At 68.9% G+C, this 114,684-nt stretch carries 95 protein-coding genes and 4 pseudogenes (1 of these 99 running past the window's edge); 40 read left to right on the forward strand and 59 right to left on the reverse strand.

What is annotated here, in order from left to right:
* The 7 genes from KY49_RS31445 to KY49_RS31475 all read right to left on the reverse strand — a co-directional run.
* Positions 1–1,234 carry the 5' portion of a putative porin gene (locus tag KY49_RS31445; RefSeq protein ID WP_042588203.1) on the reverse strand. 581 nt of this gene lie to the left of the window's left edge, so 1,234 of the gene's 1,815 nt are visible here — the first part of the coding sequence; it begins with the start codon at positions 1,232–1,234; its stop codon lies off the left edge, out of view.
* A gap of 91 nt (positions 1,235–1,325) precedes the next feature.
* A complete protein-coding gene (locus KY49_RS31450) occupies positions 1,326–2,024 on the reverse strand; it encodes a TonB C-terminal domain-containing protein (protein WP_052495813.1) in 699 nt (232 codons plus the stop codon).
* A 3-nt stretch (positions 2,025–2,027) separates the two neighbouring features.
* Positions 2,028–2,438 carry an ExbD/TolR family protein gene (locus KY49_RS31455; protein ID WP_042588204.1) on the reverse strand — a complete coding sequence of 137 codons (411 nt, stop codon included), beginning with the start codon at positions 2,436–2,438 and terminating at the stop codon, positions 2,028–2,030.
* A 20-nt stretch (positions 2,439–2,458) separates the two neighbouring features.
* Complete coding sequence (locus tag KY49_RS31460) at positions 2,459–4,252, reverse strand: DUF2341 domain-containing protein (protein WP_063840506.1); 1,794 nt, start codon at positions 4,250–4,252, stop codon at positions 2,459–2,461.
* Positions 4,253–4,333: 81 nt separating this feature from the next.
* Entirely contained in the window at positions 4,334–5,959 is a 1,626-nt protein-coding gene (locus KY49_RS31465; RefSeq protein ID WP_156162655.1) for a ShlB/FhaC/HecB family hemolysin secretion/activation protein, read from the reverse strand.
* 151 nt (positions 5,960–6,110) lie between these two features.
* Positions 6,111–6,782: an adenylyl-sulfate kinase gene (gene cysC, locus KY49_RS31470; protein ID WP_231636579.1), complete on the reverse strand. Its 672-nt coding sequence runs from the start codon at positions 6,780–6,782 to the stop codon at positions 6,111–6,113.
* On the reverse strand, positions 6,772–7,920 hold the full coding sequence (locus tag KY49_RS31475) for a TIGR03032 family protein (protein WP_042588880.1): 1,149 nt from the start codon (positions 7,918–7,920) through the stop codon (positions 6,772–6,774). The genes cysC and KY49_RS31475 overlap by 11 nt, the downstream gene beginning before the upstream one ends.
* 673 nt (positions 7,921–8,593) lie before the next feature.
* Between KY49_RS31475 and gspK the strand changes: the two genes are divergently transcribed.
* A complete protein-coding gene (gspK, locus tag KY49_RS31480) occupies positions 8,594–9,586 on the forward strand; it encodes a type II secretion system minor pseudopilin GspK (protein WP_042588207.1) in 993 nt (330 codons plus the stop codon).
* Here gspK and KY49_RS31485 read toward each other — a convergent pair.
* A complete protein-coding gene (locus tag KY49_RS31485) occupies positions 9,576–11,258 on the reverse strand; it encodes a type II toxin-antitoxin system Phd/YefM family antitoxin (protein WP_231636581.1) in 1,683 nt (560 codons plus the stop codon). The two genes, gspK and KY49_RS31485, sit on opposite strands and share 11 nt — an antisense overlap.
* 164 nt (positions 11,259–11,422) lie before the next feature.
* On the opposite strand from KY49_RS31485, the gene KY49_RS31490 reads away from it, so the two are divergent.
* Together KY49_RS31490 and KY49_RS31495 are read left to right on the forward strand one after the other, a co-directional pair.
* On the forward strand, positions 11,423–12,250 hold the full coding sequence (locus KY49_RS31490; protein WP_042588209.1) for a hypothetical protein: 828 nt from the start codon (positions 11,423–11,425) through the stop codon (positions 12,248–12,250).
* A 309-nt stretch (positions 12,251–12,559) separates the two neighbouring features.
* On the forward strand, positions 12,560–12,793 hold the full coding sequence (locus KY49_RS31495; protein ID WP_060969648.1) for a hypothetical protein: 234 nt from the start codon (positions 12,560–12,562) through the stop codon (positions 12,791–12,793).
* A 10-nt stretch (positions 12,794–12,803) separates the two neighbouring features.
* Here KY49_RS31495 and KY49_RS31500 read toward each other — a convergent pair whose 3' ends face one another.
* The 6 genes from KY49_RS31500 to gspF all read right to left on the reverse strand — a co-directional run bounded on the left by KY49_RS31500 (position 12,804) and on the right by gspF (position 17,532).
* Positions 12,804–13,055: a FecR/PupR family sigma factor regulator gene (locus KY49_RS31500; RefSeq protein WP_042588211.1), complete on the reverse strand. Its 252-nt coding sequence runs from the start codon at positions 13,053–13,055 to the stop codon at positions 12,804–12,806.
* 223 nt (positions 13,056–13,278) lie between these two features.
* Positions 13,279–14,271 (reverse strand): FecR family protein, encoded by a 993-nt coding sequence (locus tag KY49_RS31505; protein ID WP_042588212.1) that lies wholly within the window; start codon positions 14,269–14,271, stop codon positions 13,279–13,281.
* Between the two features lie 11 nt (positions 14,272–14,282).
* Complete coding sequence (locus tag KY49_RS31510) at positions 14,283–14,831, reverse strand: RNA polymerase sigma factor (RefSeq protein ID WP_042588213.1); 549 nt, start codon at positions 14,829–14,831, stop codon at positions 14,283–14,285.
* Positions 14,832–14,837: 6 nt separating this feature from the next.
* Positions 14,838–15,578 carry a TonB C-terminal domain-containing protein gene (locus KY49_RS31515; RefSeq protein WP_042588214.1) on the reverse strand — a complete coding sequence of 247 codons (741 nt, stop codon included), beginning with the start codon at positions 15,576–15,578 and terminating at the stop codon, positions 14,838–14,840.
* 183 nt (positions 15,579–15,761) lie between these two features.
* Positions 15,762–16,289, reverse strand: a complete 528-nt coding sequence (gene gspH, locus KY49_RS31520) for a type II secretion system minor pseudopilin GspH (protein WP_080406133.1) — start codon at positions 16,287–16,289, stop codon at positions 15,762–15,764.
* Positions 16,290–16,314: 25 nt separating this feature from the next.
* Complete coding sequence (gene gspF / locus KY49_RS31525) at positions 16,315–17,532, reverse strand: type II secretion system inner membrane protein GspF (protein WP_042588215.1); 1,218 nt, start codon at positions 17,530–17,532, stop codon at positions 16,315–16,317.
* A 519-nt stretch (positions 17,533–18,051) separates the two neighbouring features.
* On the opposite strand from gspF, the gene KY49_RS31530 reads away from it, so the two are divergent.
* The gene (locus tag KY49_RS31530; protein WP_042588216.1) at positions 18,052–19,377 is read left to right on the forward strand and encodes a substrate-binding domain-containing protein; all 1,326 of its coding nucleotides are present in this window, start codon (positions 18,052–18,054) and stop codon (positions 19,375–19,377) included.
* 233 nt (positions 19,378–19,610) lie between these two features.
* Here the strand turns inward: KY49_RS31530 and KY49_RS31535 are convergent, their stop codons facing one another.
* The 8 genes from KY49_RS31535 to KY49_RS31570 all read right to left on the reverse strand — a co-directional run bounded on the left by KY49_RS31535 (position 19,611) and on the right by KY49_RS31570 (position 42,322).
* Positions 19,611–32,300 carry a filamentous haemagglutinin family protein gene (locus KY49_RS31535; RefSeq protein WP_042588217.1) on the reverse strand — a complete coding sequence of 4,230 codons (12,690 nt, stop codon included), beginning with the start codon at positions 32,298–32,300 and terminating at the stop codon, positions 19,611–19,613.
* Positions 32,301–32,624: 324 nt separating this feature from the next.
* Complete coding sequence (locus KY49_RS31540) at positions 32,625–34,913, reverse strand: tetratricopeptide repeat protein (protein ID WP_082062483.1); 2,289 nt, start codon at positions 34,911–34,913, stop codon at positions 32,625–32,627.
* Entirely contained in the window at positions 34,910–37,162 is a 2,253-nt protein-coding gene (locus KY49_RS31545) for a tetratricopeptide repeat protein (protein ID WP_042588218.1), read from the reverse strand. The genes KY49_RS31540 and KY49_RS31545 overlap by 4 nt, the downstream gene beginning before the upstream one ends.
* Before the next feature lie 46 nt (positions 37,163–37,208).
* Positions 37,209–39,353, reverse strand: coding sequence for a tetratricopeptide repeat protein (locus KY49_RS31550; protein ID WP_197083625.1), 2,145 nt, complete (start codon positions 39,351–39,353; stop codon positions 37,209–37,211).
* A gap of 294 nt (positions 39,354–39,647) precedes the next feature.
* Positions 39,648–40,310 (reverse strand): PulJ/GspJ family protein, encoded by a 663-nt coding sequence (locus tag KY49_RS31555; protein ID WP_042588220.1) that lies wholly within the window; start codon positions 40,308–40,310, stop codon positions 39,648–39,650.
* Positions 40,294–40,728 carry a type II secretion system minor pseudopilin GspI gene (gene gspI, locus KY49_RS31560; protein ID WP_042588883.1) on the reverse strand — a complete coding sequence of 145 codons (435 nt, stop codon included), beginning with the start codon at positions 40,726–40,728 and terminating at the stop codon, positions 40,294–40,296. The genes KY49_RS31555 and gspI overlap by 17 nt, the downstream gene beginning before the upstream one ends.
* A gap of 562 nt (positions 40,729–41,290) precedes the next feature.
* A complete protein-coding gene (locus KY49_RS39180) occupies positions 41,291–41,497 on the reverse strand; it encodes a hypothetical protein (protein WP_042588221.1) in 207 nt (68 codons plus the stop codon).
* A 216-nt stretch (positions 41,498–41,713) separates the two neighbouring features.
* Positions 41,714–42,322 (reverse strand): alpha-ketoglutarate-dependent dioxygenase AlkB family protein, encoded by a 609-nt coding sequence (locus KY49_RS31570; protein WP_042588222.1) that lies wholly within the window; start codon positions 42,320–42,322, stop codon positions 41,714–41,716.
* A 263-nt stretch (positions 42,323–42,585) separates the two neighbouring features.
* Between KY49_RS31570 and KY49_RS31575 the strand changes: the two genes are divergently transcribed.
* Positions 42,586–43,170 carry a malonic semialdehyde reductase gene (locus tag KY49_RS31575; RefSeq protein WP_042588223.1) on the forward strand — a complete coding sequence of 195 codons (585 nt, stop codon included), beginning with the start codon at positions 42,586–42,588 and terminating at the stop codon, positions 43,168–43,170.
* Positions 43,171–43,235: 65 nt separating this feature from the next.
* Here the strand turns inward: KY49_RS31575 and KY49_RS31580 are convergent, their stop codons facing one another.
* Entirely contained in the window at positions 43,236–44,384 is a 1,149-nt protein-coding gene (locus tag KY49_RS31580) for a metallophosphoesterase (protein WP_042588884.1), read from the reverse strand.
* Between the two features lie 410 nt (positions 44,385–44,794).
* On the opposite strand from KY49_RS31580, the gene KY49_RS31585 reads away from it, so the two are divergent.
* The 5 genes from KY49_RS31585 to KY49_RS31605 all read left to right on the forward strand — a co-directional run bounded on the left by KY49_RS31585 (position 44,795) and on the right by KY49_RS31605 (position 50,822).
* A complete protein-coding gene (locus KY49_RS31585; RefSeq protein ID WP_042588224.1) occupies positions 44,795–45,085 on the forward strand; it encodes a hypothetical protein in 291 nt (96 codons plus the stop codon).
* The gene (gene mdtN / locus KY49_RS31590; protein ID WP_042588225.1) at positions 45,082–46,131 is read left to right on the forward strand and encodes a multidrug transporter subunit MdtN; all 1,050 of its coding nucleotides are present in this window, start codon (positions 45,082–45,084) and stop codon (positions 46,129–46,131) included. Before KY49_RS31585 ends, mdtN begins: the two co-directional genes overlap by 4 nt.
* Positions 46,112–48,226 carry an FUSC family protein gene (locus tag KY49_RS31595; RefSeq protein WP_042588226.1) on the forward strand — a complete coding sequence of 705 codons (2,115 nt, stop codon included), beginning with the start codon at positions 46,112–46,114 and terminating at the stop codon, positions 48,224–48,226. Before mdtN ends, KY49_RS31595 begins: the two co-directional genes overlap by 20 nt.
* Positions 48,213–49,760: a TolC family protein gene (locus KY49_RS31600; protein WP_042588227.1), complete on the forward strand. Its 1,548-nt coding sequence runs from the start codon at positions 48,213–48,215 to the stop codon at positions 49,758–49,760. Before KY49_RS31595 ends, KY49_RS31600 begins: the two co-directional genes overlap by 14 nt.
* 354 nt (positions 49,761–50,114) lie before the next feature.
* Positions 50,115–50,822 (forward strand): MgtC/SapB family protein, encoded by a 708-nt coding sequence (locus KY49_RS31605; protein WP_042588228.1) that lies wholly within the window; start codon positions 50,115–50,117, stop codon positions 50,820–50,822.
* A gap of 33 nt (positions 50,823–50,855) precedes the next feature.
* Here the strand turns inward: KY49_RS31605 and KY49_RS31610 are convergent, their stop codons facing one another.
* Positions 50,856–51,575: an autoinducer binding domain-containing protein gene (locus KY49_RS31610; RefSeq protein WP_042588229.1), complete on the reverse strand. Its 720-nt coding sequence runs from the start codon at positions 51,573–51,575 to the stop codon at positions 50,856–50,858.
* Between the two features lie 71 nt (positions 51,576–51,646).
* Here KY49_RS31610 and KY49_RS31615 point away from each other — a divergent pair, with 71 nt between their 5' ends.
* The 3 genes from KY49_RS31615 to KY49_RS31625 all read left to right on the forward strand — a co-directional run bounded on the left by KY49_RS31615 (position 51,647) and on the right by KY49_RS31625 (position 53,750).
* Positions 51,647–52,090, forward strand: coding sequence for a DUF4902 domain-containing protein (locus tag KY49_RS31615; protein ID WP_042588230.1), 444 nt, complete (start codon positions 51,647–51,649; stop codon positions 52,088–52,090).
* A 206-nt stretch (positions 52,091–52,296) separates the two neighbouring features.
* A complete protein-coding gene (locus KY49_RS31620) occupies positions 52,297–52,905 on the forward strand; it encodes an acyl-homoserine-lactone synthase (RefSeq protein WP_042588231.1) in 609 nt (202 codons plus the stop codon).
* Positions 52,906–52,952: 47 nt separating this feature from the next.
* On the forward strand, positions 52,953–53,750 hold the full coding sequence (locus tag KY49_RS31625; RefSeq protein ID WP_042588232.1) for a hypothetical protein: 798 nt from the start codon (positions 52,953–52,955) through the stop codon (positions 53,748–53,750).
* Positions 53,751–54,050: 300 nt separating this feature from the next.
* On the opposite strand, the gene KY49_RS31630 is transcribed toward KY49_RS31625, so the two are convergent.
* Positions 54,051–54,746 (reverse strand): TetR/AcrR family transcriptional regulator, encoded by a 696-nt coding sequence (locus KY49_RS31630; RefSeq protein ID WP_042588233.1) that lies wholly within the window; start codon positions 54,744–54,746, stop codon positions 54,051–54,053.
* A gap of 64 nt (positions 54,747–54,810) precedes the next feature.
* On the opposite strand from KY49_RS31630, the gene shc reads away from it, so the two are divergent.
* Complete coding sequence (shc, locus tag KY49_RS31635; RefSeq protein ID WP_156162656.1) at positions 54,811–56,847, forward strand: squalene--hopene cyclase; 2,037 nt, start codon at positions 54,811–54,813, stop codon at positions 56,845–56,847.
* Positions 56,848–56,868: 21 nt separating this feature from the next.
* Here the strand turns inward: shc and KY49_RS37930 are convergent, their stop codons facing one another.
* Together KY49_RS37930 and ribA are read right to left on the reverse strand one after the other, a co-directional pair.
* Positions 56,869–57,093, reverse strand: coding sequence for a hypothetical protein (locus KY49_RS37930; RefSeq protein ID WP_156162657.1), 225 nt, complete (start codon positions 57,091–57,093; stop codon positions 56,869–56,871).
* On the reverse strand, positions 57,090–57,740 hold the full coding sequence (gene ribA / locus KY49_RS31640) for a GTP cyclohydrolase II (RefSeq protein ID WP_042588235.1): 651 nt from the start codon (positions 57,738–57,740) through the stop codon (positions 57,090–57,092). Before ribA ends, KY49_RS37930 begins: the two co-directional genes overlap by 4 nt.
* Positions 57,741–57,916: 176 nt before the next feature.
* Between ribA and KY49_RS31645 the strand changes: the two genes are divergently transcribed.
* The gene (locus KY49_RS31645) at positions 57,917–58,378 is read left to right on the forward strand and encodes a CBS domain-containing protein (protein ID WP_042588236.1); all 462 of its coding nucleotides are present in this window, start codon (positions 57,917–57,919) and stop codon (positions 58,376–58,378) included.
* A 162-nt stretch (positions 58,379–58,540) separates the two neighbouring features.
* Here KY49_RS31645 and KY49_RS31650 read toward each other — a convergent pair whose 3' ends face one another.
* Positions 58,541–58,867: a DUF4148 domain-containing protein gene (locus tag KY49_RS31650; RefSeq protein WP_042588237.1), complete on the reverse strand. Its 327-nt coding sequence runs from the start codon at positions 58,865–58,867 to the stop codon at positions 58,541–58,543.
* Positions 58,868–59,381: 514 nt separating this feature from the next.
* Here KY49_RS31650 and KY49_RS31655 point away from each other — a divergent pair.
* On the forward strand, positions 59,382–59,780 hold the full coding sequence (locus KY49_RS31655; RefSeq protein WP_042588238.1) for a GreA/GreB family elongation factor: 399 nt from the start codon (positions 59,382–59,384) through the stop codon (positions 59,778–59,780).
* Positions 59,781–59,939: 159 nt separating this feature from the next.
* On the opposite strand, the gene KY49_RS31660 is transcribed toward KY49_RS31655, so the two are convergent.
* Positions 59,940–61,034 carry a porin gene (locus KY49_RS31660; RefSeq protein WP_042588239.1) on the reverse strand — a complete coding sequence of 365 codons (1,095 nt, stop codon included), beginning with the start codon at positions 61,032–61,034 and terminating at the stop codon, positions 59,940–59,942.
* A gap of 593 nt (positions 61,035–61,627) precedes the next feature.
* Here KY49_RS31660 and KY49_RS36570 point away from each other — a divergent pair.
* Complete coding sequence (locus KY49_RS36570; protein WP_082062484.1) at positions 61,628–62,002, forward strand: YXWGXW repeat-containing protein; 375 nt, start codon at positions 61,628–61,630, stop codon at positions 62,000–62,002.
* A 121-nt stretch (positions 62,003–62,123) separates the two neighbouring features.
* On the opposite strand, the pseudogene KY49_RS36575 reads toward KY49_RS36570, so the two are convergent.
* Positions 62,124–62,507 (reverse strand): annotated as a pseudogene (locus tag KY49_RS36575) (winged helix-turn-helix transcriptional regulator); the annotation flags it as partial.
* A gap of 273 nt (positions 62,508–62,780) precedes the next feature.
* Between KY49_RS36575 and KY49_RS31670 the strand changes: the two are divergent.
* The gene (locus KY49_RS31670; RefSeq protein WP_042588241.1) at positions 62,781–63,260 is read left to right on the forward strand and encodes a nuclear transport factor 2 family protein; all 480 of its coding nucleotides are present in this window, start codon (positions 62,781–62,783) and stop codon (positions 63,258–63,260) included.
* A gap of 182 nt (positions 63,261–63,442) precedes the next feature.
* On the opposite strand, the pseudogene KY49_RS31680 reads toward KY49_RS31670, so the two are convergent.
* The 3 genes and pseudogenes from KY49_RS31680 to KY49_RS31690 form a co-directional block, all read right to left on the reverse strand.
* Positions 63,443–64,352: pseudogene (locus KY49_RS31680) on the reverse strand (TolC family protein).
* Positions 64,349–65,137, reverse strand: a pseudogene (locus KY49_RS31685) (efflux RND transporter permease subunit); the annotation flags it as partial. The pseudogenes KY49_RS31685 and KY49_RS31680, both read right to left, overlap by 4 nt.
* A 187-nt stretch (positions 65,138–65,324) precedes the next feature.
* Positions 65,325–65,996, reverse strand: coding sequence for a TetR/AcrR family transcriptional regulator (locus KY49_RS31690; RefSeq protein ID WP_042588885.1), 672 nt, complete (start codon positions 65,994–65,996; stop codon positions 65,325–65,327).
* 145 nt (positions 65,997–66,141) lie between these two features.
* Between KY49_RS31690 and KY49_RS31695 the strand changes: the two genes are divergently transcribed.
* From KY49_RS31695 to KY49_RS31710, 4 genes are all read left to right on the forward strand, one after another.
* Positions 66,142–67,443, forward strand: coding sequence for an NAD(P)/FAD-dependent oxidoreductase (locus KY49_RS31695; protein WP_042588244.1), 1,302 nt, complete (start codon positions 66,142–66,144; stop codon positions 67,441–67,443).
* 47 nt (positions 67,444–67,490) lie between these two features.
* A complete protein-coding gene (locus KY49_RS31700) occupies positions 67,491–67,880 on the forward strand; it encodes a DUF3331 domain-containing protein (protein ID WP_042588245.1) in 390 nt (129 codons plus the stop codon).
* A gap of 223 nt (positions 67,881–68,103) precedes the next feature.
* Positions 68,104–69,048, forward strand: coding sequence for a metallophosphoesterase family protein (locus KY49_RS31705; RefSeq protein ID WP_042588246.1), 945 nt, complete (start codon positions 68,104–68,106; stop codon positions 69,046–69,048).
* A gap of 17 nt (positions 69,049–69,065) precedes the next feature.
* Entirely contained in the window at positions 69,066–69,407 is a 342-nt protein-coding gene (locus KY49_RS31710) for a cupredoxin domain-containing protein (RefSeq protein ID WP_042588247.1), read from the forward strand.
* 68 nt (positions 69,408–69,475) lie between these two features.
* Here the strand turns inward: KY49_RS31710 and KY49_RS31715 are convergent, their stop codons facing one another.
* Together KY49_RS31715 and KY49_RS31720 are read right to left on the reverse strand one after the other, a co-directional pair.
* Positions 69,476–70,261 (reverse strand): anti-sigma factor family protein, encoded by a 786-nt coding sequence (locus KY49_RS31715; RefSeq protein ID WP_042588248.1) that lies wholly within the window; start codon positions 70,259–70,261, stop codon positions 69,476–69,478.
* Entirely contained in the window at positions 70,261–70,797 is a 537-nt protein-coding gene (locus KY49_RS31720) for a sigma-70 family RNA polymerase sigma factor (RefSeq protein ID WP_042588249.1), read from the reverse strand. The genes KY49_RS31715 and KY49_RS31720 overlap by 1 nt, the downstream gene beginning before the upstream one ends.
* A 203-nt stretch (positions 70,798–71,000) precedes the next feature.
* Here KY49_RS31720 and KY49_RS31725 point away from each other — a divergent pair, with 203 nt between their 5' ends.
* Both KY49_RS31725 and KY49_RS31730 read left to right on the forward strand, forming a co-directional pair.
* Complete coding sequence (locus tag KY49_RS31725; protein ID WP_042588250.1) at positions 71,001–71,345, forward strand: DUF4148 domain-containing protein; 345 nt, start codon at positions 71,001–71,003, stop codon at positions 71,343–71,345.
* 84 nt (positions 71,346–71,429) lie between these two features.
* Positions 71,430–71,705, forward strand: a complete 276-nt coding sequence (locus KY49_RS31730; protein ID WP_042588251.1) for a DUF4148 domain-containing protein — start codon at positions 71,430–71,432, stop codon at positions 71,703–71,705.
* Between the two features lie 485 nt (positions 71,706–72,190).
* On the opposite strand, the gene KY49_RS31735 is transcribed toward KY49_RS31730, so the two are convergent.
* Both KY49_RS31735 and KY49_RS31740 read right to left on the reverse strand, forming a co-directional pair.
* Positions 72,191–73,438 carry a dicarboxylate/amino acid:cation symporter gene (locus KY49_RS31735; protein WP_042588252.1) on the reverse strand — a complete coding sequence of 416 codons (1,248 nt, stop codon included), beginning with the start codon at positions 73,436–73,438 and terminating at the stop codon, positions 72,191–72,193.
* Positions 73,435–74,085: a GntR family transcriptional regulator gene (locus KY49_RS31740; protein ID WP_042588253.1), complete on the reverse strand. Its 651-nt coding sequence runs from the start codon at positions 74,083–74,085 to the stop codon at positions 73,435–73,437. Before KY49_RS31740 ends, KY49_RS31735 begins: the two co-directional genes overlap by 4 nt.
* Before the next feature lie 111 nt (positions 74,086–74,196).
* Here KY49_RS31740 and KY49_RS31745 point away from each other — a divergent pair, with 111 nt between their 5' ends.
* From KY49_RS31745 to KY49_RS31770, 6 genes are all read left to right on the forward strand, one after another.
* Entirely contained in the window at positions 74,197–74,700 is a 504-nt protein-coding gene (locus KY49_RS31745; RefSeq protein WP_322261468.1) for a GNAT family N-acetyltransferase, read from the forward strand.
* Between the two features lie 215 nt (positions 74,701–74,915).
* Positions 74,916–75,821: an N-acetylmuramic acid 6-phosphate etherase gene (murQ, locus tag KY49_RS31750; protein ID WP_042588254.1), complete on the forward strand. Its 906-nt coding sequence runs from the start codon at positions 74,916–74,918 to the stop codon at positions 75,819–75,821.
* Between the two features lie 45 nt (positions 75,822–75,866).
* A complete protein-coding gene (locus tag KY49_RS31755; protein ID WP_080495310.1) occupies positions 75,867–76,676 on the forward strand; it encodes a GntR family transcriptional regulator in 810 nt (269 codons plus the stop codon).
* 153 nt (positions 76,677–76,829) lie between these two features.
* A complete protein-coding gene (locus KY49_RS39185; RefSeq protein WP_331456577.1) occupies positions 76,830–78,125 on the forward strand; it encodes an IclR family transcriptional regulator in 1,296 nt (431 codons plus the stop codon).
* Between the two features lie 148 nt (positions 78,126–78,273).
* Entirely contained in the window at positions 78,274–78,582 is a 309-nt protein-coding gene (locus tag KY49_RS31765) for an ArsR/SmtB family transcription factor (RefSeq protein ID WP_010089687.1), read from the forward strand.
* A gap of 45 nt (positions 78,583–78,627) precedes the next feature.
* The gene (locus KY49_RS31770) at positions 78,628–79,689 is read left to right on the forward strand and encodes an alkene reductase (RefSeq protein ID WP_042588255.1); all 1,062 of its coding nucleotides are present in this window, start codon (positions 78,628–78,630) and stop codon (positions 79,687–79,689) included.
* Here KY49_RS31770 and KY49_RS31775 read toward each other — a convergent pair.
* A complete protein-coding gene (locus KY49_RS31775) occupies positions 79,662–80,234 on the reverse strand; it encodes a GNAT family N-acetyltransferase (protein ID WP_042588256.1) in 573 nt (190 codons plus the stop codon). The genes KY49_RS31770 and KY49_RS31775 overlap by 28 nt on opposite strands.
* Positions 80,235–80,508: 274 nt before the next feature.
* On the opposite strand from KY49_RS31775, the gene KY49_RS31780 reads away from it, so the two are divergent.
* A complete protein-coding gene (locus KY49_RS31780) occupies positions 80,509–82,434 on the forward strand; it encodes a potassium transporter Kup (RefSeq protein ID WP_042588257.1) in 1,926 nt (641 codons plus the stop codon).
* Positions 82,435–82,743: 309 nt separating this feature from the next.
* On the opposite strand, the gene KY49_RS31785 is transcribed toward KY49_RS31780, so the two are convergent.
* On the reverse strand, positions 82,744–83,622 hold the full coding sequence (locus KY49_RS31785) for a phosphatidylinositol-specific phospholipase C (RefSeq protein ID WP_156162658.1): 879 nt from the start codon (positions 83,620–83,622) through the stop codon (positions 82,744–82,746).
* 3 nt (positions 83,623–83,625) lie between these two features.
* Here KY49_RS31785 and KY49_RS31790 point away from each other — a divergent pair, with 3 nt between their 5' ends.
* Positions 83,626–84,660 carry a LacI family DNA-binding transcriptional regulator gene (locus KY49_RS31790; protein WP_042588890.1) on the forward strand — a complete coding sequence of 345 codons (1,035 nt, stop codon included), beginning with the start codon at positions 83,626–83,628 and terminating at the stop codon, positions 84,658–84,660.
* A 94-nt stretch (positions 84,661–84,754) separates the two neighbouring features.
* Here KY49_RS31790 and KY49_RS31795 read toward each other — a convergent pair whose 3' ends face one another.
* The 11 genes from KY49_RS31795 to ypfJ all read right to left on the reverse strand — a co-directional run bounded on the left by KY49_RS31795 (position 84,755) and on the right by ypfJ (position 97,330).
* A complete protein-coding gene (locus KY49_RS31795) occupies positions 84,755–85,603 on the reverse strand; it encodes a carbohydrate ABC transporter permease (RefSeq protein WP_042588258.1) in 849 nt (282 codons plus the stop codon).
* Positions 85,603–86,472, reverse strand: a complete 870-nt coding sequence (locus KY49_RS31800; RefSeq protein WP_042588259.1) for a carbohydrate ABC transporter permease — start codon at positions 86,470–86,472, stop codon at positions 85,603–85,605. The genes KY49_RS31795 and KY49_RS31800 overlap by 1 nt, the downstream gene beginning before the upstream one ends.
* A gap of 34 nt (positions 86,473–86,506) precedes the next feature.
* Entirely contained in the window at positions 86,507–87,745 is a 1,239-nt protein-coding gene (locus KY49_RS31805; RefSeq protein WP_042588260.1) for an ABC transporter substrate-binding protein, read from the reverse strand.
* Positions 87,746–87,899: 154 nt separating this feature from the next.
* Positions 87,900–89,117 (reverse strand): porin, encoded by a 1,218-nt coding sequence (locus tag KY49_RS31810; RefSeq protein WP_042588261.1) that lies wholly within the window; start codon positions 89,115–89,117, stop codon positions 87,900–87,902.
* Between the two features lie 127 nt (positions 89,118–89,244).
* Complete coding sequence (locus KY49_RS31815) at positions 89,245–90,213, reverse strand: helix-turn-helix domain-containing protein (protein ID WP_042588262.1); 969 nt, start codon at positions 90,211–90,213, stop codon at positions 89,245–89,247.
* Positions 90,214–90,287: 74 nt separating this feature from the next.
* Entirely contained in the window at positions 90,288–90,875 is a 588-nt protein-coding gene (locus KY49_RS31820) for a DUF3156 family protein (protein WP_042588263.1), read from the reverse strand.
* Positions 90,872–92,374: an APC family permease gene (locus KY49_RS31825; RefSeq protein WP_042588264.1), complete on the reverse strand. Its 1,503-nt coding sequence runs from the start codon at positions 92,372–92,374 to the stop codon at positions 90,872–90,874. Before KY49_RS31825 ends, KY49_RS31820 begins: the two co-directional genes overlap by 4 nt.
* 121 nt (positions 92,375–92,495) lie before the next feature.
* Positions 92,496–93,836: an aspartate aminotransferase family protein gene (locus KY49_RS31830; protein WP_042588265.1), complete on the reverse strand. Its 1,341-nt coding sequence runs from the start codon at positions 93,834–93,836 to the stop codon at positions 92,496–92,498.
* Positions 93,837–93,880: 44 nt separating this feature from the next.
* Positions 93,881–95,383 carry an aldehyde dehydrogenase family protein gene (locus KY49_RS31835; RefSeq protein ID WP_042588266.1) on the reverse strand — a complete coding sequence of 501 codons (1,503 nt, stop codon included), beginning with the start codon at positions 95,381–95,383 and terminating at the stop codon, positions 93,881–93,883.
* 169 nt (positions 95,384–95,552) lie between these two features.
* Entirely contained in the window at positions 95,553–96,269 is a 717-nt protein-coding gene (locus KY49_RS31840) for a helix-turn-helix transcriptional regulator (RefSeq protein ID WP_042588891.1), read from the reverse strand.
* A gap of 173 nt (positions 96,270–96,442) precedes the next feature.
* Entirely contained in the window at positions 96,443–97,330 is an 888-nt protein-coding gene (gene ypfJ / locus KY49_RS31845; RefSeq protein ID WP_042588267.1) for a KPN_02809 family neutral zinc metallopeptidase, read from the reverse strand.
* Positions 97,331–97,668: 338 nt separating this feature from the next.
* Between ypfJ and KY49_RS31850 the strand changes: the two genes are divergently transcribed.
* Positions 97,669–98,460 (forward strand): SDR family NAD(P)-dependent oxidoreductase, encoded by a 792-nt coding sequence (locus KY49_RS31850; protein ID WP_042588268.1) that lies wholly within the window; start codon positions 97,669–97,671, stop codon positions 98,458–98,460.
* Between the two features lie 69 nt (positions 98,461–98,529).
* Positions 98,530–99,339, forward strand: a complete 810-nt coding sequence (locus KY49_RS31855) for an IS5 family transposase (RefSeq protein WP_042588269.1) — start codon at positions 98,530–98,532, stop codon at positions 99,337–99,339.
* A 10-nt stretch (positions 99,340–99,349) separates the two neighbouring features.
* On the opposite strand, the gene KY49_RS31860 is transcribed toward KY49_RS31855, so the two are convergent.
* Both KY49_RS31860 and KY49_RS31865 read right to left on the reverse strand, forming a co-directional pair.
* Positions 99,350–100,741, reverse strand: a complete 1,392-nt coding sequence (locus KY49_RS31860) for an RtcB family protein (RefSeq protein ID WP_042588270.1) — start codon at positions 100,739–100,741, stop codon at positions 99,350–99,352.
* A gap of 208 nt (positions 100,742–100,949) precedes the next feature.
* Entirely contained in the window at positions 100,950–101,930 is a 981-nt protein-coding gene (locus tag KY49_RS31865; protein WP_042588271.1) for an NAD-dependent epimerase/dehydratase family protein, read from the reverse strand.
* Positions 101,931–102,028: 98 nt separating this feature from the next.
* On the opposite strand from KY49_RS31865, the gene KY49_RS31870 reads away from it, so the two are divergent.
* A complete protein-coding gene (locus KY49_RS31870) occupies positions 102,029–102,946 on the forward strand; it encodes a LysR family transcriptional regulator (protein ID WP_042588272.1) in 918 nt (305 codons plus the stop codon).
* Positions 102,947–103,121: 175 nt separating this feature from the next.
* On the opposite strand, the gene KY49_RS31875 is transcribed toward KY49_RS31870, so the two are convergent.
* From KY49_RS31875 to KY49_RS31895, 5 genes are all read right to left on the reverse strand, one after another.
* Positions 103,122–103,319 (reverse strand): oxidoreductase-like domain-containing protein, encoded by a 198-nt coding sequence (locus tag KY49_RS31875; protein WP_042588273.1) that lies wholly within the window; start codon positions 103,317–103,319, stop codon positions 103,122–103,124.
* 100 nt (positions 103,320–103,419) lie between these two features.
* On the reverse strand, positions 103,420–104,823 hold the full coding sequence (creD, locus tag KY49_RS31880) for a cell envelope integrity protein CreD (RefSeq protein ID WP_042588274.1): 1,404 nt from the start codon (positions 104,821–104,823) through the stop codon (positions 103,420–103,422).
* Positions 104,824–104,934: 111 nt separating this feature from the next.
* Positions 104,935–106,389: a two-component system sensor histidine kinase CreC gene (gene creC, locus KY49_RS31885; RefSeq protein WP_042588275.1), complete on the reverse strand. Its 1,455-nt coding sequence runs from the start codon at positions 106,387–106,389 to the stop codon at positions 104,935–104,937.
* Between the two features lie 16 nt (positions 106,390–106,405).
* Positions 106,406–107,107 carry a two-component system response regulator CreB gene (creB, locus tag KY49_RS31890; protein WP_042588276.1) on the reverse strand — a complete coding sequence of 234 codons (702 nt, stop codon included), beginning with the start codon at positions 107,105–107,107 and terminating at the stop codon, positions 106,406–106,408.
* A gap of 113 nt (positions 107,108–107,220) precedes the next feature.
* On the reverse strand, positions 107,221–107,934 hold the full coding sequence (locus tag KY49_RS31895; protein WP_042588277.1) for an SDR family NAD(P)-dependent oxidoreductase: 714 nt from the start codon (positions 107,932–107,934) through the stop codon (positions 107,221–107,223).
* A 216-nt stretch (positions 107,935–108,150) separates the two neighbouring features.
* Between KY49_RS31895 and KY49_RS31900 the strand changes: the two genes are divergently transcribed.
* Positions 108,151–108,825 carry a dihydrodipicolinate reductase C-terminal domain-containing protein gene (locus KY49_RS31900; RefSeq protein WP_042588278.1) on the forward strand — a complete coding sequence of 225 codons (675 nt, stop codon included), beginning with the start codon at positions 108,151–108,153 and terminating at the stop codon, positions 108,823–108,825.
* A 17-nt stretch (positions 108,826–108,842) separates the two neighbouring features.
* Here the strand turns inward: KY49_RS31900 and KY49_RS31905 are convergent, their stop codons facing one another.
* Together KY49_RS31905 and KY49_RS31910 are read right to left on the reverse strand one after the other, a co-directional pair.
* Positions 108,843–109,646, reverse strand: a complete 804-nt coding sequence (locus KY49_RS31905; RefSeq protein WP_042588279.1) for an SDR family oxidoreductase — start codon at positions 109,644–109,646, stop codon at positions 108,843–108,845.
* Positions 109,643–110,468: pseudogene (locus KY49_RS31910) on the reverse strand (molybdenum cofactor biosynthesis F family protein). The gene KY49_RS31905 and the pseudogene KY49_RS31910 overlap by 4 nt, the downstream one beginning before the upstream one ends.
* Before the next feature lie 169 nt (positions 110,469–110,637).
* Here KY49_RS31910 and KY49_RS31915 point away from each other — a divergent pair.
* The 4 genes from KY49_RS31915 to KY49_RS31930 all read left to right on the forward strand — a co-directional run bounded on the left by KY49_RS31915 (position 110,638) and on the right by KY49_RS31930 (position 114,639).
* Entirely contained in the window at positions 110,638–111,438 is an 801-nt protein-coding gene (locus KY49_RS31915) for an AraC family transcriptional regulator (protein ID WP_042588280.1), read from the forward strand.
* 86 nt (positions 111,439–111,524) lie between these two features.
* Positions 111,525–112,466 carry a DMT family transporter gene (locus KY49_RS31920; protein WP_042588892.1) on the forward strand — a complete coding sequence of 314 codons (942 nt, stop codon included), beginning with the start codon at positions 111,525–111,527 and terminating at the stop codon, positions 112,464–112,466.
* A gap of 189 nt (positions 112,467–112,655) precedes the next feature.
* Positions 112,656–113,228, forward strand: coding sequence for a hypothetical protein (locus tag KY49_RS31925; protein ID WP_042588893.1), 573 nt, complete (start codon positions 112,656–112,658; stop codon positions 113,226–113,228).
* Between the two features lie 115 nt (positions 113,229–113,343).
* Entirely contained in the window at positions 113,344–114,639 is a 1,296-nt protein-coding gene (locus tag KY49_RS31930; RefSeq protein WP_010089460.1) for an aspartate carbamoyltransferase, read from the forward strand.
* The last annotated feature ends 45 nt before the right edge of the window (positions 114,640–114,684 follow it).

The raw sequence follows: 114,684 nt of genomic DNA on the forward strand, positions 1-114,684 counted from the left end.
GCATGAAGGCCGGCGCCTGGTTGTCGGTGCTGCAGCTCGTCGCGCCGAGATACAGCGCGCACGGCGACGACAGCGTGCCGCGCATGTTCTGGAAGTCGTAGTACGCGACCGCGCCCTTCAGCCGGTTCTGCGCGTTGATCTTCCAGTCCGCGCCGAACTGCGCGCCGAACAGCCACTTCGTGTCGCTGCCCGCCTTGTCGGTGCTGTTCGACGGGAAGTTCTCGCTCGTGTACTGGATCGGGAACACGCCGAGCGTGCCGAACAGCGTCACGTCCGGGTTCCACGGCAGCGCATGGCGCAGGTTCGCGGCGATGCCGTCCATCATCAGGTCGTCGGAGAACACCAGGTCCGACTTGAAGAACGGGTTGTCGAAGCGGCCGGCCGTCAGGTTCAGCCATGACGTCGGCCGGTACGCGAAGTACGCCTTGTTCAGCCAGATGTTCTTCTTGCCGAAGCCGCCGCCCGCCGTGGCCGTGGTCGACACGGGCCCGTTGTCGTTGCCGCTCGCGAGCTGCAGGCCCGCCGTCAGCTCGTCGGACAGCGTCGCCGTCACGCCGAGCCGCGCGCGGTAGCGCAGCAGGTTGTTGCGGTTCCGCGTCGTGTTCTGCGTCGGCAGCTGCGTCGTGTTGGTGTTCGAATTGATGTCGAAGCCGCCGCCCTGGTTGATCGCGGCGAAGTTCGTCACGTTGTTCGCGTTGCCGCTGCCGTAGAAGTGGTATTCGTCGCGCACGCGCAGGTCGCCGTCGAGCTTGATGCGCGACACCCAGTCCGGGAACGTGTTCGGCTGCGCCCAGTTCTCGGCCTTCGCCTGCGCGATCACCTCCTGCTTGACCTGGTCGCGGATCTGCTCGCGCACCACCTGCGGCACGTAGGGCACCGCGACGTCGCCGGGCTGCGTCGGCGGGTTGACGATGCCCGCACCCGCCACGACCGGCGCACCCGGCGCGCGGGCCGCCTTCGCCTGCGCGGCCTCGGCGCGCGCCTCGCTGATCAGCTCGCTCGCATTCTGCTGCGTGAGCACGCCGCGCTTGACGAGCAGGTTGATCAGGTTGATCACCACGCTCTCGGTCGGCGCGGCCTTCCCCTTCGCCGCCTGCGCCTCGAGCGATTGCCCATGTGCGGCGGACGCGCAGGTCAGCCCGAGCGTCAGCACCGCTGCGCCGACGCACGACAGTCGCGCGGGCAGCGCGCCGCTGCGGGGTAACGCGCCCCGTCCGTTCATCTTCTGAATCATTTAAGCACTCCGGACAATTTCCGTTTCTTTTCCGGCAGCATCCGAGCGACGGCGCTGCCCCATGATTCCTGCATCGTTCGCGCCCGCGCCGTCATGCCGGCTTGCGCCCCTGCAGCCTGACGAGCACCGGATACGCGGTCGCGGGCGGCGGCGCCTCGTCCACCTTGCCGAGCGCCTCGACCGCCGCGACCACCGCCGCGTCGATCCTCGCGTCGCCGGTCGACTGCGCGATCGTCACCTTCGCGATCCGTCCCGACGGCTCCAGCCACAGGTTCAGGCTGCCCGCGAAGCGCGCGCCGCCCGCCTCCTGCACGGCCTTGTCCTGCTCGATCGCGCGCTGCAGCACGTAGACCATGTACTGCGCATAGCTCGCGTTGCCGAAGCGGCCGCCGCCGCCGCTGCCGACCATGCCCGAGCCGTCGCCCGCGCCGATGTTGAAGCTGTCCGTGCCGGCCTGCGCCGGCGCGTTCATCGTCATCTGCTTCGGCTGGTTGTCCGACGGCTTCGGCGCTTCCGACGGCTTCGGCGCGACGCTCGGCTTGTCGACCGGCGTCTTCACCTCGTCCTTCACCTTTTCGGGCGGTGGCTTCTGCTTCGGCGGCGGAGGCGGCGGGGGCAGCGGAATCACGGTCGTCACCTGCGGCGCGCTCGCGCGCTTCACGCCCGCGGTGTCGCTCGCGAAATGCCAGACCAGCGCGGCGAGCCCCGCGAGCGCCAGCACGATGACGGCCGGCTTGACGAAGCGGCCCGGCCCCTTGCTCGGCCCGCCGCCGTTGTAGGTCATTTCCATCGCCTAGCCGCCCTGCTTCGCCTTGCCGGTCACGAGGCCGACCTGCGACAGGTCGAGCCGCCGCAGCAGGTCGAGCACGTCCATCACGCGCTGGTATTGCACGGCGGCGTCGCCCTTCAGCACGATCGGGAATTCCGGGTTGCTCGCCTTCTCGGTGCGCAGCCGGTTTTCGAGCTCGTCCATCGTCACCGGATACGCATCGAGGAAGATCTGCCCCGAATCCGCGACCGTGATCGCCTTCGTCTTCGGCTTCGCGAGGCTGGCGGACGAGCTCGCCTTCGGCAGGTCCACCTTGATGCCCTGCACCGACGCGGTCGTCATGATGATGAAGATGATCAGCAGCACGTACGCGAGGTCGAGCATCGGCGTGATGTTGATGTCGTCGTACGGCTTGTCGTCGTCCTGAACCTGCATGGTGGTCTCCCCGCGTCCGTTCAGTCGGCCAGCACCGCGTGATCCGGCGAGCGATGCGCTTCGGCCAGGCGCGTGACGAATTCGTCGACGAACACCTGCATGTTCGCGGTCACGTTCTTGTTGCGGATCAGCAGGTAGTTGTAGCCGAACAGCGCCGGAATCGCGACGAACAGGCCCGTGACCGTCGCGAGCAGCGCGGCCGCGATGCCCGGCGCGATCGCGTTGACGTTCACGTCGCCCGCCGCCGCGATCGCCGCGAACGTGATCATCACGCCGACCACCGTGCCGAGCAGGCCGAGGAACGGGCCGCCCGAGATCGCGATCGTCAGCAGCACCATCGACTTCGACAGCCGCTGGTTCTCGCGCACGAGCGTCGCATCCATCGACGCGCGGATCGCCTCGATCGATTCCGTCGTGATCACCGTGCGGCCGTTGTCGTCGACGCGGCTGTGGATTTCATGCACGCCGGCCCGGTACAGGCGGTACAGCGACGACTGGCTCAGGCGGCGGCCGTCGTCGCTGCGCTCGTCGACGTGCGCGAGCCCGACCAGGTGCTTGCCCGCGACTTCGCGAAAGCGCTGCACGAAGTAATGGTTGGCCTTGTCGACCGTGCCGACGTAGCGCGCCTTCGTCCACATCACGACCCACGACACGATCGCCATCGCGAGCAGGATCGTGATCACCACCCACGCGTCGACCGTCACCGACTGCACGATCACGCCGAAGTAGCCGAAGCCGAAGCCCGACTGCTTCTCGTCGTTGCCGTACGCGACGAGCTTCGATTCGGAGCCCTGCGACAGCGCGTCGACCGCGAGCGCGGCGGCCGGGCGCGCGACCTTCGACAGGCGCAGCTCGTCGATCGCGCCGGCGTAGCCCGAGAAGCCGGCCGGCGCGCCCGCGACGTCCGCGCCGACCGCGGCCGCGCTCGACAGGGCCGGCAGCGCCGCGGCGACCTGCGCGACCTGCTTGCCGTTCGCATAGACGGTCAGGTTGCGGCCGTCGTCCGTCACCGCCAGATGCGTCCACTGGTTCGCGGCGACCGGCGCGGCGGCCGGCGTGCGCACCGGCGCCGGACTGCCGGCGGCGCCTTCGACCTGCGCGAACGGCACGCCGTTGTCGAGGCCGATCAGCAGCGCGTTCGCGCCGTCGCGGCGGCTGTACAGCAGCGCGTTCGGCGCGAGCGCCGACGGCTTGACCCACGCACTGAACGTGAAGCCGCCGCCCGCCGCGACGTTCAGCGACGGGCTGGCCGGCAGCGTCAGCGCCGCGCTGCCGTCGAACTGCGCGCCCTTGCCGACGATGCCGTCCTCGACGCTGCGGAAAGGCGCGTTCTGCGCGTTGTTCGCATACGCGGTCGCGTCCTTCGGCGGCGTGCCCGCCGCGCCGTTGAAGTGATAGACGAGCGTGGTGTCGGCGTCGAACGTCTCCGCCGGCTTGCCGCCGTCCGGCGCCTTCTTGTTGCCGTAGTACATCCAGATCGACTCCGCCGTGCCGGCCGGCAGCTTCGGAATGTCGACCCACACCAGCGCGACGCCCAGCATCGCGTCATACTGCTCGATGTGATAGTTGAGCGGCGTCTTGTCGTCGGCGGCGACGAAGCGGATGTCCGCGCCGTTGTCGGCCAGCCCGTCGAACTGGAAATTGCCCGAATGCAGGCGGATCAGCAGCGGCACGCGGCCCGCCGCTTCCGTCAGGTTCGCGCCCTTCGCGCCGGCATCGATCGTGATCGCCTTGCGGTACGACCAGTCGTTCTGCCACCACGCATGCGCGATGCCGGGCAGCACGCCCAGCATCGCCGCCAACAGTAACCCCATCACTCGCTTCACGATCCACTCCCCGAATGCGCCGCCCCCCATACGCAGATATGCGGATGCGCGGCACGATCAAAAAAACCGTCAGAACCCCAGTCGCACGTAGAAATCGAACCGGGGGCTGTATTGCTTCGTATAGACGCCCGCCTTGAGCGGCCAGCCCGCCTCGAAGTCGGCGCTCGCGTACTTCGCGAGCTGCAGCCGCGTGCCGACACCGACGCTGAGCAGGTTGAAGCTCGACGTCTGCTCGGGCAGCGGGCTCAGCAGCCACAGATGCGCGGCATCGACGAACGCATGGAAGCGCCATTCGTTGATGCGGCTGCCGATCGCGCCGCCGAGGAACTTCGCGAGCGACGGGGTGCGCAGCTCGAGCGACCCGATCACGCCGCTGTCGGCCGTGTCCTCGGCCTGCAGGTAGCCGCGCACGCTGTTCATCCCGCCCGCGGCGAACTGCTCGCTCGACACGAGCGGCGAGTTCGAGATCTGCGCGCTGACGTGCGCGTTGGCCTGCATGTCGTTCCCGAAGCGCTGCGTGTGGTTCACGTCGAACTTGCCGTAGACGAAATCCGGCGTCGCCTTGTAGCGCTTGCTGTCCCACGCGCCCCAGTCGCTGCCGATGCCGCGGATGTTGGTCACGAGCGCGGCCGAGAACGACGTCTGCGACTGCTTCAGGCTGAGCTGGCCGTTGTACGAGAACGTCACCGGCACGTAGGTCAGCGGCACCGTCGACGACTGTCCGGCGACGCTCACCTTCTCGTCGTAATGCTTGCGGTCGATCTCGATGCTCACCGACTGCGCATAGGTGTCGGACGCCGGCAGCGCATAGATCGCCGTGAACCCGTAGGTCGTGCCCTTGCCGAGCACGTTGGTGCCGCCGACCGACGCGACGTTGCTGTCCGAGTGGACCACGGTCGCGAGGAAGCTCCAGCGCGTGTCCCTGATCGGCGCGAGATACGAGAACGCATAGACGCGCGCGTCGTTCGGATGCTGCGGCGCGAGCACGTAGGTGCCGGAAATCACGTGGCCGAGCTGCCACAGGTTCGAATAGCTGAGGGTCGCGGTCGTGCGCAGCGACGACGTGCCGGGGCTGCTGTCGTTGTTCAGGTCGAGCGAGCCGTGCAGCGGACTGTGGTCGTCGACCTTCAGGTCGACGTCGACCGTCTGCGGCAGCGTGCCGGGCTTCAGCACCGGAATCACCTGGCGGTCCGCCGAGCGGTTCAGGTCGGTGAGCTGAAGCTGCGCCTGGTTGAAATCCGGCACGGCGCCTTCCGCGAGCGCCGGCACCGCGTCGCGGATGTTCTGCGGCGAGTAGTACTTCGCGCCGTCGACGCGCAGCCGCCCGACCTTCGCCTCGACCACCTGCAGCAGGATCACGCCGTTCTTCACCTGCTGCTGCGGCAGCTCGACCACGACGGACTGGTAGCCGTGGTCCTGATACGCCTTCTGCAGCGCATCGCGCGCCGCGTTCACGTCGGCCAGCGTGCGGCCGGGCCCCTCGAACGGATACACCGCCTTCTCGATCTCGATGCTCGGCAACGTCGTGTTGCCGCGCACGATGAATGCGTTCACGTCGAACGTCTGCGGCACGCCCGCCTCCTGCGCGTGGACGCCGGGCGCGAGGCTCAGCCCTCCGAGCAGCGCCGCGCCGGCCAGGCACCGGCGTCGGAGCCGCCGCGGCTCGCGTGATTTACGGTCTGCTGTTGGCGGCATGCGCCATTCCCCTTTCTGTTGCGGATCATCCTCGCGCTGACGCGGACATCCGGCACGTCCCGCTATCAAAGCGTTGTTTCAATTCGATGACGCTTTATCAGCCATCCTTAGTAAAGCGCTCAGGTTTCGGCCCTGTCCGTTTCCGCCATCGTCAGCCGGTCTCGGTCTCGCGCACGACCGGCTGCGTGTCGCCGACTCGGCCGAACTGCTGCAACGCAAAGCCCAGCAATGCGTTCAGGCAGTCCGCAAGCGGCCGGCTGCCGGTCTCCAGCACGAGGTCCGCGGCACGCGGCGCCTCGTACGGCGACGACACACCGGTGAATTCGCGCAGCTCGCCGCGGCGCGCCTTCCGGTACAGCCCTTTCGGATCGCGCGCCTCGCACACTTCGAGCGATGCGGCGGCATGCACTTCGCGAAAGCCCGCGCCGACGATGCGCCGCGCGTCGTCGCGCATCGCCGCGCGCGGCGAGATCGCCGCGACGATCGCGATGAAGCCCGCATCGGCGAACAGCGACGCCACTTCCGCGATCCGCCGCACGTTCTCGAAGCGGTCACGCTCGGAGAATCCGAGATCGCGATTCAGCCCCGCGCGTAGCCGGTCGCCGTCGAGCACCGTGGCCCGCAGGTCGCGGCGCCGCAGCAGGTCGGCCAGCGCATCCGCCAGCGTGCTCTTGCCCGCGCCCGACAGCCCCGTGAGCCACAGCACGCCGCCCGCGCCGTCCACGCCACGCGCATCGCTGCGATCGCACGCGTCTACCGGTAATGACGAAACAGGCGCGGAAAACCCGCAGTGATCGGCGTTCATCGGCGGCTCAGCTTTCATGATTCGCGGGCTCGTCCTGCTCGCGCGGACGCGTCTGCCAGAAGCCGCCCTGCATCGTCACGATCGACGGCGTCTCGCTCCACTGGTGCGGGCTCAAGATCTCGCCACGCAGCACGTTCGGCATCACCTGCACGTCGAAGATCTCGTCGACGCCGTTGAAGAACTGCAGGATTCCCAGCACGTCGCCGCTGCCCGCATCGAGCGCCGCGACGCCCGCGACGAGCGCATCCGCGTCGCGTTCGATCGGCAGGCCCTGCGGCCCGCGCTTCTCGCGCAGCTTCGACAGCCCGACGAACAGCACGCCGCCGTATTCGGCGAGGCCGTGCGTGAAGCCGGGCAGCGTCGCGAGCACGCGCTTCGCGCCCGTGTGCGGGTCGATCTGCAGCACCCGGCCGCGGCCGCCCTCGAGCACGTGCAGGCGGCCGCCGATCACGCGCGGCGAATGCGGCATCGACAGGCCGGACGCGACGACGCGCCCCGACGGCACTTCCATCACGATGCCGCCGTCGGCCATCCCGCCGCGCCAGCCGAACGGCGTGTCGGTTTGCCCGAGCGCGGTCGCGTAGCGGACCTTGCCGTCGCTGAATGCCATCCCGTTCAGGTGGCAGCGGTCGTCGGGCGCCAGCGCGGTCACGAACGGCGGCTGCCAGATCGACGTGAAATTGAAGTAGCCGTCGATCACGCAGATGGACGAATAGCGCGTGTTGACCGCCAGCACGACCTGCTTGTCGAACGCCATGTCGTGCAGGTCGAGATCGCCCGTGTAATACGCGATGCGCGGCACGAACACCGCGTCGTAATGCGCGGGACGGGCCGGATAGTGCGGCGCAAGCGTCGACACGTTCGCGAACACCATCAGCTCGTGCTTCGTCGCGACCGCAAGCCGGTTGCCGGCCACCGCCATTCCCATCGAGCGCGGCAGTCGACACGCGGACAGCGTCGGGACGCCGCCGTCGTCGACGCCGATCAGCGCGACGCCGGACGGACGGCGGCTCACCGCGAGCGAGCACTTGAGCGCGGCGAGCACCTGCAGGAAACGCCCCGTATCGCGCAGGTTGATGACCGGCGACGCGGCATCCGCGTCAGGCGACGCCGCGTCGCCGGTCGATCGGCTTTCGTCGAACTGTTCCACGTTCATGATCCTGTCGGCTGTGCGCCGCCCGATGAAATGAATACGCGTGACCGCGACCGGATGCATCCGGTCGCCGCTCACACCTACCTAGACGGAACGAGACGCGCATTGCCGCAGTTTTTTTGCGCGCGGCCCGCCGGCCCGTCGTTGCGGCCGCGCCGGCGAGCGGCCGACGATGCGCGCGCAACGGGTTCCGCGCCGGCTTCGCGCGGCACGTTGCGCATGAATGTGCGTGGCCCCCGTTTCGTGTGCTTGTCGTTCTGCCCGGCGCTGCGATGCGTCGGCCGCCGCGTTCTCGCGCGGCCCGACAATCGTCGTGTCCCAACCGGGAAGTTTTTGTGACATTCCGCTGAAGATTCGCACGAGCTTGCGCGTGCGTCCCACTTATCCGGGGCCCGGATGCGACGAAATCCTGCGGCTTGCGGCCGGCCGTTACGTCCTAGCTATTGAGAAAAACGTCAACGATGGGGAACGCCCATGTGGCTCGCTACGATGCTCGCGCGGTGGCTAGGGTCTGTTTACATACGGAACACGCATGCGTTGCGACGAGAACGGCCGCTCGCGAGGCGCGCAACGCCGCGAATACTGGACTATCGCCAAGGAGCGCAACGCGGCGAGCGGCCGTTCTCGTCGCAACCCCAAATTTCAAAAAAACCATTCCACGGGAGGGGAAGCGCGAATGCATCGATACGAACGAGAGCGGACGGCAGCCGCGCGGCGCGAACGGGGCATCGCGATCGTGACGGTGCTGCTCGTCGTCGCGCTGGCGGCCACGCTCGCGGCGAGCGTGCTGTGGCGCCAGCAGGTCGCGACGCGCGACGTCGAGAACCAGCGGCTCGCGACGCAGACGATGTGGGTCGAACGCGCGGCCGTCGAGTGGGCGCGCGCGACGCTGCGCGCGCAGAGCGCCACGTCGAACGTGACTTTCGACGGCCAGACGTGGTCGCAGCCGGTCGCCGACGTGCCGCTCGCGAACCTGCTGCCGCCGGGCGCCGCGACAGTCAACGCCGAGCTCGCGCGCGCGCGGATTTCCGGTCACGTCGAGGACGCGCAGGCGCGCTTCAACCTGATGAACCTCGTGTCGCGGGTCGCGCCCGGCAAGCCGTGGCAGACCCACGGCGAAGGTTTGCTCGCGTATCGCCGGCTGCTCGGCGAGCTGTCGCTCGATCCGGCGCTCGCGCAGCAGACGGCCGACTACCTGCTGCGCTCGCTGCGCGACGCGAACGGTCCCGGCGGCTGGCCGCTGCAGCTCGTGTCGGTCGACGACCTCGCGCGCATTCCCGGCTACGACGCCCGCGCGATCGCCGCGCTCGCGCCGCTCGTGACGATCCTGCCCGACCTGACCACCGTCAACGTCAACACCGCGGCCGAGCCCGTGCTCGTCGCCGCGATCCCGACGCTGTCGCGCAGCCAGGCGCGCCGCCTCGTCGAGCGCCGCCGCACCGCGTACTTCGTCAGCACCGGCGACGTCGCCGAGTATCTCGCGCCGGTCCAGGGCAACGCGACGCTGCCGGACGGCTCGGCCGTCGGCGTGAACAGCGGCTATTTCATCGTGCATTGCCGCGTGCAGTCCGCACGGATCAATGCGCGCATCGACACGCTGATCGCGCGCTACGGCAGCGGCAACTTTGCGTGGACGTCGGTGATCTGGGTGCGGCGCCTCACGAGCTGAGCGCGGCCACGGCGGGCACGGCGGCCGCACGCGCGTCCTGATTCGGCGACGCGTCGCCGAGCGCGACCGGGCGCAGGTTCTGCATCGCGCCCGCATAGTCGAGCGACAGCCGCGTCATGCTCGTTTCGCGCACTTCGCCGAGCAGCCGGTTCCAGTCGTCGATCGACACCAGCAGCGCGATCGGCCGGTTGTATTTCGTGACCATCACCAGCGCTTCGCTCGCATGCCGGAGCGCCTTCGACGGGTTGCTGCTGAAATCGCGCGTCGCCATCGCGATCGTGCGCAGGCTGAACACGTTCGTCGCGGCATCGTCGCCGTCGTCGTGCAGCAGGCGCTCCAGCGTCGCCGCGCGCAGCAGCGCCTGCGATTTCGCGGACAGCCGGCTGTCGCGACGCTTCCTGCGCTCGCTGCGCGGATCGACGTGCGCGGCAAGCAGCCGCACGATCTGGCCGAGCGTCGTCGCCGGCAACCGGTCGTAGCGCCGCCACCACTCGGGCGGCAGCGCGATCATCATTCCCGCGTAGGTCGCCGCGACGCCGTCGGCGATGTGCGACGGCAGGCGTTCGGCGTCGCGCGCGTCGAGTTCGAGTGCAGCGCGGACGACACTCGTCATCGCGGCAAACGCGTTGTACGCCATCGCGACGATGCCGTGCGCGAGCAGCGCGGCGCGCGCCGGCACGTCGCCGAACAGCGCGCCGTCGAACACCGGCCCGAGCGGCAGCGGCAGCGCGTCGCGCCACCGCCGGCACGCGAGCCGCACGACGTGCCGCGCATCGAACTGCGCGGCCGGCAGGTCCGTCAGCAGCATCACCACGGCGGCCGACGCGCGGCGCCATTCGATGCGCCGCAGCGCGGCCGACGCATCGTGGTCGCCCGCCAGGCCGACCGCCTGCTCGCGCACCGCGCCGCCGTCGTGCGTCCCGGCATCCCGCCAGTCGCCGAGCGCGCGGCACGCGGCCGCACGGCCGTGCTCGCGCACGATGAACGCGCCGCCGCGGCGCGGCCAGCCGGACAGGATCGCGTCCGTCTCGAAGCGGCCGTCGATGATCCACAGCTCGCCCGGCTGCACCACTTCCCGCAGCGCACCGGCGAATGCGCGCTCGTGCATCCGGCCGCGCTCGTGCGGCAGCAAATCGACGATCATGCCGAGATCCGGGTCGTAGACGGGCAGCACCCGCGCATGCGCGGCGGCCTCGCGGCCGGGATTGCCGCACCCGCAACCGCAGCCGGCGGCGTCGTGCCCGCACGGCATGCCGCCGTCCAGCACGCGCAGCCGCATGCCGCCGGTGGAGCGGGACCCTTCGCGCGGGCGCGGCGCCGTCACGGGCAGCAGCAGCTCGACGCTGTCCTTCACGAGCGCGCGGCCCCAGCCGGCGCGCAGCCGGCTCATGCAGTCGTGCAGCGCCGCGACGGCCGGACCGAATCCGGCTGCCAGGCCGCCGTCGAACGCGTGCGGCGCACGGAGCGAACTCGGCTGCCGCGCCGCGATCGCCACGATCGCGTCGACCGCCAGCGCGAACAGCGCTTCGCGGATCGCGTCGCCGTCCGGCTCGTCGTCCGTGCCGGCGGCCGCGCCGTCGATCCAGTCGTCATGCAGCGCGCATTGCAGGACGAGTCGCGCCATGATCGTCATCGGACTCTGTTCGACGAAGCGTTCCACGACCGTGCGCATCACCTGATCACCTCGTCTCGGTTGGATTGGACGCATGCGTGACGCGCTCGGGCCGGCCGCACTTGACGCGCCGCTTGCGACGCAGCAGCATCGTGAGCGACCGGATGCGCGCGACGACGTCGCGTCGCGGCGCTCCGCCCGCAATCGCTGCACGAGGCCCCGGCATGTACGTAGACCCCCGCGTGGCGCACGGCCGCGCCCGGTTCGACCTGAGCCGCTCGCCCCGCCTCTTCGCCGAGGAACGCCGCTGGGAGATCAGCGACGTCGTCACGCGCGGCATCGACGGCTTCACCGGCGCGCGCACCCGCCGCAACCTGATGCGGCTCCTCGAACGGCAGATCGCGCCGAAGCTCGCGCGGCTCGGGCTCGAGCCCTACGTGGGCGCGCTCGGCCAGCTCGAAGGGCTGTTCGTCAATTTCTCGACGATGAGCGCCGAGCACGGCCTGCGCGAATTCCAGCTGCAGCTCACGGTGCCCGATCTCGTGCTGCGCAGCTTCGCGTCGAACGCGATCCGGCCGCATGCAGTGGCCCGCTGCATGCAGCGCAACGGCGTGATGTCGCTGGCCGGGATCGAACATGAAACGCGCATCGCGTTCGTGTGCGCGCGCGTGATCCGCTCGCTCGCGCTCGCGGAAGGCTGGCGGCAGGTCGGCGTGCCGACCTCGCTCGGGCTGTTCGTCGGCGTGCTGACCGACGCGCGCGACGTGTCGATGAACACCTACCTGCGGCCCGGCGACAACGACCGGCCGTCCCGCTGGAGCGGATTCGCCGGGCTGTTCTCCGCGATGCCGCACTGGCGGCCGGACCAGGTCCGGCACGGCGGCGAGCTGCTGCAATGGATGATCAACCATATCGTGGCCCTGCAAGAATCCGCACCGCTCGCCGAACGCTTTCCGTTTCTGCGCGAGCCCCTGCGCGACGCCGACGACCCGCTCGATGCCGCGTGGGCACGCGCACGCGCCGGTGCGCAGGACGATCCGGCCACGCGCTGATGCCGCCGGCGCGCGGCTCGGCCCCTGACTGCTCTTGCCTTGTCGTTGCACTCACTCGGTCGCGGCGATCCGGGGGCCGGTCTCGCCCGGCCCCCGGTCCCGCTTCACGGCCCCTCGCTCTCGTTTACTAGGTCGTAGCAGGTTCGCGTAACCCGCAGACTTTCTTGCGACGCGGGCATCGTCGCGCATCGAATCCATCGCCAAACCGGCACCGTTACGGTAGTGTTGTCGCGTCACGCCGCCGTCACAATCACGACACTACAACGGACCTGCGACATGCCCTTGCCCAGCATTTACCTCACTGCACCGATGGCATCGACTGATTCGGAAATCTGGTTTTCGGCGTACGGATTCGGATGGGGCTATGCCGCCTACGCGCTGACGCCCGACACGCTGCGCGAGCACCTCGGCGCGGCGGACACGAGTCATCGGCAGTTGCTGCTCGCATTCGAGCTGAACCGGCAGCGGATCCTGCGTGCGGTCGCGCTGTGTCCGCTGCCGCTCGACGGCGAGCGCGTCACGCTGCTGCCGTCGGACCTGTAGTGCGGTCGCGTCAATGCACCTGCGTCGCCCCGCCCGGTTCCGCTTGCCCGAGCATGCCGAGCACCGCCCATAGCCAGATCAGCTCGTGCGCGGTGCGTGCATGCTCGGCGCTGCGCATTCGCCAGCGCCGGAAAGCGTCGAGCTCGCGCGCGGTCGCATCGCCGGCGCGCAGCCAGAGCAGCCAGCGAATGGCGCCCTCGCGAATCTCGTCGGCGAGCGCCTGCGCGTCGCCGGAACATTCATCCCGTTGCGAAATGGTCATGGTTACGCCACCGCCCGAAGCCAAATGAACGCGTTCTTCCCGTGCAACACAGCGATGCGCTGCACGGGGCGCTTTGCCACACACGCCTCGGGTCCGACGACGCTCCACCGGGCAGCCGCGAACGGCCGCCCGGCGTTTGCCGGCCCTCATTGACGATGTCGTATCGAAGACGCGCAACCCGCAGGACGCGGGACGCGATGATGGAAATGCGGCGCGTCGGCGCTCAGCTCAGCAGCACGATGTTGCCGGGCAGCCGCGTGATGTGCGCGCCGTACAGGCGGCCCACCATGTCGATCACGTCGTCGAGCCGCGTGATCGGGAATTGCGCCTGCATGCGGTTCGCGGCGAGCGCGGCGCTGCGCAGGATGACCTTGCCGGGCCGATACCGGTTGATCTCGTCGACGACTTCCGCGAGCGGCACGCCGTTGAACACGAGCATCCCGCGCCGCCATGCGCTGACGGCGCCCGGATCGATTCGCGACACGGGCTGCACGCCGCGGTCGTCGTAGGTCACCTGCTCGTCGGCACGCAGCGTGCGCGCGCCGCGCGGATGCTGCAGCGCGACCGTGCCCGACAGGCAGGTCACGCACACCTGCGCGCCGGTGCGGCGCACGTTGAACTTCGCGACCGTCGCCTGCATGCGGCCGCCGCCCGCGACCACGACGACCGGCTGCATCGCCGCCGCACGGCCGGACGCCGGCGTCGCGTCGATCTCCGCTTCGCCGGCGACCACCTCGACGCCGCGCGCGGCGACGCTCGCGGGCAGCACGTCGACCCGCGTCCGGGTGTTCAGCTCGACCGTCACGCCCGCCGCCAGCGCGACCTGGCGCTGCTCGCCGATGCCCGTATGGTAGTCGGCCGCGAGCTCGGCCAGCGACGGCCACAGCGCCATCGGCGGCCGCAGCGCGAGCCACGACGCGCCGGCCGCGACCGCGAAGCCGACGAACGCGCGCCGGCCGGTGCGCAGCGTGCGCTCCCGCTTGGCAACGTTTGCCCACGCGGCGGCCGTGCGTTCCTCCTGCGCGAGCTCCGTCGCGGCGGTGCGCAGCGTGCCCCACGTGTCGCGCAGCAGTTGCGCGGCCTGCGGACGAGCGGCGCACCAGCGCTCGAACGCATCGGCGTCGTCCCGGGTCGCGCTGCCGGAGCGCAGACGCAGCAGCCACGCGCTCGCTTCGTCGAGCGCGTCGTGTGCGGAATCGGCCTGGGCTTTCGTCATCGTCCGGATGCTCAAAATTTACGTGGCCCGCCGCGCGAACCCGTGTACGACTCACCCTCTTCCTGCATGCGCTGCAGGCAGTACTTCATCGCCGCGCTCAGCTCGCTTTCGACGAGCCGCAGCGAAATGCCGAAGCGCTCGGCGATCTCGCGATTCAGCAGCCCGTCGACGCGGGCGGCCAGCAGGATCGCCCGGCGCCGCGGCGGCAGGCCGCGCAGCACGTCCTTCAGCGCATCGACCTTGCGCCGCGCGGCGACGATGCGCTCGGGATCGGCCACCTCGTCGGGCAGCTCGAGCAGCGTCTCGACGTCGTCGTCGTGCAGGTGCCGCCGCTCGCGGCGATGCTGGTCGATCGCGACGTTGTTCGCCATCCCGAGAATATAGGCGTCGGCGTTGGTCACCTGCGTGGACACGTTCGCGTTCTCGAGGCGCAGCCAGGTCTCGTGCAGCGCGTCGGCGGCGCCGTCCTTCGATCCCGTCACGCGCTCGAGCCGCCTGACCAGGTACGCGTAACGCGACGCCAGCAGCTTCCTGAGCCCGGCGCGGGTGGTGTCGGACATGACCGCCTAGTTCCGTTCGGCTGTCCGCGGACAGCGGACATGCACGCCGTTGCCGACCGGCCGCAGCAGGATCGTGACCGGCTGCGGCAGCGCCGCCGGCGGCGCCGCGTCGAGCCTCAGCGTGCGCAGCGCGCGCAGGACCGCCGCGTCGCGCGACGCCAGACCACTCGATGCCACCATGTTGACCGCCACCACCGCCCCCTTGTTATCGATGCGCACTTGCGCGACGAGTCGATAGCTTCCCGGAACCGCCGCCGGCTGCGCGCACAGCGCATCGATCAGATGCGTCTGCAGCAGGCCCGCGAACGTGCGCAGTTCGTCCGAAGCGCCGACCCCGTCGATCGGCAGCGCGGAATCCGCCGGCGCCGCGACCGTGGCCGGCGCCGTGTCGGCCGCCGGCCGCGCGACGATGATCGCCTCGTCCGGCCGCGCGAATTCCGCGCGCAACCCCGTTCCCGCCAGCACCCTCTCCAGTGCTTCGCGCGGCAGGAATTCGCCCCGGACCGGCGCGCTCGTGCGAGCGTCGAGCAGCGGCGCGGGCGCCAGCACGATCAGCTCGGTGATCCGCGCGAAATCCTGCAGGGCCTTCGCGAGCGGCTGCGCGGGCAGATCGAAGTGCGCCGTGGCGCCCGGCTGACGTCCGGCGGTTCCGGTCTCCTGCGCGTGCACGACACGCATGAACAACGCGGCAAGGGTGAACCACGCGACGATCGCCAGGACGCCGGCCGGCGCCCGTGAACGAGTCATGAATTCCTGGACGGAAGTGAAGTTGCACGCTGCCGGCGAATTCCCAGCACCCCCGTGAGCGACTCCGCGGCAAGCGAATGACGGATTGTGAGCGGAGCATGTGACAGTCAGGTGAATTGTGACGGCGAGCGGCCAGACCGCGAGCCGTTCGGCAAGCCGTTCATAGGCCGGTCGTTCGACTGCTCAAGGCTGTCGCACGACGAAGTTGCCGATCCCCGTGCCGACGACGCGAAGCCGCGTCGAACCGGACGACAGCGTGATCGTCACCGGCACGTCGATGCTTTCGTCGCCGAGCACGACGCGCTCGATCGCTTCACCGCCGCCCGTATGGCGGACCGACACGCCGGTCACTTCGGCGCCCCAGCGGCGCGCGCGGAACAGGTCGTCGGTCATCGGCGACCATGCGCCGCTCTCCGTGCGCTGCACGAACCGGTAGCCGCCGCCGACCGGCTGCCACGCGATCGCCATCGAGCGCACCTGCGCCTCGTCGCCGGCCGATTCGAGCAGGCTCGCGAGCCGCTGCGCGTCCTCGGCCAGCTCCGTGCGCCGGTTGCGCGACGGCGCGAGCGTGACGACCGCGACCAGCAGCCCGACGATCACGAGCACGACGAGCATCTCGAGCAGCGTGAAGCCGCGCTGTGCGCGGCGTGCGCCGCAGGTTCGGCGCATTGCGTCGTGCGCCGGTTCGGTCTCGTGGTCTCGCGTCATCATGTCTTCATTCACGCTCGCGTCAGGATCACTGCACCATGTTGTTCAGCTCGATGATCGGCATCATCACCGCCAGCACGATCACGAGCACCACACCGCCCATCGCGAGAATCAGCAGCGGTTCGAGCAGGCTCGTCAGGAACATCGTGCGGCGTTCGAGCTCGCGCGCCTCGCCTTCGGCCGCGCGGTCGAGCATCGTCGTCACGTCGCCCGTCGCCTCGCCGGATCGGATCAGGTGCACCAGCACCGGCGGAAACGTCTTCACGTGGTTCAGCGCGCGCGACAGCGCGGAGCCTTCGCGCACGCGCACGATCGCGTCGTCGATGTTCCCGCGCATCGCGCGGTTCGACAGCGTCTCGCCCGCCGCCTGCAATGCGCGCAGGATCGGCACGCCGGCCGCGGTCAGGATGCCGAGCGTGCTTGCGAAGCGCACCGTGTTGTAGCCGCGCACCAGCTTGCCGGCGAGCGGCGCGGTCAGCAGCCAGCGGTCGAACGCGAGGCGCGGGCCCGTCTGCGACAGCACCTTGCGGATCGCGAAGACCACCCCCGCGAACGCGGCGAGCGCCGCCCACCACCCGTGCCGCACGAAATCCGACAGCGCCATCATCACGACCGTCAGCATCGGCAACTGCTGCTTGGTGCTCGTGAACACGTTCGCGACCTGCGGCACCACGTAGCTCAGCAGGAACGTGACGATGCCGAACGCGATCAGCGTGACGATCCCCGGATACGTGAACGCGAGCAGGATCTTCTGCTTCAGCGCATTGCTCTGCTCGATGTAGTCGGCAAGGCGCGACAGCACGATGCCGAGCTTGCCCGTATGCTCGCCCGCCGCGACGAGCGCGCGGTAGATTTCCGGGAAATCGCGCGGATGCTGCGTGAGCGCATTCGCGAATGAATGGCCGCCGACGACCTCGGCGCGGATCGACGCCATCAGCTCGCGCACGTATTCGCGCTCGGCCTGCTCGCTCAGCACCGACAGCGATTCGTCGAGCGGCAGCCCGGCGACGAGCAGGCTCGCGAGCTGGCGCGTGATGATCGCCTGCTCGCGCTGCGACAGCTTGCGGCCGAGCGCGAGGCGCCGGTTGCGTTCGCCGTGCAGCCGCGACGCGGCCAGCTCGACGACGAGCGGCGTCAGCCCCTGCGTGCGCAGCTGGCTGCGCCCCGCGCGCGCGCTGTCGGCTTCCAGCACGCCCCTCAACGTCTTGCCGACGCGATCGATCGCTTCATAGCGGAATGCGGACATGTCAGCGGCCTCCCGTCACGCGCAACACTGCCTCGAGCGACGTCGCGCCCGGTGGATTCGCGGGCAAAGACTAATGCGTGAACCGGCGCAAATTTGTGACGGATGTTGGGCTATCTTTTTGGGCGGCGGGGATTATTCGGCTTGATTCTTTTTTATCGATATTGGCGATTTTCGTTGCTCAGTAAATGAGTTAATAAAATTCCGCTTTTCAGCCCGCGCGCCGACCGACAGTATGGTCCGTAACATCTGCCACGAAAATGACTCGGGGCTGCGCTAGCGCGATTCAGGGTGACGCTCCGCCAGGTTCCATCGACCTCCCGGCCTGAATTTTCGTTGATTCGACGATTGATCAGTCGGAGCAACGCAATCGGCTTTTCATCAAAAATGTTACGGACCATTCTTTACGAAAAATTCACACGCGCATTGCGAATTCCCTCCTACAGTTACTCCGCGGCCGATATCGCATTCGGGCCGCAGCAGCAGGCTCCCCGTCGTTCATCTTCGTTCAAGGGAATTTTCATGAAATCCAGCAAGCGCAAGATCTGTCAGGTCCTGGCTCTTCTCGTTTCGAGCATCGGCGCCACGGCCGCGATGGCCGCCGGCCCCGTCATTCAAGGCGGCGGTTCGTCGCTCGTCGCGCCGACTCTCGGCTCGGTCAGCAACACCGCCACCGAAATCGGCCTGTACGGCACCGCCAACGCCACGTTCACGTATTACTCGGTCGGCTCGGGCGCCGGTCAGAACGCATTCCTGAACAACCAGCCGACGTACTTCGGCGCGGGCGTCACGGGCACGGTCCACTTCGCGAACAGCGACGCTGCGCTGTCGACCGCGCAACTCACGGCGTACAAGGCCGGCCTCGGCGCGACCAGCGGCCCGCTGATCCAGATCCCGTATATCGTCACGCCGATCACGGTGCCGGTCGTCAACGGCCCGGCCGTGACCAGCACGACGACGCCGCAGACGACGCCGGGTCAGGCGCACAGCATCGCGCTGAACGACAACGACCTGTGCGGGATCTTCTCGGGCCGCATCACCGACTGGGCCGGCACGGGCGCCAACCACACCGACGCGGTCATCAATCCGGAAACGGGCTTGCCGTACACGACGACCAGCACGCCGATCTCCGTGATCTATCGTTCCGACGGCAGCGGCACGACCGAACTGCTGACCCGCCATCTGGCCGCTGTCTGTACGACGGCCAATACGGCTCAGGGCGTCACGTTCGTCGACTCGCTGACGTTCACGGCTTCGTTCCCGGGCGGCGCCGTGCCGTCGAACTTCATCCCGGCTTCGGGCAGCAGCGGCGTGCGCGGCGCGCTGGCGGCAGCCAAGGGCAACGCGGTCGCGTACCTGAGCCCGGACTACACGAACACGTTCCTCGCGCCGTCGAGCACGGTCGTGACGGCGGCCGGCGCGCTGCAACTGCCGGTGGCAAGCCTCGTGAACGCGAAGAACGGCGCCTACTACGCGCCGACGTATGCGAATGCGTCGACGGCGCTGGGCACGATCGCGGCGCCGGCAACGAAGCTCCTGGCCTCCAACCAGGCAAACTGGGTACCGAATGCCGGCAATCCGGCCGCCGGCTATCCGGTCTCCGGCACGAGCCAGATCATCCTGAGCCAGTGCTATGCGAACGCATCGGTCAAGAGCGCCGTTCAAGACTTCCTGAACAAGCACTATACGAATGCCGGCTTCGCATCGATCGTGCATGGCAACGGCTTCGACACGGTTCCGTCGAACTACCAGACGGCCATCTCCAACGACTTCCTGAGCAACGCGAGCGGCTTCAACCTCGACATCGGCAACGCGAGCGTCTGTACGGGCACGGTGGTCGGTCGCTGAGTCAATCGACCCGCTGCGTACCGACGTCTGAGCGTCCGCGCGACTGCGCCCTTGGGAACCCAAGGGCGCAGTTTTCATTGGGACCCGCGATCCGCACGACGCACCCCGTTCGCTGACGCCGGGCCGGCCGTGGGCATCATTCATCCTGCACGCCCTATCCATTTCGAATCGGCACATGACAAAACGCGGGGCCGGTCAAACCGGCCCCGCGTCGCGCTGCCCCTGCGCCTGTCTCAGATCTTTCCCAATCTCGCCCGCTCCTGCGCCGTCAGTGCCGCCTGCTGCGCCGGCCCCGCCTGCCCGAAGCCGAGAATCGACACCGCGTTCGACGCGTCATAGCCGATCTGCTCGCGCTTGCGCTTCCTCGACCCATCGTCGCCCGCATCGCCGAACCCCTCGACCTGCACCGAGATCGTCCAGCGACGCGTCGAACCACCGGACGCGTTGTTCTTCGCGATGTCCTGCGCCACCTGGGTCGCGGCCAACGCCGCCGCGCTGGCCGCGCTCAGCGCGCCGGTGTTCACCGCCTGCACCAGCGGAATGCCGGACGCCTTGCCCGTCACCTGAATGTTGTCAGCGTTCACCACGCGCAGCGCCGCGACGTTGAGGTTGCCCGCACGAATGCCGGCATCGCCCGCGTCGACGGTGCCGCGCGGCGCGATCAGGTTGATCGTGCCCGGCGGCACGCCCGGCACGCTCTGCAGCGTGGCGATGCCGGCGCCCGTCACCTGCCCGCGCGCATCGACCGTGCAGTAATGGTTCGCGTCGCACACGTATTGCGGTGCGGGCGTATCCGCCGACGACTTCGCGCCCTTGCCGGCGTTGATGTCGCCGTTCGAGCTCCAGATCGTCATGTCGCCGCCCTGCTCGGTGAAGATCCGGCTTTGCGCGAGCAGCACGCTGCGATCCGTGAAGATGTTGACGTCGCCCTTCTCGAGCGTGAGGATGCCCATCGCCCCCGGACCCACGAGCACATTGCCTCTGAAATCGACGATCTGCGGCGGGGCCGAGGTGCTGCCGATCAGCGCCTGCCCGCCAGGCCCGAGGATCGAGACGTTGCCGCCTTGCTGCGTCTGAATGGTGGTGCTTCGAATATCCAGATCGCCGGTGTCGGCGATCCTGTTCGCGCCATTGCTCCCGCCGCCCAGATTGTTCGCCGTGTAACCGAGCGACGCCGGAAACAGCGTATTGATCGCTTCGTAACCTCTCGCATACTTCTGGAAATACGGGCTTGCCGGGTTGTTGTAGTCTTCGCCTACCCGCGTCAGCACGTTGAACAGCACATGCTCGGCAAACAGTTGCTGGATGTGCGCCGGCAGCGCCTTGAATTTCGACCACGCCTGCGCCGCGCTCATCGGCTGGACGGCTGGCCGATCCTTGACAAGGCCCGTATCGATTGCCAGCCCGGCTTCATATTGCTGCATGAACGAGACGAGCGCGGGTGCGGTACTTGGCACGCCCTGCATCGAACTCGCCGGATCGACGTACGCCGCGATGAACGCCGGGGTGTCGATGCCCGGACCTACGCCGAACAATACGTTGACGTTCGCGCTTTCATGGGGCAGGTAAGGGTTGCCTGCGTTGCCGATCGCGTCGATACCCGTGAGCGTGCGGGCGTTCCGCACGTCGAGCTGATTGGTCAACGGTCCGATGTTCCGGCCGGCCTCGATGTCGAAGGTACCCGGACCGCCTAGCGCGAGTACCGGTGCGACCGCGCTTCCAGTAGCCAATCCCGGCACATCGTAAATGTCGTGCCCTGCCACGATACGGGTCACATCCGACTTGCGCAGATTCTGCCCCAGGAACGACAGATTGACGATGTCCCGACCTGCCTGAATCAGTGCGGGCTTGTCGATCACGACGGGGACCAGATTGTCGTAGATGTCCGCACTGCCATTGCTTGTCGCCTTCCGAACGCCGTCGACGATGTCGCCGTTCAGGCTATAGATTCGCGCCGGAACGGTATCGTCGCCGTGCAGCGCGACGGAAGCATGCGCCGCCGCCGACGCATCGTTCGGGTTCGCGACGAAGACATACGGCCTCGCCGCCGACGGCATCGCCAACGGGTCGACGTCGAGCAGGCCGAATACCGGCCCCCCGGAACCCATTCCGTACATGCTCGACAGATTCACCGACTGGTCGGCGATCAGATTCAGATTGCCCGACGGCGACGGGTAGAGTGCGCCGCTGGCCGCCACCGTGATGCCGCCGGTGAACGCGGTCAAATTCACCGACGCGGGCAAGACGAACGACAGGTCGTTCATCCCCGGCGTCGCCGTGAAAGTCGCGTCTCCGCCAATCACGCCTGCGGTGAGCGTGCCGAGTGCCACGTCGCCGGTCGTCGACGCCACGTTGACGGCGGACGTCGTCGAGTACCCCTGCATGTCCGCCTGCTGACGATACGCGTTCAACAACGCATTGCCCTGCACATACGACGGATTGAACACGCGCCCGATGCTGACGCCCTGGCGCGCGTTGACGTCCAGCACGCCATCCTGCGTCGCCAGCAGCGTATCCACCACCGTGGGCGGCCGTCCGATGAAATTCGAAGGCACCGCGATATCCGATCCGATCTTCCCGCCCGCCGTGATCGTTCCCGCTCCCTTCGCGACGAAATAGCCGCCGCTCAGGATGTCCCCGCCGGCATGCACGGTCAGGTTGCCGCCGCCGACCGTATTGATCGTGGGGGTGTCGGTATTGGTGCCGGTCAGGTACCACGTCGTCGGCAGCGACACCGACAGGTCGGCAATATTCCCGCCAGCCGACACGGATACGTTTCCGCCAGCGCTCATCACGCCCTGATCGAACGCGCCGAAGTTGATCGACGTTCGAACGACCTGGGTGACAGGATTGGTCGCGCCAACGGTTCCCGTCGGATTGCCGATCTGCATCCACTGCCACCAGAACTGGCTGAAGTCCTTGCCTTGCTGCCCCGTTACGGCGCCCGTCGCGTCCACCAGACGTTCGGCGCCGGCAATGTCTCCCTGCGCGCGAATCGTGATGTCGCCCGCGGAATCCGGGTTGACGGTCGGGGTAATCAAAATGTCCGGATTTCCCGACGTTTGCGGATGCAGGATCGTGATGCCGGTGCCCACGGCGGGTGCCCCCGCAGCGGGCGCGCCCGCCGTGTAGATCACCCCGGGAACGATCATCGAATTCGGGTCGTTCTTCGGCGTCTCGGTCGCATCGAACAGTGCGACGTTATTCGCGGCAGCGACATCGATCGCCCCCATGCCGGTTCGAATCATCGTCGGCGCAAGCAACGCCAATCCACTCGCATCCACATAGGTCGTATGCGCGCCAAGCGTCACGCTTCCACTATGCGTCGTCGCGTCCGAAGGCAAAGGCGGCCGCAGCGCAAGGGGGTTCGTGCTCCCAACATCCGCGCCCGCCACCACGCGGAAGGAACTGCTCGCGCCTCCCGCCAAGGACGCCGACAACAGCGGAATCGGATTGCCCGCCACCGGGACGGGCGAAGGCGTATTGTCGGTCACCGCCGGCAAGTCGATCGTCGTCGTCGCGATCACGGCAACGGGCTGTACAGCCGGCGGCGTCACGGTATCCGCATGCGGCGCCATCACGATGCCATGTTGCACGTAATACTGCGCGGTCGCAGTCAGGTAGGTTCTGTACTGATTCAGATAGAGCAGATAGGACGCCGGATTGGCGGCCTGTTCCGCCGCCGACGGCGCAACCGGCGCGACCGGTTGTCCGGGCTGCATTCCGTTGCCGCGCATCGACGAAATGATGTCGGCGGTGGACGAGTGCGGGTTCTGTCCCAGCAACGAGCTCAGCGAGGTGGCTTGCTCCGTCAGATAGCTCGCGTATGCCGAATACAACGCGTAGTACTCGGCAATCTCGTCTGGCGTCCCGCCTGTAGGCTGCCCCGGCCCGAATGCCAGATTGTGATTCGCACTATATCCGCTTTCGCCGAAATAATTGAGCCCGAGATGGTAGAGCTCCCCCAGGACGCCCGAGGGCATCGTGTAAAGCGTCTGCGTAGCGCTGAGGGTCGACAACGGCGGCACCGGAATCGTCCCCCCGCCGCCCAGCGGGTTCGCGATCTGGAAGAACCCGTCCGTCAGGCTCGCCTTGACCTTCACGTCGTTCCCGGCGCGCAGCGTCACGATCGGCGCGTCGCCCTGGTAGCGATACGCAAGATTCGTCGGCGACGTGCCCGCGCCGAGGTTCCAGTTGGTCAGCACCTGGATGTCGCCGCCGTTGATCGCGGCGCTCGGGTTGTCGAGCTCGATGCCCGGCACGACGCGCGCGTTCGTCACGTTCTTTCCGGCGAACGGATTCGCCATCGCGCCGAGCCCGTTCTGCACGAACCCCATCAGCGTGCCTGGCGTCGTCGCGGTCGCGCCGCCCGCCAGGTAGCCGTAGAAGCTCTGATGATCCGCGTTCGCCACGCCCGTCGCCGGGGCGAAATACATGTTGTCGAGCCCGCCGAAGCCCGGCAGGAGTTGATCGGTGACGCCGCCCTGCAACTGCGCCTGCGTCACCCTGGCCGTCGCGCCCGTCGCCTGGTTCGTCACGGTGCCGCCGCCCGTGCCGTCGGGCGTGAACGAGAACGTCGCGGGCGTGCCGGACGTGGCCTGCGCGGTAAATGTGCCGGCCAGCAAATGTCCGCTGCGGTCGTACCAGCCCGCCGGATCGATGACGCCGTCGAAGTGCTTCGCGCCCGTCGTCGCGTCCGTCGTGCTCCACACCGCATAGGCCTCGAGCGTGGTCGCGCGCGACCCGGCAATGCCCTTGCCGTCGTTGAACGCATCCGGCAGGCCGACCTTCACGCCGTTGTCGATCAGCAGCGGCGCGCGGAAATTCACGGTGCCGCCCGACAGCCCGCCCGCCGTTCCGCCCGATACGTCGATCAGCGCATTCGCGCCCAGCGTGATCGCGCCCGCGTTCGCGCGCAGGAAATTCTCGTAACCGTACGTCGCGTTGTTCGCGATCGCGTTGCCGCCCGCATCGACGATCGTCGGATCGAACAGCGCGCTCGTGCCGATGTTGACCTTGCCGCCGCGCTGCTTCGGATCGGCGCCGCGCGCCAGCAGCGTGCCCTCGACATCGACGCCGTTGCTGCCGTACAGGTCGATCTGCCCCCCCGCCTTGCCCGACGCGTCGATCGTGCCGAGCACGTTCACGTTGCCGTTCGCGGCATCGGGCGCGCGGCCCGCGCCGCCGTCGGCCGTGAGCTGCACCGCGTGCGCGGTCAGCGTGTTGCCCGGCGACAGCGTCAGGTTGCCCGTCTTCGTGCGGATCGCGATCGACTGGTTCACGCCGCTCGACGCGAGCGTCTTCGCGAGCGCATCGAGATCCGCCGCGCCGCCGGTGTCGAGCGACAGCGAGCCGCCCGCGTACCCGCTTGCGGCGCCGCCCTTGATCGTGCCGTTCAGGCTCACGACCTGCTGCGGCGCCGACAGTGCGAGGCCGCCCGCCGCGCCGCCGCCGTTCGCACCCGAGAAATCGAGCGTCGAGCCGGGCTGCACGTCCACCGTGCCCGCGTCGGCCGTCAGCGTGATCAAACCGGCCGGCGCGTAGCGCGTCACGTCGAAGAACCGTTTCGACACGCCCGCCGAACTGACCGTCGAGCCGCCGCCGATCGTCAGGTCGCCGCTCGTCGCCTCGAGCGTCACGTTGCCCGCCGGCGCGCTGATCGTCGCGCCGTTGTCGGTCACGGCGCCGCCGACGAACTTCCACGCGCCGCCGACCGCATTGCGGGTCAGCGCCGTGCCCGACGCGCCATTCAGCGTCAGCGCGCCGGTCGTCTTCACGGTCGACGCCGAACTCGTATCCGCAAGATAGAGCGGCGCGTTGAGCGTGACGGGCAGCGCGCCGAAGTCGAACGTGCCCGTGCCCTGCCCGACGATCCCGCCGATCGCGTTCAGGGTCGCCGAACCGAAGCCGCTCACGTTCTTGCTGCCCGTGCCGAAGTCGATCTCCTTCGCGTTGACCGTCAGCGTGCCGCCGCCCGGCACGGCCGCGCTGCCGATCGCCCCGGTCTCGTTCGTGAACGCGATCTGCTGCGCATTCAACGTCACATGGCCGCCGTCGCTCGTGAAGGTGCCCGCGCTCAGATCCACGCTGTTGCCGAACGTCGCGTTCACGTCGCCGACGAAGCCGATCGCGCCATAGCTGCGCAGCGCGACCTGCTGCGCGTTGCCGAATTGCGCGAGCCCGGCCGGATCGATCACGAAGCCGGGCAGGTTCGCCGCGGCGGCGCCGCTCGCGTTCGTGAACGTGATCGCCGAGCCGTCCGCCGTGATCGCCTTGCCGGACAGCGTCGCCGTCGGATCGACCTTCAGGTTGCCGGACGAATCCAGCATCAGCGCCTGGCCGCCGGCGAGCGTCGCGCCCGCGCCGACGCTCAGCAGGCCCGCGCCCGTGCCGCCGGTGCGCGCGAGCGGCGCCATCGCGCCGTTCGACACGCGCAGCAGCGCGCCGTCGCCGGCAATCGCGATCGGCCGATCCTTCGCCGCCGGGTAATCGCCCGTTGCCGCGATTGACGCGCCCGCGTCGATGCGCAGGCCGTTCGCCGCATTCGAATCGGTGCCGCTGCCGTCGGTTTTCGTGACGAGCAGGATTTCCGGCCCCTTGAGCGCCGTGTTCCCGTCGTTCGACACGACCACGCTGTTCGCGATCGGCGTGATCGTGACGCCGTTCGCGGTCGCCGCACGCGTGCCGCCGATCAGCAGGCTGCCCGCGTTCAGCGCATCGAGCGCATCGCTGCCGACCTGCAGATAGCCGGGCAATGCGGCGCTGCCGTTGCCGGTGATCTGGATGTCCCGCGACGCGATGTCGACCTCGGCCGGCGCGCCGCCCGCGCCGGCGGCCGCGTTCAGCGTGGCCCCGAGCGCCAGCGCCCTCGTCGCCGCCAGCACCAGCTGGCCACCGTCCACCGGCAGCGGCGGCGTCACGTTGCCCTTGCCGGCGGCAAGCTTCGTGAAGTATGCGTTCGCCCCCGTCAGCATGTATTGCGAGTACTGCTGCCACACCGGCCCGGACTGCACGCTGAACAGCGTCGGCGTCGCGCTGCGGCCGCCCGTCAGCGCGTTGGCGAAGTAGCCCGCCGTCACGACCGTGCCGTCCGGCAGCACCTGGCTCGCGCCCGGCGCGACGTTGCCGGCGGTGTTCGATACGGTGACGCGGAACGCGCCCGGCACCGTCGCGTACTTGCCCGGCAGCAGCGTGTAGTAGCCGGGCGCCAGCCCCGGCACGCCCGACAGATACACGGCCTTGCCGACCGGATCGTTCATGCCGGCCTGGCCGACGCCGAGCGTCGCCGTCGTGGTCGTCGCCGTGCCGTTGTCATTGGTCGACGGCTGCAGCGTTTGCGCGAACGTCGGGTCATACGCGGCGACGGGCGACTGCGCACCCGGCAGGATCGCATAGACGTTGCCGGCGCCGGCGTCGACGGGCACGGCGGTCGCCCCCTTCCCACTCGCATAGCTCACGTTGTATTGCGACAGCACGTCGCGCGTGCCGCCCGTGCCCGGCACCCATTCGGCCGCCTGCAGGTCGCCGCCGCCGGACAGGTCGATCGTCGCGCCCTTGTCGAGCGCGACGTTGCCGCCGTTCACGCCCACGTACTTCGCGGGCGGCGCGCTCAGGTCGGTCGTCGTCGCGCCGACGACCGGATTGAATTGCCACTCGACGCCGTCGATCGTCGTGCCGTACGGAATGATCGCGCGGCCGTTCGAGACCGACGTCACGCTGCCGTTCGCCAGCCTGACCGAATCCGTCGCGACGAGCGGCAGGCCGGCGAACTGTGCAAGCGTCGCGCTGCTGGTCGGGTCGCCCACGCCGAACACGAGCGTGCCGGACGGTGCGCGCACGGTGCCGCCCTGCACGATGTTCGTCGCATCGACGAGCAGCGCGCCGCCTGCGGACAGCGGCGTGCCCGATGCGCCGTTCGACGCGAACGTGACCGTCGTCGGCGCCGGCTTGCCTGTCGCCGGATCGGTCGGGCCGACCGCATCGACGATGAACGTGGCACCGGTCGCCGGATACAGGTCCGCGGCCTTGAAAGTCAGGTTGCCGGGGGTGTAGAGGATTCCCGGAGCCAGACCGGACGCCCGGGACTGGCTGGCGTTCGTCGAACCCAGGCGGATATCCCCGCTGCTGGTGAAGTTCGCCTGACCGAAATTGTTCAACTGAACCTGGTTGCGAAGGTCGATGAACGACGCGTTCACGTTCAGCGTCGCATCCGACAACGCCGCGACCGGGTTGAACCCGGGTGACTGCGACGTGAGCGCCGGCCCCGACAACGCGACATACGGCGCATCGATCTCGACCGTCGTGCCGAGCGGTGCTTGCGGCGGCTGCGCGAGCAACGCATCGACGGCCGATGTGATCGTCCCGTCCGGCTTGCGCGCCGGCGTCGACAGCAGCGTCGACAACTGCCCCATGCCGATGGCCGCGATACGCCCGGCGTTCAGCGTCACCGACTCCGGCAGCGCCACCTTCACATCGCCGGCAAACAGGATCGGCGGCACCGGTACGCCGGACGGAGGAAATGACGCGGCATCGCCGAGCACCAGGTTGGCGATCCCGGACCCGCTCAACCGGTCGACGGCGAACTGAATGACGCCGGTCGGCTGGCCGATCGGCAACCCGGTCGTCGGATCGAGCGCCGACGTGAAGTCCTGCCCCGGCGCCAGCCCCGCCGGCACGAGCGTGCCGCCTTGCCGCACGACCAGGGCCGTGCCGGTCGCGCCGTCGTTCTGATGCGGCAGGATCGACAGCGTGCCGCCGCGCGCCTGCGCCGCGCCCGCATGCGCCGCGAGCGTCGCATCGACGAACAGGCCGTTCGCCGCCGACAGCGTGATCGCGCCCGCATCGCTCCACACCGGTTGCGACGCAATCGTGCCGTTCGCCTGCAACTGGTCGAAGTTCGCCGCCGCGCCCGACACGTCGATCCTCGAGCCCGCCTGCGCGACCACGTAGCCCGTGTCGCTCGACAGCGTCACCGAACCGCCGGGCAACACCTTGCCCGTATTCGGCACGACGGCCGTTCCGCCGATCTTGACCGGCGCGGCAAGCGGATTGGCCAATGCCGTGCCCGAGACGTCGAGCGACGCATCCGCGCCCAGCCAGACCGATTTCCCCGGGCTCATGAAGCCGGTGCCGAACTGCCCCGTCTGCGCAAAGGTGCCTTTCGAATCCGCGCTCAACGTGATCGACCCGCCCGGCGCGACGATCGAGCCGAGCATCGTGACCTGCGCCGGCGAGCCGAGGCCGATGCTTGCGCCGGCGTCCGCATGGATCGACGCGCCGCTCGACACCGTGACCGCGCCGGTCACGCCGGGGTACGACGGCGGCGCCGCGCCGGTCGTCGATCCGAGCCATGACGTGTAATTGCCGGCCGTCAGCACGAGGCTCGTCGCCTGCCGGTGATACGCATCGAGCTGGCCGATCGTCGTCAGGCCGCCCGCCGCCAGGTTCGCCCCCGTGCCGGCCTGCTGAAGCGCGATCGCGTCCGGGATGCGGTTCAATTGCGTCACGCCGACCGCGGCGCCCGGCGCGACGATCGTGTCGTAGAACGCATTCAGCACATACTTGCCGAACCCCTGTCGCGCGAAGAAGCGCTCGGGGAGATACACGTCCCACGGCGACGCTGCCGCCGCATCGCCGCCGATCCGGAACCCGAGCGCCTGAAGCGTCAACGTGCCGCCGCCCGAAAACCCTTCTCCCAGGATCGTGCCGCCCAGCGCGATCGTGCCGGCCGACGGCTGCGCGGTGGGCAGGTTCGCGCCGCCGTCGACGATATGGCCGAACTGTTTCAACGGCGATGCCGCATACGTGCGCAGCGACACGCTGCCGCCGCGCCCGGCCGGCACGCCGTTCTGCATCAGCATCCGGCCGTTCGCCAGCATCTCGCCGCCGCCCGACACGTCAAGTACGCTGCCCGGTTGCAGCAGGATCGAGCCCGTCACATCGGCAATGTCGGTGCCGCTCGCGGCCTGAGACCCCTGGAGCGCCGACAGCGAGACCGTGCCGCCATCGATGAACTGGCTATTGCCCGGCGTCGTGCCCGGCGCGGCCTGCACGTCGTTGTTGACCCATTGGCCAGCGGCGCTGATCATCGCCTGCGGCCCCACGACGACATTGCCGCCGCTCGTGATCGAGATCGAGCCCGACGGCGCCGACAGCCGGCCGGCCACGTCGATGCCGGCGCCCACCGCGACGCTGCTGAGCGAAATCGAGCCGCCCGGCTGCAGGTTCAGTTGCGTGCCCTGCGCGACCGTGATCCCCTTGCCGCCGACCTTGTCCTCGGTCACGTTCAGGTTCGCGAAGCCGCCGTTGTTCAGCGTCGCGACCGGCACCACCGTGGTCGACAGCACGTTGCGCGGGTCGGTCGCGGGCAGCGCCTGCAACGTCTTCGTATCGAGCGGCGTATCGATCGAGAAGCCCGGCGCGACTTCGTCGAGCCTGGGCGCGTTGTCCTGCAGCACGACGAGGCCGGCGGTGCCGCTCGCGGTTTCGTGGTTGTTCGACGTCAGGTTCGCCAGCGCCGTGCCGCCGAGCTTCGGATCGGCGCCGAGGTTGAACGTCCCGCCGGCCGGCAGGCTGTTGCCCTGCATCTGCTTCGCGCCGCCGAACGCCTGCGCGCTGATGCCGCCGTCGAGCACCAGCGCCTGCGTCGCATAGACGTCGAGCGTGCCCGCGTTGCCGCCGACGATATAGTCCGGCTGATAGACCCCGCCCGTCAGCAGCGGGTTGAACCACGACTTCGTCACGCCCCAGCGCGGATGGGATTCGGTGAATTGGCCCGCGATGCCGACGTAGGTCTCATACGGGCTGGCCTTCCCGATCGGCACGATCGCGCCGTTCGCATCGACGAGCCGCGTCGTGTTGATCATCCCGCCGTCGTAATGCACGTAGCCGCCGTTCAGGTTCATCGACGAACCGGCCGCGGTCATCACCTCGTTGCCGGACAGCGTGATCGAGCCGCCGTTGGTCAGCAGCTGGTCGACCGTGCGCGGAATCAGGTTCACGTAGCCCGACAGGTTGAGGATCGGGCTGCCGACCCACTGCACGCCGTCGCTGCGCGTGCCGGTCAGCGTGCTGTCGACGACGACGTTCTTGAGCCCGAACAGGAAGCCGTTGCGCAGAAGCGGCGAATCGGCGAGCTCGTTCTGGCCGAGCCGGTCGACCGTCACGAGCGTCTGCGCGATCGGCGCCGCGACGTTCGCCAGGCCGGACACGTCGATCGTCGCGCCGTCGTCCACGTAGATGCGGCCGGGCACGGCGGTCTGGCCGGGCGGGGCCTTCGACAACGACGTGGACGGCGTCAGCGCGGCGACGGAAACGGCCGAGCCGGGCGCCTCGATCAGCGAGCCGCCCTGGAACCAGACCGATCCGGCCGTCATGCCGATGCTGCCCGGCTTGAACGTCGCGCCCGGCGTCGACGGCGTCGTCTGGCCGTTGCCGTCCGGCATCACCGTCGTCACCGAATCCGGGCCGAAGCTCAGCAGGCCGGCGCGATGCGTATCGCCGCCGCCGCCGATCGCGTCGTAGGTCGCGATCGGGCGCCCGAGATACGCCCCGCCGGCCGGATTGTTGGCGAAGTATTCGTCGACCGTGGAGATCGTGATCGTGCCGGGCGCATTGACGCTCGTCGTCACGCCGACCACGCCGTTCTGCGCGACCCGGCTGCCCAGCAGGTTCACGTTGCCGCGCGCGGCCTCGACGATTCCGGTATTGGTCAGCGTGCCGGCCGGCGTGATGTCGGTCGCCTGGCCGTTCGGTCCCAGCAGCGTGATCTGTCCGCTCAGCTCCGGCAGCAGCACCTGCGGGTTCCCCCTGACGCCGCTGTTCGGCCGCAGGCTCACGCCCACGCCGGCCGCCAGCACGACTTGCCCGTCCGTCGCCGTGATGCGCCCCGCGTTCGTCACGTTCGGCGCGGCGATCATCACGAAGCCGCCGTCGCTGACGTTGCCGTTCGCATGCGTGGTGATCGACGCGCCCTGTTCGATGGCGACGTCGCCCCACGGCTGGTACTGGCTGGCCGACGCGAGGTTGACCTGGTTGCCGAGGCCGAGCACTTCGTTCGGAATCCTGCCGTCGCCGTTCACGCCGGTTGAACTGCCCGACTGCGGATACGCGAGCCCGCCCGTCGTCCCGGCCGGCAGGCTCAGGAACTGCCTGTTGCTCGCGACGATCCCGGCGGCGTCCTGCGCGAGACTGCCCGTGACGACCGGAACCTTGTTGACCATGGCCTGGTTGTAGTTGTTCATGTTCAGCAGGTCGAGCGACGACGCCACCAGCGAATGCACGTTCACCTGCGACCCCGCCCCGAACAGCACGCCGTTCCGGTTGATCACGTACACCGCCCCCTGCGCGGTGATGTTCCCCAGAATCTGGCTCGGCCGCCCGCTCGGGTCGTTCACGCGGTTCAGCACCGCCCAGTTGTTCGCGCCGTTCGTCTGCGTGCCGGCCGACTGGTCGAAATTGAGCGTCGTCTGCCGGCCAACGTTCATCGTCTCCCACGTCAGCACCGCGTTCTGCCCGGTCTGCCTGACGTCGACGTTCACGTGCCCGTTCGCGTCGACGCTCTGCTGCGGCGCGTTCGCGTTGAACCACAGCACCGGGTTGTTCGGATCGTTGGTCGCGCCCGCCGCGACCTGCAGCCCGCCCGGCGCGAGCCCGTTCGGCACGCTCGACGGCAGCCTGGCGGCCGCCGCGGCCGCATTCTGCTGCGCGGCGATTTGCGCGGCGATCGCATGCGCGGCGTAGCCGAGGTTGCGGATCGACGGCTGGCTCGCCTGCAGCGCCTGCTGCGGCGACACGCCGAGATTCGGCACGCCGGCCAAGCCGCCTGCGACGCCCGCGCCGCCGCCGGCCGCGCGCGCGCTCGCCTGCCCGAGGTTCACGATGCCCGCCGCCTGCGCGTGCGCGGTGACGCCCGCCGCCAGCATCACGGCGACCGCCCGGCATAGCGGACGCAGGTCCGATCTCAGGACGGACCGCGAACGAATCGGGTCATGTTGTCGTACTGCGCGTGCGCGTGCTGCCATTCTTCACCCCGAACCCTGGAAAATTGCGCGTTGCCGCGATCGCGCCGAGGCCGGCGCCGATCCATGGCCGCGCGTGTCGATGCACGTTGAACAGGCCACTGGAATCCGAAGACCATACGAAGCGCGCGTGGCAGCGGCATGGCGGGTGCTACGGACCATTCCGGCCGCGCTGAAAAGGTCCGTAGCATTTGTCATATGCGCCGGAGCACGCCGAGTCATGCCGGCTCATGCCGGCTCGCGGTGCGACCGCGCAAGCGCGGCGAGCGCCGCGCCGACGCGCGCCACGAGCGCCGGCCAGTCGCCGGGCCGCGCCTGCCGGAACAGCGTCGCGGACGGATACCACGGGCTGTCGTCGCGCTCCAGCAGCCAGCGCCAGTCCGGCACGCGCGGCAGCAGCACCCACACCGGCCGCCCGAGCGCGCCGGCCAGGTGCGCGACCGACGTGTCGACGCTGATCACGAGATCGAGCGTGTCGACGAGCGCGGCCGTCTCCGCGAAATCCGTCAGCGCGTCGTCGAACGACACGACGCCGCTCGCCGCGAAGGCTTGCGCATCCCGCGCGCGCACCTGCGGCTGCAGGCTCACGAACGTCGCGTCGAGCGTCAGCAGCGGCGCGAGCGCGGCAAACGGCAGCGAGCGGTTCTCGTCGTTCGCGTGGCGCGGGTTGCCGGACCATGCGAGCCCGACCCGCAGGCGGCGCGGCGGCGCGAGCGCATCGAGCCGGCCGGCCCACGCCGCGCGCCGCCGTGCGTCGGCGCGCAGGTACGGCACGTCGGCCGGCACCGTGTCGAGCGTGGTGCGAAACGCGTAAGGCAGGCTCATCAGCGGGCAGTGCAGGTCGAACGCCGGCGTCGGCTGTCCCTCGGTGACGACGCGGCTCACGCCGCGCAGCGTGCCGAGCAGTTCGCCGAGCGCGGCCGGCGCTTCGACCAGCACCGTCGCACCCCGGTCGTGCACGAGGCTCGCGTAGCGGCAGAACTGCAGCGTGTCGCCGTAGCCCTGCTCCGCGTGCAGCAGCACAGTCCGGCCCGCGATCGACGCATCGCCGTGCCACATCGGCCGGTCCGCGTGACGCCGGTGCAGCATCACGTCGGCGGCCTGCCAGCGCGCTTCGTGCTGGCGCCAGCCGGTGTCGAAGTCGCCCATCAGCAGGCGGCAGAACGCCTCGGCGCGGCGCGCCGCGCCGTGATGCGGATCGCGTTCGCACGCGCGCACGAAATCGGCGAGCGCCGCGTCGTGCTCGCCGAGCTGCTGGCGCGCGACCGCGCGCGTGAACAGCGCCTGCGCGGCGTCCGCGGGCGCGCAGGCCGCCGCCGCGTGGCCGGCGAGCGCGTCGTCGTAGCGGCCGAGCTGCTGCAGCGTCAGCGCGCGCTGGTAAAGCAGTTCGGTCTGCGGCCCGGTCGTCGCGAGCGCCCGTTCGTAGTGGACGAGCGCGTCGTCGAATGCGCCGAGCGCGCGCAGCGCGGCCGCGCGGTTGCGCAGCGCATCGATGTCGTCGGGCCTGCGCGACAGCGCTTCGGCGTAAGCGTGCGCGGCGTCCGCGTATCGCTCGAGCCCGAGCAGCGCATTGCCGCGGCCGACCCACGCGCCGGCGTGGCCGCGATTCAGCGCGAGCAGCCGGTCGCAGCGCTTCAGCAGTTCGTCGCGCGCATGCAGCAGGTCGAGCGCGACGCAGCTCGCGAACAGCAGTTGCACGTCGTCCGGCGTGCGGGCCAGCCCTTCGTCGACGCACGCCAGCGCGTCGGCCGGACGCCCGAGTTCGGTCAGCACGACGCCGCACGCGTACACGAGATCCGGCGTCCTGCCGCGCGCGACCATCGCAAGCTGGTAGGCATGCAGCGCCTCGTCGCGACGCCCCAGCGCGCGCAGCGCATGGCCGCGTTCGGCGTGCGCAGCCGGATCGTTCGGATCGATCCGCAACGCGCGCTCGATGCTGATCAGCGCGTCGGCGGGCCGGCCCAGCATCCGCAGCGTCTCGCCGCGCTTGCGCCACGCGAGCGCATGCCCCGGCTCGCGGCCGAGCGCGCGATCGTACGCGGCGAGCGCGGCGTCGCCGTCCCCGAGCGCAAGCAGCGCGTCGCCGCGCACCGCGTTGGCCTGCGCATGGCCCGGGTCCTGGGCAAGCGCGCGCTCGCACAAGGCGAGCGCGTCGCGATGGCGGCCGACGCCCGTGAGCGCCGCCGCATGGTTCGCGAGATTCCACGGCTGGCTCAGGCCGGAGCGCATCGAACGCGCGATCAGCGGCTCCGCGCGCGCCGGGTCGCCGACGCGCAGGTATGCGAAGCCGAGCAGGTGCAGCGCTTCGACGTGATCGGGCGCGAGCGCCAGCACGCCCTCGTACAGCCGCGCGGCGCCCGCGAAGTCGCGCTGCTCGAACCGCGCGCGCGCGTTGCGCAGCGCATCGTCGAGCGCGGCTTGCAGCACGCCGATGCCCGCGCCCGGCGCGAATTCCGGCGTCGGTCCCGGCCGCGCGGCGTGCGCGCTCATCGCGCGGCTCCCCTGACGCGCGCTCATCGCGCGACTCCGCCGACCAGCGCCGGCAGCGCGTCCCGGATGCGTTCGACGACGCTTGCCCACTGCCCGCCTTCCGGCTGCCGGAACAGCCGCGCGGTCGGATACCACGGGCTGTCGTCGCGCTCCAGCAGCCAGCGGAAATCGGGCGTATGCGGCAGCATCACCGCGAGCGGCCGCCCGAGCGCGCCGGCGAGGTGCGCGACCGACGTATCGACACTGACCACGCAATCCATCAGCGCGGTCAACGCGGCCGTATCCGCGAAATCCTCGAGTGCGTCGCCGACGAAGCGGACCGGCCCGCCTTCGAGCAGCGGGCGCTCCTCGTCGCGGATCACCTTTTGCAGGCTCACCCATTCGTAGCGGTCGTCGACGAGCGGCAGCAGGTCGGCCAGCGTCATCGAGCGGTTGCGGTCGTTCAAATGCAGCGGGTTGCCGGACCAGACGAGGCCGATGCGCGGCCGCGCGGCTGCGCCGAGCCGCTCCCGCCAGCGGGCGACGCGCGCCGGGTCGGCGTGCAGATACGGCGCGCCGGACGGAATCGACGCGAGATCGGTGCGGAATTCGAGCGGCAGGCTCAGCAGCGGGCAATGCAGGTCGAACGGCGGCAGCGGCGCGCCGCGCGCGACCAGCGCATCGACGCCGTCGAGCGTCGCGAGCAGCGCCGTCAGCTCGACCGGCGATTCGAGCACCACCCGCGCGCCGAGCGCCTTCACGAGCGGCACGTAGCGGCAGAACTGCAGCGTGTCGCCGAGCCCCTGCTCCGCGTACAACAGGATCGTCTGCCCGTCGAGCGGCATCCCGCGCGTCCAGCGCGGCTGCGCGAACGCGCGCCGGCTCGCGTCGAGCTGGCTGTCGCGCCAGCGCCATTCATACTCGGCCCAGCCGGCTTCGAAATCGCCGATCGACAGGCACAGGAACGCGCGCATGCAGTGCGCGAGCACGTAGTCGGGATCGATGTCGATCGCGTCCGCATAGGCCTGCCGCGCGTCATCGTGGCGCCGCAGCGCACGCAGCGCGTTGCCGCGATGGAAATGCGCGAACTTGTCGCGCGGCGTCGCCGCGATCACGCGCGCGAAGTCGTCGAGCGCGTCGCCGTAGCGGTGCGTTTCGAGCCGCACGCGGCCGCGCGTGAACCACGCGGGCGTGTAGTCCGGTTCCGCCGCCAGCGCGCGGTCGCACGCATCGTGCGCGTCGCCGTGGCGGCCGATCCGCATCAGCGCGCTCGCGTAGTTGCACAGCACGCCGGGATTGTCCGGCTCGACGTCGAGCGCACGCGCGTAGCTGTCGGTCGCGTCGCGGTAGCGCGCCAGATAGCTCGCCGCGTTGCCGCGATTGGCGAGCGCCCGCGCGTGCCGCGGCTCGATCGCGAGCACGCGGTCGCAGCGCACGAGCGCCTCGTCGTGCCGGCCGAGCTGTTCGAGCGCGATCGAGCTGTTGAAGAGCGCGTCGACGAAACCCGGGCTCGCGGCGATCGCCGCGTTGAAATCGGCGAGCGCAAGCGCCGGCTCGCCGAGATCCAGGTGCGCGACGCCGCGCAGGAACAGCACCTCGGCGCTGCCCGGCACGAGCGCCAGCGCGTGACCGTAGCTGTCCGCCGCGTCGCGGAAGCGCCCGAGCCCGCGCAGCGCGAGGCCGCGCGCGCGGCACGCGTCGAACGAACGCCCGGCGAGCGCGAGCGCGCGATCGCAATCGGCCAGCGCGGCGTCGCAGCGGCCGAGCGCCAGCAGCGTCTCGCCGCGCTTCACGAAGCCGTCGGCGAACTGCGGCGCAAGTTCGAGCAGGCGGTCGTAAGCCGCGCGCGCGTCGTCGTGGCGCGCGAGCTGCGCGAGCAGGCCCGCGCGCTGGAACAGCGCACGCTGGTGCACGGGGTTGATCGCGAGCGCATGGTCGAGGCGCGCGAGCGCGTCCTGCTCGCGACCGAGACCGGCAAGCACCGCCGCGTGGTTCGCGAGCGCGAGCGGCGCCGGCTGCCGCTCGATCGACTGCCGCATCAGCGTGTCGGCCTCGGCCAGCCGCCCTTGCTGGAAGCGCACCGCGCCGAGCAGATGCAGCCCTTCCGGATGGTCGGGCGCGAGCGCCAGCAACTCCGCGTATGCCTTTTCGGCATGGTGCAGCGCGCCCTCCCGATGCGCGTTGCGCGCCCGCGCCAGCAGCCGGTCGAGCTGCGCGGCATCGGGCCGACGGATCGCGGGCGGCGGCTCCGGAATCGTTGCTGCCGCGAGCGGCGTCCCTGCCCCGTTCGATGTCATGCTCTGGCCCCCGGTTGTCGCATCGTCGTCGTGTTTTGGGTCTGCTCTAACGCGTGATCCGGTCGAGCGCGGCGCACACCGCGTCGATCACGCTCGCCCAGCGGCCCGCAACGGCCTGCCGGAACAAGCGCGCGTCCGGATACCAGCGGCTGTCGTCCCGGTCGCGCAGCCAGCGCCATTCCGGCGGATCGGGCAGCAGCACCCACACCGGATGGCCGAGCGCGCCGGCCAGGTGCGCGACCGCCGAATCGACGGAAATCACGAGGTCGAGCGAGCGGACCAGCGCCGCCGTATCCGCGAAATCGCCGAACTCGTCGCCGCAGCGCCGCACCGGCGCGTTCGCCAGCAACGCGTCGTCGCGCGCGGTCACGGCCTTCTGCAGGCTGACCCATTCGACGTCGAGCGCGAACAGCGGCGCGAGCAGCGCGAAATCGATCGAGCGGTTGTGGTCGTTGCGGTGTTCCGGATTGCCGGCCCATGCGAGCCCGATGCGCGGGCGGCGCGATTCGCCGAGCCGCTCCGTCCACTGCCGGACGCGCTGCGGGTCCGCATGCAGATATGGCGTCTGGCACGGCACGTCGGGCAGCGTCGCGCGCAGCGCGAACGGCAGGCTGGGCAGCGGGCAGTGGCAGTCGAACGGCGGCAGCGATTCGCCGCGCGCGATCACCTGCGCCGGCCCTTGCAGCGACGCAACGAGCTCACGCAGCGGCGCCGGCACTTCGAGCACGACGCGCGCGCCCTGCGCGGCGAGATGTGGCACGTAGCGGCAAAACTGCAGCGTGTCGCCGAAGCCCTGTTCCGCATGGATCAGGATCGTCCGGCCGGCGAGCGGCGCGTCGCCGCGCCACGACGGCTGCGCGAACGCACGGTCGTGGCGCGCCAGCGCCGGATCGCGCAGCCGCCATTCGTATTCCGCCCAGCCGCGCGCGAAGTCGCCTTCGACGAGGTGCAGCGACGCCCGCGCGACATGCGCGTCCACGTAGTCCGCATCCAGCGCGATCGCGCGATCGTAGGCCGCCAGCGCATCGTCCGCGCGTCCGGTCGCGTAGTGGAGATTGCCGCGGTTGAGCCAGTTCGCCGCATGGTCCGGGCGCAGTTCGAGCGCGCGGTCGAGCGCGCGCAGCGCGTCGTCGTAGCGGTGCAGGTCCTGCAACACGCTGCTGCGATGAGTCCAGGCCTCGCCGAAGCGCGCGTCGTTCGCGAGCACGGCGTCGTAGCTTTGCAGCGCTTCGTCGAAGCGTTTCAGGAAGCGCAATGCGGTGCCTTGATTGCAGCGGACCTCGTGCGCGCCCGGGTCGATGTCGAGCGCGCGCGCATAGCTGTCGAGCGCGGCGTCGTGGCGCTTCAACTGCAGCAGCGCGTTGGCGCGGCACGCGTGCGCGCGCGCATGCCACGGTTCGAGCGCGAGCACGCGTTCGCAGCGCGCGAGCGCCTCGCCGGCGCGGCCCAGCCGTTCGAGCGCGACCGCACTGTCGTAGAGCGCCTCGACCAATGAAGGGTCGGCCGCGATCGCTTCGTTGAAGGCGCTCAGCGCTTCGTTCAGGCGCCCGAGATCGACGAGCGTCTGGCCGCGCATCGACAGCATCACCGCGACGCCGGGCCGGATCTCGATCGCGCGGTCGACGCACTGCAGCGCGTCGGCCGGACGCTGCAGCGCGCGCAGCACCAGCGCGCGGTTGAACCACGATTCGAACGAGCGCGGCTCGACCATCAGCGCGCGGTCGTAGGTGTCGAGCGCTTCCTGATGACGCCCGAGCGCACGCAGCGCGCTGCCGCGATTGCACAACGCGTCGAGCACGAGCGGCGACACCGCGAGCGCCCGGTCGAACGCGGCGAGCGCGGGCTCGTAGCGGCGCAGCCCGATCAGCGTGTTGCCCTGCCGCACCAGCGTCTGCACGTCGCGCGGATCGACGCGCAGCGCCGCGTCGAACTGCGCGAGCGCTTCGTCCGCGCGCCCGACGTCGCCGAGGATCGCGCCGAGATCCGACAGCGCGCGCACGCCCGCGTCGATCGCGATCGACTGCCGCAGCAGCGCTTCCGCATCGGCGGCCGCGCCGCGCTGGAATTGCAGCACGCCGTACTGGTGCAGCGCCTGCGGATTGTCCGGCTCGTTCGCGAGCACCGCGAGATATTCGCGTGCGGCGTCGTCGAGGCGCCCCGCGCTGTGCCAGTTCTGCGCGCGGGACAGCATCGCCGCCGGCGCGCGGGTTCCGGACGCATCGCGCGCGGATGCGCGTGCGTGTGCACCTTGTGAGTACTCGCCCGCCACGTTGGCCCCCTTGCCGTCTCGCGGAATCCGTTGCCGGTCGACCGTCCGGAGCGGCGGGTCGCGGCAATCGCTGTCGAAGCGAGACTAGCGGACGAGCGGTAACACGCGTATGACGAATGTTACGGACCATTTTGACGGGCGGACCGGACGCCCATCCCATGCCGCCCGCGCGGCCGATGCATGCGGTGCGCGGCGTGTGCGCGGCGGCCGCCGTGCTTACTGCCCGATCGGAATCGTCCGTTCGTATTCGACGGACGGCGCGCCGAGCGCGACCGCGAAGCGCACGCCGCGCGGCAGCGGCATCCCGAGCGACGTGATGTTGCTGATGCCGTGCTGCGCGAGAAACTGCGCATAGGTCTGCTCGATGACCGCCTGGCTGGCGGTCCATCCGCCCGGCGCGATCCACACCGCCAGCCGCATCGCGCGCGCGTCGCGGCTGACGACCACCTTCGCAAAATCATCCATGTGATGCAGCGCGTCCTCGAGCTCGGCGAGCGACGCGAGCGGCTGCGACGCGCTACGCGCCAGCTCGCGCCCCTTCAGCTGATAGCGGACCACCTGGACGTGCGTCGGCCCGCCGCCGACGCCGAGATGCCGGACGAGCACCAGCTCGTTCGGACGGAGCCGCAGCGGCGGCCCGAACACCTCGTCGGCCGTCACGAGGTTCAGCAGGTCGAATTGCAGTTGCGAGAAATAGCGGCCGAGCAGACGCGTTTGCGCCAGATTCGACGCGATATCGTCGCGGCCGCGGATCGTCGCGTCGAGACCGCGCCACGACAGCAGCGCGATCACCGCGAGCAGCGCGATCGCGACCAGCATCTCGATCAGCGTGAAGCCGCGTGCGCGCCGCGCGGCGCGCGGGTCAGCGCCGCGCTTCATCCTGCACCACGGTGACGACTTCGGCGAGCACCGTCCGGCTCGACGCCGATGCATGGACGCTCACCGTCACCTGCCGCACGAGCGGGCTGGGCAGCGCCGTCACGGACTGGCGGCACACGAACCGGTACGGCCCTTGCGGACACGCGAACGTGCTGGCGCCGACGGGCGGCCAGCTCGCGGCGATGCGGATCGCGCCGAGCGCGTTGTCGGCGCTCCACAGCGCGAGCAGCCGCATGCGGGCCGTGTCGGTGTCCGACGCGAGCGCGCCGATCGCGCGCATCACCGCGCCCAGCGCGACCGCGACGATCGCGAGCGCGATCAGCACCTCGATCAGCGTGAAACCCGTTTGCGGCCCCCGCGCCGCCGACGCCCCGCCGCGGACCGGGCGATCGTCATAGCCTGTCTTGTCGTCGCACATGAACCACGTCCGTCGGTTGTCCGTCATGCCGGCGCGGCTCGCGCAGCGCGCGTCCGGCCGGATGCGCGCCTACGTTAGGCGAAACCTGTGGCAGTCGCGTGTCGAAAGATACGGACCATTCTTGACGGGACGGGAAGGCGCACGCGCGGCGCGGCGGCCGGCGTCGCGACCGAGGGCCTGTTCACGCTAATAACGGGCTTGCGAACGTGCCTTGCCGGCTGCAGTGCAAGAAGCAAGGAGCGCCGTTTGGCCGCGCCAAACAAGCGACGCGCGACGCCGCAATACGGCCGGCAAGGCACGTTCCCCTGATTTTTGAAAATCATTCGTGGGGGCCGGCCTACGGGGCTGGCCGCCAGAAGGGCCGATCGCCGCGTCATGCTCCTTGCGAATACGCCCGGTATTCGCTTCGTCCCATTCCTCGCGCTCGGCCCTTCTGGCGGCCAGCGCAAGCCCGTTATTAGCGTGAACAGCCCCTGGGATGAAGAAAAAGCGGAAGACCCGGCCGCCGCGGCAACGCGCCACGGTCAGAGCACGCCGCAGGCGCGGGAAACGACGGGAAGCGTCAGGCGAGCACCGCGCCGTCGAGCGCCGCGCGCGCGCGTTCGCCGGCGGCGTGCGCGTCGACCTCGCGAACGAAACCTTCCCGGCTGAACGCGACCACCTTCACGCCGACGCCCGCCGTCCGCTTCACCGTCAACGCCCATTGCCATTCGCCGTCCTGTTCGAAGACGTGCAGCAAGGGTTCGAGGGATTCACTCAGTCCGGTCACGCGAAGTTCTCCCGCCGCCCGTCGTCCGGCGCCGGCCGGCCGTCGGGCATGCGATGCAGATGCAATCATTCCGGCAGCGATCGGTATGCGCCGGTCCATCAAATAGTCTACACGGAGAATGTTGCGCCGCACCATCAGCGGTTTCACTGGGCTATCTCAAAATTAAACCGATAGCCGGACCGCATCGGCCATCGGCATTCGCGCGCCGCGCTTGCGTCACGCGCCGTCCGCCGGTCCCGCGACGACCCGCCGGAACGTCAGGTTGACCCGCTCGCCCTGCACGGACGGCGCCTTCGGCACGCGATGCTGCCACTCGGCCTGGGTCCGCCCGCGCATCACGAGCAGGCTGCCGTGCGTCAGCCGGTACGCGTGCGTGACGCCGCTCGCGCGGTGCCGCAGGTCGAACACGCGCATCGCGCCGAGGCTCACCGACGCGATCACCGGCGCATCGCCGAGTTCGGGTTCGTTGTCCGCGTGCCAGCCCATGCTGTCCTGCCCGTTGCGGTAGCGGTTCAGCAGCACGCTGTTGAAGCGCGCGCCGCACGCCGCCTCGACCGCGCGCTTCAGCTCGAGCACGGCCGGCGTCCACGGCGCAGGCACGTTGCGGATGCCCGAATACACGTAGACCGCGTCCGGCTCGCCCTGCCACGCGGTGAGGCGCGGCAGCGGGATGCGGCCGCGCGGCGTGCGGATCGCATCCTGGCGCCACGCGACCTCGCCGATCAGCGCGGCCAGCGCGCGATCGGCGTCGGCCGGCGCGAGCCAGTCCGGGTACCAGTCGACGTCGGGCGCGGGGGTGTCATCGAAGAGATCGAACGTGGACATATCGGGCGGGTCAGGCGGAAAACATCGACGGGCGACGCATGATTGCATGGTAGCGAACCACGCACGCGGCCGCCATGCGCGTTCATTCGCGGCGCGGGGCCGTTCCAATCCGCTGCCGCTGCCCGGCCGACGGCTGCCGGGCATGCGCCGGCGCGTCACGCTATCATCGCGCCATGTCGCGCGGCCGCCCCTGCCCGGCCGCGCCACGTTCCCGTTCAACCCGGCCGGCGCGCTTCGCCGGCCCTTTTCCGGACCTCATCATCATGACGCTTTCCGATTCCGCGCTCGACCAGTTGTTCCTCACCGCGCGCACGCACAACGCCTGGCAGGACAAGCCGGTCGACGACGCGCTGCTCCACCGGCTGGTCGACGTCGCGAAATTCGGCCCGACGTCGGCGAACTCGAGCCCGGCGCGCTTCGTGTTCGTCAAGTCGCCGGAAGCGAAGGCCCGCCTGAAGCCGGCGCTGTCCGAAGGCAATCTCGCGAAGACGATGGCCGCGCCCGTCACGGTGATCGTCGGCATGGACATGGCGTTCTACGAGCAGTTGCCGCGCCTGTTCCCGCACGCGGACGCGCGCAGCTGGTTCGCGGGCAACGACGCGCTGATCCAGGCCACCGCGTTCCGCAACTCGTCGCTGCAGGGCGCATACCTGATCATGGCCGCCCGCGCGCTCGGCCTCGACGCCGGCCCGATGTCCGGCTTCGACAACGCGGCGGTCGACGCCGCGTTCTTCGCCGGCACCACGGTGAAGAGCAATTTCCTCGTCAACCTCGGCTACGGCGACCCGGCCGGCCTGTTCCCGCGCAGCCCGCGCTTCGACTTCGACGACATCGCCCGCATCGCGTGACGCTCGCGCGGCGCGCATGAACGCGCGCGCCGCGGCGAGTGCGCCACGCCGGCGCGGGGCGCCGGCTACGCGCCCCGCGTCAACCGGATCAGCGTTATCTCGGACGGCACGCCGAACCGGTTCGGCGGCCCCCAGTAGCCGGTTCCCCGGCTCGTATAGACCCACAGATCGCCGAATTTCCGCAAGCCGGCGACGACCGGCTGCTGCAGCCGCACGAACGGCGGCCACGGCAGGAACTGCCCGCCGTGCGTATGGCCCGAGATCTGCAGCGAGAACCCGGCCCGGCTCGCCTGTTCCGCGCTCCTCGGCTGATGCGCGAGCAGGATTCGCGTCCCGACGTCGCGCGGCGCGCCCGCCAGCGCGCGCTGCGGGTCGCTGCGGTGTGCCGGGTCGAACGCCCCGGCCGTGAAGTCGGTGACGCCCGCGACCACCGCGCGCGCGCCGTCGTGCTCGACCACCACGTGCTCGTTCAGCAACACCGTCAGGCCGATGCGCCGGAACTCCGCGATCCACGCATGCGCGCCGGCGTAGTACTCGTGATTGCCCGTCACCAGGAAGCTGCCGTGCCGGGATTTCATGCGCCCGAGCGGCGCCGTGTGCTCGCGCAGCCGCTCGACGGAGCCGTCGACCACGTCGCCCGTGACCGCGACGATGTCGGCATCGAGCGCATTGACCGCGCCGACGATGCGCTCGACATACGCGCGCTTGATGGTCGGCCCGACGTGGAGATCCGACAGCTGCACGATCTTCAGGCCGTCGAGCGCGGCGGGCAGGCCCTGCACCGGAATCGACACGCGCTTGACCGCCGCGGTGCGCCGTGCGTTCACGAACCCGATTCCCGTGATCAGCAGCGCGCCGGCCAGCACGCCCGACGCGCTGTCCGCCGCCGCCCCGCTCCATGCGCCGGCGTGTCCGAGCGCGCGCCACGCGGCCACGCCGAGCAGCATCAGGTCGCGCACGAACGTCAGCGCGAGCAGCGACGAGAAGAACCCCATCGCGATCGCGCCGGCCCAGCCGAACAACGTCGCCGCCCAGCCTTCGTCGAAACGCCGCGCGAACATCCCGACCGGAATCAGCACGCAGAAGCTCGCGAGCACGAGCGCCGCGACGACGCGCGCGGTGGTCGACGCGAACGCGTCGGGAATGATCCGCATCCCGACGTACAGATGGAACAGCAAGCCGATCGCAATGAACCGGACAAGGAAACTTCGCATGGCGCGCTCACCCACGTTGCGGCGCGACTGGCCAGCGAGGCCCGCGCCGTACGCCCGATGGTACACACATCCCGCCGAACCCGACGCCGGCGGCAGATGACGGGCCCGGCCGGCAGGATCGAGCGGATTCACGCCGGTTCACGCGGGAATGCGCGGTTCGCGCGCCGACTCGATCGCGACCGCGCATCAAACGCGTCGATTCGCTTTGCCTTCCGCGTCCTTGCAGTCATTAGCAACCCTATACGTCCGTGCGCCCGCGTCGCGCGGCCCTGACGAAAGCGCCGCCCGCCATCACGGATGCCGAACAAGCCCCGGCTGGCCGTCCACGTCGCGCTGATTTATTATCGGCACCGTATCGCGGAACCGTCGTCGCGGCGCGCCCGGCCCCCTTTCGTCAAGCTCGTCACATCATGAGAAAAACAACTTCGCGCGCGCCCCTGCGCGTCGCCGCCCTGGCGCCGGCCCTGCCGCTCGCGGGCTGCGCGGCGCGCGGCGCGCCGTCCTACGTGCTGTTCGGCGCCTACTTCCCGCTCTGGCTCGTCAGCGCGCTGATCGGCGTCGGCGGCGCGATCGTCGCGCATCGTGTGTTCGTCGCGACCGGCTGGGCGGCCACCGTGCCGTATCAACTGGCCGTCTGCACCGCGATCGGGCTCGTGATCGCCGTGCTCGTCTGGCTCACCGGCACGGGGCCCTTCGCATGAAACTCGCCGGCATCAGCCAACCCTCGACCAAAGGCCGCGCGATCGCGCTCGCGATCGTCGCGCTCGGCATCGCCGCCCTCGCCTACGCGTATCACCGCGCGACGGCCTATCCGTCGACCGACGACGCGTCGATCGACGCGGACATCGTGCACGTCGCGTCGCCCGTCGGCGGGCGCATCGTGAAGCTTGCGGTGCACGAAAACCAGCGCGTCGCGAAAGGCGACCTGCTGTACGAGATCGATCCGGTGCCGTACCGGCTGACGGTCGCGCAGGCGCAGGCCGACGTCGAGCTCGCGCGCGCGTCGCTCGACACGCGCCGCAAGACCCTGATCGGCGAGCGCTCGAACGCATCGGTCGCCGCCGAGCAGGTGAAGCGCGCGACGCAGAACCACGACCTCGCGACGCGCGACGTGAACCGGCTCGCGCCGCTCGCCGCGCAGGGCTACGTGAGCGCGCAGCAATTCGACCAGGCGAAGGTCCGGCAGCGCGACGCGGCCGTGTCCCTCGCGCAGGCGCAGGAGCAGCAGCGCGCGTCCGCGCAGACGATCGGCGACGACGCCGATGCGATCGCGACGCTGCATGCGCGTGAGGCCGCGCTCGCCCGCGCACAGCACGCGCTCGACGATACCGTCGTGCGCGCGCCGCACGACGGGCTCGTGACGGGCCTGTCGGTGCTCGTCGGCGAGACCCTCGCGCCGAACCAGTCGATCTTCACGCTGATCGACGCGCGCGAATGGTTCGCGGTCGGCAATTTCCGCGAGACGGCGCTCAAGCACATCGAAGTCGGCGACTGCGCGACCGTCTATTCGATGATCGACCGCGGCCGCGCGATGACGGGCAAGGTGGTCGGCATCGGCGCGGGAATCGCGGACAGCGACCGCATCAACCTGCCGCGTTCCCTGCCGATTGTGCAGCGCTCGGTGAACTGGGTGCACGTCGCGCAGCGCTTCCCGGTGCGCGTGAAGCTCGACGAACCCGACGGCAGGCTCGTGCGCGTCGGCGCGAGCGCGATCGTCGAGATCCGGCATGGCTCGGCCTGCCGCTGACGTCCGGCCGCCCGGCCCGCGCGAACTCCTGCGTCTGCTCGCGCCGTTTCCGGGCCGCGCGTCGATGGCCGTGCGGGTCGCGCTGATCTGCACGCTGACCGTGCTCGTGACGAGCGCGTACGGCACGCCGGAAGCCGCGATCTCCGCTTACGTGGTGTTCTTCCTGAACCGGGCCGACCGCGTGACGAGCGTCGTGCTCGCAACGGCGATGATGCTGGTCATCACGGTCGTGATCGCGCTCGTGCTCGGCGTCGCGATCTCCAGCATCGAGTATTCGGTGCTGCGGGTCGCGTGCATGGCCGTGCTGTCGGTCGGGCTGCTCTACCTGACGTCGGCCAGCAAGCTGCGCCCCGTCGGCGCGATCCTCGCGATGATCGTCGGCTTCGGGCTCGACGAGCTCGGCCTCGTGCCGGGCGGCGAAGCCGCGACGCGCGCGCTGCTCTATACGTGGCTGATGGTCGCGATCCCGGTCGGCATCGCGATCGTCGTCAACCTGCTGATCGCGCCGTCGCCGCGCCGGCTCGCAGGCGCGCAGCTCGCGAAGCGGCTGCGGCTCGCCGCGCACCGGCTGCGCGGCGAAGATGACGGGCGCGCCGCGTTCGACGCGAGCCTGCGCGAAGGCGACAAGCAGCTCCTGACCTGGCTCAAGCTGTCGAAGCTCGAAGGCACGTCGTCCGCCGCCGACGTCGCTGCGCTGCGGCAGGCCGTCGCGTCGAGCACGGCGATCCTCGTCGCGGTCGCGCTGGCGGACCGCGAGCCCGGCGCGCGGCTGCCCGACGCGTTCGCCGCGCCGGTCGCGGCGACGCTCGACGAGATGGCCGGCATGCTCGAGCGAGGCGGCTATCCGGTCGACGTGACGCTCGCGCTGCCGCCGGCCGATGCGCTGGCGCCGCTCGCCCGCGTCGTCGCGACGGACCTGCACGCGGCGATCACGCGCTTCGCGGAACCCGGCGCGACGGCCGCCGCGCCGCCCGTCGACGCGAACGCGCCCGCCGCGGGCAACGCCGCCGAACCCGCCGCGCCGCCGCCCGCCCCGCGCGGCGGCTTCTTCCTGCCGGACGCGCGCACCAATCCCGATCACATCCGCTATGCGCTGAAGACGACGGTCGCGGCGATGTTCTGCTATCTGCTGTACTCGCAGCTCGACTGGTCCGGCATCCATACGTGCTTCATCACCTGCTACATGGTGTCGCTCGGCTCGACCGCCGAAACGGTCGAGAAGCTCACGCTGCGGATCGCCGGCTGCATCGTCGGCGCACTGGCGGGCACCGCGGCGCTGGTGTTCGTGGTGCCGTCGCTGTCGTCGATCGGCCATCTGATGGCGCTCGTGTTCGTCGGCGCGGGGCTCGCCGCATGGGTCGCGTTCGGGTCGCCGCGGATCGCGTATGCGGGTTTCCAGATCGCCTTCGCGTTCTTCCTGTGCGTGATCCAGGGCGCGGGCCCGGGCTTCGACCTGACGCTCGCGCGCGACCGCACGATCGGCATCCTGCTCGGCAACGTCGTCGTGTATCTCGTGTTCACGCGCATCTGGCCGGTCAGCATCGGCAAGCAGGTCGACGCGGCGCTCGCCGCGCTGGTCGACCAGTGGCGGCGGCTCGCGCAGATCGCGCAGCCGGCCGAACGGCGCGCGCAGGCGGCCGACGCCTTTGCGCGCCACGGCGCGATCGCGCAGGATCTCGGCCTGATCCATTACGAACCGGCGTGGGTGCGGCCCGCGCCCGCATGGCTCGCCGCGCGGCGGCGCGCGCTCGCGGAACTGGGCGCGCTCGAAGGCCCGCTGTTCCTGCTCGCCGAACGCGCGCCGGGCGATGCGGCGATCGGTGCGCAACTTGCGCGCGTGGCCGAGCTGCGCGACGCGGAATCGGGAACGGGCGCCGAGCGTCATGCGCCCGCCGCTGCGCGCACGACCGGCGACGCACGGCCGCCTGCGCGGGACGCGCACCCCGACGCCCCGCCGTCGCCCCGACCGTCCGGCGAGCGCGCCGACCCCGCACGCGACGCACTGCTGAACCTGATCGACGCGCGGCTCGCATGCATCGCCGACGCCGCCCGTCAAGCCACATCGAAGGAGCCTCACCCCCATGCGCCTACCTGAACCGCCGGCCGCCTCGATCGCCGCGGCCGCCGTCGCGACCGCCGTCGCGCTGGCCGGCTGCGCGACGTCGTCGCTCGATCTGGCGCCGGAGGCGTCCGACCGCCCATGGCAGCCGCCGACGTCGGCAGCGGGCGAGATCGTGCCGGGCGCGGCGCCCTCACACGCGCCGCGCGCGCCGCACGACTACACGCTGCCCGCCACGCCCGCGCTCGCAGCGGTGCCGCCGCCCGCCGCGCTCGATGCGGCGCACGCGTACACGCTGCCGGAACTGATCGACCTCGCCGAATCGACGAACCCGTTGACCCGCATCGCGTGGAACGACGCGCGCAACGCGGCGCTCGCGGTCGGTATCGCGAAGACCGCGTATCTGCCGCACCTCTCCGCGACCGCGATGGGCGCCTACCAGAGCAGCCACGGCTCGACCTCGACGCCGCTCGGCACCGGCTCGAGCGACACGACCGTGCACGGCACGATCTCGGCGCTGTCGCTGCAATGGCTGCTGTTCGACTTCGGCGGCCGGGCCGCGCGCGTCGAAGCGGCCGAACAGGCGTCGATCGTGTCGAACGTCGCGTTCACGGCTGTCCACCAGCAGGTGATCCACGACGTGACCATCGCGTATTACCGGTACGAAGCATCGCGATCGCGCGCGCTCAGCGCGCGGCAGAGCCTCGCCAACGCCGACGCGATCGCCGCGGCCGCCCGCGCGCGGCTCAAGCAGGGCGTCGGCACCGTCGTCGAAGTCGCGCAGGCGACGCAGAACCGTGCGCAGGCCAATCTCGCGCTCGTCGAGGCAAGCGGCGCCGAGAGCGACGGCTACCTGGGCCTCGTCTCCGCCCTCGGCATTTCGCCGCTGTCGAAGCCGACGATCGCGGCGCTGCCGCCGCGGCCGCTGCCGCCGGCGCTGCGCGCGTCGGTCGATTCGATCGTCGCGGACGCGATCGCGCGCCGCCCCGACCTGCAGAGCGCGTATGCGCTCGAAAACGCCAACCGCGCGAAGGTGAAGGCGGCGCAGGCCGAGTTCATGCCGAAGGTGTTCATGTCCGCGTCCACCTCGTACAGCAGCGGCGGCACGGCGATCACCGCACTGCCGGCGGTCGGCCAGCAGGCGCCGACCGTCAACCTGAACGGCAGCCGCTACGGCGGCGGCGTGTTCGTCGGCGTGACGATCCCGCTGTACGACGGCGGCCTGCGCTCGGCGGTGCTGATGCAGGCGCGCAACGACGCCGAGAGCGCTTCGGCGCGGCTGACGCGCACGAAGGAGGAAGCGGTCCGGCAGATCGTCGCCGCGCAGAACGCGCTGCAGACGAGCCTCGCGTCGCACGAGGCCGCGACGGCGCTCGTCGCCGCCGCGCAGACGACCTACGATGCCGCGCTGACCGCGTACCGCAACGGCGTCGGCTCGGTGACCGACGCGACGCTCGCGCAGAGCCAGCTGCTCGCGGCGAAGAATGCGGACGTCGACAGCTACTGCGGCGCGTTGTCGGCCGCCGCCTCGCTCGCGCTCGCCACCGGGACGATCGGGTCCGCGCAATGAGCATCACGGGAGACGGCTTGCGCGGCGCCACCTCCCGCCCGCCGCCGAACCCGCCGCTGGCCGGGTTGACGCGCACGAGCGCCGCCCACTAGAATGCCGCCCATTCTTCCTTCAGGAACCATCGTGGACAGTTGCAGCACTCCGTTGCGTGCGCTTCTCGCCGCCTGAACGCCTGTCCGCCGCAGTTCTCCTGCCCCGGCTCGCGTTCCCGCGAGTCCGCACGCCGCCCCGTTTCACATTCGATGACGCATTCGCGCGGTACAGTACCGCGCGGCGACCGCCATCGCGCCGCCGCCCGGCCGGGCGTCGACGCGATGCCGGGCTGCATGCGCGCCCCGTACGGCAGGACAACTCATGACTTTCGATTTCGCACTTCGTCTTCTCACCGCGTTCGCCTGTGGCGTCGCGATCGGCCTCGAACGCCAGATGCGCCAGCGCACCGCGGGCCTGCGCACGATCACGCTGGTCGCGAGCGGCGCCTGCCTGTTCGTGACGCTCGGCGTGCTGACCGGCAACGGCGTCGCGGGTGTCACGCAGATCGCCGCATACGTCGTGTCGGGCGTCGGCTTCCTCGGCGGCGGCGTGATCATGCGCGACAAGGGCTCGATCCAGGGCATCAACACGGCCGCGACGCTGTGGTGCTCGGCCGCCGTCGGCGTGCTGTCGGGCTCCGGCCATTACGTGCCCGCGCTGGCCGGCACGGGCGTCGTGCTGCTCACCAACACGGTGCTGCGCGGCGTGAGCCAGGCGATCAATGCGACGCCCGTGTCGAACGCCGATCTCGTGCGCGAATACCAGATCACCGTGATCTGCCTCGCGGCGGACGAGGTGCACATCCGCACGCTGCTGTCGAATTCGATGTACGCGAAACCGCTGTCGTTCCAGAGCCTGACGAGCGAGGACGTGCCCGACCAGCCGGACCGGCTGAAGGTCACCGCGACGTTGAAGCTGCATCCGAAGGATCAGCAGAAGCTCGAGCAGATCGCGAGCCGGATGAGCATGGAGAAGAGCATCTCCAGCGTGAGCTGGACCGCGAAGGAAGCGGAACCGCTGATGGAGTGACGCGGGCGCAACCGCGCGCGCCCGCGCCGCCCGTCAGGGCGTATCGATCAGCCCGGCCGAGATCGCCTTGACGACCGCCTGCACCTTGTTGGTCGCGCCGAGCTTCTCGAGGATGTTGTTGACGTGGAAGTTGACCGTCCGCTCGGAGATGTTGAGGATCTGCCCGATCTCGCACGCGGTCTTGCCTTCGGCCGTCCAGCACAGCACTTCGCGCTCGCGCGCGGTGAGCACGACGTTCGCCTCCGGCGCCAGCTTCGGCACCATGAAGCCGCTCATCAGCGCATGCGACAGGTTCGCGAGCCAGTTGGTCTGCAGCGTCAGCATGTTGATTTCGGCGGACGTGAGCCGGTCGGCATGGCGTGCGATGCTCAACAGGCCGAACGCGCCGCGCGCCGCCCAGCTCGACTGCGCGACGCCGACCGCGAGGCCGGATGCGCGCGCATCCGCCCACAGCGGCGACGCGCCGGCCTTGTCCGCGTCCGGCCACACGATCAGGTTGGTGCTGAGCGCGCCGTCGCGAACCGTCGAATCGATGTCGATGTAGTTCTGCTCCTGGTAGTGCTCCATCCAGCCGTCCGGATAGGTGTCGAAGATCGCGACGGCCGGCTTCGACACCGGCAGCGGCACCCGAATCCCGTAACAGCAATACTCGAAGCCCAGGCGCTTCGAATATGCGGCGATCCGCTGGAAGAGTTGCTGCTCATCTTCAGCGGCGCTGAATTGATGGTAGGCATCCTGCCAACGCAGTTCCATTCGTTCTCCGACAGGTCACGCTGTCATACTTATCAGGTTTCAGCATCAGGTGAGGCTGATACATTCCGCGCATGACTTCACCTTTGCTGCAACCCATCCATGGTCCGTCCCCGGACGGTTACGTGCGTCTTTCCGAAAGCGCGCTGGCCGAGCTTGCGCTCGATCATGTCGCGAGCGGCCTGGATCCGGCGCTGCTCGCGGAACTGCAAAACTGCGCGGTCGATGCCCACCTCGCCGGCTACACCGAGTGGCAACGCCCCGCCCGCGCGGGCGTCGCCTACGTGACGCTCGGCTGGGACTGGTATCTCGAGCGCGCGTCAGGCGCGTTCGTGATCGCCGGCGGCGACGTTCGCAGCAACGTGATGGCCGTCGACGCCACCGGCGCCGACATCGGCATGTTCCGCACCGCCGCCGCGCTCGTGGCCCGCCTCGCCCGCCTCGACTGGCCCGCCGCCGTCGCGTCCGCCGTCTTCGCGCATCACGACGCGCATCATGCCCGGCCGACGCTCCAGTGACGACCCGATGCAGGAATTCATCCGACGATTGACGCCCAGGCGCTCTTTATAAGCAAATCCGCGCCGGTTTTCAATCCCGCCGTTCAAGAAACCGATACCACGTCGCGGTCGGTTTTTTTCGCTCGTCACCTGTAAGAGTTACCAGTTACCCCCCCTCGGGACGCGCGCTGTAATGCACGCACTCCAAGCAAAGACCCGAGGACAACATGCGGACCTTCGTTCACGAGGAAGGGCGATTGCCACACGAACTTGCAGCGGATATCGGCCGCTACCGGCGCCGTGTATTCGTCGAGCAGCTCGGATGGGCGCTCCCGTCGGCGAACGAAATCTACGAGCGCGACCAGTTCGACCGCGACGATACCGTCTACGTGTTCGCGCGGAACGGCAACGGCGAGATGTGCGGCTGCGCGCGTCTGCTGCCGACGACGAGCCCCTATTTGCTGAATACCTTGTTCGCGGATCTGCTCGCGGAAGGCGTGACGCCGCCGCAGTCGGCCGCGGTGTGGGAGCTGTCGCGCTTTGCCGCGACGGGCGAGGCCGGCTCGGCGGAAGCCGCCGCGTGGGCGGTGCGTCCGATGCTGGCCGCGGTCGTCGAGTGCGCGGCGCAACTCGGCGCGCGGCAGCTGATCGGCGTGACGTTCGCCAGCATGGAGCGCCTGTTCCGCCGCATCGGCGTGCATGCGCACCGGGCCGGCCCGCCGAAGATGATCGACGGCAGGATGGTCGTCGCCTGCTGGATCGATATCGATCCGCAGACGCTTGCGGCACTTGGAATCGCCCCGGGAAGCGGCGCCCGGCAAGCCATCGCCGCCTGAGCACATCCATGCCGCTCGGGCGCTATCGTATTCGAAGGAGAGTCAACGTGGACCACTCAACGGTCTTTCGCTCGATGATGCCGGAGTTGACGCGCGCCGACGGCGCGCGCATCGCCGTCGCGTACCCGTCGTTTCCCGAGCCGCTGCCGCTCGTGCGGCTCGACCGCCACGGGCTCGTATTCCGCACCGGGGGCCCTGCGCCGCTCGTCTGCGGACTGCCGCGCGCGGCCACGCTGCTGGCCCGGAACGAACCGCTCTGCTCGCTGCGCCTCGTGATTCGCGACGTCGTCGCGACCGGCGACGGCCGCCATGACCTGACGATGCAACCGTCGTGCGCCGCCAGCGATGAACTGCTGTGGCACACGCTGCGCGACCGCGAGCCTTACCGGCACATCCGGCACCCGCTCGCGCCCGTCGCCGACTCGGCAGCCAGCCCGAAAGACGATCGGCACGACCCGGCGCCCGCGCCGATCGCCGGCGCCGACGGCACCGCGCGCCTGTCGCGCAGCGCGGCGTTCCGCCTGTCGTGCCGCACCGACGCGCTGTTCTTCGCGGACTGGCTCGAGTATCACTTCGACGAGCTTCGCGCGCTGGCGCAACGGCACACGCCGCAACTGCAGCTCAATCAGCTCGAGCGGCAGCTCGCCGACGACGAGGTCGACGTGCGCTTTGTCTACGACATCGACGGGCACGCGACCCGACACGAACTGAACGACTGCGCGCGCGAAGCCTGCGCGTGGATCGAAACGGAAATGCGCGACAAGTTCGCGCTGCCGATTGCCCACGAACGGTTCCGCAGCAATCGGGCGCGCGGCATGGACATGCGTACGCACCGGGCCCATTGAGTTGCAGGAATACAACAGACGACCGATTGCCGGTTGCCGGCGCTAGGGTTTTCCCTTAAATTCACATCTGTCTCCTCCATGTCTCCAAACATGGTTTCGGCCCGCTCCAGCAGCGGGCTTTTTTATTGCCTGCGCGCGGCGCACCGCGCTACTTGCCGGCGAATTCCGAGACTGACGGTATGGCCCTGCGACGGGCCGCCAAAGCTCCGGCTTACGATCGTTCACGTTGTTTGCCGGCAACCGGGTTCGTCCCAATGTGCGGCAAGCGCATCATCGGCGCGCACACGAGCCAAACATCCGTCATCGTGTCGGCGCCGAACCTGCGTCGACGGTCATGCGCTCCAGTTGCCGGATGATTTCCGCACGCAGTTGATCCGGCATGTCCTGGCAACCCAGCAGATCCCAGAGCCACAGGCCGTCGGCAGCGAGCCTGCAGATCATCAGCGTCGCGGCCTGCTCGAGCGGCACCGGATCGGGGCGGCTCAATTCGCTGATCGGCGCTGACCAGCGTTCGCGCGCCTCCGGTTCACTCACCATCGACGCAACCAGGACGCGCAGCACATCCGTGCTGGCCGCCGGATTCTTCTGGTCGAGCATCGTGTGCATATAGGCGCGCGAAGCCGCGCCGGCCGGCTCCGGATCCGCGGCGATCCGTTGCGCCACCTGCCCGGAAAACCGCGCGACCGTTTGCTCGAAGAGCGCATCGAGCAACCCTTGCTTGTTGGCGAAGTGATATTGCAGCGCGCCCTTCGTCACGCCGGCACGCTCGGCCACCGCGTCCAGCGTGAGCGCCTGCACGCCATGCCGGGTGGCAAGATCCGACGCGGCGGCGAGAAGCTGCGAGCGCACCTGCTCCGGCGCCTTCTTGCGCCGCACGCCGGAAGCGACCGACGCGGCTGGCGTCGATGCTCGTTCTGCGGCGTGCGCGCTGGCGGCCTTCGCCACTTCGGCCTGCATGGACGCGTTGCGCGGCGCTGTGTCGGGATGTTTTTTCATAGGCGGATCTTAGCATCGCCCCCTCTCCGATCAAACATTCCATCCAGATGGTATTATCCGCGCCATGAAACCGAACCACGCCTTCTCCCCGTCCGCGCTCGACGCCGCCATCCTCCGCGGACGCGACGCCCTCTCAGGCCTCCAGCAGCCGGACGGCAGCTGGTGTTTCGAACTGGAATCCGACGCGACGATCACCGCGGAATACATCCTGATGATGCATTTCATGGACAAGATCGATGAAGTTCGCCAGGCTCAGATGGCGCGCTACCTGCGCGCGATCCAGCGTGTCGAAACGCACGGCGCATGGGACCTGTACGTCGACGGCGCGCCGGACATCTCGTGCAGCGTGAAGGCGTATTTCGCGCTGAAGGCGGCGGGCGATTCCGAGCACGCGCCGCACATGATCCGCGCGCGGGAAGCCATCCTGAAGCTCGGCGGCGCGGCCCGCTCGAACGTGTTCACGCGCATCCTGCTCGCGACGTTCGGCCAGGTGCCGTGGCGCGCGGCGCCGTTCATGCCCGTCGAGTTCGTGCTGTTCCCGAAGTGGGCGCCGATCTCGATGTACAAGGTCGCCTACTGGGCGCGCACGACGATGGTGCCGCTGCTCGTGCTGTGTTCGCTGCGTGCGCGCGCGCGCAATCCGCGCAACGTGTCGATCGCCGAACTCTTCGTCACGCCGCCCGACGAGGAGCGCCACTACTTTCCGCCCGCCAAGGGCATGCGCAGGCTCTTTCTGGCGCTGGACCGCACGGTCCGGCATCTCGAGCCGCTGCTGCCGCGCCGCCTTCGGCAACGCGCGATCCGGCACGCCGAAGCATGGTGCGCGGAGCGCATGAACGGCGAAGACGGGCTCGGCGGCATCTTTCCGCCGATCGTGTACAGCTACCAGATGATGGAAGTGCTGGGCTACCCGGAAGACCATCCGCTGCGGCGCGACTGCGAACACGCGCTCGAAAAGCTGCTGGTCACGCGCGCGGACGGCAGCGTGTATTGCCAGCCCTGCCTCTCGCCGGTGTGGGACACCGCGTGGAGCACGATGGCGCTCGAACAGGCCCGCGGCGCGACGCCCGCCGCGCCGGACGCGCAGGTCTCCGATCGCGACCTCGACGCGCGCATTGCGCGCGCGTACGACTGGCTGGCGACACGCCAGGTGAACGACCTGGAAGGCGACTGGCGCGAAAACGCGCGGCCCGGCACGCAGCCGGGCGGATGGGCGTTTCAGTACGCGAACCCGTACTACCCCGACATCGACGACAGCGCGGTCGTCACGGCGATGCTCGACCGCCGGGGCCGCGCGCAGGCCAGGACATCGGGCGAGAATCCTTACGCGGAACGCGTCACGCGCGCGCTCGACTGGATGCGCGGGCTGCAATCGCGCAACGGCGGCTTCGGCGCTTTCGATGCCGATTGCGATCGCCTGTATCTCAACGCGATTCCGTTCGCCGATCACGGCGCGCTGCTCGATCCGCCGACCGAGGATGTGTCGGGCCGCGTGCTGCTGTGCTTCGGCGTCACGAAGCGTCCCGCAGACCGGGCGGCGGCCGCGCGCGCCATCGAGTACGTGAAGCGCACGCAGCAGCCCGACGGAAGCTGGTGGGGCCGCTGGGGCACGAACTACCTGTACGGCACGTGGAGCGTGCTGGCCGGCCTCGCGCTCTCCGGCGAGGACAAATCGCAGCCCTACATCGCGCGCGCGCTCGACTGGTTGCGCGCGCACCAGCATGCGGACGGCGGCTGGGGCGAGACGAACGACAGCTACGCGGACCCGCAGCTGCGCGCGACCAACTACGGCGAGAGCACGTCGAACTGCACCGCGTGGGCGCTGCTCGCGCAGATGGCGTTCGGCGACTGGCAGTCCGATTCCGTGCGCCGCGGCATCGCCTATCTGCTGTCGGTCCAGCAGGACGACGGCTTCTGGTGGCATCGCTCGCACAACGCGCCGGGATTTCCGCGCATCTTCTACCTCAAGTATCACGGCTACACCGCGTACTTTCCGCTGTGGGCGCTCGCGCGCTATCGGCGCCTCGCCGGTGCGCAGGCCGCGCCATCCGCGCCGGGCCCCGGTACGGCCGCAACGATCGCCGATCCGGCTGTCGCGTAACTGTGCGGCCCGGCCGGCGGCCTATTCGTGATGCCGGCCGCAGAGGCCGATCAACAATTCGTTGCCCGGATTATTTCGTCGATCGCACTGCAACCGCAAAACGTTGCGCACGCGACCATCTTGCCGTGCATCACCATTGGCACGACGCATGAAAAAAGCCGGACGAACCGGCTTCGATTGCATACCGCGGCGATCCGAAACGCCGCATCGAAATGCAGGCCACGGCGACGCGCCGATGCGCGTCACTCGTTTTCCTCGAAGTAATGGCCAAACTTGGCCTGCTTGGTGCGGATATAGCGCTCGTTTTCCTCGCGCACCGGCACCGCCAGCGCGACTCGCTCGCACACGGGGATGCCGTGTTTCACGAGCGTGTCGAATTTCTTCGGATTGTTGCTCATCAGGCGCACCGACGTCACGCCGAGGATGCGCAGGATCGCGGCGGCGGAATCGTATTCGCGCGCGTCGTCGGGCAGGCCGAGGTCGAGATTCGCTTCGACGGTATCCCGCCCCTGCTCCTGCAGCGCATACGCGCGGATCTTGTTGCTCAGGCCGATGCCGCGCCCTTCGTGGCCGCGAAGGTACAGCAGCACGCCGCGGTCTTCCGCGGCGATATAGCGCAACGCGAGATCGAGCTGCTCGCCGCAGTCGCAGCGATACGAGCCGAACACGTCGCCGGTCAGGCATTCGGAATGCAGCCGCGTCAGCACGGACTGCTCGCCGGCGACGTCGCCCATGACGAGCGCAAGGTGTTCGGCGTCGCTACCCGAGACGCGGAAGGCATACGACGTGAACGTGCCGTAGCGCGTGGGCAGCGACGCGGTTGCGACGAGCGACACGCACTCGTCGGCCCGGCCATTGCCCTGCGTGGGCGATTGGGGACGCGAAGACATCATGAAATCAATGGAACGATCAGGAATATAGGAATTTTCTGGATGGCACGTGACGGCAGTTTACCGCTAATCTGCAATCTGTCACGCGCCGCTGCCGCGCACCCGTCTATACTGGATGAATCGGGTGCCGCGCATCACGCCCAGCCTTCCCTGCATTGTCCTGCACACGGAGAAAGCGTATGAGCACGACTGTCGCGCAGATTCTCAAGGCCAAGCCGGAATCCGGCCGCACCATCTACACCGTCAAGAAAACCGACCTCGTCTACGACGCCATCAAGCTGATGGCCGAGAAGGGCATCGGCGCACTGCTGGTCATGGATGGCGACGACATATCCGGCATCGTCACGGAGCGCGACTACGCGCGCAAGATCGTGCTGCAGGACCGTTCGTCGAAGGCCACGCGCGTCGAGGAAATCATGACCTCGAAGGTCCGCTACGTCGAACCCTCGCAATCCAGCGACGAATGCATGGCGCTGATGACCGAGCACCGGATGCGCCACCTGCCTGTCCTCGACGACGGCAAGCTGATCGGCCTCATCTCGATCGGCGACCTCGTCAAGAGCGTGATTGCCGACCAGCAGTTCACGATCAGCCAGCTTGAGCACTACATTCACGGAACCCCGGCCGTCACGTCCGTCTGACGGCGCTCCCGGCAAAAAAGGCCCAAACGCGCGAGCGTCTGGGCGAGAAAGCCGCCGAAATGCGGCGACGGAGGTTCTGCTCCTGCTTGCGGGCGACGCGCGTGTCACGCGCGCGTCGCTTGGCGGTGTTGGATGCGTGCGGGCAGACCCGGGATAGTTGGTTCAGTCGCCGAAATAGACCGAATTCACAGGATTCGGCGCTTCCCGCATCGGGCGGCCAGACTGCGCCGCGCCGGTCGCCACGGCGCCGTAGCCGCTCGTATCGGCGTGTGCGAGCATCGGCTGGCTCGGCTGGATCCGCTGCTCGGCGGCCTGGATATCGGCCGGATACTGCGAATCGGTAGCTTGGGGCTTATAGCCGTTCTGTTCGAGCTGGACGAGTTCCGCCTTGACCTGGTCGCGGGTCAAGCCCTGCTCCGACTGCGCGAACGACGCGATCGGGGTGGCGAGGACGGAAGCGGCAATCGCTGCGTAGATGATCGACTTCATGATGACTTACCTCCGAGTATGTTCTGTTTTTCACGTCGCTTCCGGCAGGGTTGTCTGAAGCGATTGAACTCAGTCTAGTCGCCGAACGACCAAGGGGAAACCCTTGGTTTGAACATACTGCGTTGCGTTTTTGGAAAATATCGGACGCTTCTCGGGTGCTGTCACCCACTCACTTACGCCAATTCGACAACAATCTCTGACAAATCGCTGACACTTCGATCAACGGCTTTCCGGGGTGTTGTACAATCGTAAGGTCTTATACGACTGACGATTTCTCACCCACCATGCGCGCACGCCTGCTTCCCGCTGTTTTGCCGTCCCGACAGGACGGTGTGCGCGCGTTCGCCGGCAATCCGGCGCATCCCCTCGCTCGACGCGCGGCCCAGGCTCCGCTCGCCCCTGCCCGGCGCTTGATCTGACCAGCCAGTCTCCACCCGGAGCCAAGTCAGACAGGCTCCGGGCGATCCACGTAGGTAAGCCCCGCCTGCCCCTGCCGATCATTTGGAGAACTGCCATGAAACAACGCCTTTATCAACTGACCGAACTCGACGTCGCTCGCCTCGAGAAGCACGCCGAGCACAATCCGCGCTTCCAGGCGATGCTCGACACGCTGCTCGAGCGCGCCGACATCGTGCAACCCGACGCCATCAAGGCGAACGTCGTCACGATGAACTCGCAGATCACGCTGCTCGACGAGACGAGCCACGAAAAGACGACCTGGACGATCGTCTATCCGGAGGAAGCCAATCTCGAGCAAGGACGCCTGAACGTCTTTTCGCCGGTCGGCATGGCGCTGCTGGGCACGCAGCGCGGCCAGCTGGTGAAGGTGATGCAGCCGAGCGGCACGGAAAAGCTGATGAAGGTCGCGGAAATCGTGTTCCAGCCGGAGGCCAACGGCGAATACACGCGTTGACACGACTCTGTGAGCGGAAGGCGGCGGCTGCACCGTCTACCGCAAATGGAAAAAGCGAGGCTTCCTGACTGGATGCCTCGCTTTTTTTGTCCGGGTCAACGGACGAAAAAAAGGCGCCCGAAGGCGCCTTTTTCAGAGCTGGTTACCCAGCTGTCACGCTTAGAAGCGGTGACGCAGACCAACCGTTGCTGCGGTTTGGTTGATGCCCGAGCTCGTGCGCGTCGTCGGGTCGACGTCACCGTTGTAGATCGCTGCCGATGCGTTCTTCGACGAACGCTGGTACACAGCCTGTGCGTACACGTCGGTGCGCTTCGACAGTGCGTAGTCAGCCTGCAGACCGAACTGGTTCCAGTGCTGGCTTTGGCCCGCGACCTTCGCGTTCGTGTACGTGTAAGCAGCACCCAGGCCGAGAGCCGGCGTCAGGTTGTACTTCGCGTTGACTTCGTAGTTGTCGGTGCGAACCGACGCATTGCCATTGGCTTGGTTGTCGAGACGCGATTGCGTCCATGCGGCGCCAACTTGTGCCGGGCCGAATGCGTAACCAGCTGCCACACCGTACGTACGGTTACGGCCCTGGAGCAGGTTGCTGGTCGCGCCCGACGTGTTCGCGCCGACGTTCGCTTGCGAGTACGCTGCACCCAGCTTCAGGCCTTGGAACTGGTACGCTGCACCAGCGCTGTATGCGCGGTTGTTGCCGAAGTTCGTGTCGTTCGAGAACGAGTACGTGCCGCCGAATTGCAGGCCAGCGTAGTTCGCGCTCGTGAACTTGACGGTGTTGTTCAGTGCGACGTCACCGTTCGTGCTCAGACGGTCGTTGTTTTCATGGTGTGCGAAGTACGTGCCACCCCAGGTGCCCGTTGCGGTCAGCGGCGCCAGGTAGTCTTGAACTGCGTCATACTGCTTACCCAGCGTGACCGTGCCGTACTGGCTCGACAGGCCGACGAACGCTTGGCGATTGAACATGCCATTGTTGTTCGCGAACTTGCCGTTGCCGATGTTGAAGCCGCTTTCCAACGTGAAGATTGCCTTCAGGCCGCCACCGAGGTCTTCCGAACCACGCAGGCCGAAGCGGCTTTGGTCAATGCCGCTGCCCATCGAGAAGCGCGACTTGCCAGCCTGGCCAGCTGCCGGCTGAACGTTGCTTTGATAGGTGATGCCTGCGTCCAGCACGCCGTACAGCGTGACGCTGCTTTGCGCGTGAGCGACGGTTGCGAACGATGCTGCAGCTGCTGCAACGATCAGAGTCTTGTTCATTCGTGGAGCTCCCTTCTATAAAAAGAGGCAGGTCTCGCGACCTTGTTCATAAACGGTCTGCAACCGCCCGGAAACGCCATCGGTCCTGCTGGCTGCGCCCGGATAGTTGCCCGTTTGGGAACCGTGAGTTTAGGGGTGTACCCTAGGGGAGCGATTCGCAAATAAAGAAATAAGCTTTTCCATAAATAGAAATAATGAAAACAGGGCCGCGTTATAAGTATTTGTTTTGACGATTCTTTTTGGCGTCTTGACGGGAGATTTTTGGTTGCATTCATCGCATCATTCCTCCGTGTCACTGTCTTGACGGTTGCATAGAAACAACAAGCAGAATCGTACAAATGACACAAATTCGGCAATTTTTACCTGATTCAATCTCAAATATTGAGCTTCCGGCGTCCGGAACGGGCGCACGGACGGCAAACTTCCGACGAATGGTTGCAACGCCGGTGATTCCACCTATCCACGGCCCGCGGCGTCATCCAGGTGATCGCGGCGGCCGTGACATGCCGTAACAGCCCTGACCGGGCGCGTAACCCGACCGTTGCGCAGGCAGGCTAAGGTACGACGAACCCGACAGCAGAACAGGACACGCGATGAATCGACGCTCGTTGTTGCGCACCATTGGACTGACTGCCGCCTTTGCCGGCAGCGCCGCATGGCTCCGCGCCGCCTCGGCCCAGCCCGCTGCGCCCGTCTACCGGCCGTCCGGCCCCCACCGCGTGCCCGGCGGCCCGCCCTACGACAACCGCCCGGGCGTCGCGCCGCCGCCGTTGCGCCATGACCGCCGCCCGCCGCCGCCACGGCCGCACGGCTATCTCTGGACAGACGGCTACTGGCGCTGGCAAGGCGGGCAATATAGATGGGTTCCCGGCCGCTGGATCGCGCGACGCCCCGGTCATCGCTGGATTCCCGGCTACTGGCGGCGGCAGGGGCCGACATGGGTGTACGTCGACGGCTATTGGCGCTAGCCGGAAGCCGCATGTTCAAGCCGCCCTGCCCGCCGGCACACCGAAGGCAAGAACCGCGAAACAGCAACGTCGATCTGGCCGGCGCGGCATGCTGAACGCACTGCCCTCGGAATAGCCGCTCACGCGCGTCGCCGTCACGCTCACGCGCGTGACGGCGTGCGTCGCAGATCGCGCGATGGTTCTCGTCCGCCCACTGGATCAGCGTGCGCATGGGCACGAGAAACGACCGGCCAAGCGCGGTCAGCTCGTATTCGACACGAGGCGGCACCTCGGCGAACAGCGTGCGGCTGACGAAGCCGTCCTGTTCCAGCCGCTTGAGCGTGCGCGACAGCATCTGCCTGGAAATGTCGCCGATCGCACGGCCGAGCTCATTGAAACGCAAGGTTCCGTCGGCGAGCGCATCGAGCACGAGCTGGCTCCACTGGTCGCCGATCCGGTCGAGCACGTCGCGGATCGGGCACGGCTGATCGAACGCAACCGGATCGTCGGCGGAGGAAGTCGGCAATGCCTGAATGTCTTTCGCGAAAATGAATGCGGTCAGCACGGCGTGACCTGTTCACGCCGTGCTGACTTCTTGTGACGGTTGTGCGGCCACTGTACCATTCCGGCGACTCGAATCCGGCCGGTTTCGCCTGTTCTACGAAGCATGTCGACAACGCCCGGAGGCACATCTCACGCCGTATCTGAACCGCTGCAGGCAATGACGCAAACGACTTCATCAGGAGACCTTCGCGTTGAGGTCGACGACAGCATTCGCAGACAAACAAGGAACCCGCTCATGACCTCATCCCGCTCGCCCCTTCGCTTCCTCGCCATCGGCATCGGCCTGCTGGCCGGCGCCACGGCTGCGCTGGCCAATCCGCCGACGTCGCGCAACCCGGCGGCCGAGGAAGCGAACCGCCAGCTCGTGCTGACGTTCTACGACCGCTTCTTCAACCAGCACGACATCGCAGCAGCGGCGACCGTCGTGGCGGACGGCTACAAGCAGCACAATCCCTACGTGCCGGACGGCAAGCAGCCGTTCGTCTCGTATTTCACCGGCGCCTTCAAGGACAATCCGCAATCGCGCGCGCGGATCGTGCGCAGCGCGGCCGACGGCGATCTCGTCTACCTGCACGTCCACTCGACCGAGCGCCCGGACGATCGCGGGCAAGCGGTCATCGACATTTTCCGCGTGAAGGACGGCAAGATCGTCGAGCACTGGGACGTGATCCAGCCAGTGCCGGAAACATCCGCGAACGCAAATACGATGTTCTGACCGTCATCGGATCAGGTCGAGCTTCAGCACCTGTTCCGTCGTCAGAACGGGGATGGGAAATGAGACGGCATCGTCCGGCCTGCGCCGGCCGTGCCGTTCTCGGCGCAAGCCGCGAAGCGCCAGTGTCGGGCCGCGCGACGGGAACGCGTCGCCAAGGCGACGGCCCGCCGTGTCATCCCGCATCACCGCCGCGCAATCGGCGCATCCAGCCCCGCGCCCGACGGCCAGCCGCCCGCGAGCGCCTTGTACAGCGCGACCGTCGCGCTCGCGCTACGCAACCGGCCATCAGCCGCCGCGTCCTGCGCCTGCAGCAGCGTGCGTTCCGCGTCGAGCACCTCGTAGTAGTCGATCGCCCCCGCGGTGAACCGCGCATGCGCGAGCTGCGCGGCGCGCGCTGTCGGCCGCCGCGCGCTCCAGCTCCGAGCCGCGCCCGGCGCCGACGCGCGCGTCGATCAGCGCAAGCGTCTGCCGCTGGTTGTCGGCGTTCTCGCGCGCGATCCGCAGCCGCTCCTGCGAGCCGCGCAGGTCGACGTAGGCGCGCGCGACCTCGCCCGCGATCGCGATCCGCAGCGCGCGGACGTCCGCCGCGCTCGCGGCCGTTTCCGCGCGCTGCGCTTCGACCGCGCGCCGCACACGGCCGAACAGGTCGAGTTCCCACGCGGCGTTGATGCCGACGCTCGACGTCGGCTTGTCGCGCTGGTCGCGCGGCGCGCCGAACGCCTGGTCCTTGCTCGTCAGCCGATGGCCGATCTGCCCGCTCGCGGAGATGGTCGGAATCCGGTCGAAGCGGGTCTCGCGCAGCAGCGCGTTCGACGCGTCGTAGCGCGACACCGCAAGTTGCAGGTCCTGGTTCGCCGCGAGCGCCGCGTCGATCAGCCGGGTCAGCGCGGGATCGCCGAAGCCGCGCCAGAATGCGGCATCCGCGTCCGCAGACGTGCCGGCCGGCGCCGCGTCATGTTGCATCGCCTGCGATTCGTCGCGCGCGAACCGCGCGGAAACCACCGACGCGGGCCGCTCGTGGTCGGGACCGACCGCGCACGCGGCCAGCGCCAGCGACGTCGCAAGCGCGGAAAAACGAAACACTGCGCTCATCGGTTTTCTCCTTCGAGGGCGCCATGCTGTTCGTTCCAGACGGCCGGCGTGCCGCCCGCGAGCCTGCGGATCGCAACGTAGAACACCGGTGTCAAAAACAGCCCGAACAACGTGACGCCGGTGGCCGCGCGCACTTCGCTGCCCGCGCCGCTGCCGATCAGCAGCGGCACCGAGCCGGCGATGAACGCGACCGACGTCATCACGATCGGGCGCAGCCGCAGCCGGCACGCTTCGAGCGCGGCCTCGATGATCCCCTGCCCCTGAATCTCCAGCTCGCGCGCGAACTCGACGATCAGGATCGCGTTCTTGCACGCCAGCCCCATCAGCACGACGAGACCGACCTGCACGAACACGTTGTTGTCGCCGCCCAAGAGCCACCCGCCGAACAGCGCCGCGCACATGCACACCGGCACGATCAGGATCACCGCGAGCGGCAGCGTCCAGCTTTCGTACAACGAGGCGAGCACGAGGAATACCAGCATCACCGCGAGCGGGAACACGACGATCGCCGCGTTGCTCTGCGTGACCTGCTGGTAGCTGAGGTCGGTCCATTCGAGCGTGATGCCCGGCGGCAGCACGTCCTTCGCGATCTGCTCGAGCTTCGCGATCGCCTGCGCGGACGACATGACCTTCGGGCCCGCGTCGCCGATCAGGTTCGCGGCCGGATAGCCGTTGTAGCGGACCACCGGGTCCGGCCCGTAGGTCGGCTCGACGGTCACCATCGAGCCGATCGGCACCATCTCCCCTTTCGCGTTGCGCGTGCGCAGGTTCGCGATGTCCTCCGCGGCCTGCTCCCGCCCGCCCGGTGTGGCCCGGGCACGCGCGCGCAGGCGTGCGGGCGAAGCCGCGCCGCCGCAAAGAAACGTATCTCGGAAGAAACGCCGGTGCCGCGCCCTCACCCCGGCCGACGGCCCCCGCTCACCGCAAGCGTCGAGCCGCGTCGGCGACGCGACCGCCCGGTTGGGCCGGCCGTCATCGCGACGCCGGCGCGCCGGGCCCCAGCAGGTCGAATGCCGTCGCGAGCACGGCTGCCTTGAATTGCTCGGGCCGCGATGGCAGCGCTGTGAATTCCCGCACCAGGTGACTGTAGGACACAGTCATGTTGATCGCGTTCTCGATCATGAAGAACGTCACGTCGGGATCCGCCATCCTGATCTCGCCGGCATCGGCCGCATCGACCAGCAGCGGGATGAACACCGCGCGGTACGGCCGCACCAGCCTCTCCAGCAGCAGGTTGAGCCGTTCGCCCTGCTCCGTCGTCGCGGTCGAGAAGAACATGCCGATGTCCGGCTCGGCGAAGGTCAGGTCGATGCCCAGCGCAAGCGCGCGCTCGACGCGCGCCCGGTACGACAGCGACGACGTTTTCAGCGCACCCACCTCGGCCAGCAACGGCGCCACCAGCTCCGAGATCTGTTCGACGACCGCGTTCCAGAGCGTCTCCTTGGTTCCGAAATGATGCGCGATCAGCGCCGCATCCACTTCCAGTTCGCGCGCGATCTCCCGCACGCTCGTCGCGTCGTAGCCGCGCTTCGCGAACGTGCGGCGCGCCGCGCGCAAGATGACGTCCGGTCCGACTGACGCGCCCGGCAAAGGCCGTCCACGCGTGCGCCGCTTCGACGGGGATCGCCCAGAAACTCCAGCCACGTTGTCCTTGCTCCCTTCCACGATTCGATTGTCCCGATCATCCGCCGGCCGCGATTCCGGGAACCGGACGGTCTCCGCCTCCGGTTGACACGCCAAGTCGCGCGGCGCTAGGATCATACATTATTCATCACGCGATGATTTAACGATGTTCCCAGTATCCGAACCCGTGCGTATCGTCATTGCCGGCGGCGGCATCGCCGGATTGCAGCTCGCGACCCGCCTGAGCGAGCGGCTCGGCAAGTCCGGCCGCGCGCAGGTCACGGTCGTCGACCGCAGCCCGACACACGTATGGAAGCCGATGCTGCACACGATCGCGGCCGGCACGCGCGATGTCCGGCAACAGCAGGTGATCTTCCTCGCCCACGCCCGCGAGCATGGCTACACGTACCAGCCCGGCGAACTCCAGGGGCTCGATCGCGCGCGGCGGCGCGTGCAGCTCGGCGAGATCCGCGCGCAGGACGGCGAACGGGTGCTCGAAGCGCGCGAACTCGAATACGACGTGCTGATCCTCGCGCTCGGCAGCCAGGCCAACGATTTCGGCGTGCCGGGCGTGCGCGAGCACTGCTACTTCATCGACAGCCAACGGCAGGCCGAAACCTTCAACGAGGCGTTGCGGATGCGCGTGTTCCGCAGCGTCGCGCGCGACGAGCCGTTGCGCGTCGCGATCGTCGGCGCGGGCGCGACGGGCGTGGAGCTCGCGGCGGAACTGAGCCGGCTGCTGGAAGTCGCGCAAGCGTACGGCGACACGACGGTGCGCGAGCGGCTGCGGCTTACGCTGCTCGAAAGCGGCCCGCGCATCCTGGCCGCGTTTCCGCCGAGGATTTCCGCGTCCGCGCAGCGGCGGCTCGAACAGATCGGCTTTCACGTGCTGACGTCGACGCGCGTGAGCTCGGCCGACGCGCGCGGCTTCCACTATGGCGACGGTTCGTTCGCGGAAGCGGACCTGATGGTCTGGGCGGCCGGCGTGAAGGCGCCCGATTTCATGCAGGCGCTGGGCGGCCTCGACACGAACCGCGCCAACCAGATCGTCGTCGGGCCCACGCTGCAGGCGACGGGCGACGCGCGCGTGTTCGCGATCGGCGATTGCGCGAGCCTGCTGCCCGACGGCTGCGAGCGGCCGCTGCCGCCCACCGCGCAGGTCGCGGCGCAGCAGGCCGAGCATCTTGCGAAGCACCTGCCCGCATGGCTCGACGGCAAGCCGATGCCTGCCTTCGCGTTCCACGATTTCGGCGCGCTCGTGTCGATCAGCGACTACGACGCGTTCGGCACGCTCGGGCAATTCGGCTTCTTCCGCGGCGGCTTCATCCAGGGGCGTTTCGCGCAGTTCAGCCACCTGATGCTGTACCGGCAGCACCAGCAGGCGCTGCACGGCTTCTCCAAGGCGACCCTGCTGTGGCTCGCCGAACGGATCAACGGCTGCGTGCAGCCGCGCATCCGCCTGTCGTGATTCAGGCCCCGCCCAGCATCCCGCATCGCCTCGGGAGGACAGACATCTTGGATGACAATGCAGCCCCCTGGCTTCAAACCGTCGCGGCGATCCGCAGCTTCGACATGCCGACGGCCTCGTGGGCCACCGGCCGGCGACGCAGCACCACCCGTGACAAGCTGCCCGACTGGAGCGCGACGAGCCTGCCGACGATCGGCGTGCTCGAGCGGCCGACGCGGGACTCCGTGGTGATTTCGTGGTGCGACGCGTGCAGCGGCCGATACGGCTACCAGAAATGGCGGCTGTTCAACACTCGGCGCCGCGGCGTCTGCGTGCTGTCCGGGCGGGCGATCGAAATCGGCGACAGCGTGTATTCGCCGCAATTGCTCGGGTCGACGCCGGGGAATGCCGCCGCGATGATCCTGGCAGACTGCCTGGACGCGGTCGACGCGGCGTGATCGCACGGCCGCGTGCGCTGCGCCTCCCGTCCCGTCGCAACGCCCCCGATGCTTGCGATCGGCTGACATGACGACGTCCCGCAAGCATCCGCAATTTCCCGAACCCGCTCCGCTCGCGCTGCGGGAATAAATCCCCGCCCTCGCAGGTATACCCGGCTGAAAGCGCCGGTTTCTTCCCGGACGAGCCGGCCGTCCGTAGTTCTCATTCGCCTGCGAGGCCCCCATGTCGTCATCGAATCCCTCCAGTCCGTCCCGCCGAAAAGCGCTGCAGTGCATGGCCTTCGGCGGTCTCGGCACGCTGTTCACGCTGTCGGGCGGCATCCTGACGCCGTTCGACCTCGCGCTCGCGCAGGACAGCGGCGTCCGCCCTGCCGATGCGGGGCGACCGCTGTTCCTGCAGATCAGCGACACGCACATCGGCTTCAACAAGGAAGCCAATCCCGACGTCGCCAGCACGCTCAAGCAGACGATCGCGCTCGTCAACGGGATGCCCGCGAAACCCGCGCTCGCCATTCACACGGGCGACATCACCCACCTGTCCAAGGCGTCCGAATTCGATCTCGCGTCCCAGCTCCTGTCCGGCCTGTCCATCCCCGAACTGCATACGGTTCCGGGCGAGCACGACGTCACCGACGGCTCCGGCGCGGAATATTTCAGCCGGTTCGGCAAGGCGTCGGACAATCGCGGCTATTACAGCTTCGACCATGACGGCGTGCATTTCGTGGGGCTCGTCAACGTGATGCACTTCAAGCCCAACGGGCTCGGCAGCTTCGGCGAGGATCAGCTCGCCTGGCTGGAGAAGGATCTCAAGGGCCAATCGTCGAGCACGCCGATCGTGGTGTTCTCGCACATGCCGATGTGGACGATCTACGAACCGTGGGGCTGGGGAACCGGCGACGCGCCGCAGGTCGTCGGCATGCTGCGGCGCTTCGGCTCGGTCACCGTGCTGAACGGGCATATCCATCAGATCGTCTCCAAGGTGGAAGGCAACATCACGTTCCATACCGCGCGCTCCACCGCATTCCCGCAGCCGACCGCCGGCAACGGCCCCGGCCCGGTGCCGCTCACCGTGCCGCACGATCAGCTCGCGAAGATGCTGGGCGTGACGACCGTCGGGTTCGCCGGCCATCCCGCGGCGTCGGCGCTTCACGACGCCACGCTCGCGTAAGCGGCAAGGAGACCACCATGAAGATTCGTGCACTGCCCCGCACCCTCGTCGCGCTCGCGCTCTGCGCGGCCGCATCCGTGTCGCCCGGCGCGGCGTTCGCGCAGAGCGCGGGCGGCCCGCTCGTGACCATCAAGAACTTCATGTTTTCGCCGATGTCGACCACGATCAAGGCCGGCACGACGCTCACCTGGAAGAACCTCGATGCGGAACCGCACACCATCGTCAACGACGCGGGCATCTTTCATTCGAATGCGCTCGACCAGGACGAAACGTACTCCTATAAATTCGACAAGCCGGGAGTCTACAAGGTCTTCTGCGGGATTCACCCGTTCATGAAGGAAACGATCACGGTGCAGTAAGCCGCTGCGCCGCAATCGGGCATGCGTCGCGGCGCACGTGTCGTGCGCCTGCGAACGCCTAGAAATGCTTACGATCCGGCCGCCGCGCGCAACCGTTCGACGAACCCGCCGAGCTCGGCGGCGCCCGCATCGGTGACGGCCCGGTAATTCATTCGCCCGGCCGACCAGCGCGCGACGTGATAACCCTGCTGCTCGTCGATGCGCGGCTGCCCGGCGGCGCCGTCTCCCGGCCACACGTACACGTTGATCGGATGGCGCCGATACTGATACACGAGCACCGCGACGGTCCGCCCGCCCACGTAATCGAGCCGCCCGCCGACGAGCGGATAGCCGTCCTGCGCCAGATCCCGCACCGGCGGCGCAAAATCGATCTTCCCGTCGAACCAAGGCTTGACCGTATGCCGGTCGGTCGACACGACGTCGGTCAGATGATCCAGCTGAAGCGAGCGCACATGGCTGTCGACGAGTTCCGTCCGGAGCTGCTCGTCGGCCGTCGGAACCGACAGCCATAGCGCGCCGCTCCACGTCAGCGCCAGCGCGCTGACGGCCAGCGCGCCCGCCGGCGCCCAGATCGGCATGCCGGTCGCCGTCCGCGGCCGCAGCCAATCGGACAGGCGCCGGCGCACGGATCGACGGGAACGCAGATCCGCCGCGATCCGCACTCGCAATGCGTCAGGCGCGCCGAACCGAAGGTCGGCCGACTTCAGCAGCGCGCTCGCGCGCCGCTGGATCTCGAGTGCGCTCCGGCATGCGTTGCAGCGGGCCAGATGACGCTCGAGCGCCGCACTTTCGGTGAGACTCAACTCGTTGTCGACGTATGCCGCGAGCACGTCGCATGCTTGCTGATGATCCATCACGCCTCCTGGCCCATGTTCACGAGAATCGCGGCAAGCTGCCGGCGCCCGCGCCCGAGGCGCGACATCACCGTGCCGATCGGCACGCCGACGATGCTCGCAATTTCCTTGTACGAGAACCCTTCGATCTCCCTCAACACGACGACCTCGCGGTGCTCGACGCTCAGACTCTCCAGCGCCTTGACGACCTGCCGGCGGTCCTGCGCGCGCATCACCAGGGTCTCGGGGCTGAGGCAGCCGTCGTCGCTCAATTCGGGCGCGGCGGCGTCATCGTCGAGCGACAGCGATTCGGCCGTGCGGCGCCGGTTCTGCCGATACCACGTGAAGAACACGTTGCGGACGATGCTCAGCAACCACGCGCGCGCATCGTCGCCGTCGAACCTGTCGATGAACCTGAACGCGCGGACATACGCGTCCTGAACGATGTCCTGCGCATCCTGGTCGTTGCGGGCAAGCCATCGGGCGACGTTGTACGCGGCATGCATGTGAGGCGACATCAGCGCATCGAAGCGCCTGACGGAAGTCTGCTCGTCCATTCCTCACCCGGATCGTCACTTGATCGAAACCACACCGCACAAGTGATAACTCCCGATACGCGGTTTCTATTCCCGTCGTCCGCATGCCGTGCGGGTGCTGGCAATTTTTTTTTCAAGGATTCCGTACGAGCGGAATAAACGCGCCCGCCGCGAAGTTGGAACGATTGCAGCACGCACCGTTTTCACTTTCGAAGGAGCTCAACATGAACAAGCCTCTGCTGGTCGGCGTTTCCATCGCGATGCTTTGCGCTGCCGGTTTCGCCACGCAGGTTTCGGCGCAAGGCAGGACGCGCGCGGAAGTCCGTCAGGAATTGATCGACGCGGAAAACCACGGCCTGCGTTTCGTGACCGACGCGTCGTACCCCGATGTGAGCCCGCTATACCAAACGCAGGTGGACCAGATGCAGGCCGCGCCCGAACGCAGCGGAACCGGCAGTCAGGCCACGGGTTCGACCGATGCGGGCAAACGCGCGCTCGCGCCCGCGACACCGGGCGACGCGGCGTGCGTCGGGCCCGTCAGCTTCTGCACGCCGTATTTCGGCAGCTGAGACGCGCACGTCGTTCGTCAGTTGAGACGCGCGCGTCGCTCGTCGCCTGCCCGCCATTGCATTCACGGTTTCTGGAGCACCATCATGAAACACCCGATCGGTTTGCTGATCGTCGCCGCGCTGTTCGCCGGCGATGCGGCATCGGCCCAGACACCCGCGCCGCTCACGCGCGCGCAGGTGCTGGAGGAACTCTACGAACTGGAAGCCGCCGGCTACAATCCGTCGGCCGGCGACCAGGGCACGTACCCCGCGGACATTCAGGCGGCGGAAGCGAAAGTCGCCGCGAAGCGGGCAGCCAGATCGGCGGCGGCCGACGCAAATGCGCCGTCAGCCGGCCTGCCCGCGCAAGCCGGCAGGTAGCGGCACGTGACGCCGGCGACGGAGATTCACAGGTCCGACCCGGCCGTTCCGCCGGGTCGATTCCTGCTCACGGAGGTGTCTCCCCGAGCAGCCGTGCTACGGCGCTCGAAGAGATCGGTATAAAAGACGCGCGCTTCTCCCGAGGAGAAGAAGCGCGCGGTAAAGCCGCCTGACGAATCCGAGGCGCCAACCAGGCAAGTAAACGCCGTCAGGCGGGACACGAGACATGGAACCCGTGCCGAGTGAGAACCGGTGAAACTTCCCAAAAAACTGTGATCGCAGATGGCAACGTCGCGGCCGCGTCGATACGACTCGCGCGCGCTCCCGGCAATCCGCAACGATCCAGGGGCTGCCGCCCAACAGATGCATGTCCGTCGGCCGTTTCATTTCCGGTCGTCGCCTGCGCTCTCAACACGAGCGACGACCGTCCTGCCTCTCTACATCCTTCCTGCTTCCTGCATCAGGTGTCCATCATGACGCCGGCGTCACGCATGCTGCCGATTCCGCTGCCGCAGCTCGGCCTCGCCCTGTGCGTGGTCCGGGCCCGCGAGCCGCACCGCGACGGTCGCGGCCGTGGTGCTCGCATAGACGTTCAGCGCGGTGCGCCCCATGTCGAAGAACGCATCGACGCCGAGGATCAGCAGCACCGCGTCCGCCGGCAGGCCGATCGACGTGAGGATCACGGTGATCGCGACGATCGCGCCGGACGGCACGTTGGCCGCGCCGTCGATCGTGATGATCGTCAGGACCACGATCATCAGCACGACCGGCCACGTCCAGACGATGTGGTACGCGTCCCCGAGGTAAGCGACCGCGAGCGCCGTATAGAGCACCGCGCCGTCGCGGTTGAAGATGTATGCGAGCGGCAGGATCGTCGACGCGACGCCCCGCGGCACGCCCATCTCGGTCAGCTTCTTCAGGTGAAGCGGGAACGTGATCTCCGACGAACGCGTCGTGAAGCCCAGGATCAGCGGCTCGCGTACCTTCCTGATCACGGCGAGCGGCGAATGGTCGGTGGCCTTGATGACTGCCGTCAGGATGATCGCGAGGATCGCCATGCCGAGGTACGCGACGCCCAGCAGCTTGACGAGCGGATGGAGCGCGGCGATGCCCTTGGTCGAGAACAGCAGCGCGAGCGCCGCGAAGATCGCGAGCGGCGACCACGCGATCACCCACTCGACCAGCTTGAACAGGCCGGCCAGCAGCGCCTCGAACACCGCGATCGCCGGTTCCGCGCGATCCGCGACCGCGGCCAGCGCGGAGCCGAGCAGCACGCCGAACACCAGCACCGGCAGCGAGTTGCCCGCCGCGAGCGCGGCGACGATGTTGGCGGGAATCAGGTCGACCACGAATTGCAGCCAGTCGATCGACGACGCGAGATGCGCCGGCATCGTGCCCGTCTGGGTCAGGCTCGCGCCGAGCCCCGGGCGGAACGCCCAGTTGAGCAGCAGCCCGAGCGCCGCGGCCAGCGCGGTCATCACGACGAAGAACACGACGCTGAGCGTCGCGACGGTGCCGAGCCGGCCGCGCTGCTGCCTCGCGCGAAACACGCCGACCGTCACCGACAGGAAAATCAGCGGCATGACGACCATCTTGATCGCATGCCCGAAAATCGCCGTCACGAATCCCAGCTTCGAACCCACGTCCGGCAGGAATACGCCGCATGCGCCCCCGAGCACCAGGCCGGCGAACATCTTGATCGGAAGCAAGGATTTATTGGTGTCGTTATTCATTGTTGTGCCCGGATTAGTTTGATTCGCGCAGGCGTTCCGTCGATGATGTGATTCCACATATGCCGCCGCGCGAGTTCGCCGTCTTTATCGACGATCGCCTGATAAATCCTGAGATGCTCGATCGTGCCGCGACGCACCGTTTCCGCATCGCCGCGCGGCAATTCATTGAGAGCGAGAGTCTGCCCGCGCAATAATTCGTATGCCGTCGAGATTCGCGGGTTCTTCGCCGCCGCGAACAGCTCCTGATGGAATACCCATCCCACGCGCTGTTCGAGCATGATGTCGCCGCTGTCCGCCTCGAGAATCCGGCTCATGCGTTCGGCCGACTCCCTGAGCCCGTCGGTCGCCCCGCGCTGGGCCGCCAGATAGGCCGCGGTGCTCTCGAGCGCCAGCCGCATTTCGTAGATTTCCCGCAGGTCGTCGTTGGTGGGCGACGTGACGTACGTCCCGCTCTTTCCCACGACCGTGACGAGCCCTTCGGCCTCGAGCAGATGAAGCGCGCTGCGAACCGGCATCTGACCGAAACCGAGTTCGTCGGCAAGGCCGCGATGAGAAATCTTTTGCCCAGGCGTGAGCCGGCCGTCAAAGATTCGCGTGCGAATCTCCTCGTAGGCGCTCTCGGCATTGGTCAATATTTTCCCCGTCATCTGCGATCACAGTTTCACTGGTTGTTTTTAAATCGAATCGGCCGGGTGTGAGATTATCCTTCCGCTCGAATTCCGGCAACTGTAATTTATGCGAGTGCGGTAAATTTCGTAGTGTGGCTGAAAACCAGTGCCGAAAAAAAGGAAAAACCCATGCCCCCAAAAGGAGCATTGTTCACTATTGCAGAGATTCTGGCGGAACAGACCTACCCGCTTCGTGCTGCGGTTTTGCTGGTCGGAGATGAACAAGCGTGCGCGTTGCCGGGAGATCACGATCCGACGACCGTGCATTTCGCCGTTCGCGACGACGCGAACATCGTTGCGGTCGCATCGATCTGCGAGGAGCGCCTGAAGGACGACCCGGCGCCGCGCGCGTGGCGCCTTCGCGGGATGGCGGTCGCCCCGCCGATGCGCGGGCTCGGCTTCGGCCAGCTTCTCGTGCGCCTGAGCATCCGCCGGGCCCGGCAGGCCGGCGCGGAGCTGGTGTGGTGCACGGCGCGCGAATCCGCGCGCGACTTCTACCGGGCGCTGGGCTTCGTCACGGATTCGCCGCCGTTCTCGATGCCGACTCGCCCGGACTTGAAGTTCTATCTGATGAAGCATCCCGTGACGCGTTGACACCGCGACGACGGCGTGGCGCGTGCATCGATCCGCATCGCCATGCCGGCGCCGGCAGGATTGCATTCGCAAAAAATTGGACCGTACCAAATATCGACATACCCACGGGCATCGTTTTGCGCAGCCGCGTATCGCGCCGCTGTCGCCATACCTGTTTTCAAGTTCACCCATACCAATTATTATTTGACGGATTGCTTCAGGAAGGGCACACCGCCATGCGTCTCGAGCACCTCGTCACCGAACAGCCCAACGGGCAAAGCGCGAATCTCGATGCGCTCGGCATCGGCGAAGCGCTCGCGCTGATGAACCGGGAGGACGCGCGCGTCGCGTCATGCGTCGCGCGTGCGCTGCCCGCGATCGCGTCCGCCGTGGCCGCGATCGCCGATGCGCTGCGTGCGGGCGGCAGGCTGATCTACATCGGGGCCGGCAACAGCGGGCGCATCGGCTACCTCGATGCGCTCGAGTGCCAGCCGACGTTCGGCACGCGGCCCGGCGACATCGTCGGCATCGTCGCGGGCGGCTTCGCGGGCATCAACGAATCCGCCGAGGATTCGGACGCGCTCGGGCGCCGCGATCTCGACGCGATCGGCCTCACGTGCAACGACGTGGTGGTGGGGCTGACCGCGAGCGGACGCACGCCCTACGTGATCGGCGCGCTCCGCCATGCGCGGGACACCGGATGCCGCACCGTCTGCGTCGCGTGCAACGTCGGCAGCGAAGCGGGCAAGCTGTCCGACGTCGCGATCGAGGTGGACTGCGGCCCGGAAGTGCTGACGGGCTCGACGCGCCTGAAGGCCGGCACCGCGCAGAAGATGATCTGCAACATGCTGTCGACGATCTCGATGGTCGCGCTCGGCAAGACGTACGGCAACCTGATGGTCGACGTCCAGGCGCACAACCACAAGCTCCGGCAACGCGCGATCCGCATCGTGTCGCAGGCGGCCCGCGTGCCGCCGGACGCGGCGGAGCGTGCGCTCGAACAGGCGGGCAACCGTCCGCGCATCGCGATCCTGATGCTGGTCGCCGGCATCGACCGCGCCGGCGCCGAGCGGCTCGCCGGCACGGCCGGCGGCTCGATCCGCAAGGCGCTCGCATCGCTTCCGCAAACCGGGCCCGCTTGACGTGCGCTGCCCTGCGCGCCGCCCACCCGATCCCCGATCGCCGACATGAAACCTTCGAATCAGAATGCGCGCGGCCGACCGCGCGCGCGAGCGGCCGACCGCGCCGAATTGTTCGACGCCGAGCAGGTGGCGGCGCTTCGCGCGCCCGGCAACGGCACCGAATCGTCGATATCGATGCGGCTCGCCCGCCTGCTGCGCGCGGCCATCGTCGACGGCAAGCTGAAGACCGGCGAGGGCCTGCCGCCGGAACGCGACCTCGCCGAGCGCTTCCAGGTGTCGCGGGACACGGTCCGGCGCGCGATCGACAAGCTGACGCGACAGGGCCTGATCGAATCCCGGCGCGGCGCCGGCACGTTCGTCGCCGCGCGGGTCGAGCAACAGCTTTCGCCGGTCACCCGCTTCTCGGACGACATGCAGCGGCGCGGTCTCCAGCCGGGTTCGCAGTGGCTGCGCCGCGAGCTCGACCGGCCGTCGCCCGACGAATTGCTCGCGCTCGGGCTCGCGCCGCACGCGCGCGTGATCCGCCTGGAACGCGTCAGGACGGCCGATGCGGTGCCGATGGCCATCGAACGCGCGACGCTGCCCGCCAACCTGCTGAGCGGCGCCGTCGACTTCGGCGACTCGCTGTACCGCGCACTGCAGGATGCCGATGTCCATCCGGTGCGCGCGGTCCAGCGGCTGCGCGCGGAACTCGCGTCGGCCCGCGACGCCAAGCTGCTCGGCATCCGCGCGGGCGACCCCGTGCTGTACATCGAGCGCCGCTCGTTCTCGAGCGACGGATGCCCACTCGAACTGACGCGCACGCTGTATCGCGGAGACCGTTACGACTACGTCGCGGTGCTCGATCACGAGTGAACGCCGAGGGGCGCGATGCGCGCGCGAACCCTGATGGGGCATCCCCTAGCACGCGGCCCGACCCGCCGATGCCATAGTAGGATTCGAGGATTACCCGCACGAAGCGCCGCGCCGGCTCACGGGCCGGCCCGGACGGAGAATACGGAGACCGTCATGCATTCCGACAGGCCCTTGTCGCACGACACCGGCACGCGGTCGCGCAATGGTCCGCACGGTGTCGACCCTGCCCGGCCGAAGCGGCCCCGGGACAAGCGCGCGGAAGGCGACGCGACGGCGACACCGCTGGCGCGCGGCCTCGCGATCCTGTGCGCGTTCGGTCCGGACAAGGGCTGGCTCGGAAACCGGGAAATCGCGCTGGAAACCGGCATTCCCGCGCCGACCGTGTCGCGGCTGCTGCAGTCGCTGGTCGCGCTCGGCTACCTGCATCACGACGACTCGAGCCGAAAGTACGCGCTCGCGCCCGCCGTGCTGTCGCTCGGCTACGCGGCGCTCGCCGATCCCGGCATCCAGGCAGACGCGCCCGATACCGGCGCGCTGCCGGGCACGCGGGACGACGTCGATGTGCTCGCCCCGGACAGCGCAGGTGCTGCAAGCGCGACTCGCGACCAGCGAGTGAGCGCCCGGTCGCACGCATCGGCGTCGGCCTCGCCACGCAAGACGGGAACCGCCATGTCCCCATCCAGCCCCGTCACGCTGACGCTCGATCGCGGGCTCCAGGTGCTGCGCGCGTTTCACGCCGACCGCGCGCCGCTGACGAACGGCGAACTGGCGTCGCGGACCGGCTTGCCGAGATCGGCCGCGTCAGGCCTGACGTCGGCGCTGGTCGACCTTGACTTCCTTCGCCGTGTCGCTGGCGACGCTCGTTTCGAGCTGGGCCCGAAGGTGTTCGGCATCGGGCAGGCATACCTCGCGGCCAATCCGGTCACGCCGCTCGCCCAGCCGTTCATGCAGGAATTGGCCGACCGGCTCGACGCGTCCGTCGGGCTCGCCGTGTCAGAGCACCTGGACATGCTGTATGTCGCGCACCGGTCCGGCGCGCGGATCGCCACGCCGCGGATGGGCGTCGGCTCGCTCGTGCCGATGGGCACGACCGCGATCGGGCGCGCGTGGCTGTGCGGGATGCCGGACCCGTTGCGGCGACGCCAGGTCGCGCAATTGACCGAGGCGGCCGGCCCGCAGGCCAACGCGATCGCGGCCGGCATCGAAGCGGCCTTCGCGGATCTGCGCGCGACCGGCGTCTGCCTGTCGCTCGGCGAAAATCAGCGCGATGCGTGGAGCATGGCGTTGCCGGTCCGCGTCGGGGTGTCGAAGACGCTGATGGCGCTGAGCTGCGGTGCAGTCGAGCCGCAACCGGATGCCGACGCGATCCTGCGTCGCATCGCGCCGGCGCTCAAGCAGGCCGCGATCGAGCTGGCCACGCTGCTGCGCGACGTGCGTCCCGGGCCGTAGTCGCGACGCGGGCCGCACCCGGCGGCAGCAACCACTCCCTGCGGAAAACTATCACCCCCATTGGGATCAGTGCCTTCCAACATATCGTCAAATTCCGATATAAGATTCGCCCATCGACGATCCTCATTTGCCTGAACAAACCTCACCCATGCCGACCGACCTCGACATCGACGCGATCCTCAAGGCGCTCGCCAACCCCGTCCGCCGGGAAATCCTCGACTGGCTGAAAACGCCGGCCGCGCATTTTCCGGACCAGACGCTGCCGTACGACCACGGCGTCTGCGCGGGGCAGATCGACGCGCGTTGCGGGCTGTCGCAATCCACGGTCTCCGCGCATCTGGCGACGCTGCAGCGCGCGGGGCTCGTGACGTCGACGCGGATCGGCCAGTGGGCGTTCTTCAAGCGCAACGAAGCGGTCATCGACGCGTTTCTCGACGCCATGCGCCGCGAACTCTGAGCGCGCGCCGGCCTCCGTCCCGCCTTCCATGAAAAGGAAATCGCCATGCCCACCCTGTTCGACCCCGTCACCCTCGGCGACCTGACCCTGCCGAACCGCATCGTGATGGCGCCGCTCACCCGCGCCCGCGCGGGCGACGTGCGCGTCCCCAACGACCTGATGGCCCGCTACTACGCCGAACGCGCATCGGCCGGCCTGATCATCAGCGAAGCGACGTCCGTCACGCCGCAAGGCGTCGGCTATGCCGACACGCCGGGCATCTGGTCCGACGAGCAGGTCGAGGGCTGGAAGCGCGTGACGCGCGCCGTGCACGACGCGGGCGGTCGCATCGTCCTGCAGCTCTGGCACGTCGGCCGGATCTCGGACCCGATCTTCCTCGACGGCGCGCTGCCGGTCGCGCCGAGCGCGATCGCCGCGGGCGGCCACGTGAGCCTCGTGCGGCCGCAGCGCCCGTTCGTGACGCCGCGCGCGCTGGAGCTCGACGAGATCCCGGACATCGTCGCCGCGTACCGCAAGGGCGCGGAAAACGCGAAGGCGGCCGGCTTCGACGGCGTCGAGATCCACGGCGCGAACGGCTACCTGCTCGACCAGTTCCTGCAGGACAGCACCAACCGCCGCACCGATGCGTACGGCGGCCCGATCGAGAACCGCGCGCGCCTGCTGCTCGAAGTGGTCGACGCGGCGATCGACGTGTGGGGCGCCGGACGCGTCGGCGTGCATCTCGCGCCGCGCGGCGACGTGCACACGATGGGCGACTCCGACCCGGCCGCGACGTTCGGCTACGTCGCGCGCGAGCTCGGCCGCCGCAAGATCGCGTTCATCTTCACGCGGGAGTCGTACACGGGCGACCCGTTGAGCCCGCGGCTGAAGGAAGCGTTCGGCGGCCCGCTGATCGCGAACGAGAAGTTCACGCTCGACACCGCGCAACAGGCGCTCGAACGCGGCGACGCCGATGCGATCGCATGGGGCCAGCTGTTCATCGCGAACCCCGACCTGCCGCGCCGGTTCGAACTCGACGCGCCGCTCAACAAGCCGGTGCCGGAAACGTACTACGCGAAAGGCGAAACGGGCTACACCGACTATCCGGCGCTCAGCGACGCGGCCTGACGGCCGCCCGCCGCGTGTTCATCGCGCAGGTCGCGGCGCATGAACACGCGCTGCGTCTCGTCGAGGCCCAGCGCGACGTGGTGCGCGCGAATCCGGCGCAGCGTCTCGTCGAGCGCGGCATCGTCGATGTCCGTGAAGCCGAGGCGTCGGTAATACGGCGCATTCCACGGCGGCGCGCGGAACGTCGACAGCACGATCTGCGCGACGCCGTCCGCGACCGCGCGCGCCGTCACCTGCTCGATCAGCCGCACGCCGATCCGCTGCCCCGCGTGCGACGGCGCGACGTCCAGCTCCTCGAGATACAGCCGGTGCGCATCCAGCAGCCGATAGAACGCGAAACCGACGCATGCGCCGTGCGCGTCGGTCGCGACGTACGCACGCCCCGCGTCGATGCGCACGAGCACGTCGGCCGTGGCGGTCGGCTCGGCGTCGGCGATGTGCGCCATGCCGATATCGCGAAAGCGCTGCGCGGCGGCGACTTCCACCGCGGCCATCGCGGCGGCATCGTCGCGTGTCGCGACGCGGATACTGACGGGAACGGTCATGAGTTCGGGGCGGACAGGTTCGAAGGGGTCTCACTATAATCGAAACGCCATACGTTTCGTCCCCGGTTCCCGCGGATCGCCGTGACGCTGTCCGCGCGTTCGCCCTGCTCGTCATCGCCGGCGGCTTCTGATCGCTGCTCGCGGTCAGTGTTTTCCGGCAGTTCCTATACTTTCTGTAACCGCAGCGCCCAGAGCCGCGCGCGACGACGCACAACGGCCCGTGCAGCCGCCATGCAGCGGTTTCGCTGCCGCGCGACAGAATCCGGAGGGACAGATGGAACATTCTGCATCCGCCGCGTCCGACGCCGACCGGCCCGGCATGCCCGGCCCACACAAGCCGGCCCTTCCGGCGCTCGCGCTTGCCGCGCTCGGCGTCGTCTACGGCGACATCGGCACGAGCCCGCTCTACACGCTGTCGACCGTGTTCGATCCAGTCAACGGGCTGGCGCTCAACGCATTCAATCTCGTCGGGATCGTGTCGCTGATCTTCTGGTCGCTGATGGTGGTCGTCTCGCTCAAGTACGTAGTGCTGATCCTGCGCGCGAACAACCATGGCGAAGGCGGCATCATGGCGCTGCTCGCACTCGCGGCCTCGTCGGTCGCGTCGCGTCCGCGGCTGCGCCGCGCGCTGCTCGTCGTCGGCGTGATGGGTGCGTCACTCTTTTTCGGCGACAGCGTGATCACGCCGGCCATCTCGGTGCTGAGCGCCGTCGAAGGCCTCGAGGTCGTGGCGCCGGTGCTGAAAACCTACGTGATTCCGGTCACCCTGGCGGCGCTCATCGCGCTCTTCATCATGCAGAAGCGCGGCACGAGCGGGATCGGCGCCGTGTTCGGGCCGGTGATGGTGTCGTGGTTCGTCGTGATCGGCATCGCGGGGGCCGTCAATATTGCCCGGATGCCGGCCATTCTGTTCGCGCTCGATCCGCTGCGTGGCCTCGCCTTCTGCCTGCATCACCGCTGGCTCGCGTTCGTCGCGCTCGGCGCCGTCGTGCTGTCGCTGACAGGGGCCGAAGCGCTCTATGCGGACATGGGCCATTTCGGCAAGCGGCCGATTCGCGTCACATGGTTCGGCGTCGTGTTCCCCTCACTCGCGCTCAATTACCTCGGCCAGGGCGCGCTCCTGCTCGCCCATCCCGGCGCGCTGCAGAACCCGTTCTATCGGCTCTTTCCGCAATGGGCGATCCCGCCGATGATCGCGCTTGCGACGATCGCGACGGTCGTCGCATCGCAGGCCGTGATCTCCGGCACCTATTCGATGACGAAGCAGGCGATGCAGCTCGGCTTCCTGCCGCGGATGAACATCGTCTACACGTCGGGGCAGGAAATGGGCCAGATATACGTGCCCGGCATCAACTGGACACTGCTCGCCGCGGTGGTCGCGGCGGTGCTCGGCTTCGGCTCGTCCACCGCGCTCGGCTCCGCCTACGGCATCGCGGTCACCGGCACGATGCTGATCACGACGTTCCTCACGTTCTTCGTCGTCCGCTACGCGTGGCACTACGACTGGCTGCTCTGCGTGCTCGCGACCGCGTTCTTCTTCGCGATCGACGCGATGTTCTTCTCCGCGAACCTGCTGAAGATCGTCGAGGGCGGCTGGTTCCCGCTCGCGATCGGCACGGTGGTGTTCACGATCATGGCAACCTGGGGCCGCGGTTGGGAAATGCTGCTGGCCGAAGCGCGCGTGCGCGCCGGCACGACGCCGCTCAAGCCCTACCTGAACGCGCTGCTCGCGCGCTCGCCGGCTCGCGTGAGCGGCACCGCGATTTTCCTGACGCCGACCCCGGAGGCGGTACCGCATGCGCTGGTCAACAACCTGATGCATAACCGGGTGTTGCATGAACGCGTGATGTTCGTGACGGTGATCACCGCGCAGGTGCCATGGGTGCCCGACAGCGAACGCGTGCGGGCGCAGCTGCTCTGCCCCGGCTGTCATCAGGTGACGATCACGTACGGATTCAAGGACGAAGTCGATCTGCCGAAGGCGCTCAGTGAAAGCAACGCAGCGGGGCTCGCGTTCGTACCGGCGGAGACGTCGTGGTTCCTGAGCCGTGCGTCGGTCGTGCCGACACCCGGCCACGGGATGGCGCTATGGCGCGAACGCCTGTTCGCGGTGATGCTGCACAACGTCGGCAATATCGCCTCATTCTTCAAGTTGCCGGCCAACCGCGTGATCGAAGTCGGCGCGCGGGTCGAGATCTAGGGTCTGTTTACATACGGAACGCGCATGCGAATGCCCGAAATCGCTCGTAGGGCAAGGAGCAAGGAGCGCCGTTTGGCCGAGCCAAACAAGCGACGCGCGACGCCGCCATACGGGCGATTTCGGGCATTCCCGTGACATGATTTTTTTAATTTGGGGTTGCCACGAGAACGGCCGCTCGCCGCGTTGCGCTCCTTGGCGATACGTCCAGTATTCGCGGCGTCGCGCGCCTCGCGAGCGGCCGTTCTCGTGGCAACGCATGCGCGTTCCGCATGTAAACAGACCCTAGCGCCGCGTGCGCACCGGGCACGGCTACCCGTTCCGGGCGGCCAGCGCGCGCACGAGCGCCCAATCGTCGGCCTCGCAGAAATCGAGCAGCACGATCCCGCACGGCCCGTGATGCGTGCGCAACCGTTGCGCGAGCCTCGCATGAATCCCCTTCATCTCGCCTTCGCCGCGTGCAACGCGTGACGGATTCGCGCCCATCCCCGTCCCGCTGCAGAAATTGATCGCCCAGCGCCCGCTGTCGGCGGACGGCATGTGCGTGAGCAGCGCGTCGATCGCCTGCCATTTGTGTTCGATCGACGCCGCGACCGGCACTCGGTATTCGTCCTGGATCACGAATGCCGCGTCCGGATGGTCGATCGTGAACGTCATGTTGTCCGGCCACTCGCTCAGGTCGATCCCGAGCGGGCGGCGGCTGCGAAAGCGTCGCAACGGGACGATCGCGCCACGCACGTCGCCGAGCGCGGGAATCGCGCCGCCGGCGTGCCAGCGCAGCCCCGGATGCCGCGCGCGATGCGCATCGAACGTCGCGTCGAAGCCGCGGCGGCACGCGTGCGCCGGCCATTCGTCCTTCACCGACATCACGATGCACTCGCCCGGATGCGCGGCAAGAAAATCCGCGCAGGTCGCCAGCACGTCGTCGAACGTCATGCCGAGCGCGATCCCGCCATGATGAATCTCGAATTCGTCGAACACGTGCCGGCAGCGGATGTCGAGCATCCGCACGCCGTGCATCAACTGCGCGTCGAGCGGCGCGCGTTGCGTGCGGACGAGCGGATCGTCGACGGTATACGCACAGGTGTCATGACTGCCCGGTACGGTCAGGGTATGCAGCGATCGCCCGTCGTCGAGCGTCGACATCCAGTCGGCAAGCGGCAGGCGTGGGTCGTGGTGCGAATGGATCATTGGATGACAGACAGACAGAAAAAACAGTGGATCACCGCGTCCGACGTCGCGGCGCGGGCCGGCGTATCGCGCTCGGCGGTGTCGCGCGCGTTCTCGCCGAGCGCGAGCATCGCGCCCGAAACGCGCGAGCGCGTGATGAGCGCGGCGCGCGCGCTCGGCTACCAGGTCAACCTGATCGCGCGCGACATGATCACGCAGCGCAGCAGCATGATCGGCGTCGTCACCGCGGGCTTCGAGAATCCGTTTCGCGCGCGGCTGCTGTCGGACCTGATGGCCGCGCTCGGGCATCGCGGGCTCACGCCGCTCGTGACGAACGCGGAGGACCCGCGCCAGATCCGCCAGTCGCTCGAGCGGCTGCTCAGCTACCGGGTCGCCGGGCTCGTGATGACGTCCGCGTCGCCGCCGCTGTCGGTCGCGCGCCAGTACCTCGCGCACCGGATTCCGGTCGTGATGATCAACCGCGCGGCGAACCTGCCGGGCGCGGACGTCGTCGTCAGCGACAACGCAGACGGCGCCGGCCACGCCGCGCGCCTGTTCGCGCAGGCAGGCGCGCGCCGGCTCGCGTTCGTCGGGCCGCGCGACACGAGCTACAGCGCGAAATCGCGCGCCGACGCGTTCGCCGAAGCGCTGCGCCGCGGAGAACCCGGCGGCCCGGCGCTCGTGCGCATTCACGACACGTCGTCCGATACCTATGAATGCGGCGTCGAGGCCGCGCAACGCCTGCTCGCCGGCGATGCGCGCCCGGACGGCGTGTTCTGCTCGTCCGACCTGCTCGCGCTCGGCGTGATCGACACCGCGCGGCAGCGCTTCGGCCTGCGCGTGCCGGATGACCTGCGCGTGATCGGCTTCGACGACATACCTGCCGCCGCGTATGACGTGTATCGGCTCACGACGCTTCGACAGGACACCCAAGCACTCGCAAACGCCGCGATCGACATGCTGGCGGAGCGGATCGACGCGCAGGACGGCATGGCCGACGGCAAATCGCGCACGCGCATCGTGCCGGTCGAATGCGTGCGGCGTCACAGTTGCGAATAACGCCCGGCGCGGTGGCGCGCGGCATGAGTGGCGCGATCGCGTGCCGGCCGGTCGCCGTCACGGCGCCGCGACGTGCACGCTGCGCCCATTCGCGTCACTTCAACCCGCCCGCGAAGCCGCGCAGCAGATAGCGCTGCACATACCCGGCAACCGCGAGCGTCGGCAGCGACGCGATCAGCCCCGCGCTCATCAGGTCGCCCCAGTCGATCCCGTTCTCGGTCACGTAGCCCGCGATCGCGAGCGGCAGCGTGAAGCGGCTCGGCGTCGACACGAACAGCAGCGCGAGCAGGAATTCGTTCCATGCGGCAATGAACACGAAGATCGCGGTCGCGATCAGGCCCGGCGCGCACAGCGGCAGCACGATCTGCACGAGCCGCCGGGCGAGCCCCGCGCCGTCGATGCACGCGGCTTCCTCGTACTCGATGGGGACGTCGCGCACGAACGCGAGCAGCATCCAGATCGCCATCGGCAGCGCGTAGATCTGGTACGCGAGCATCAGCCCGAGCGTCGAATCGAGCAGATGCAGCCGCTTCGCAAGTGCGAACAGCGGCACCGCGATCGTGATCGGCGGCATCAGCTTCAGCGCCAGCACGAGCATGAGGAACAGCAGGTCGAGCCGTGCGGGAAACCGCAGGCGCACGAGCGCATAGGCGGCCGGAAACGCGAGCGCCAGCGCGAGCAGCGTCGTGCCGAAACCGACCAGCAGCGAATTGAGCAACGGGCCGCCGATGCCGCTCGTCCACACCGACACGAAATGCTCGAACGTCGGCGCGGCCGGCCAGATCCGCAGCGGGTGGTCGAGTCGCTCGAGCGTCGGCATGAACGCCGCGCCCGCCATCCACAGGCATGGCAGCAGCAACATCGCGAGCGCGACGGAGCGCAGCGCCCACGGCACCGCCTGTGCGAACGCGGGCCGACGCTGCGTGCGTCCTGCGTGCGCCATCACGCGCGCCGCTTGCGAACCGTTTGCCATACGTACCCCGAGACCAGCAGCGCGGACGCCGCGAGCATCAGCACCGACGCGGCGCTCGCCGGCCCGACGTTGAAGAAGCGAAAGCCCGTGTCGTAGATATAGGTCGACAGCGTCTGCGTCGCGTTGCCGGGGCCGCCGCCCGTCAGCGCATAGACCTTGTCGAACAGCTTGAACGTGTCGATCGAGCGCAGCAGCAGCGCAAGCCCTATCTGCGGCGCGGCGAGCGGCAGCGTGATATCGCGCAGGCATTGCCATTCGCTCGCGCCGTCGGTCCGCGCGGCTTCGTACAGCTCCTGCGGAATCGACTGCAGCCCGGCGAGCACGATCAGGAACGCCATCGGCGTCCACTGCCACACGTCGACGAGCATCAGCGACCACAGCGCCAGATGCGGATCCGACAGCCAGCGCACGCTTTCCACGCCGAGCGCCGCGAGCAGCGCGTTCAGGACGCCGTCGAAGTTCAGCCAGTTGCGCCAGATCGCCGAGCACACGAGCGTGGACAGCATCATCGGCAGGATCGCGAGCGGCAGCGCGACGCGGCGGCCCGGAAACGCGCGCACGAACAGCAGCGCGAGGCCGAAGCCGAGCGCGACTTCGACGAGCGACGCCGCGATCGTGAAGCGCAGCGTGTTGCCGAAGCCGGCCGTGAACGCGTCGTCGCCGAGCACCGCGCGATAGTTCGCGAGGCCCGCGAACGCGCGGCGGCCCGCCGTGTAGTCGACATGGCAGAACGAATCGATCAGCACCTGCACGACCGGATACAGCGCGAGGCCGGCCAGCACCAGCAGCGCGGGCCCGAGCAGCGCGACGAACGGCAGGCTGCGCGAGAACGCCTTCATGCGCGGCGCTCCCGCTGCGAACGGGCGCGCAGGGTCACTTGCCCGCCGCCGCGATCGCCTGCGCGATCTTCTGCTGCGCCTGGCGCAGCGCCGCGTCGGGCGCGGCCTGCCCCGTCAGCGCGAGCTGCAGCTGATCGCCGAGGATGCTCTCGATCTGCTGCCAGTCCTTTACGCGCGGCCGCGCGCGGCCCGCTTCGAGCGCCTTCAGCTGGTCCGGATACCAGCGGTATTGGCGAACCAGCGCCGGGTCGGCGAACACGCTGCGGCGAGTCGGCGGAATGCCGAGCGCGGCGAGGCGCGCTTGCGTGTCGCGTGCGGTCAGGTACGCGAGGAAATCCTGCGCGAGCTTCGCGTGCGGCGCATCCTTCGGAATCGCCATCTGCCAGATGCCGAGCATCGGCGCGGGGCCGGCGGTCTGCCCCGGCGGCGCCTGCAGCGCGATCTGGCCGGCCACGCGCGACTGCTTCGGATCGTCGAGCGCCGGAATCCACGCCGGCCACACCTCGATCGCCTGCGCGGCGGCGCCGCGCTGCAGCGCATCGCGCACTTCCGCCGCGCCATACACGTCGACGTCCTTCGGCGCGGACGCCTTCAGCGCGAGGAAGGTCTTGAGCGCCGCCTGCGCCTCGCGCGAATCGATCGTCACGTTGCCCGCGCGGTCGAGCACGTCGCCGCCGTACGCCCACAGGATCGGCAGGAAGCCCGTCACGACCGGATTGCCCTTGGTGCCGCGGAACACGACGCCGGACACGCTCTTGTCCGCGCCGCCGACGGTCTGCGCGATCTTCAGCACGTCGTCCCAGTTGCGCGGCGGCTGCAGCTTGAATTTCGCGAGCAGGTCCTTCCGGTACGCGAACATCTCGACGTTGCCGACCACCGGCAGCGCGAACAGCGTGCCCGCCGCGTTGCGGCCGAGCGCGACCGTCGACGGCACCAGGTCCGCGTCGGCGAGCGTCGCCGGCAGCGGCTTCAGCCAGCCGTTGCCGATGAATTCCGGCGACCACGTGTCGTCCATCATCACGAGGTCGTACGCGCCGGTGCCCTCGCGCATCGACAGCTTGAGCTTCTGGTAGAGGTTCGCGTTCGGCAGCTTCAGCAGCTCGATCTCGGTGCCCGGGTGCAGTTTGTTGAAACCGGCGACGGCGTCGGCCAGCCCCTTGCCGTAGATGTCGTCGCGGCCGGCGATGACGAGGTCCGCGGCGACGGCATGCGACGCGAAGACGGAAAGCGCAACGGCGGCGGACAGCGCGCGCAGGCGGCTCAGCAGGGTCATGGTCTCTCTCACGATCAGCGTGGTGGCGAAACGGCAATCCGTTGCACACGTGTGCAACGCGGGCGGCGGATCGAGCCGCCTGAAACGAACGCCATTGTTCACGCCGATCGTTAAGGATTTGTGGCAGGCGGCCGCGTGCCGCCGCCGCACCCGGTCAGAAATTCACGCGAATCCCGCCCATCACCGCGAGCTGCCGGTTCGAATTGCTGTTGCCGAGCACCGGAATTTGCGCATAGTTCACCGCGTTGCCGTTCGCGTCGGTGCCGAACCCCGTGCCGCTCGCGAGCTGCCCGATCGCGACCGCATACAGCGCGGTGCGCTTCGAGAGCTGATAGTTCGTACCGAGGTTCACCTGATGGAAGCGCGTCGTGCCGCGCCCGTCGGTGTGCGCCGCGTTGAAGATGTACGCGACGGCGCCCTGCCACGCCGGCGAGAACATGTACGACAGATTCAACTCGCCGATGTCGAACGTGAACGCCTGCGCGCGCGGCTGCGCGTGCGTCGAGAAATAGCGGCTGTCACCGAGGCGCGTGTGCGTATACGTCAGCGCGACGGTCGTGTTGCCGAGCGCCACCGATCCGCCCGCGCCGAATGCGCGCATCGACGCGGCATCCTGCAGCAGGCAGAACATCGCGCCCGGGTTGCTGCATGCGAAATCGCCGATATAGCCGCTCGCGCCGCCGAGCGCCGCATCGAGCGGCTGGCGCAGGTTCAGGTAGCCGAGCGCGAGCGACACGGGCGCGCGGTTGTACGACACGGCCAGCGCATAGCCGCGCTTCGCGGAAAAGTCCCCCGCCTGCCCGCCGAAGCTGAACGTGCCGCCGAACGTGAGGCCGTTGAAATCGGCGCTCGTGAACTTCACCGCATTGTTGAAGTTGAACGCGGCGTTCAGGTTGTCGACGTCGCCGAGATGCGAGCCGTACGGCGTCGCCCAGTTGTTGCTCGACACGTACGCGCCGAGCATGTCCGTATACGAGTCGTATTGGCGACCGAGACCGAGCGCGCCGAGCCCGTCCTGCCGCAGGCCGACCCACGCCTGCCGGCTGAACGCCGCGCCGCCCTGCAGCGCCTGCCCGCTCGCGGACAGGAATTGCTGTTCGAGCGTGAACACCGCGTCCAGCCCGCCGCCGAGCGGCTCCGCGCCCTGGAAGCCGAAGCGCGACGGCACGAGGTTGCCGCCGCCCATCTGCCACGCATGACCGCCGCCGACGCTGCCGTCCGCGCGCGTGAACTGCTGGTTCGTCGAGTAGATGATGCCGGTGTCCACGGTGCCGTAGAGCGTCACGCCGCCCGAGGTCTGCGCATGCGCGTGCATGCACGAAACCGCTGCTGCCACGGCGGCGGCAGCCAGTCTTCTCGTTCCGATCGTCATGTCCCGTCCCCTTTCGCCCATCGCTTCGCAGAGCGAAGCGATGGGATTGATGATGTGGTGACGGGACTCTATCCAGCGAAAATTCCGGACCTCTATCGCAAATCGGCAAACGGACGGAGTATGGCGCTCACGCGGGGCGCAGCGTCTGCGACGGCAGCTCGCCGAACAGGTCGCGGTACTCGCTCGCGAAATAGCCGAGGTGCGTGAAGCCCCAGCTCGCGGCCGCCTCGCCGACGCCGAGCTGCTGCGCGGACGTCGTGCGCAGCAGGCGCCGCACCGCGTTCAGGCGGATCGTGCGCAGGTAGGCGACGGGCGTCACGTCGGCGACGCGCTGGAAGCTCGTCTGCAGCGTGCGGCGGCTGCAGCGCAGCGCGCGGCACAGTTCGAGCACGGTGACGGGTTCTTCCGGCCGCTCGCGCAGATGCTTCTCGCAGCGGCGCACGATGTCGCTGTAGGTCGCGTGCGTGATGTCGCGGCGCTCCGCGCCGATCCGCTGGTCGAGCGCATCGAGGAACATGCCGAGCATCGCGTCGCGGAACATCCGGCGCGTCGCCGCATATTCGAGGCAGCCGGGGTTGCGCTGCGCGGCGTCGATCAGCGCCGACAGCCGCTCGCCGAGCGCGACGCCCTGCGCGTCGGACAGCCGCGTCACGTGGTGCAGCCTGCGCGCGCCGGTCGCGCCTGAAACGCCCGCACCCGAGCCGGTCGCGCCGAATTCGGCGTCGCACAGCTCGTCGATCATGTCCGACGCGGCGCTGATGCCGACGAGCCCCATCCCTTCCGGCGTATGGAATTCGAAATCCTCGTCGGCGCGCAGCGCGAGCAGCGCGTAGCCGTCGACCGGCTGCCCCTGGAACGTGCCGGCAAGCGGCACCGACAGCGGCACCGCCAGCGACGTGCGGCCGGCCGGCGCGACGCCGGTCTGCGCGACGCGCCGGTTGGTCGTCTCGCGGAAGAAGTGGAAGTCGTCGTAAAGCACCTGCGTGACCGTGCCCTTGAACCGGCCCGGCGTCATCTGGCGGTAGACCTGGCGCCAGCCCGCGATGGCGAGCCCGTGCTCGTGGACGTCTTCATGTGAGCCTGACTGGAACCGCATCGGCGCCTCCGCTAAAACCCTGATCCCTTTGCACGCGGCCGCCGGCATCGTGCGGCGGCACGCGACGCCACAGCTTACCCGCGCAAAAAACCGCGCAGTGCGCGCTCGAACGCAATCAAGGCCGCCGACAGCGCCGCGGCCTGCTCGCCGGTCAGCCGGACATAGCGGCGAAACGACGGCATCCGGCTCACGACCTCGCTGCCGCCGAACGGCACGACGGTCAACGTCCAGCGTCCGTCATGCGCGTCGATCGTGCAATCCGTCAAATGCAGCGGGCGCAGCGCGTCGGCGAGCGACGGCTCGGCCACCAGCGCCGCGACGGTGCGCCCGAAACCCGGGTCACAGCCATCCCGGAGTGCGGCCCGCACGCCGGTGCGCCGCAGCCAGCCGGTCTGCGCGATGCGCGCGCTGCCGTGCGCGGCCGGGCCCCGCGCGGTTGCTGCAATCCGCACGCCGACCGTATGCATCAGGAACTGCCGCGCAACCTGCTCGGCGACGCGCACCCGCACGCCGTTCGGCAGCCTCGCCACCCCACTCGCCCCGCCGTCGCCTTCGCGCGCCGCGCGCAGGTCGGCCAGCACGCGCGCGGCGGTCGCGCCGGGCCGGTAGCCAGGCGGCGGCGCAGCGGGCGCGGCGCGCCAACGGGCGAGCACGGCCTTCATCCGGCGACGTGCTCGTTGCGCAGCACGTCCTCGACCGGCACCGGCCTGAACGGATGGCGGCGCTGCACGACGACGGTCCAGAACAGCGCATACAGCGCGGTCAGCCCGAGCATCGCGCCGAACGGCACGTAGATGTCGCGCGGGTTCATGCCCGGCGGCGTGATGTACCAGATCGCGAGCACGATGCCGGCGCTCGACACGATCTGCGGCAGCGGGAACCACGGCGAGCGGTACGGGCGCGGCAGGTCCGGCCGGCGAATCCGCAGCATCACGACCGACGCGGTGACGAGCAGGTACGCGGTGCCCCACGCGCAGGTCGCCGCGAGCACGAGGTGCAGGATGCTGTCGAGGTTGCCGTTGATCAGCCACGCATGGAAGATCGGCACGACCGCCGCCGCGACGATGCCGACCACCGGCGTCCTGAAGCGCGGATGCAGGTACGCGAAGCAGCGCGGCAGCGCGCCGTCGATCGCCATCCCGTACAGGATGCGCGGCAGGCCGGCCATCAGCGTGTTGATCGTCGCGGCGCCGGCAAACAGGAACGCGACGCCGAACCACACGCGGCCGAACGGCCCGAGCACCTGCAGCGCAAACGCGGGAATCGCGCCCGGCGTGTCGAGCAGGTGCGTGAGGCCGTCCGCGCCGACCGGCACGTTCGGCACCTGGCGGCGGATCGCCGCGCCGTACAGGAACATGCAGATCGCGACGCCGACGAGGCCGAGCGCCATCGCGCGCGGGATCGTCCGGCCCGGCGCCTTCATCTCCGGCGCGAGCGGCGTGACGAACTCGCAGCCGACGAACATGAACATCGCCATCCCGACGAGCGACAGCACGGCCGGCAGCGACGCGCCGATTTCCGGGCGGCCGAACCAGCCGTCGAGCTGCACGGCCGGCGCGGCGGCGATGCCGAGGATGCCGAAGATCATCAGCGACAGCCACATGCCGGCCGTCAGCACGATCTCGAGCTTGCTGAACACCTTGATGCCGATGATGTTGGTGATCGCGAACGTGATCACGAGGCCGACGCCGACGAGCCACGAACTGTCGTGCTTCTCGAGCGCCGCGTTCAGCGATTCGAAATTGACGAGCGCCATGATGCCGCTCAGGATCGTCTCCGCGGTGCCGGCGAACACGTGCACGAGGAAGTACGCGGAGATCGTGCCGGTGATCGCCCAGAAGCGGCCGAGCCCGCATGACAGGTAATCGTAAACCGAGCCCGCGGTCGGCAGCATCGCGGCGGCTTCGGAGAACGTCGTCGCCTGCGCCTGCATCATCACGAACGCGATGAGCATCGCGACCGCGAACGCCCAGCCGCCCATCCCGAAGCCCGACGTCGCGGTGAGAATCACCGGGCTCGCCATGATGAGCCCGACGGCGCTTGCGAGCGCGGTCGGGAAACCGACCGCGCCGGCCTTGAGCGCCGTGCCGCCTGCCTCCGCCGCCGGCGCGCCGGCCGATGCGTCCGTTGCCGCGCTGGTAAACCCTGACGATCCCGACATCCTTGTCTCCGGTTTGATCATTCGATGTCGAAAAAATACGCAGGCAAAAAAGCCTTGAGATAGCGCAAATCGGCAAACCGGCGGGCGGCGCACGCACCGCCCGCCCCGGCGCCTGACGCCGTTACGCGAACGGCACCGCCTCGAAGCCGGCCGCGAGCGCGTTGACGATCCGGTCGAGCTGCTCGCGCTGGATCACGAGCGGCGGCGACAGGATGATCTTCGTGCCGACCGGGCGCACCAGCACGCCGTGCTCGCGCGCGACTTCGGCGACCGCGTTCGCGTAGCCGGACAGCGGATCGATCGGCTCGCGGGTCTCTTTGTCCGCGACGAGGTCGAGCGCGAGCATCAGCCCCTTGCCGCGCACCTCGCCGACCGCCGCGAAGCGCCCGGCGAACGGCTGCAACGCTTCCAGCAGGTACGCGCCCTGCTTCGCCGCGTTGGCCGGCAGATCCTCCTTCAGCACGATATCGAGGCTCGCGAGCGCGGCCGCGCACGCGACCGGGTGGCCCGCGTACGTGTAGCCGTGCATGATCGCGCCGCCGAAATCGGCGTTCTGCGCGAACGCTTCCTCGATCCGCGCATTGACGGCCGTCGCGCCGAGCGGCACGTAGCCGGACGAGATGCCCTTCGCGAGACACATGATGTCCGGGCGCACGCCCCAGCCGCGGCTGCCGAACAGGCTGCCGCTGCGGCCGAAGCCGGTCACCACTTCGTCGGCGATCAGCAGCACGCCGTAGCGGTCGCACACCTCGCGCACCAGCGGCCAGTAGTTGGCCGGCGGCACGATCACGCCGCCCGCGCCCTGGATCGGCTCGGCGATGAACGCGGCGACCGTGTCGGGGCTCTGGAACAGGATCTCGCGCTCCAGCAGCTCCGCGCAGATCCGGCCGAGCGCTTCGGGGTCCTGCGTGAACGGGTTGCGGTACAGCCACGGCGTCTCGACGTGAAAGCACCCCGGCAGGTTCGGTTCATAGTTGCGGCGGAACACCGTGTTGCCGTTCACCGACGCGCCGCCGAAATGCGTGCCGTGGTAGCCCTGCTTCAGCGAGATGAACTTCGTGCGGTCCGCCTGGCCGCGCACCTTCCAGTACTGGCGCGCGATCTTCAGCGCGGTCTCGATCGAATCCGAGCCGCCCGAGCTGTACAGCACGCGGCGCATCCCTTCCGGTTCGAGCATGTCGATCAGCAGCTTCGACAGCTCCTCCGCGCGCGGGTGGCTGATCCCGTCGAACAGCTGGAAGTATTCGAGCTCGTCGAGCTGGCGCACGATCGCGTCCTTCACTTCCTTGCGGTTGTGGCCGACGTTGACGTTCCACAGGCCCGCGACGCCGTCGACGAGGCGCTTGCCGGTTTCGTCGAACACGTAACAGCCGTCGCCGCGGACGATGCGGATCGGCGCGCGCCGCTTCATTTCGTTCGGGTGCAGCATCGGGTGCCAGAACTTCGCTTCGTTGTAGCTCATTGCAGTCTCCGCTTTGGGATGGGTGTGCAGGGCCGCGCCGCGCGTCAGTGCGCGATGCAGACGGATTTGGTTTCGGTGAAGCCGTCGATCGCGTGCTGGCCGAACTCGCGGCCGATGCCCGACTGCTTGTAGCCGCCGAACGGCATCGACGGGTCGAGCGGGATGTGGCAGTTCACCCACACGGTGCCGGCCTCGATTTGCGGCACGAGGTTCATCACGCGCGTCAGGTCGTTGCTCCAGATGCTCGCGGCGAGCCCATACGGCGACGCGTTCGCGAGCCGCACCGCGTCGGCCGCATCGTCGAACGGCAGCACGACGACCACCGGGCCGAACACCTCGTCGCGCACGATCGCGCTGTCGGGGTGCGGGTCGGCGATCACGGCCGGCTTCACGAAATAGCCGGGCAGGTCGTCGACGGGCGTGCCGCCGGCGAGGAACGTGTGGCCGTCGCGGCGCGCCTGTCCGATATGCTGGACGACCTTGTCGCGGTGGTGCGCGGACACGAGCGGATTGACTTGCGCGGCCGTGTCGAGCCCCGGCCCGAGCTTCATCGATTGCGCAATGCCCGCGAGGCCGTCCGCGAGCTGCGCGAACTTGCTGCGGTGCACGTAGATTCGCGACGCGGCCGCGCACACCTGCCCCTGGTTGAAGAACGCACCGGCCGCGACGCCGTCGAGCGCCTGCGTGACGTCGACGTCGTCGAGCATCACGATCGGGTTCTTGCCGCCGAGCTCGAGCGAGAAGCGCGTCATGTTCTGCACGGCCGCCGCGCCGACCAGCTTGCCGGTCGCGGTCGAACCCGTGAACGAGATCTTCGCGATCGACGGATGGCTCGCGAGCGCCGCGCCGCACACGCGGCCGCCCGTGACGACGTTGAACACGCCCGGCGGCACGCCCGCTTCCAGTGCAAGCTCGGCGAGGCGCAGCGTGGTGAGCGGCGTTTCCGGCGACGGCTTCAGCACAATCGTGCAGCCGGCCGCGAGTGCGGGCACGAGCTTCCACACGGCGATCATCAGCGGGAAATTCCACGGCACGATCGCGGCGACCACGCCGACCGGCTCCTTGCGCGTATAGGCTGTGTAGCGTGCGCCCGGCGGAAACGGGATCGACACGTCGAGCGTCTGGCCGGTGATCTTGGTCGCCCAGCCGGCCATGTAGCGCACGTATTCGACGCTCGCGCCGACCTCGACCGCGCGCGCGACGTGGATCGACTTGCCCTGGTTCAGCGTTTCGAGCTGCGCGAGCGTTTCGGCGTCGCGCTCGATCAGGTCGGCGAGCTTCAGCAGGATGCGTTCGCGGTCCGCCGGGCGCAGGCCGCGCCACACGCGCGCGTCGAACGCGCGTCTTGCGCTGGCAACCGCGCGCTCGACGTCGTGTTCGTCGGCGTTCGCGACCGTCGCGAGCCGTTCGCCGGTCGCCGGGTCGTGCACGTCGAGCCGCGCCGATGCGTGCGCGGGCTGCATGTCGCCGTCGATGAAGAGGCCGAAGTCGCGCGCGACGAAGCGGCGCACGGTGTCGCTGACGGCGACGAAGGTCGATGAGGTCATGGGCGTCTCGAAGAAGGTCCTGGCGAGGCCGCGTGCCGGGGCACGCGGGCGTCGGATCACTTTATCGAGCGCGTTGGGGAGGACGTGAGCGCAAATTGGCAAGCGCGTGGCGTGCGTCGCGTGCGAACGGTCAGATAGACGATCGCGAGCGGAATCAGGATCGGGATGATTACAGGAACAGCGCCCGGACCATCTCGGTCCGGTTCGACACGCCGAGCTTGCGGTACATGCGCATCAGGTGAGTCTTGATCGTCGGCTGGCCGAGCGCGAGATCGCGCGCGATCTCCTTGTTCGAACGGCCGTCGCGCACGAGGCGCGCGATCTGTTCCTCGCGGTAGGTCAGGCGTTCCTCGCAGCCGATCCGGTGAATCCCGCGTCGCGCGCGCAGCAGTGGGCTCAGCGCGGCTTCGGCGACCGGTTGCAGACGCGCGAGCGCGTCGATCTCGCCCAGTGCGAACCGGCCGGCCGCGCTTTCGCCGGCCGCACCGAACCGCAGCAGCGAGAACGCGCCGACCGTCACGCCGGCGTCGCGCAGCCAGATTTCGACCACATCGGCGACATCATGCCGGCACAGGAAGCGTGTCCAATACGCCGATGCTTCGCGGCGTTCGTCAGGCAGTTGCGACGCGAGCGTGACGACCGCGCCCTCACCCGCCGCACAACGCGACGGATGCAGCGGATCGAGCATCCGATAGCGGGCGACGTAAGTGCGGTGCATCGACTCCGGCATCCCGAACAGTTCGAAATCCGCCGGCTCGCCGCTCGCGTCGAGCCGGTAGAACACGATCGCCGATGGGCTCGCGAATGCGTCGAATGCCGCCACGCACGCGCACAGCGCACGGCACCAGTCGGCAGCGGGATCGGACGAAGCGGATGAGGTCGGCATGATGGGCATCGGCGAGCGGACAGACGCATCGAACGTCAGCGCAGCCTACGGGCGACGGCAAGCGTTGCGTGAGCGCAAATCGGCAATTCGCCGCGATGACGACTTGCACGTGGCTGCTCTGCGAACCGGCTGGCTTCAGCGTTGCGACGCGCGCCCGCGCAGTGCCGTCCGCATCAATGCGCGTTCGCCGCGAACGTATCGCACGCGCTCAGTTCGCCCGACTCGAGGCCGCGCCTGAGCCAATAGACGCGCTGTTCGCTGCTGCCGTGCGTGAAGCTCTCCGGCACCACGTAACCCTGCCCTTGCTGCTGCAAACGATCGTCGCCGATCGCCGCCGCCGTCTTCAGGCCCTGCTCGAAATCGCCGGGCTCGATGAGCCGCTGGTTCGCGCGCTGCGCGTTGTTCGCCCAGACGCCCGCGAAGCAGTCGGCCTGCAGTTCCATGCGCACCGACAGCGCGTTCGAGCGCGCCTCGCTCGAACGGCGGCGCGCGGCGTCGACCTTGCCGGAAATGCCGAGCAGGTTCTGCACGTGATGACCGACCTCGTGCGCGATCACGTACGCCTGCGCGAAATCGCCGCCCGCGCCGAAGCGCCGGCGCAGGTCGTCGTAGAACCCGAGATCGATGTATACCTTCCGGTCGCCCGGACAGTAGAACGGGCCCATTGCGGTTTGCCCGGTGCCGCAGGCCGTCGGCGTCGCGTTCGTGAACATCACGAGCTTCGGCGGCTGGTACTGCTCGTGCAGTTGCGTCGAGAAAATCGTCGTCCAGGTCCGCTCGATGTTGCCTAGCACCTTGCGGGTAAATACCGCGCCGGCGTCGGTCGCGGGCGCGCCCTGATGCTGTGCCTGATGCTGCGCCTGCGGCTGGGCCTGCTGCCGCGCGCCCTGCAGCGCCGATGCGCCTTCGAGCACGACCCGCGGGTCGATTCCGAAGAAATACGAGGCGGCCAGCGCGACGACGATCGTGCCGATGCCGATCGTCGCCCGCCCGCCGCCGAATCCACCGCCGCCGCGGCGATCTTCGACGTTCTGGCTTTCGGTTTCGTCGTCCAGCCTCATTGCCGGCTCCCCCCTTTCATTGCCGTTGCACTGGCCGGACCGAGCCCGGCAGGCAATTTCCATTGCGGCAAGCCGGGTCCGGCTTGCTATCGCGCGGCAACCACGCCCTTGGCCGCCCGCGCCATTTTGCCAACCTTCGACCGCTTGTCGCAAAGATACGGAGCATAGAGCGATCGGGGCGGCGACATCGTCATTCTTTGCAAAATGCCAACGCATGCCGAGCGGCTGCATTCCGTCCCGTGCTCACCCTCTCCGTTTCACATTCACCCATTCGGCTGATACCCGCGCGGCCTCGCGCCGCCTACAGTAACCGGAATCGCGCCCTTCCGGAGACCAACATGCCCCACCCGCCTCCCCGCACGATCGTGATCACCGGCGCGGGCACCGGCATCGGCGCCGCGTGCGCGCGGCGCTTCGCCGGCCGCGGCGACCGGGTCGTGCTGATCGGCCGCCGTCAGGCGCCGCTCGACGTGCTGGCGGCCGACACCGGCGGCCTCGCGCTCGCCGGCGACGCCGCGAGCACGGCCGACTGGCTCCGCCTCATGCCGCGCATCGCCGACCGCTTCGGCCGCATCGACGCGCTCGTCGCCTGCGCGGGCGGGCACGGCCTCGGCCGCGCGCACGAAACCGACGACGCGCAGTGGCGCGACGCGCTGCACGCGAACCTCGACACCGCCTTCGTCAGCGCCCGCGCGTGCCTGCCCGACCTGATCGCGCAACGCGGCAGCATCGTGCTGGTCGCGTCGATTGCTGCGCTCGCGGCCGGGCCCGGCGTGTGCGGGTACACGGTCGGCAAGCATGCGCTGCTCGGGCTCGCGCGCTCGCTTGCGCGGGACTACGGGCCGCACGGCGTGCGCGCGAACGCCGTCTGCCCGGGATGGGTCCGCACGCCGATGGCCGACGCGGAAATGGAGCCCCTGATGGCACGCCACCGCGAATCGCTCGACGCGGCCTATGCGCGCGTCAGCGCCGACGTGCCGCTGCGGCGCGCGGCCGAGCCGGACGAAATCGCGGCCGTGTGCGCGTTCCTCGCGTCGCCGGACGCGTCGTTCGTGACGGGCGCGACGCTCGTCGCGGACGGCGGCGCGATGGCCGTCGACGTGCCGACGCTGGCGTTCGATGGCCCGTGATGTCGTGACGTGCAACGCCGGCCTTAGAGGATGTTATGAACTTTGCCGCTGATAAGGCAAGATGTCGGGATGAAAACCCGCAAGCCTTATCCGAGCGATGTAAGCGACGAAGAATGGTCGTTCGTAGTGCCGTATCTGGCGCTGGTGCGAGAAGACAGTGAACAACGCCGCCACGAGCTTCGCGAGGTCTTCAATGCGCTGCGCTGGCTGATCAGGAGCGGCGCGCCGTGGCGCATGTTGCCTAATGACCTGCCCCCGTGGGAAGCGGTCTATCAACAGACGCAGCGCTGGATGCGAGCGGGCTGTTTCGAGGCGATCGTGCATGATCTGCGAGAACTGTTGCGCGTGTGCGATGGACGCAAAGCGCAACCGAGTGCCATGATCCTGGACAGCCGCACATTGCAATCGACACCGGAATCCGGTGCACGCGCCGGCTACGACGGCGCGAAGCGCCGCAAGGGTTCGAAAGTGCATCTGGCGGTCGATACTCTGGGTCAGTTGCTGGCACTGCATGTGACACCGGCCAATGAGCAGGATCGCGAACAGGTCGAGCAATTGGCCCATGCGGTACAAGAATTGACCGGCCAGAGCGTGGCGCTTGCGTACGTGGACCAGGGCTATACCGGCGAAGCGGCTCGTCAGGCAGCACAAAGCCACGGCATTGAGTTGGAGGTGGTCAAGCACACCGAGGCCAAACGCGGTTTCGTGTTGCTGCCCAGACGCTGGGTGGTCGAGCGCAGCTTCGCATGGGCCGCGCGCTTTCGACGCCTCGCGCGCGACTATGAACGCTTACCTCACACGCTGGCCGGATTCCATTTCCTCGCCTTCGCCTGTCTAATGCTGCCCAAAATCATTGACTTCATTCATATAGGTTCATAACAGGCTCTAGTCACGCCTTGAACGTGAGCCACGGCTTGAGCCGCACCGCGCCGCGTATCAGGCCGGCCTGTTCCTGCGCGTCGATCACCGGTCCGATCGGCTTGTATGCTTCCGGCGCTTCCTCGATGCGGCGCTCCTCGCGAAGCGTGACGCAGGTCCATGCGCCCGGCGCGCGCTCCGTGCGAAGCCGCCTCACGGCCTGCCGGCGCACGCTCCGGCCGGCGCCGTGGCTGCAGGACCACAGCCAGTCCGGATGACCGAGCCCCGTCACCAGGTACGACGCGTCGCCCATCGAACCCGGGATCAACGCGAGGTCGCCTTCGCGGGCCGGCGTGGCGCCCTTGCGATGGATATTCATCCCGTCCTCCTGAAGCACGACGTTGTGCGGCACGTCCACGACCAGCGTCGAATGCGTCCCGCCCGTCAGCTCGGCGAGCGCCTTGCGCACCATCTCGGCGAGCACCACGCGATTCAGCCACGCATAGCGCGCGGCCGTGCCCATGGCGGCCAGATACTCGCGCGCCAGCTCCCCGGAGAGTCCATAGAGGCCGCTCTCCGGATGCTTCAAGCCCGCCGGCCACGCCGCGCGCGCACGATCCATCCAGCGCCGCCCGACGTAGAAGCCGACATCGCGCGAGCCGCTGTGGATCATCACGACGACGTCGTCGCGCGCGAGCCCGGCGCGATAGGCCGCATGCCGGTCGAGCACTTCGTCGACGACCTGCAGCTCGACGAAATGATTGCCCGAACCCGGCGTGCCGAGGCACGGATCGCGAAACGTTTCGCGGGCTCCGACGTGCGCGTGCGGCGCATACGTCGAACTGCCGTCGAACCGGCCGAGACCGATGCACGCGGACAGCTCGCGCACGAGCCGGTCTCGATCGACCTGCTGCCAGATGCCGTGCGGCGCGACACGATCGATGAACGCGTCAGGGCCCGTGTCGAACAGCGCCCGGAACGCATCGCCGTTGACGGGCACGTCCCGGTGATCCGCCAGGATCGCGCGGGTCAGGCGCTCGACGATGCGCGATTCGAGCGGCGCGAGCGACGACCGCTTGAGTCCGGTCGTCAGCAGGCGCATCCCGCAGTTGATGTCGGTGCCGACCGCGGCGGGAATCACGAACGCGTCGTCGGTCGCGACGATCGATCCGACGGGCGCGATTCCGCCCGGATGAAAGTCCGGCGTCGCGCATGCCTTGCAGACGCCGTGGCGATGATCGGGCGAACGCACCGCCGCGAAGGACAGCAGTTGCCGCACCGCCTTCTCCTCGAGCGGCAAGGCGGCGGGCAACAGCACGGAGGCCTGCGACTGTTCGTTGCGCAGGTGGTAGACGCCGGCCTGGTAGTCGACGCGGATGCCTTGCCGTTGCAAGGCTTTTTTCAAGCGGGGAAAAGTAGACATCGCTGCCTGGAATGGAAAAGGTACGACGCGACCTCCGGCAAACCGGTGGTCTCGAGTACCTTCCCGCAGCAGCGTCAAGGAAGGGAGCGCGGATCATAGCAGAAGCGCATTGCCGACGGGAAGGCGGTAACGCGCGCGCTGTCGCGAGCCGCCAACACGGCGGCACGTCCTCTCCCGATCGGCATGCCGGACGTCGTCGATGCATCGATCACCGCAAACACCCCAGCCCCACCAGCGTCGCCTCGACAGCCGCGTCGAGCGGCGTATGCGGCTCGCGCCCCAGCACCGCGATCAGCCGCGCGTTGTCCAGGCGGACCGGCTCGCGCCACAGATAACGCATCTCGAGCAGCTCGCGCAGCGTCGGCACGAACGGCGACGCCGCGCGCACGAGCCACCACGGAAAGCGCCGCAATGCCGGACGCACCCCATGCCGTTGCGCGACGCGGCAGATCGCCTGCGCCATTTCCGTGCCGTCCGCGTCCCAGTGCCCGGCCAGGTGGAAGCGCGCGAACGGCGCCAGCGTCTCCCGCCGCGCGATCAGCTCCACCATCGCGCGGGCCACGTCCGGCAGGTACGCCCATTGATGGCCGACGCCGCGCCGCCCCGGCAGGCTCACGGCCCCGAGCGGCTGCCCGGGCTTCACCAGCCCTTGCGAAAACCAGTTGTTGCCGGCCCGCGGCCCGAAGAAATCACCGGCGCGCACGATGATCGTCCGCACGCCGCGCGCGGCCGCGTCCTGCAGCCGGCGCTCCAGTTCGACCCGGATCGCCCCCTTGCGGGTGGACGGATGCTGCGGCGCATCTTCATGCAGGACCGGAAACGCGTCGGCGCCGTAGTTGTAGACCGTGCCCGGCAGCACGACGGTCGCGCCCGCCGCCGCGGCCGCCGCGATCGTGTTGTCGATCATCGGCAGCACCCATTCGGACCAGCGGCGATAGCCCGGCGGGTTGACCGCATGCACGATCACCGCGCATCCGCGCGCCGCCTGCATCACGGCATCGCGGTCGAGCGCGTCGCCGCGCACCCAGGCCAGCCCGTCGCGCTGCGCCGTGGCGTCCGTCAGCCCGCGCTGCAGCGCCCGCACCCGCCAGCCCGCGTCGCGCAGCTGCCGCGCGACTTCCCCGCCGATGCCGCCCGTCGCGCCGAGCACCAGCGCCAGCCGTTCCGCGTGTTGACCTTCCGTCGTCATTGCCGCTCTCCTGAAATGAATCCGTCGTGAGCGCATTCTGGGCCGCATCGGGATAGCAAGGAATTGGCGAACATGATCGATCCGCTATACATTTCCGTATGACCTCCGATCTCAACTGGGAACTGATTCGAACCTTCCTCGCGGTGCTGACCGAAGGGTCGCTGTCGGGCGCGGCGCGCGCGCTCGGCATCACGCAGCCGACTGCGGGCCGGCACGTCGCCGCGCTCGAAGCCGCGTTCGGCCAGACCCTGTTCACCCGCTCGCCGTCCGGGCTGCTGCCGACCGAGGCCGCGCTGGCGCTGCGCGGCCATGCCGAGACGCTGCGCAGCGCGGCGGCCGCGTTCGAACGCGCGGCGGCGAGTCACGGCAGCGGCGTCAGCGGCGTCGTGCGCATCTCGGCGAGCGACGTGATCGGCGTCGAAGTGCTGCCGCCGATGCTGACGCAGTTGCGGCGCGACCATCCGGGGCTCGTCGTGGAGCTCGCGCCGACCGACCGCATCCAGGACGTGCTGAACCGTGAAGCCGACATCGCGGTCCGCATGGCGCCGCCCGCGCAGGATGCGCTCGTCGCGCGGCGCATCGGGAACATCGAACTGGGCATGTATGCGCGTGACGACTATCTCGCCGAGCACGGCGCGCCGGCGACGCTGGCCGAGCTCGCGCACCATGCGCTGATCGGGTTCGACGCAATGACGCCGTTCCTGCGCGCGGCGGCGCATGCGCTGCCCGTCTGGAACCGTGACGCGTTCGCGCTGCGCACGGACAGCAACCTGGCGCAACTGGCGCTGATCCGCGCGGGATATGGAATCGGCATCTGCCAGACGGCGCTCGCGAAACGCGATGCGCGGCTCGTGCGCGTGCTGCCGGATCAGGTCGCGCTGCCGCTGGAAACGTGGGTCGTGATGCACGAAGACCTGCGCGCGAGCCCGCGCTGCCGGGCGACGTTCGATGCGCTGGTGCGGGGGTTGCTGGCGTATGTCGGCGACGACACGGAATGTCGCCCCGGATACCGATAGACGGCAGCGGAGCGTCCGCTCGCGCCGAACCTTGCATTGCGCTCAGAACGCTTGCAACTCACACCAATCGGGAACGTATTGCTCGCGGATGAAGAAATCGTCGATATAGACGAGTCGTTCCAGCGATCTCAGCACATATCGGCGGCGGCTGAACGTGACCGCGTGAGCCGGCGGCTCACCGCCGCCGCTTGCGTTTCGCCTGTCGCGCTTCCCATTCGGCCAGCTCGACGCGATAGCGCTCCATCGCATCCTCGTACAGGTCGAAGATGCATGGCGAGCAGCCGCTGTTGCAGCAGTCTTCGAGTTCCGGTTGCTGAGGCGGGGTCGGACGCGGATCGTCGGCGGACGAATCCGGAGAGGCAGGCTTGGGCACGGCGCTGATTGAGTGACGGGGAACACCCAGTATAAGTGGATGCCGCGCGACCTGCCGGCCGGGACGATCCCGGCCGGCCGCTTCCCTCGATTGCGCGCGATCACTGCGCCGGCGCGTCCGGCTTCGCTGCGCCTGCCTTCGGCTCGTCGGCCAGCGGCTGCCACGCCGCGCCGACCGAATACCAGTCGATGCGCCGGGTGAGCGTCATGATGCCGGCGAGAATCGCGAACAGCAGCAGCGAACCGAGCATCAGCGCATTGTCTTCCGACAGCAGCAGCCCGTAGAGCGCGGCATACAGCAGCGCCAGCAGCCCGGCGAACGCGGCCCCGCGCTTCACGCTGTGCAGCACGAACGACAGGTAGAAGCCGAGCAGGCCGATGCACGCGCCGCTCGCCGCCAGATACGCGTACTCGAACGCGATGTGCTCGGACAGGCTCAGCAGCAGCAGGAAGAACAGCGCGAGCGACAGGCCCACCAGCAGGTACTGGATCGGGTGAATGCGCAGCCGCTTCACGAGCTCGAACATGAAGAAGCTCGCGAAGGTGAGCATCACGAACAGCGCCCCGTACTTCGTCGCGCGCTCGGCTTCGAGATAGACGTTGACCGGCTCGATCAGCGAGACCGAGGCGGCTTCGAGCGCCTCGTCCCCGCTGCCCGCCGCGATCTGCTCGCGCACCTTCGTGTTGAAGGACGTCAGGCTCCATGCGCTCGCGAAGCCGCCGGCATCGACGGTGCGGGTGCGCGGCAGGAACGCGCCGTCGAAACTCGGGTGCGGCCACGCGGATTTCAGCGAGAAATCGTTCTGGTCGGCGATCGGCGCGAACGCAACGGATTGCGCGCCCAACAGCGGCAGCTCGATGCTGAACGGCACGACGTTTTCGGCGGACGCGGCGGAGGACGCGGCGGGGAACGCGCCGAGGTCGACGTCCGCATGCACGCCCTGACGCAGGCTCGGGAGCTGCGCGCCCTGCTCCATCGTCAGCCGCTTGCCGCCGAGAACCAGCACCGGCTGCGCCATCAGGCCGCGAATGTCGCTGATGCCGAACGCGAGGTACGGATTGCCGATCGCGAAGCTCACGTGGCCGGCCGACTGCTGCAGCTGCTTCAGGTCCGGCAACGCGAGCGTGCCCTCCCAGCGGCTCTGCAGGTCGTACACCAGCGCCTTGTGAATGCCGCGGTAGCGGACGCTGGTCGCAAGTCCGCCCTTGACGCTCAGGGTCTTCGGGAACACCAGCAGGCGCTTCGCTTCGGTCTGCACGCGCTCGCTCGCCGGCTGGCCGGGCGCCGCCTCGGTCCGGATGCGGGTGACTTCCGTGTACGGCACGACCAGGATCGGCCCGGTCATGGTCTGCGGCCCCGCATAGCTGGACCAGATGCTTCTCAACGCGTCTTCGCGGTACGACGCGCGCTCCTGCACGATGCTGCTCACCAGATGCAGCGGGATCAGGATGAGCAGCACGAGGCACGCCGTGATCAGGGACTTGAACAACAGGACTCGATTCATGTGAGCGGATACCGGAGTGGAACAGTCCGCTCAGCATGATCGTGTCGGGTGAAGCGCCGCCGAAGCGGACGTGAAGCGAATGTGTGGCGAACGTGAAGCAGGCTCCGGGGCTCAGCCCGCCGACGGCAGCGTCAGCGTCGCGCAGGCGCCGCCTTCCGCGCGGTTGGCGAGCGCGATGCTGCCGTGGTGCAGCATCGCGACCTCGCGCACGAAGCACAGGCCGAGGCCCGTGCTGCGATCGCGGCCGTCCGGTCGCGGCAGCGAATAGAACCGCTCGAACACGCGCGCCATCGCGTAGTCGGGAATGCCCGGGCCGTCATCCGTCACGCGGATCGCGATGACGTGCGTCCTGCCCGCCGCCTGCCGATCCAGCGCGACCTTGACCACGCTGCCGCGCGGCGCGAAATCCAGCGCGTTCTCCAGCAGGTTGCCGAGCGCCTGGCGCAGCAGGAACGCATCGCCCGCCACGACCGCGGCGTCCCCGCTCGCCGACGGCCGCTCCAGTTGCAGCGTCACCCCGCACTGGCGCGCGCGCGGCTCGGCATCCTCCAGCAGTTGTTCGAGCAGCGGCGTGAGCGCGACCGTTTCGTGCGCCGACAGGCGCTGCTTCTGCTCGACCTCGGCCAGCGCGAGCAGCTTGCGGATCATGTGCTCGAGGCGGCCGGCCTGGTGACGGATGTTGTCCGTGAAGCGCCGGCGGTTCGCGACGGGCATCTCCTCCTGCAGCAGCTCGGCCGCGCCGCTGATGGCCGCGAGCGGGCTCTTCATCTCGTGCGTGAGCGTGTGGATGTAGTTCTCGACGTACTGCCGGTCCTCGAGGCGCCGGTGCATGCTCTCCACCGCGCGCCCGAGCTCCGCGAGTTCGTTGGCGCCCTGCAGCGGCATGACCGCGCGCTCGCCCGCCGCGATCGTGCGCGCATAGCGCTGCAGCCGGCGCAGGCCGAGCACCAGCCACCACGTGCACGCGACGCCGATCAGGATCGCGCCGCCCATCAGCAGCGCCCCGTACTGCATGATCTTGCGCTGGCTGCGCGCGATGAACGGCGCGACGGCCTGGTTCGGCTTCGCGATGGTCAGCACGCCGATGATCGCGTTGCCGTTGCGGATCGGCGCGGCGACGTGCATCACGGTGCTGCTTTCGTCGTTCGGGTCCGCGCGGGTGCTGCGCGCGCCGTACTCGCCGCGCAGCGTCCGGTAGACGTCGTTCCAGCGCGAATAGTCCTTGCCGAGCGCCTTGCCCGCGGAGTCGTAACGCACGATCCCGTGCGCGTCGGTGACGTAGATGCGATAGCTGATCGTGTCCTTGCGCATGCCCCAGACATTCGCGCGGAGCGGGCTCGCATGCAGCTTTTCGAGCTGCCGGGCAAACGCGCCGTCGCCGATGTGACCGCTGGCCATGTCGTCGGCGGCGAGCGTGGCGAGCACCTGGGCCGTGTCGACCAGCGTGTCCTCCATCGCCTCCCGGACGCCGGGTTTGACTTCCTGGACGAACACCCGCAGCGTGATCAGCGCGGCGAGGCCGACGATCAGGAAGAAGCCGAAAAAGATCCGCAGTCCGATGTGCATGAGTCGATGGCCCGCGTTACGGTTGCAGCGAATAGCCCATCCCGCGATGGGTGCGGATCGGGTCGCGCGCCGGATCGATTGCACGCAGCTTCGCGCGCAACGTCTTGATATGGGTGTCGACCGTGCGGTCGGTCGTGTCGAGCGCGTCTCGCCACACGAGGTCCATCAGCTGGTCGCGCGAATAGATGCGCCCGGGATGCCGGACGAGCAGCGCCAGCAGGCCGAATTCGTAGCGCGTGAGGTTCAGCGTCTGGCCGAGCCACGCGAGCCGCGCGCCGTCCGCATCCAGCGCGAAGCCTGCCGCCACGTCCGGCGTGCCCGGCCCCTGCGCGCGCGGCTGCGCGGCCGGCCGGTTGAGCCGGCGCAGGATGACCCGCACGCGCGCGGCCAGCTCGCGCGGGGAAAACGGCTTGACCACGTAGTCGTCCGCGCCGATTTCCAGCCCGACGATCCGGTCGATCTCGTCGTGCCTTGCGGTGAGGAAGATCACCGGCACGTCCGTGAACGTGCGCAGCGTCCGGCAGACTTCGAAGCCGTTGATGTCGGGCAGCCCGACGTCGAGCACGACGAGATCGAAGCGCGCTTCGCGCAAGCGCTCGAGCGCGGCATGCCCGAGCGTGCAGTGCACGGTCTGCATGCCGTCCGTGCCGAGCGCGTAGACGATCGTGTCCGCGATGGCCAATTCGTCTTCGACCACCAGGATATTGGGCTGATTCATTGTTTTCGGGTCTGCTCGCACTATGCGGTCCGGTATTTTACGCACGGCGTCAGCAGGCCCATCGAAAAACGCCGGCGGCGGGTGTCCGTACCGGCGCGCGACGCGGCGCCGGCCTACTCGACCCGGCCGCTCACCGGAATCCACGCGCCGCGGATCGCCTGCGCATCCGCCGACAACAGGAACCCGATCGTCGCCGCGATCTCGCTCGGCTGGACCCAGCGCGTGAAGTCCGCATCGGGCATGTCCGCGCGGTTCTGCGGCGTATCGATGATGCTCGGCGCGATCGCGTTGACCGTCACGCCCGTGTCGCGCAGCTCCGCCGCGAGCGCTTCGGTCAGCCGCGCGACGCCGGACTTCGCGGCCGCATACGCGCCCATCCCGGGCCCGGCCTTGAGCGCCGCGCCCGCGCCGATATTGACGATCCGGCCCGACGGACGCTGCAGCAGATGCGGCAGCGCCGCCTTCGACGCGTTCAGCGCCGTCTTCACGTTGAGCGCATACATCCGGTCCCAGGTGGCGACGTCGCCGTCGGCCACCGTTTCCCACGCGAACGCGCCCGCGATGTTGAGCAGCGCATCGAGCCGGCCGAACTCGCGCTGCACGGCATCGAGCGCCTGCACGGCGGCCTGCTCGTCGACCAGGTCGGCGCCGCCGATGCAGCGCGCGCCGGCGAGCCCCGCCGGCAGCGTTTCCGCGGCCGGCGCCGCGCCCCGCCCGATCAGCGCGATGCGCGCGCCTCGCGCGCCCAGCCACGCCGCCGTTGCGAGGCCGAGATGACCAAAGCCGCCCGTGATCGCCACCACCGATCCGTTGATGCCGGTTTCCATCGCTTCCACCTCCTGGCTGGTTGATTGCGGTGCACGATACGCGCGCCGCCCTCGGTCATTCTGGCATGCGGGCGCGCCGCCGGCCGGCGCGCGCGCCGATGTCCGGGCATAATGCGTCGGTCAAATCGGCCCGCTTGCGCACCGAATTGCTTCAACCGTCAAGGCAACGGTGCGCGAAACGCCCGGTCGTTCATCGAATCTCATCCAGTCAATCACATGCAAGTCGTCGTCGTTGGTTCAGGCAAGCTGGCAACCGAGCTGCTCGGCTCGCACAACCTGGACAACACGTATCAGGTCGTGTCGTGGTCGGACAGCGCGCGAGCGGACGTCGCATCGATCGTCGTGCACGCGGGGTCCGGCCGGGAACTCCCCGCCGCGATCGCCTTCTGCCGCGCGACGGGTTCGCCGCTCGTCGAGCTTTCCACGGGCTCCGATCTCGAAACCGGGTCTCACGATTTCCCGATCGTGCTGTGCCCGAACACCAATATCCTGATGCTCAAGTTCATGAGCATGCTGGAAACGAGCGGTCACCTGTTTCGCAACTGCGATATCAGCCTCGTCGAATCGCACCAGGCAACGAAGACGTCCGTGCCCGGCACCGCGGTCGGCATCGGCCGATCGCTCGGCCTGCAGCCGCAGGACATCCGCTCGGTGCGCGACCCCGACGTGCAGCGCCGCGAACTGCACATTCCCGACGACGAACTTGGCCGCCACGCGTATCACCGGGTCCGCATCGAGGACGGCGCCTGCAGCCTCCAGCTCGAATCGCGCGTCTACGGTGCGTCGCCCTATGCGGACGGCGTGTCGCGCATCGTCGAGGCGGTGGGCCGCCACGCGCTCGAAAATCGCCGCTATCCGGTGATGGAGTTCGTGCGCAACGGCTGGCTGTAGCCGCGCCCAGGGCCTGTTCACGCGAGCACCGTCCCGCTCTCCGGCAACGTCGCGCCGCCGTCGACGACGATCGTCTGCCCGGTCACGTACGACGCATCCGCTGACGCGAGAAACAGCATCGCATTCGCGACATCCTCCGGTTCGCCCATTCTCGCGAGCGGAATGTCGCGCGTGATCCGCGCCGCGACCGATGCGCCGCCGAGATTGTCCGCCGCCGGCGTCCGGATCATCCCCGGCTCGACGCCGTTGACCGTCACGTTGCTGCGCGCCAGCTCCAGCGCCGCCGCCCGAATGAAGCCGTTCACGCCCGCCTTCGACGCCGCGTAATGCGCGAGCCCCGGAAACGCGACGCGCGGCCCCGTGACCGACGACGTGACGAGCAGCCGCCCCGCCCCCGCGCGAACGAACGCCGGCAGCGCCGCCTGCGCGAGCCAGAACAGCGCGGACAGGTTGACGGCCAGCGTCCGTTCGAGCAGCGCTTCGTCGATCCCTGCGAACGGCGTCAGCGGAAAGTACGCGGCGTTGTGGATGACGACGTCGAGCCGCCCGCCGTCCCGCTCGACCGCCGCGACGAGCGCGTTCAGTGTGTTGCGGCTCGCCGCATCGACGTGATACGCACGCGCCGTTCCGCCCGCCTCGGCGATTGCCGCCGCCTGCGCGGCGGCAGCCTCCTGCTGCAGATCGGCCAGCGCCACGGCCGCGCCGGCCTGCGCGAAGCGCCGCGCGATCGCCGCGCCGATGCCCTGCGCGGCGCCCGTGACCAGCACGCCCCGTCCGGCGAAATCCGCGTTCAGCCGGCCGCTGCCGAGCGCGGCGCTCATTGCCCGGCCTCGCCGCCGCACGGATGCACGGTTTCGTTCAGCATGCGCGCCGACCGGGAAATTCGACAGCGAACCGAAATCCTCGCCCTGATAGCCGAAGATCTTGCCGTCCGTCTTGCGCTGCGCGAGGTCGATCAGCACGACGCCGAGCGTCGGCACCACCTTCTCGCGCCACACGAACAGGTACAGCGCGTCCGCGAGCTTGAAATAGTGGCAGCGGTCCACGTCGGCCAGCCCGCGCTCGACGCCTTCCAGGCATTGCCATGCATAGAAGTGCTCGTTCAGGTAGATGTGCTCGTAGCATTCGGTCGGACTGTAGCGATACATCGTCCGCTTGCCGATCAGCTCACGGGTCGGCGCATGCAGCGGCCCCGGCTGCGCATGACCGCCGATCGTGCCGTGCCGGAATGCGACGGCGACCCCGGTCAGCGGCAACCCGTGCACGACGCGCGTGAAGGCGTCGATGCGCGTGTCCGCCTCGGTCGGCAGCGTGCCGGTCACCGACGTCCACACGCCGCGGTCCGTGTCGATCACGAGGCTCACCGACGTCGCGCGCGCGGCCGAATCGACATAGTCGACGAAGACCAGCCCGCTGCGCAGCTGCGTCACGCGGCACGGCTCATGGCCCTCCTCGCCGGTTGCCGCGTCGCGCCACTGCAGCGTGCGCGCCCCGAACGTATAGACGCGCGATGCGCCGGATGCATCGTCGAGTTCAAGGGTCTCGCCCGCGAGCGCGCCGGCGGGCGCAAGAACGTTCGCGTCCGGCGCGAAACCGTCCGCGAGCGCGCCCACCTGGATGAATAACGGATCCTGTCGTTCCACTGCCGTCTCCCGTGCAGCTTCAGGCCCGGCGGGCCGTGTACGCTGCTCGTCCGACATGGTGCTTGCAATGCGCGGCGTGCGGTATCGGCCGAACGGATGAACTGCGCGCGCCGCCTGAACGCGCTAAAGTGCGTCTGATCCGCGCCGGGCCGGCGCGCGAGGAGCACACATGCATCGTGTCACGCATTACCGCCGCACCTGTGAAGGCGTCGAGGCGATCAGCCTCGATTCCGACCGCGCGTTCCCGCGTCACGCGCACGACGAATTCGGCGTCGGCGTGATCGTCAGCGGCGCGCACCGGTCGTGGAGCGGCCGCGGGCAGGTCGACGCGCAGGCCGGCGACGCGATCATGGTCAACCCGGGCGAGATGCACGACGGCGCGCCGCTCGGCGGCGACGCACGCCGAAGCTGGCGGATGCTGTACCTCGCGCCCGAACTGATCGCGCGCGTCGCGGCAGAGGAAGGGCTCGGCGAAGTGGAACTCGCGCATCCGGCGGTGCGCGACGCGCGGCTGGCCGCCGCCGTGAGCCGGCTCTACGCGCGCATCGTCGGCGACGAAGACGGCACGTCGCTCGCCTGCGACGAAGCGCTCGTGATGCTCGTCGCGGGGCTGCTTGCGCGGCACGCGAACCGCGCGCTGCCCGCGCCCGGCGCCACGCCCGCGATCCGCGCCGCGCGGGAACGGCTCGATGCGGCGCCCGCCGCGCCGGTGGCGCTCGCGGAACTGGCGGGCTTGAGCGGCGTCAGCCGCTTCCAGCTGCTGCGCGGCTTCGCGCGCGAACTCGGCATCACGCCGCACGCGTACCTGATCCAGTCGCGTGCGCGCCTCGCCCGTGCGTTGCTCGCGCGCGGCCACCCGATCGCCGACGCCGCGGCCGAAGCGGGATTCGCCGACCAGAGCCACCTGACGCGCGCGTTTGCGCGCCAGTTCGGGATCACGCCCGGACAGTTCGCACAGGCGATGCGATAGGCGATGCAGCGCGTGGCGAGTCGCGCGCCGGCACGCTGCAATTTCGTTCAAGACGTGCGCCGCCCCGTCACGCGACGATGCGGCGCATGAAGACACGACTGATCGGCTATCTCTATCTCGCCGCCGCGATGACGGGCGTCGGCAGCACCGTCATCGCGAGCCGCCTCGCCGCCGGCGGATTGCCGCCGTTCACCGCGACCGCGCTGCGCTTCCTGATCGCGACGCCGCTGCTGTTCGCGTTGATGCGCGCGCAACGATTGCGCTGGCCGCGCCTGTCGCGGCGCGACGCGGGGCTGCTCGTCGTGCAGGCGGCGGCGGGCGGCGTCGGCTACACGGTGCTGCTGATCTGCGGCACGCGGCTGTCGTCGCCGCTCGACGCGGGCGTGATGCTCGGCACGCTGCCGGCGATGTCGACGCTGATCGCGGCCGTCCTGCTCCGCGAGCGGCAGACGCCGCGCGACTGGGCCGCCGCCGCGCTGGCAACGGCCGGCGTGCTGCTCGTCACGTTCACGCCCGGCCATGCGGCGCCGTCGATGCGGGCGCTGGCCGGCGACGCGCTGGTGCTGGCGGCCGTCGCATGCGAAGCCGTGTTCATCCTGCTCAACCGGCGGCTCGCGGTTCCGCTCGCGCCGCTGACGCTGTCGACGGCGATGTCCGGGCTCGGCTTCGCGCTCGCGCTCGTGCCGGCGGCATTCGAATGGCACGCGGCCACGGCCGGCTGGACCTCGGGCGCGATCGCGGCAGTCGTCTCGGTCGTCTCGGTCGTCTATTACGCGCTGGTGCCGACCGTGCTCGGCTACCTGTGCTGGTATGCGGGTTCGGCACGCACGAGCGGCACCGAAGCGGCGCTGTTCACCGCCTTCGCGCCGGTATCGGCGGTGCTGTTCGCCGTGACGCTGTTCGGGGAGACGCTGAACGCCGCGCGGCTTGCCGGCATCGCGCTGGTCGTCGCGGGCGTGCTGGTCGGCGCGATGCGGCGGCGGGCGGCGACGTCGCGCGCGCGGCGCTCGATCCGGTCGTCCGCATGACCTGCGGCGCGCACCCAATCGCATGCACGGCCGGCATCCCCGTTCGCCCGCATGCCGCTCGCCAAGCGGCATGACGCGCTCACGCATGCCATGCAGGAATGTGCCCGTCCGGCGCAAAAACCGTTGCGCGCCATCGCGCAAGATGCAATATTCGCGTCTCCGCGCCCATCGAAAAACAAAACGAAAACCATGAACAGGAAAGAAGCCAGGACGAAAATCGCGGCCATGCTTTCGGCGGGCTCGACGAAGAGCGACGTGTTTGCCTCCCTCTCCGGACAAGGCGTCAAGGATCGCGTGCTGGCGAACCTGATCGCGTCCCGCCCGGACCCGGAACGCTGCCGGCGCAACAAGCTGCATGTCTGCATCCTGGTCGGGCTCGGCATCCTGCAGTTGCTGTTCAGCCTGTGGGTTGCCGTCACGCTCGCGACCGACGCCGCCACGATCGGCCCGGTGACCTCGAGCGACTGGGCGGTGATCGGGCTGTTCCTCGCGATCACGGTGCCGATCTCCCTGCTGTTCATCTGGGGATTCGCGACGCACCGGGTCGGCGCCTATCACGCGTACATCGCGCTGCTGATCGTGCAGATGCCCAAGCAGGTCGGGCGCCTGGCCACCACCCCCGGCCCTTCGCTTGCCGGCCTGGCGATCTCGATCGCGCTCGTGGCTTACGTCTGTTTCGTCCGCAACCGGCTGTTTCCCGATTACGTGTGGTTCCGGCCGCGCAAGGTGGACAACCGCTACGCGTTCGTCGATCGCGCCTGAGGCAGTCGTCTCTGCCCGCCCCGCGCTTCGCGCACCCTCGCGCAAGTTTTCCTTGACTTCAGCCGGCGCCGAACTAATATACGCACCGCGTATATTTTCCCGTGAGGTGCCGCCGATGACCGTTCCCCAGCAAGCCTTCCTCCGCGACGCGATGCGCCGCCTCAACATGACCCGCGAAGCGTTCGCGAACCGCATCGGCGTCAGCCGCCGCGCGCTTGATACGTGGCTGTTGCCCGACGATTCGCAGGAGTCGCGCGGGATGCCGGAAATCGTCGAGCGCTTCGTGTCGGAGATCGTCGGCCGCGCCGCACCGGAAAACGGCAGCCATACGCAAAGCGTAGATAATCACGGGCTGGCGAAGCAGTTCCTGTTCGAGGGCAAGCCGCAGCTTCTGTCGGTCGACCAGTTCACGCGGGATTCGGTCGAAGCGCTGTTCCGCGTCGCCGACGTGATGCAGCCGATCGCGCGCCGCCGCAAGATCTCGCGCGTGCTCGAGGGCGCGGTGCTCGGCAACCTGTTCTTCGAGGCGAGCACGCGCACCCGCGTGTCGTTCGGTGCGGCGTTCTGCCGGCTCGGCGGCTCGGTGTGCGACACGACCGGCTTCACGTTCTCGTCGATGGCGAAAGGCGAATCGATCTACGACACGAGCCGCGTGATGGCGGGCTACGTCGACGCGCTGGTGATCCGCCATCCGGAGAAGGGCTCGGTCGCCGAATTCGCGCGCGCGACCAACCTGCCGGTGATCAACGGCGGCGACGGCCCCGGCGAGCACCCGAGCCAGGCGCTGCTCGACCTGTATACGATCCAGCGCGAATTCTCGCGGCTCGGCAAGATCGTCGACGGCGCGCACGTCGCGCTCGTCGGCGACCTCAAGTACGGCCGCACCGTGCATTCGCTCGTCAAGCTGCTCGCGCTGTACCGCGGGCTCAAGTTCACGCTCGTGTCGCCGCCGACGCTCGAAATGCCCGCGTACATCGTCGACCAGATCTCGAAGAACGGCCACGTGATCGAGCAGACTCACGACCTCGCGGCAGGGCTGAAGGGTGCGGACGTCGTCTACGCGACGCGGATCCAGAAGGAGCGCTTCACCGACGAATCGTTCGAGGGCTATACGCCGGATTTCCAGATCAACCAGGCGCTCGTCGACGCCGTCTGCGGGCCCGACACGCTGATCATGCACCCGCTGCCGCGCGACAGCCGGCCCGGCGCGAACGACCTGTCGGTCGACCTGAACCGCGACCCGCGGCTCGCGATCTTCCGACAGACGGACAACGGGATTCCGGTGCGGATGGCGATCTTCGCGGTGCTGCTCGGCGTGGAGAACCTCGTCCAGCATTCGATGCGCGACGCGACGTGGCGCCCGCCCGCGTACCTCGGGCCGGAGGATGCGGTGTTTCACGGAATCGATTGAGTGGAGCGAGCGGCACGGACGGGCACAGCGACGCACGCGATTGAC

Source organism: Burkholderia sp. MSHR3999, assembly GCF_000833595.1.
GTDB classification, from domain to species: Bacteria; Pseudomonadota; Gammaproteobacteria; order Burkholderiales; family Burkholderiaceae; genus Burkholderia; species Burkholderia ubonensis.

What these genes read in the sequence shown, in the direction of transcription:
- KY49_RS31450 (WP_052495813.1), bottom strand. Translation starts at nt 2,024, where the DNA reads ATGGAAATGACCTACAACGGCGGCGGGCCGAGCAAGGGGCCGGGCCGC.
- KY49_RS31455 (WP_042588204.1), bottom strand. Translation starts at nt 2,438, where the DNA reads ATGCAGGTTCAGGACGACGACAAGCCGTACGACGACATCAACATCACG.
- KY49_RS31460 (WP_063840506.1), bottom strand. Translation starts at nt 4,252, where the DNA reads ATGGGGTTACTGTTGGCGGCGATGCTGGGCGTGCTGCCCGGCATCGCG.
- KY49_RS31465 (WP_156162655.1), bottom strand. Translation starts at nt 5,959, where the DNA reads ATGCCGCCAACAGCAGACCGTAAATCACGCGAGCCGCGGCGGCTCCGA.
- cysC (WP_231636579.1), bottom strand. Translation starts at nt 6,782, where the DNA reads ATGAAAGCTGAGCCGCCGATGAACGCCGATCACTGCGGGTTTTCCGCG.
- KY49_RS31475 (WP_042588880.1), bottom strand. Translation starts at nt 7,920, where the DNA reads ATGAACGTGGAACAGTTCGACGAAAGCCGATCGACCGGCGACGCGGCG.
- gspK (WP_042588207.1), top strand. Translation starts at nt 8,594, where the DNA reads ATGCATCGATACGAACGAGAGCGGACGGCAGCCGCGCGGCGCGAACGG.
- KY49_RS31485 (WP_231636581.1), bottom strand. Translation starts at nt 11,258, where the DNA reads ATGCGCACGGTCGTGGAACGCTTCGTCGAACAGAGTCCGATGACGATC.
- KY49_RS31490 (WP_042588209.1), top strand. Translation starts at nt 11,423, where the DNA reads ATGTACGTAGACCCCCGCGTGGCGCACGGCCGCGCCCGGTTCGACCTG.
- KY49_RS31495 (WP_060969648.1), top strand. Translation starts at nt 12,560, where the DNA reads ATGGCATCGACTGATTCGGAAATCTGGTTTTCGGCGTACGGATTCGGA.
- KY49_RS31500 (WP_042588211.1), bottom strand. Translation starts at nt 13,055, where the DNA reads ATGACCATTTCGCAACGGGATGAATGTTCCGGCGACGCGCAGGCGCTC.
- KY49_RS31505 (WP_042588212.1), bottom strand. Translation starts at nt 14,271, where the DNA reads ATGACGAAAGCCCAGGCCGATTCCGCACACGACGCGCTCGACGAAGCG.
- KY49_RS31510 (WP_042588213.1), bottom strand. Translation starts at nt 14,831, where the DNA reads ATGTCCGACACCACCCGCGCCGGGCTCAGGAAGCTGCTGGCGTCGCGT.
- KY49_RS31515 (WP_042588214.1), bottom strand. Translation starts at nt 15,578, where the DNA reads ATGACTCGTTCACGGGCGCCGGCCGGCGTCCTGGCGATCGTCGCGTGG.
- gspH (WP_080406133.1), bottom strand. Translation starts at nt 16,289, where the DNA reads ATGATGACGCGAGACCACGAGACCGAACCGGCGCACGACGCAATGCGC.
- gspF (WP_042588215.1), bottom strand. Translation starts at nt 17,532, where the DNA reads ATGTCCGCATTCCGCTATGAAGCGATCGATCGCGTCGGCAAGACGTTG.
- KY49_RS31530 (WP_042588216.1), top strand. Translation starts at nt 18,052, where the DNA reads ATGAAATCCAGCAAGCGCAAGATCTGTCAGGTCCTGGCTCTTCTCGTT.
- KY49_RS31535 (WP_042588217.1), bottom strand. Translation starts at nt 32,300, where the DNA reads ATGCTGGCGGCGGGCGTCACCGCGCACGCGCAGGCGGCGGGCATCGTG.
- KY49_RS31540 (WP_082062483.1), bottom strand. Translation starts at nt 34,913, where the DNA reads ATGAGCGCGCGTCAGGGGAGCCGCGCGATGAGCGCGCACGCCGCGCGG.
- KY49_RS31545 (WP_042588218.1), bottom strand. Translation starts at nt 37,162, where the DNA reads ATGACATCGAACGGGGCAGGGACGCCGCTCGCGGCAGCAACGATTCCG.
- KY49_RS31550 (WP_197083625.1), bottom strand. Translation starts at nt 39,353, where the DNA reads ATGCTGTCCCGCGCGCAGAACTGGCACAGCGCGGGGCGCCTCGACGAC.
- KY49_RS31555 (WP_042588220.1), bottom strand. Translation starts at nt 40,310, where the DNA reads ATGAAGCGCGGCGCTGACCCGCGCGCCGCGCGGCGCGCACGCGGCTTC.
- gspI (WP_042588883.1), bottom strand. Translation starts at nt 40,728, where the DNA reads ATGTGCGACGACAAGACAGGCTATGACGATCGCCCGGTCCGCGGCGGG.
- KY49_RS31570 (WP_042588222.1), bottom strand. Translation starts at nt 42,322, where the DNA reads ATGTCCACGTTCGATCTCTTCGATGACACCCCCGCGCCCGACGTCGAC.
- KY49_RS31575 (WP_042588223.1), top strand. Translation starts at nt 42,586, where the DNA reads ATGACGCTTTCCGATTCCGCGCTCGACCAGTTGTTCCTCACCGCGCGC.
- KY49_RS31580 (WP_042588884.1), bottom strand. Translation starts at nt 44,384, where the DNA reads ATGCGAAGTTTCCTTGTCCGGTTCATTGCGATCGGCTTGCTGTTCCAT.
- KY49_RS31585 (WP_042588224.1), top strand. Translation starts at nt 44,795, where the DNA reads ATGAGAAAAACAACTTCGCGCGCGCCCCTGCGCGTCGCCGCCCTGGCG.
- mdtN (WP_042588225.1), top strand. Translation starts at nt 45,082, where the DNA reads ATGAAACTCGCCGGCATCAGCCAACCCTCGACCAAAGGCCGCGCGATC.
- KY49_RS31595 (WP_042588226.1), top strand. Translation starts at nt 46,112, where the DNA reads ATGGCTCGGCCTGCCGCTGACGTCCGGCCGCCCGGCCCGCGCGAACTC.
- KY49_RS31600 (WP_042588227.1), top strand. Translation starts at nt 48,213, where the DNA reads ATGCGCCTACCTGAACCGCCGGCCGCCTCGATCGCCGCGGCCGCCGTC.
- KY49_RS31605 (WP_042588228.1), top strand. Translation starts at nt 50,115, where the DNA reads ATGACTTTCGATTTCGCACTTCGTCTTCTCACCGCGTTCGCCTGTGGC.
- KY49_RS31610 (WP_042588229.1), bottom strand. Translation starts at nt 51,575, where the DNA reads ATGGAACTGCGTTGGCAGGATGCCTACCATCAATTCAGCGCCGCTGAA.
- KY49_RS31615 (WP_042588230.1), top strand. Translation starts at nt 51,647, where the DNA reads ATGACTTCACCTTTGCTGCAACCCATCCATGGTCCGTCCCCGGACGGT.
- KY49_RS31620 (WP_042588231.1), top strand. Translation starts at nt 52,297, where the DNA reads ATGCGGACCTTCGTTCACGAGGAAGGGCGATTGCCACACGAACTTGCA.
- KY49_RS31630 (WP_042588233.1), bottom strand. Translation starts at nt 54,746, where the DNA reads ATGAAAAAACATCCCGACACAGCGCCGCGCAACGCGTCCATGCAGGCC.
- shc (WP_156162656.1), top strand. Translation starts at nt 54,811, where the DNA reads ATGAAACCGAACCACGCCTTCTCCCCGTCCGCGCTCGACGCCGCCATC.
- ribA (WP_042588235.1), bottom strand. Translation starts at nt 57,740, where the DNA reads ATGATGTCTTCGCGTCCCCAATCGCCCACGCAGGGCAATGGCCGGGCC.
- KY49_RS31645 (WP_042588236.1), top strand. Translation starts at nt 57,917, where the DNA reads ATGAGCACGACTGTCGCGCAGATTCTCAAGGCCAAGCCGGAATCCGGC.
- KY49_RS31650 (WP_042588237.1), bottom strand. Translation starts at nt 58,867, where the DNA reads ATGAAGTCGATCATCTACGCAGCGATTGCCGCTTCCGTCCTCGCCACC.
- KY49_RS31655 (WP_042588238.1), top strand. Translation starts at nt 59,382, where the DNA reads ATGAAACAACGCCTTTATCAACTGACCGAACTCGACGTCGCTCGCCTC.
- KY49_RS31660 (WP_042588239.1), bottom strand. Translation starts at nt 61,034, where the DNA reads ATGAACAAGACTCTGATCGTTGCAGCAGCTGCAGCATCGTTCGCAACC.
- KY49_RS36570 (WP_082062484.1), top strand. Translation starts at nt 61,628, where the DNA reads ATGAATCGACGCTCGTTGTTGCGCACCATTGGACTGACTGCCGCCTTT.
- KY49_RS31670 (WP_042588241.1), top strand. Translation starts at nt 62,781, where the DNA reads ATGACCTCATCCCGCTCGCCCCTTCGCTTCCTCGCCATCGGCATCGGC.
- KY49_RS31695 (WP_042588244.1), top strand. Translation starts at nt 66,142, where the DNA reads ATGTTCCCAGTATCCGAACCCGTGCGTATCGTCATTGCCGGCGGCGGC.
- KY49_RS31705 (WP_042588246.1), top strand. Translation starts at nt 68,104, where the DNA reads ATGTCGTCATCGAATCCCTCCAGTCCGTCCCGCCGAAAAGCGCTGCAG.
- KY49_RS31710 (WP_042588247.1), top strand. Translation starts at nt 69,066, where the DNA reads ATGAAGATTCGTGCACTGCCCCGCACCCTCGTCGCGCTCGCGCTCTGC.
- KY49_RS31715 (WP_042588248.1), bottom strand. Translation starts at nt 70,261, where the DNA reads ATGGATCATCAGCAAGCATGCGACGTGCTCGCGGCATACGTCGACAAC.
- KY49_RS31720 (WP_042588249.1), bottom strand. Translation starts at nt 70,797, where the DNA reads ATGGACGAGCAGACTTCCGTCAGGCGCTTCGATGCGCTGATGTCGCCT.
- KY49_RS31725 (WP_042588250.1), top strand. Translation starts at nt 71,001, where the DNA reads ATGAACAAGCCTCTGCTGGTCGGCGTTTCCATCGCGATGCTTTGCGCT.
- KY49_RS31730 (WP_042588251.1), top strand. Translation starts at nt 71,430, where the DNA reads ATGAAACACCCGATCGGTTTGCTGATCGTCGCCGCGCTGTTCGCCGGC.
- KY49_RS31735 (WP_042588252.1), bottom strand. Translation starts at nt 73,438, where the DNA reads ATGAATAACGACACCAATAAATCCTTGCTTCCGATCAAGATGTTCGCC.
- KY49_RS31740 (WP_042588253.1), bottom strand. Translation starts at nt 74,085, where the DNA reads ATGACGGGGAAAATATTGACCAATGCCGAGAGCGCCTACGAGGAGATT.
- murQ (WP_042588254.1), top strand. Translation starts at nt 74,916, where the DNA reads ATGCGTCTCGAGCACCTCGTCACCGAACAGCCCAACGGGCAAAGCGCG.
- KY49_RS31755 (WP_080495310.1), top strand. Translation starts at nt 75,867, where the DNA reads ATGAAACCTTCGAATCAGAATGCGCGCGGCCGACCGCGCGCGCGAGCG.
- KY49_RS39185 (WP_331456577.1), top strand. Translation starts at nt 76,830, where the DNA reads ATGCATTCCGACAGGCCCTTGTCGCACGACACCGGCACGCGGTCGCGC.
- KY49_RS31765 (WP_010089687.1), top strand. Translation starts at nt 78,274, where the DNA reads ATGCCGACCGACCTCGACATCGACGCGATCCTCAAGGCGCTCGCCAAC.
- KY49_RS31770 (WP_042588255.1), top strand. Translation starts at nt 78,628, where the DNA reads ATGCCCACCCTGTTCGACCCCGTCACCCTCGGCGACCTGACCCTGCCG.
- KY49_RS31775 (WP_042588256.1), bottom strand. Translation starts at nt 80,234, where the DNA reads ATGACCGTTCCCGTCAGTATCCGCGTCGCGACACGCGACGATGCCGCC.
- KY49_RS31780 (WP_042588257.1), top strand. Translation starts at nt 80,509, where the DNA reads ATGGAACATTCTGCATCCGCCGCGTCCGACGCCGACCGGCCCGGCATG.
- KY49_RS31785 (WP_156162658.1), bottom strand. Translation starts at nt 83,622, where the DNA reads ATGATCCATTCGCACCACGACCCACGCCTGCCGCTTGCCGACTGGATG.
- KY49_RS31790 (WP_042588890.1), top strand. Translation starts at nt 83,626, where the DNA reads ATGACAGACAGACAGAAAAAACAGTGGATCACCGCGTCCGACGTCGCG.
- KY49_RS31795 (WP_042588258.1), bottom strand. Translation starts at nt 85,603, where the DNA reads ATGGCGCACGCAGGACGCACGCAGCGTCGGCCCGCGTTCGCACAGGCG.
- KY49_RS31800 (WP_042588259.1), bottom strand. Translation starts at nt 86,472, where the DNA reads ATGAAGGCGTTCTCGCGCAGCCTGCCGTTCGTCGCGCTGCTCGGGCCC.
- KY49_RS31805 (WP_042588260.1), bottom strand. Translation starts at nt 87,745, where the DNA reads ATGACCCTGCTGAGCCGCCTGCGCGCGCTGTCCGCCGCCGTTGCGCTT.
- KY49_RS31810 (WP_042588261.1), bottom strand. Translation starts at nt 89,117, where the DNA reads ATGACGATCGGAACGAGAAGACTGGCTGCCGCCGCCGTGGCAGCAGCG.
- KY49_RS31815 (WP_042588262.1), bottom strand. Translation starts at nt 90,213, where the DNA reads ATGCGGTTCCAGTCAGGCTCACATGAAGACGTCCACGAGCACGGGCTC.
- KY49_RS31820 (WP_042588263.1), bottom strand. Translation starts at nt 90,875, where the DNA reads ATGAAGGCCGTGCTCGCCCGTTGGCGCGCCGCGCCCGCTGCGCCGCCG.
- KY49_RS31825 (WP_042588264.1), bottom strand. Translation starts at nt 92,374, where the DNA reads ATGTCGGGATCGTCAGGGTTTACCAGCGCGGCAACGGACGCATCGGCC.
- KY49_RS31830 (WP_042588265.1), bottom strand. Translation starts at nt 93,836, where the DNA reads ATGAGCTACAACGAAGCGAAGTTCTGGCACCCGATGCTGCACCCGAAC.
- KY49_RS31835 (WP_042588266.1), bottom strand. Translation starts at nt 95,383, where the DNA reads ATGACCTCATCGACCTTCGTCGCCGTCAGCGACACCGTGCGCCGCTTC.
- KY49_RS31840 (WP_042588891.1), bottom strand. Translation starts at nt 96,269, where the DNA reads ATGCCGACCTCATCCGCTTCGTCCGATCCCGCTGCCGACTGGTGCCGT.
- ypfJ (WP_042588267.1), bottom strand. Translation starts at nt 97,330, where the DNA reads ATGAGGCTGGACGACGAAACCGAAAGCCAGAACGTCGAAGATCGCCGC.
- KY49_RS31850 (WP_042588268.1), top strand. Translation starts at nt 97,669, where the DNA reads ATGCCCCACCCGCCTCCCCGCACGATCGTGATCACCGGCGCGGGCACC.
- KY49_RS31855 (WP_042588269.1), top strand. Translation starts at nt 98,530, where the DNA reads ATGAAAACCCGCAAGCCTTATCCGAGCGATGTAAGCGACGAAGAATGG.
- KY49_RS31860 (WP_042588270.1), bottom strand. Translation starts at nt 100,741, where the DNA reads ATGTCTACTTTTCCCCGCTTGAAAAAAGCCTTGCAACGGCAAGGCATC.
- KY49_RS31865 (WP_042588271.1), bottom strand. Translation starts at nt 101,930, where the DNA reads ATGACGACGGAAGGTCAACACGCGGAACGGCTGGCGCTGGTGCTCGGC.
- KY49_RS31870 (WP_042588272.1), top strand. Translation starts at nt 102,029, where the DNA reads ATGACCTCCGATCTCAACTGGGAACTGATTCGAACCTTCCTCGCGGTG.
- creD (WP_042588274.1), bottom strand. Translation starts at nt 104,823, where the DNA reads ATGAATCGAGTCCTGTTGTTCAAGTCCCTGATCACGGCGTGCCTCGTG.
- creC (WP_042588275.1), bottom strand. Translation starts at nt 106,389, where the DNA reads ATGCACATCGGACTGCGGATCTTTTTCGGCTTCTTCCTGATCGTCGGC.
- creB (WP_042588276.1), bottom strand. Translation starts at nt 107,107, where the DNA reads ATGAATCAGCCCAATATCCTGGTGGTCGAAGACGAATTGGCCATCGCG.
- KY49_RS31895 (WP_042588277.1), bottom strand. Translation starts at nt 107,934, where the DNA reads ATGGAAACCGGCATCAACGGATCGGTGGTGGCGATCACGGGCGGCTTT.
- KY49_RS31900 (WP_042588278.1), top strand. Translation starts at nt 108,151, where the DNA reads ATGCAAGTCGTCGTCGTTGGTTCAGGCAAGCTGGCAACCGAGCTGCTC.
- KY49_RS31905 (WP_042588279.1), bottom strand. Translation starts at nt 109,646, where the DNA reads ATGAGCGCCGCGCTCGGCAGCGGCCGGCTGAACGCGGATTTCGCCGGA.
- KY49_RS31915 (WP_042588280.1), top strand. Translation starts at nt 110,638, where the DNA reads ATGCATCGTGTCACGCATTACCGCCGCACCTGTGAAGGCGTCGAGGCG.
- KY49_RS31920 (WP_042588892.1), top strand. Translation starts at nt 111,525, where the DNA reads ATGAAGACACGACTGATCGGCTATCTCTATCTCGCCGCCGCGATGACG.
- KY49_RS31925 (WP_042588893.1), top strand. Translation starts at nt 112,656, where the DNA reads ATGAACAGGAAAGAAGCCAGGACGAAAATCGCGGCCATGCTTTCGGCG.
- KY49_RS31930 (WP_010089460.1), top strand. Translation starts at nt 113,344, where the DNA reads ATGACCGTTCCCCAGCAAGCCTTCCTCCGCGACGCGATGCGCCGCCTC.